Genomic DNA, 112,491 nt, shown 5'->3' with positions numbered 1-112,491 from the left:
GCAGGTTGCGCAGCACCATGGCCGCGTCCGAGCCGGGGTCCCAGGTGAACCGGCGCAGCGTCTGGCGGAGGCGCACCGGCAGCAGCGCGGACAGCTCGCGCACCGCCGCCACCCAGGACCGGTCGTCGATGCGCCCCGGCAGGCAGGCGGCGTGCGCGGCCAGGATCTCCAGTTCGGCGCGTTCCTCATCGGTCAGCGCGATTCCGGTGTCGACGTCGGCCAGCTGCCGGATGTCGACCGATTCCAGCGACATGAACTCACCCCTCTCGGCGTTTCCTCGATTCACGCTAGAGCCGGGCCGCGCGGGGTTGACATGGCAGATCGGCGACTTCTATACGCCGCCGGGAAAAGTTCGATTCACCTGGACACGGCTAGGTCGTGTTTCAGGTGTGGTGTGCGGGAGAGTCGTGATCAGTCCGCCCGCTGGCGGTGCGGACGGATCGTCCTCATACCGGTGTTGTATTCGGGCGTGTCCGGCCGTGCCGCCGGCGTGTGGACTGGCGCGGCTATGCCGTGCTCCACACCTGAAACACGACCTAGCAGCGCCTCGGCGGCGTCGGTGCGCGCGTAGAGCACGTGGCGGCCGAGCCGGTGGCCCGCGACGAGCCCGGCTTCCCGCAGCGCGCCCAGGTGTTGGGACACCGCGCCCGCCGTGAGTCCCGTGCGGACGGCCAGGTCCGATGTGGACGTCGGTGTGTCGAGTTCGGACAGCAATCGCGCGCGGGAGCGGCCGAGGACGCCCGCCAGGCCGCGCGGCACCGGGCGCTCGCGGTGCTCCCACAGGGTGGCCACGCCGCGCGGCGGGTAGCGCAGGGTGGGCTGCCAGGGCGGGGTGAGCAGCGTGAACACCCGGGGCCAGACGAACACCGACGGGACGAGCAGCAGGCCGCGCCCGCGCAGGCGCAGCGCCCCGGACACCGCGCGGTGGTCCACCGACAGCTCGTCGTCGGCCCAGCGCACCGCGGGGTCGATGTCGTTGAGCAGCCGGTCGGCCCCGCCCTCGGCCAGCAGCCGGGCGCGGCGCAGGACGTCGCCTTCGAGCAGGGTCCGGACGCGGGGCCAGAACGGGGCCAGCGCCGCGTCGAAGTATGCCTGGACCTGCTCGCACAGCAGCTCGATGCCCGCGGCCGGGTCGGCGAGCAGCAGGTCGCGGCCGGGTCCGGGCGGCAGGGGGCCGACGCCGGAGCGGACCTCGCCGGGCGCGGTGGCGCGCAGCCCGGCCAGTTCCACGGCCAGGTCGGGCACCGGGGTGGCCGGTGGCGGCGCGACAAACCCCGGGATGCGGCGGTCGGGCACCAGCTCGGCCAGCAGCGACCAGTCCACGGCGGCCAGGCGCGGCGCGATCCGGGCCGCCCACGGCCGGTGGACGGTGTGGACCTCGGGCCTGCGGAGCGCGCGGACGCTGGCCACCACCTCCCACAGCGGTGACACGGCGAACCTGGTCAGGGCCACGTCGCGGGCGGTGAAGGACAGCCGGAGCACGCCGTGAGTTTAGTCCAGGCTAAATCGATGGCCCGCGCGCCGACCTCCGGCGAAGGTGGTCCCATGACATCGAGACTGGGATTCGGCGCGCTGCACCTCACCGACCGCGGCTGGGGGCCGCCACGTGAGCGCGCCGCCGCCGTCGCCCTGCTGCGCGAGGCCGTCGACCTGGGCGCGGACATGGTCGACACCGCCGACGCCTACGGCCTGGGCGCGAACGAGGAGCTGATCGCCGAGGCGCTGCACCCCTACCCCGCCGGGCTGACCGTGGCCACGAAGGCGGGCCAGTGCAGGCCCGCGCGCGGGGCCTGGGTCCCGCTCGGCCGCCCGGAGTACCTGCGCCAGCAGGCCGAGCTGAGCCTGCGCAGGCTGCGGGTCGAGCGGATCGACCTGTTCTACCTGCACCGCGTCGACCCAGCGGTGCCGCTGGCCGAGCAGGTCGGCGCCCTCGCCGAGCTGCGCGCCGAGGGCAAGGTAGACCGGATCGGACTATCCGAAGTGGATGTCCGAACGCTGGAGGATGCCCGGCGGGTGACCGAGATCAGCGCTGTGCAGAACAAGTACAGCACCGATGACCGCGCCTGCGAAGACGTCCTGGACCACTGCGCCCGAGCGGGCATCGACTTCGTGCCCTGGCGCCCGATCTCGCGCGGCGACAGCGCCGTCGAGAAGGTCGCCGCCGACCTCGGCGTTCCCCCCGCGCCGGTCGCGCTGGCCTGGCTGTTGGCCCGCTCCCCCATCGTGCGCCCGATCCCGGGCACCACGTCGTCGGCGCACCTGCGTCAGAACATGGCCGCTGCCGACCTCGTCCTCACCCCAGAGCAGTACGCCCTGATCGCCCGGTCCTAGATGAGTCCCAACTGGACGGCGCGCACGCCCGCCTGGAACCGGCTGCGGGCCTGCAGCTTGGTCATCGCGCCCGCGACGTCGTTGCGGATGGTGCGGACGCTGACGCCGATGCGCCGCGCGATGGCGTCGTCGGTCAGGCCGTCGGCCAGCAGGCGCAGGACCAGCTGGTTGCGGGAGTCGGAGGAGGCCGCCTTGCCGCGCGCGCCGCGGGTGGTGGGGGCCGGGGTGGCCGCCGCCCAGAGGCGGTCGGCCATGTGGGTCAGCGTGTTCAGGGTCGTGGTCGCCCGCACGAGCCCGGTGCGCTGGCTGTCGGCGAGGATGGCGGTGGCGCCGTCGATCAGGGTCGCCCGCAGCGGCACCTGGTCGATCAGCCGCGGCGGCGCCCAGCGGGCGGTCAGCCAGGCGGCGTGCTCGGCGGCCTGCGGGTGCTCGGCGACGCTCGCGGCCCAGATGTGGCGCAGCGTCGCGCCGCGGCGCAGGGCCGCCTCCGCGATCTGCTTGGCGAACTCGTGCGCGCCCGTGCTCCAGCTCGGCACCAGGAAGACGATCTCGCCGGTGACGGTGGACGCCAGGCGCTCCAGGTACGCGGTGGCGTCGTCGGGCCCGGCGAAGGCCACGTGCGGGCCGGGACCGCCGATCGGCCGCCGCGACGACGCGACGAAGCGGGCCACGGTCGCGGCGTCGGGCATGGCGGGCTCGGTGTGCGCCGGGTCGTCGGCGGCGCGGGTGCGGCGACCCGCCAGCGCGGGCAGCGCCACGCACGGCTCCACGGCCCGCACCGCCCCCGGGCGCTCGGCCGAGTCGGCGGTCAGGCCGTCGGCGGCCAGGTTGGCCAGCGCCTCCTCGACCCGGGCCTGCGGCCAGCCCAGCTTGTCCCCCAGTCCCGCCGCGGTCCACGACCGGCCCCGCAACATGATGCGGTACGCGGCTTCCGCGCCCTCGGCTAAGCCGAGCCCCTCACGTTGCCGGGTCTCGCCGGTCAACACCGAACCCCCGATTGACAGCCCCATGCCGATCACCCCTATCGGATAAGACAGCGCCCTGTGGCATTACAACTGTCATGACCGTATGACCACGTCACACCGCTGTCAATGACTATCCAGAAAACCTTGGTAACTCACCAACCACTGACAACGGAGAGTTAACCTCAGAGTCTTCCCAGTTCAGCGCAGGGTTAACGGCAACGAGACGGCCCGGATGAAGAACTTTCAATTACGTGTGTAAAGCCGCATGACCGCAGCCGATCGGCGGAGGCGGCCTTGCGCCGATCGGCACCGGGCGACTGTCACGGGCCGAACACGAAAAGAGCCCCCTCAGCAGGTGAGAGGGCTCTTCGCGGTCGTCGGCAGGGCGGGTCAGGCCTCGCGGCCCGCCTCCCAGGCGGGCGTCGCGGAGTGGATGCGGTCGATCTCGCGCCAGATCTGGGTCGCGAGGCGGTAGTTGGTGTGCTGCTCGGCGACCTGGGCGGCCGAGCGCAGGGTGTCGATGGACTCCGCCGTGCGGCCCAGCTGGTGCAGGGCCTGGCCGTGGATGAGGTGGTGGCGGATGACGTCGGTCGTGGTCAGGTTCTGCGGCGCGTGGCTGGTCAGCTCCAGCGCCTGGGCGGCGTCCCCGGTCCGCAGCGCGTAGCGGGCCTCTATCAGCGCCGTGTGGGCGTGGTCGTGGGGGGAGTCGCTGAGTTCGGCCGCCGCGCGCATCCAGCGGATGTAGATGGCGATGTCGTCCAGCGTCGCGTCGGTGTCCAGCAGGGCGGACGCGGCGGCGCGGGCGAAGCGGCCCCAGTCGCGCAGGGACGTGTCCGGGTGGGCGAGCATCCGGTGGGCCCGGCTGATGTGGTGGTGCGCCCGCTCGCCCTGGCCCATGCGGGCGTAGGCGATGGACGCCGCCCAGTGGGACCGGCCCTGCACGGTCGGGGAGGCCAGCGAGTCGGCCAGGTCGAGCATGGTGTTGATCAGCGTGTCGATGTCGACGGTGTCGCCGGAGTCGACCTTGACCGACACCAGCACGCCCAAGGCGCGCACGTGCTCGGCGGTCGAGGCCAGCTCGGTGCGCGGCAGCACGGCCATCGCCGACTCCGCCAGGCCGAGCGCCTCGCCGAGCTTGCCGCAGTCACGGGCCGCGGTGGCCTGGTCGAGGCGGAGCTTGACGATCAGCTCGGCGACGCCGAACTCCTCGGCGCAGCGCACCAGCTCGACCAGCAGGTCGTAGCGCGAGAGGTGGTCCCCGCGCAGGTTGAGCACGTCGTGCAGGGCGATGCCGTGCTCAAGGATGGCCGCGGGGTCCCCCACGCGGCCCGCCTCGGTGAAGATCCGCTCGTGCCGGGCCTGGGCCTCGTCCCAGGCGCCGACGTCCCAGGCCGAGCGGGCGAGGACCTCGTGGACCAGCCTGCTGCCCGGCGCCTCGGTGTCGGCCTCGGGACGGGCCCTGCGCTCACTGGGCGTGGGCAGGTTCGGCAGCATCGAGATCCCGGCCAGGTCCTCGGGGGAGACCCCCAGCGTCCCGGCGATCTGCAGGACCACTTCCAGGGTCGGCACCCGGGCCCCGGACTCCAGCAGGGAGATGTAACTCGGGTTCACGACGGTGCCCGCCACGTCGCGCTGGGAAAGTCCGCGCTCCTGTCGCAACCGCCGCAGCCGCTGCCCGAACTCCGGCTGCCGGACGCCGACGCTGCTCACCGTCACCGACCCCCCTGCCGTCGTGACCGACTCAAGAACCGGTCAACCTCCAGTCCACCTGCTAGTAAAGATGACCGTAACTGGAGTCGAGGGGGTGCACAAGTCAACGCGGGCGCGGAAATTTCCCCGGTCATGACCGGAGGGGGATTAGCACGGTTTGGGCAGCAGCCACGGCCAGTCGTTGGGGACGCACGCGGTCAGCAGCGGCACCTCTACCTCGACGGACGCGGCCACGGACACGGTGTCGGCACCCGCGGGCACCGTCCCGCCCGCGAGCGCGCCCGCCATGGCTAACACCGCGGCCGCGCGGGTCACAACTCGAAGAATGCTCGACTGTACGGGCTGACGCTCGTTTACTGGTGTCATGAGTAAAACAAGTAGTCCAGCAGCCACCCTCCGCACAACGAGAGGTGCAGGATCAGGCAGCGCGCTTGTGGGGGCCGGAAAACGGCGACGGCCGCCCCGCCTGCGCGGCGGGACGGCCGTCGAACCGGCTGGGGCTCAGGCGCGGGGCACGCTGATGGTCGTGAACTCCCAGGAGTGCTGGACACCGCCCGCAGTGTTGGCGGGCAGGCCCGCGAGGGCCCGGCTGCGCGCTCCGAAGGCGCGGGACGCGGTCCCGCCGAACGGGTCGCCTCCCGCCGCGCTGCGGGCATCGGTCGCTGAGGAGCTCAGGTGGTCGAGGTCCATCTGTGGTCATCCTTCCTTCACGGGGTGGTGCGTGGGTGAAGCCCGCTGGTCGGCCGCGAACAGGAGGACGGACGGGACCTGGGCGGGGAACCCCAGGTGCAGCAGTCCGTGTCCGATGCCCGCGGCGCCTGCCAGCAGACCGGGTGTGGCCACCCCGGACGGGGCGCCACCGCGCGGACCCGGTGGGGTCCGCGCGCCGAGCAGGCGCCCGCCGCGGCGGGCGATGGCGCCCACCCCGGCGTGCGCGGCGATGGCGGTGAGGACACCGGTCTCGCCGTGACAGAGGGAGGCGTCGGCGCCGGGCCCGCCTCCGCCGAGGACTTCGGCCCACCGGCCGGACGTGCGGGCCTGGGCGTCGACCAGGGCTATACCCGCCTGCCCGCCGCACCAGCCCGCGTCATCGACCTCCGCGGACACCGCGGCCCGCAGCGCGCGCAGGCCCTCCGGGCGGTGCGCGCTCAGCAGGGCGTGGGCGACGCCCGCGCAGCCGTGCAGGAAGCCCGCTGGGAGGTCGAGCGGGGCCACGGCCAGCCGGTCGGCCAGGGCCGACGCCAGGGCGGCGGACTCCGGCGATCCCGTGGCGGTGTGCACGGCGAGGCAGGCGAGCAGCGCGCCTGCGACCCCGTCGCTGACGGAGGGGGTGTCCGGGTCCGTCACGGCGGCGATGACCGGGACCAGCGCGTCGGCGTGGGTGAGCAGGGCCGGGCTGTCCAGGAGGACGCCGAGGCGGGCCAGGGCGTAGGCGATGCCGCCGACGCCCGCCATGCCGCCGCCCGCCTGGCCCGCCCGGTCGGGGTCGGCGGCGAAGTGCCCGACGAGGGCGCCGACGGGGGCCACCGCCTTGGCGGCCAGCTCGCCCAGGTCGGCCCGGCCCGCGAGCCTGGCCACCTGGGCCAGGAACAGCGCGACCCCGGTGTAGCCACTGGTGAGACCGGCGTTCATCGGCAGGACGGCCCAGAAGCGGTCGTCCAGCGCCTCCATCCCGACCCAGTTGACCCGCCCGCGCCCGTGGACGGCCCGCGACGCGATGTCCTCGGCGATCCGGACCGCCGCCGCCAGTGCCCCCTCGGGCGTGAACGGCGGGTGCTCCCCCGGGTCCGGCTCGCCTGGGTTCGGCTCGCCTGGGTTCGGGGCGGCGGAGGTGAAGCGGTGGTGGACGGGGGCGTCGCGGGTGGCGAAGGCGGCCTCGATCACCCACTCCTGGGCGCGCTGGTCGGCCGGGCCCATCCGGGCGAGCTTCTGGGTCGCCATTCGCAGGCCGGTGCGGGGCAGGCGGTGGGGCAGGCAGCCGCCGCGGGCCGTCCAGACGTGCCTGCTGGCGGGCCGGGCGTGGAAGGTCGGGATGTCGCCCGCCCACAGGTCGGCGATCTCGTGGTCGGGCAGGTCGGGCAGGCCCGCGGGGGCGGGGTCGAGGCGGAGCAGGGCGAAGAAGCGGTCGCGGACGGCGGGGTCGCGGAGCAGGTCGGGGTGGGTGGAGTCGGTGAGCAGGTCGGCGTAGCGCTGGGTGTGGCGGGCCACGACGCGGATCTCGACGTCGGCGCAGCGGGCCAGGAGTCCGGCGAACTCGGCGCGGTGCCCGGCGATGGCGGCGTAGGCGGCCCGAAAGCCCGCCAGCAGCGCCGGGAGGTGGTCGGCGGGGTTGGCGGGGGCCCCGTCGAGGACCGGGCGGTTGTGGCTGCCGGTGAACGGCACCCGGCGGCGTTCCAGGCGCATGGTGTCGGTGCCCGCGTCGACCCAGCGGGTGACCTCGGCGGGGTAGTCCATGCCCGCGGCGGCGCCGAGGCCGGAGATGTCGAGGGCGCCGCCGTCGCCGTAGGCCATCATCGGCAGCAGGGCGGTGCGGGCGACGGAGGCGGCCAGGGCGGCCTGCGCCGGGTCGGGGCCGGTGGCCGCGTCCTCGGGGAACACCGGGTGGAACAGGGTCTCGACGTCGATGAGCACCGGCTGCGCGCCCGCGGCGATCAGGTTCTCGTAGTGGATGTCGGTGGCGTCCAGCGCGGAGAGCAGGGCCAGGAGCGCGCCTTGGCGGCGGTAGAACAGCCCGACCTCGTCGACGGTCCGGCACGGACCGTGCTCGATCCGCTCGACCCAGCCGTACCCCGGGCGCACGACGCAGGCCGCGGGGCGCAGGCCCAGGCGCACGTGGCCGTCGAGCCAGCCCACCAGCTCCCCGAACCGGGCGTGCAGCTCCAGCGGCCGGGGCTGGTAGGCGACGCCGCGCCCGTCGGCGAACTCCAGCAGCGTGGCCGAGCGGCCGCCGCGGTGGCGGTCGCCCAGGCCCGCGTGAACGGCGACCAGCGGGCCGGGGTCGCCGCCGCCGAGCAGGTCGGCGACGGCGGCGCGGTCGGCGGCCAGGCGGGTCAGCAGCTCGGCGGTGGCCGAGACGGTGGCGAGGCAGGTCTGGCCGATGACCCGGGCCAGGACCGGGTAGCGGCTCAGCAGCTCGCGCGGGTCGACGCGGCGCAGGAAGTCGGCGAAGCGCTCCGCGCCGGTGGCCCCGGTGAGGGTGGGGCGGGCGGTGTGCAGCTCGTAGACGAACGTCCGGGCGGCCAAGGCGCCGAGCCTGCGGCGGAGGTCGGCCTCGGTATCGGCGATGGCGCGGTCGACACCGCTCAGGTGGGCGGTCTCGGCGCGCAGCCGCTCGCTGGCGGCGCGGGTGAACGGGGCGAGAACGCGGCCGAAGGGCGCGCACGGGTCGTCGGGCTCATCGGTGTCGCGGGCAAGGTCGTGGGCAACGGGGTCGTGACCAGCGGGATCGGCGAGCGCGGCCTCGGTGAACCCGGCCCAGTCGTGCCCGGCGGTCCACCACGCGACCCTCGGGGGGCGCGGAGTGGTGGAGGTCTCGCTCACGGCGACCGACCATGACATGGATCAAGCCGTCAGGGAATGGCCACAAGTCCCCAAATTCTGCCGACAGCCGAAATTCCCGGGCTGCCGTGGCGGCCCGGGTGCGGATGACGGGATCAGCCGGTCGTCCCGACCTCCTCCATTTCGAGCCCGTCGACGGTGAGGACGGCGCGCCCCGCGGCGGAGGTCTGCCCGCTCAGCAGGGCGCGGCCGTCGCTCTGGCGGCGCAGGCGCACTTCGTGGACGAGGGTCTGCCCCGGGAGCACGGCGCCGTGCACCCGCACCCCGCGCGCGTGGCGTGGGGTGGCGCGGGTGCGGTCCAGGCGCAGCAGGGCCTGGCAGGTCTGGGCGAAGGACTCCAGGACCAGGGTGGCCGGGTAGGGGCCCGGGGCGCGGTCGCGGTAGCAGGGCTCGGTGGCGGAGACGGTGTACTCCGCGGTGGCGGCGGTCCCCGCCACGAAACCGGACACCGTGTCCAGCAGGAGGCCGGGTCCGTAGGGCAGCAGGATGGCCGGGTCGACCGATCGGGGGGTCCGGGTCCTGGCCGCCCTGACGCCCGTCACGGCGTCGGCGGGGCCGGGCCTGCGACAGCGCACCGTCATCGATTCGGCGGTGATGACACAGCCCTCGGCTGTCGTGGCGATGTCCGGGCGCAGAGTCAGCACGGTGCCGGGAGCCAGGTCGCGCAGGGGCGCATCGTCGACGGCGGCGAGGAGCAGATCGGGCGCGCCCAAGCAGCGGCGGGCGGCTTGGACCAGCGTCTCCAGGACGAACACGCCGGGGTAGGCGCGTCTGCCCGCCACGTACGGGTCGTCGGCGCTCACGCGCTTGACCACGGTAAAGCCGTCGTCGTAGAAGCAGTGGTCGAGCGCGGAGAACGGGGCCACCGGACGGGGTGCCGCGACCGTCGCCGTCGTCATGGCCCACCCCCTCATCGCGTCGTAGGACACCCCAGGTCAGCCGCCGCCCACCAGGCATTTGGACCGGCAGTTTGCGACGTGCCGAATGTGGGGGCACTTCCCCCATGTGCCGGTGGGGGTGGGTGGGCGACGGTGGGACATGGCCCGGTCGGCTCGCACCAGGGGGGTGGACGGTCCGGGCGCTCGACGGGGAGCTATGCGGGAGGGAGAACCGGCATGATGCGGTTGCACTCGGTGGAGATGCCTGCCCGGCACACGGCGGATGTGTCGTTCGGCGCGGTGCTGAGGGGGCATCGGGTGGCCCGCGGGATGACCCAGGAGGACCTGGCCGCCGCCTCGGGGCTGAGCGTGCGGGCGATCCGCAACCTGGAGATCGGCCGCACCCGCCAGCCGCACCCGCAGTCGGCCCGGCTGCTGGCCACCGCGCTGGGCCTGGCCGACCAGGCATGCGCCGACCTGCTGCGCGCCGCGCGCCAGGGCGGGCGCCAGACCAAGGCGGTGACCCCCGCGCCGCGGCAGCCCAGCGACGCCCCGCGCGGGCGGTGCGAGCTGCCCGCCGACGTGACCGATCTCGTGGGCCGCTCCGAGGTGGCCGACCAGCTGGTGCGCGCGCTGACCGAGCGCACCCCCTCGACGGTGTCGCGCCTCGCGGTGGTCACCGGCGGCCCCGGCTCCGGCCGGACGGCGCTGATCGTCCGGGTGGCGCACCGGCTGCGCCGCGCCTTCCCCGACGGGCAGCTGCACGTCGGCCTGCGCGGGGTGCCCGCGGGCCCGCAGCGCACCGCGGCCCTGCTCGGGCGGCTGCTGCGCTCGCTGGGCACCGTCGCCCTGCCCGAGTCTCCCGACGAGCGCGCGGCGCTGCTGCGCGCGGAGCTGGCGGTGCGCCGGGTCTTGGTGGTGCTCGACGACGTCGACGGCGAGGCCGACGTCCGCCCGCTGCTGACCGGGTCGACGACCAGCGCGCTGCTGGTGGCCGCGCGCAGGCCGCTGGTGACGCTGAAGGCCGCGGCGACGGTGAAGCTGGGCCCGCTGTCCGAGCGCGCGGCGGTCCACCTGCTGGCGTCGGTGCTCGGTGACGGGCGCGCGGCGGCCGAGCCCGCCGCGGCGGTGGCAGTGGCCCGCGCCTGCTGGCGGCTGCCGCTGGCGCTGCGGATCGCGGGGTCGTGGCTGGTGGCCCGGCCGTACCGGCGGGTGTCGGACCTGGCGGCGCTGCTGCGGGAGGTGCCGGGCAGGCTCGACCACCTCGCCGTCGGCGACCTGTCGCTGCGGGCCAGCGTCATGGCCCACCTGTCGGGCCTGGACACCGCCGAGCGCGGCGCCCTGCGCTCGGTGGCCCGCCTCGGCGACGTCCACTTCGGACTGTGCGACCTGGTCGGCCTGCCCGCGGCGGGGGACGGGGTCGAGCGCCTGCTGCTGGCCAACCTGCTGACCTCGACCCCGGACGGCCGCTACCGCATGGAGCCCTACGTCCGGGCCTGCGTCGTCGACCGCGACACCCCGCTGGTGCCGGTGGCCGCCATCCGATGACCTCAGGTCAGCGCTGGAAGCGGCGGGCGAAGTCGACCAGCGCGGCGCGGTCGGCGCTGCCGGTCTTGGCGATCAGGCTGGCCACGTGCTTCTCCACGGTGCGCGGCGAGATGTGCAGGCGCCCGGCCAGGCCCTTGTTGCCCAGTTGGTCGGGCAGCAGCTCGAAGACCTCGTACTCGCGGATCGTCACCCCGGCGGCGCGCAGGCGGGCGGGGACGCGGTCGGTCCCCGCCCGGCGCTGCTGCACGGACTCGCCGACCGCGCGGAGGATTCTGCGGCAGGCGCTGGCCACCGGGGCGGTCCCGGAGCGGTGGAAGTGCTCCTCGGCCTCGCGCAGCCAGGCCACCGGCTCGCCCCAGCCGTCGCGGTGGGCGGACTCGGCCACCAGCCGCAGGGCCAGGTTGCGCGCCATGGGGAAGGGCGCGCCCGCCGCGCGGGCGAGTGCGGCCTTCTCGGTGGCCCGGGCGGGCTCTCCCGCCGCGCCCAAGGCGACGGCCTCGGCGAACAGGACGAACTGGCGGTTCCAGCGCATCGCGGCGGGCGCCTTGCCCGCCAGGTCCGCCAGGGCTTCCGCGTCCACCGCTCCGTCCAAAGCGGACAGCAGCACGCGCAGCCCGTTGGTGCCGGAGAGGTGGAACGTGGTCGGACTGGCGGCTTCGACCCCGGCGGCCGTGGCCAGCTCGCGCCGCGCCGCCGCGCCGTCCTCCTCCAGCAGCGCGCAGACCGCGCCCGCCAGGCCGTGGGCGAGCGGGCGTTCCTGCGCGCGCTCGTTGCCCGCCGCGCGGAATGCGGCGAGCGCGCGTTCCATCTCCGCGCGCTTTCCCTGGTGTGCGGCCAAAGCGGCGCTCACGACGTACAGGTACCGTTCGACGGCGTTCAGCCGCAACCGGCGCACCGAGTCCAAAGTGGACTCGATCTGTCTGCTCGCCAGCTCGAAGTCGGCACTGAGCACCGAGTCCATCGCGATCGACGCGGCCATGTTCTCGGCCAGCGTGATCGCGCCGACCCCCAGCGCCGCGTCCCTGGCCTCGGCGAGCACCGCCCCGTCGCTGTCGATGAGCCAGGCGATGCTCGCCCCGCCGATGACCCCGTACACCTCCCAGATGGGCAGGTTCCCGGCGTGGGCGACCTCGCGCACCCGGTCGAAGCACGCCCGCGCCTCGGCCAGGTCGCGGTCGCGGGCCACCACGCCGATGACCTGCCACGCCTGGCACAGCACGGTCGGGCCGACCTCGTCGGCGGCGCCGATCACCCGCCGGACCAGGGTCTCGGCCTGCTCGTGGCGGTCCTCGCCGGGGCCGTCCAGGGCGAGGTACGCGGCGATGACGTCCACCGGGGCGGTCGTGACCACGTCGGCGTCGGCGGGCAGCAGCGCCCGCGCCGCGGCCACCTGCGCCATCCCGTCGGCCCAGCGCCCGGCGATGTGCCCGGCCCACGCCAGGCGCACGTGCAGGGCGACCCTGCGCTCGGGCGCCTGCGCCGACAGCGCGTCGGCCAGCTCGAAGGCGCGGTCGAACTGGCCGTGCTCGGCCAGCGCGTAGAGCAGCGACTCCAGCACGTCGGCCCGCTTGCCCGCCTCGCCCGCCGACTCCAGCAGCCGCTCGGCCCGCTCCAGCAGCGCCACCGCCGACCCGGCCGCGCCGTCGGCCAGCGCGCGTGCGCCCGCCTCGGAGAACAGGGCGGCGGCCTCGACCGGCTGCTCGGCGCCGACGCGCAGCAGCGCGGCCAGCTGGCACCAGTCGCCGGGCAGCCCGGGGTGGACCTCGGCGACCGCGTCGGCGGCCCGCCGCGACAGACCGGCCCGCTCGGTCGGCGTCAACCGCGCCTGCAGCGCGTCCGCCGTGAGCGGGTGCTGGAAGGTGTACCAGTCGGGGCCGCGGTCATCACGGGCGATCAGCTGCGCCTCGACGCCCGCGTGCAGGTGCTCCAGCAGCGCCCGGTTGTCCATGCCGGTGACCTTCTGCACGACGGTCAGCGAGAACCGCCTGCCCACGACGGCCGCGGCCGAGCACAGCAGCCAGCCCTGGGGGCCGAGCCGGTCGGCGCGGTCGACGATCGCGCGCGCCACCGTCGGCGGGACGGCCGTCGCCGCCGCCGCGCCCAGGCGCCACCGGCCGTCGTCGGACACGAGCGTCCCGGCGTTGACCATCGCGTGCAGCAGCTCCTCCGCGACGAACGGCACTCCCGCGCTGTCCTTCCACAGCCGCTCCGCCAGCCCGGCGGGCACCTGCGACGGCTCCCCGCCGAGGCACGAGGCGATGAACGCCCCGGCGTCGGCGATGTCGAGCCTGCCCAGCTCGACGGTGCTGCCGCTGCGCCGCCGCACGGCCGAGCCGACCAGGTCGAAGGCCGGGCCCGGCTCGCTGCGCACGGTGGCCACCAGGGCCGTGGACTGGGTGTGGAGGTTGTCGCAGATGTACTCCACGACGGCCAGGGACTCCACGTCGGCGTCGTGCAGGTCGTCGAGGAAGAGCAGGCAGCCGCGGCCGTCGCCGACCGCGCCGGTCAGCCGCAGGATGGCCTCGGCGAGCACGACCAGCGAGTCCCCGTGCGGGCCCGCCTCGCCCATGCTCCACTCCGGCACGAGCCTGCCCAGGATCGGCCGGTACGGGCCCAGCGCGGCGTCCGGCAGCGGCACGCCCCGCCGGACCAGCGACAGCAGCGCCTCGGTCAGCGGGCGGAACGGCACGGTGGGCCCGGTCGCGCTGGCCCGCCCGCGCAGCACGACCATGCCGGCGTCCATCGCGCGCCGCACGGCCTCCGCGGCCAGCCGGGACTTGCCGATGCCGGGCTCGCCGACGACGAACGCGGCGCCGCCGCGGCCGGATCGGGCCTCGTCGAGCAGGCCGGTGAGCCGGTCGACCTCGCCCTCCCGGCCCACCAGGGTGGAGGCCCGTGTCCGCATGGTGTCCCATCCTATCGACGGCGTCAGAGCCGCTTTCGCTGAATATCACACGTACATCGGCGAAGGGGGGTCCGCCGTTGCCATATTCCGTGCGACGCATGGGAGGTCGGCGAGGTTCAATACCGTCCGTGAGCCACCCTCGACCACCCGCACCACGCACTCCTCTGTGGACCATTCGGCCCGAGCCGGTGGACTCCGCCGCGGGGGTGGCCATCCTCCGCGAGTACCTGGCCGACGTGATCGGCAGCTACTACGGCAGGCCCGCCACCGCAGCCGAGATCGCCCTCGAACACGGCGACGGCGACCCGACCCTGGCCCCGCCGGGCGGGATCTTCCTGGTCGGGGACCTGGCCGGGGTGGACAGCGGGTGTGTCGGCGTCCGGCTGATGAACGCCGACACCGCCGAGCTGAAGCGGCTCTACGTCCGCGCCCCCGCCCGGGGCACCGGTGGGGGCGCCGCGCTCGCGGCCGCGGCCGAGGCGGCGGCGCGGGGACTCGGCGCGCGGGCCCTGCGGCTGGACACCCGATCGGATCTGGTGGCCGCCCGCGCCCTCTACGCCCGCAGGGGCTACCGGGAGATCCCGGCCTACAACCGTGAGCCGTACGCGCAGCACTGGTTCGAAAAGACCCTGGAATAAGCATCGGCATATGCGCATTTCCAGCCATGTCCCAGTCACCGCAAAGAGTTAATTCAGGCGAAGATGGCGAGCCGCCCGAACGCCACCGACGGTGATCGTTTATTGTTGCCCTCGGACCGGTCCCCGCGGTGAGGTCCGCATTTCCGACGACTCCGATGGAGTGCTCCCCCATGTCTTCCGTGGACGCCAAAATCGGCACACCACTGAGTGTCGCCGAATCCGATTCCTCCCCCAGGACGATGAATTCCTCGCGCTGCCAGCTCTCCCGCGTCGTCTGGCACGCCGACCAGAACATGTTCGGCTCCGGAAAGGGCACCCTGGTGCTGGAGCTGGTCGACGACGTGGCCTGGGCGACCGCGGCCCGGCACTCCTGCGGGCACGCGGTCACCGTGACCGTGGAGCACATGATCTTCCGCGACCCGATCTGGGCCGGTGACATCGTCAGCGCGTTCGCGCAGGTGGAGGGCACCGGCCGGACGTCGATGGACATCGGCGTGTACGTCAGCGCGCAGCGGCGCGTCGGCCCGGAGGAGGAGCAGGTCGCCGTCGCCGAGGCGCACCTGGTCTTCGTCGCGGTCGACGGCGACGGCAACCCCCGGCCCGTGCGGGGGGTATACCCGGAAACCGAGTCGGAGTACGCCGCCGCGCGGGCGGTGGAGATCCGCAGGGAACACCGCAGGGCGCTGACCGGCGCGCTGGCGGAGTCGGCGCAGTGATCCGGACACAATCGCACCCGTTCCGGATCGTGGGAACGGATCGGGCGTCGGCCTGCGTCGAGGTCACCGCGGCATTCATCGCCGAAGCGGTGAATGAGGGCGACTTCACCGTGCTCGGTGATTTCGCCCACCCCAATGTCAGCGATTTGTCCCAGCCGCGGATTTTCGCCGACGGCGCCGCCGGACTCCGCGCGCGGGTGGAGGCGGCCCGCGGGCGCATGCCGGATCTGTACGCCCGGATTCGGGACATCCGCCCCGGCGACGTCGGCACGGTGCGGGTGCGCCTGGAGTTCAGCGGCACCTACCACGGCGACCCGATCGCCCCGACCGGCCGCGACGGCCGGGTCCTGCGGTGGCGCCAGGAGCACCTGTGGTTCTTCCGGGACGAGCGGGCGTGCTCGCACCTCGGGCGGATCGATCGGGCCGCGATCGACACCCTCCTGCGCGACTGACGACGTGTCGGCTGCCGGGCTGTGGGAGCGGCCCGGCAGGTCAGCGCCGCGCCGACCACAGCCGGTTCGGCGGGTGCGGCCAGGTGATCGTCGGCGGCCCAGTCGGCCTCTCAGTCGGCGGCCCAGTCGGTGGTTCAATCGGCGCCTCTGGGGACTCCGGCCCCTCGGCGGCGTCGGACTCGGCCAGGATGGTGTCCACTGTGACGGTGGCGGCCCGCACGCGCCATACCACCAGGGTGAGCAGCGCGGCCCCGCCGAGGATCAAGCATGTCACGATCATGGGCAGCCCCATTCCGAAGCCGAGCGCTCCTCACACCTGGCCTGCCGAACACCGTTCGGCCTTCCGGGTTAGCGCTCGGAGTTCATTCGATGGTCGTCCTACACCAAGACCATCGCCTGGACCGACTCTCAGTTACACCTGGTAGCCGAGCTTCGCGATCTACCACCCGTTTGGCGGACACGATTGAAAGATCAAGTAACAGTGCGCTGCTGTGGCGCAGGCGACCTCCGGCCTGGGTCCCGGCCCTGGAACGATCGACGCTGAACGTCCGCCGACCGCCGAGGTGATCCGCAGCATGGCCGCTCCCGCCAACACGACCGACCGCTGGATTCGCCGGTTCCACCCCGCGCCGGGGGCGAAGGCCCGGCTGCTGGTGCTGCCGCACGCAGGCGGCGCGGCCAGCTACTACTTCCCGCTCTCCCGGGAGCTGGCCCCGGACATCGAGGTGCTGTCCGTGCAGTACCCCGGCCGCCAGGACCGCCGCGACGAGCCGTTCGTGGAGTCGGTCGCCGACTTCGCCGACGTGCTCGCCGACATCGTCGAGCCGTACACGGACTCGCCGCTGGCACTGTTCGGCCACAGCATGGGCGCCTCGGTGGCCTTCGAGCTGGCGCTGCGGCTGCGCGAGTGCGGCGTGCCGCCCACCTGCCTGGTCGCCTCCGGCCGCCGCGCCCCCGTCGCCCACCGCGACGAGCGCGTCCACGAGCGCGACGACGCGGGCCTGCTCGCCGAGATCCGCTCGCTGGACGGCACCCAGGGCCCGCTGCTCAACGACCCGGAGATCCTCGCGATGGTGCTGCCCGCCATCCGCGCCGACTACCGCGTCGCCGAGACCTACCGCCACACCCCGGGCACCCCCCTGGCCTGCCCGATCGCCGTCCTCATCGGCGAGGACGACCCGAAGGTCACCCGCGCCGAGGCCGAGCGCTGGGCCGAGCACACCACCGGGCCGTGCGCGGTCGAGGCGTTCCCCGGCGGGCACTTCTACCTCGCCGACCGCCAACCCGCCGTGGCCGCCCGCGTCGCCGCGCACGTCACGCGCGCGCTCTAGGCCGTGTTTCAGATGTGGGGGGCGGCAGAGTCGTGATCAGTCCGGCCGCCTGCGGTGCGGACGGATCGTCCTAATACCGGTGTTGTGTTCGGGCGCATCCGGCCGTGCCGCAGGCGGCCGGACTGGCGCGGCTATGCCCGTGTCCCGCATCTGAAACACGGCCTGGCCAGCCACCACAGACCCAGCACCGGCAGGACGGCCGGGATGTACCCGTAGCCCCGCCCGAACTCCGACCACACGGTGGCGTCGGGGAACACCGACGGGGCCAGCAGGCTCACCGTGCCGACGGCGAGCACCCCGACCAGCTCGACCAGGCACGCCGCCACCGCCGGCCGCCGCGCGCCCTTGACCAGGCTCACGGTCGCCACGACGTAGACCAGCGCGGCCAGGGCCGAGAGCAGGTACGCCAGGGGCGCGCGGTCGAACCGGGTGGCCAGCTGCACACCCGACCGCGCGCACGCCGACAGGGCGAACACGGCGTACACGGCGACCAGCAGCCGCCCCGGTCCGTGGCGCAGTTCGGACGCGGGCAGCTCAGGCACCGGGCATCCAGAGGCCGTTGAGCCGCACGATGACGACCGGCACCAGCAGCGCGCCGACGACCACCACGGCCATCCCCCACCGGGTGCGCTCGGCCATCGACCAGAACACCGCCAGCGGCAGCAGGAGCAGCCCGCCGAGCAGGTACCCGCCGAAGGACAGCCCGTCGACGGCCCGGTCGGTGCCCGCGAGCTGGACGAACCCGATCACCGCCTGCACGAGCAGCCCGATTTCGACGATGAGCAGCAGCACCACGAGCAGCCCACTGGCAGGCTTGTCCAAGAGAAGCGGGCGGTTGAGCAGCACCAGCGCCAGCGCCCACACCGCGGCGGCCACCGCCGTCCAGGTGAGGACGGCGGACAACGCGTCGATCATGTGGGGCACCCCCGGGCTTCGGGCTGGTCGCGGCGGTGACAGCCTTGCACGGACGCCGACGGGGGTGGACTGACGGTGCTGACCGGGGACGAGCGCGCGCGGCTGGTGGACTGGCTCGGGCCGGGACCGGGCCTGGTCTACGCCCGCCAGTTCCTGTCCGAGCGGGCCAAGGCCCGGGGCCGGGACGTCCGCGCGGTGCGCAAGGCGGCCCGCGCGTGGCTGGAGGGCGGCAACCGGCCCGCGGAAGTGCCCCCGGAGCTGTTGGCCTGTCCCGAGTCCGCGCTGCTCTCGGCGCTGCGGTCGCTGCTGTGGGACGAGCACCTGATGGCCGATGCCGCCACCCTGCTGAGGGCCGCCCTGCTCGAACGCGCTCAGCCGCTCGGACGGCCGCGGGACAACCACGCCCACTGGCGGCGGCCCGGTGGCAGGTGGCGGCCTGGTGACAAGTGGTCCGGCGAAGCGGACGACCTCGACGCCCGCCCGCCCGCCGCGGGGGAGGCGTGGCCGCTGCTGCGCGCCCCGGCCTCGGTCACCGCGGGCACGACGTTCACCCTGCGGGTCGGGCTCTGCGACACCCGCGACCCCGAACTCCTGGGCACCGGGGCGATCCCGCTGCCGGGCGCGCCGGTCGAGGTGGAGGTCGTGGTCGTCTACGACCCGGCCGCGTTCGCCCCGGTCGGCTGGGCGAACCCGGTGCGCGTCACCCACCCCGACCGCCCCGCCGTCGACCTGCGCCTCACCGCGCTCGACGGGCCGGGCCTGCGCGCCCGCCGCCACCTCGGCGCGGCGTACCACCACGGCGGCGAGCTGCGCGGGTTCGCGTCGCGGGAGGTCGAGGTCGCGCCGGAGCCGTCCGGGACGGTGCCGCTGTTCGACGGCCGCGTGCTCGACATCCGCCCGCTGCTCGACGCGGGCGCGCCGGACCTGGTGATCGTGGTGGAGCGCGGCGAGGACGTGCGCGGGCAGACCCTGCTGTGGTCGGTGCGCTCGCCGCGGCCCGGGGTGGCGCCGCTGGCCGGGCCGTTCCGCTGCGACCTCGGCGACGACCCGGCCGCGTTCGCCCGCGCGCTGCGCCTGGACGTCGGCGGCTACGGCGACGACGCGCGCGCCGCGGCGCTGCGGCTCATCGGCGTGGGCAGGCGGATCGGGGAGCTGGTGCCCGAGCCGGTCGCCGACGCCCTGCGCGCGGTGATCGGGACGACCGCCACGCCGTCGGTGCTGCTGCTGAGCACCGAGCCGCACGTGCCGTGGGAGCTGGCCGTCCTCGGCCCGGCCGCGTCGGGCAGCCCGTTCCTGGGCGCCCGGGTCGCGATGGGCCGGTGGGTGCTGGCCAGGGGCCGGCCCCGCCCGACCCCGCCGACCCGGGTGCGGGCGGGCAGGCACGCGGTGGTCACCGCCCGGTACGCCGACGTGCCCGGGTGGGGCAGGCTGCCGCACGCCGAGGCCGAGGCGGCCACGCTGGCCGCGGCGTACCCGCCGTGCGAGGAGATCGACCCGCTGCACTCGGCCGTGCTCGACGCGCTGGCCGCCGGGCCGCGCGCGGACGTGCTGCACTTCGCCCTGCACGGGCGCTACGACCCGGAGTACGCCCAGGAGGGCCTGGTCCTGCTGGGCGAGGACGGGCGGCACCGGTTCCTGCACCCCGACCAGGTCGCCGCGCTGGACTTCACCGGCAGGCCGTTCGTGTTCCTCAACGCCTGCCAGGTCGGCGCGGGCGGGGAGGTGCTGGGCGACTACTCCGGCCTGGCGCGGGCGTTCCTGGCCGCGGGCGCGGCGGGCGTGGTGGCGCCGCTGTGGAACGTCGACGACGGGGAGGCGGCCGCGGCGGCGGAGGAGTTCTACCGGCTGGCGTACTCCGGCGTGGCGCCCGCGGAGATCCTGCGCCGCTGGCGCTCGCGGGTCTCGCTGAGCACCAGGGACGGCTGGCCCGCGACCAGGCTGGCCTACCAGTTCTTCGGCCATCCCCGCCTGTCGATGGAGTACCCGGTCTACTAGTGCACCGGTTCGGGTGGTTGGACCGCGCTCGTCACCACCGTTGCGCGGACCGGTGTTAGCGTCATGCGATCAACCACGCTTTGAGTCCACAGTAGACGGTGGACGCTCGGACCATGGGGGCGCGGACGTGTCGGTACTCGATCTTGTCTACGGCGCGCCAGGGGTCGTGGCCAGGGCACGGGCGCTGACCGACCCCGGCCTGCGCGCCGCCGTGGACACCCTGCCCGCCTCGACCCGGCACGTGGCCGGCTACCACCTGGGGTGGTGGGACGAGCGCGGCAGGCCCGGCGCCGAGCCCGGCGGCAAGGCGCTGCGGCCCGCGCTCACCCTGGCCACCGCGGCCGCCGTCGGGCTGTCCCCCGCCGACGCGGTGCCCGCGGCGGTGGCCGTGGAGCTGGTGCACAACTACACCCGCCTGCACGACGACGTCCTCGACGGCGACCGGGCCCGCCGCGGCCGCCCCGCCGCGTGGTCGGTGTTCGGCCGCGGCGCGGCGATCCTCGCGGGCGACGCCCTGCTGGCCCTGGCCTACGACGCCCTCGCGGCCGACGCGGACGCCACCCGCCTGCTGACCGCGGCGGTCACGACGTGCCAGGACGGCCAGGCCGCCGACCTGTCCTTCGAGCGCCGCACCGACGTGACCCTGGCCGAGGGGGTGCGCGCGGCCGAGCACAAGACCGGCGCCCTGATCGCGGTGGCGGTCGTGCTGGGCGCCCGCTCGGACCCCACGCGCGTCCCGGTGCTGCGCCGCTTCGGCGAGCGCCTCGGCCTGGCGTACCAACTCGTCGACGACGTCCTGGCGATCTGGGGCGACCCGGCCACGACGGGCAAGCCGGTGTACGCGGACCTGGACCGGCGCAAGAAGACCCTCCCGGTGCTCGCCGCCCTGGCCTCGGGCAACGCCCCCGCGCGCGAGCTGGCCGCCCTGTACCACTCGCCCGCGCCCCTGACCGCCGCCGACGTGGTGCGCGTGGCCGAGCTGGTCGAGCACGCGGGCGGGCGGGCGCACTGCCTGCGCCAGGCCGACGACCTGCTGGCCGCCGCCCTGGACGACCTGCGCCGGGCCACGCTGCCCGCGGGGGCGTCGGGGGAGCTGGCGGGACTGGCCCACCACCTGGTGCACCGGGACAGCTGAGGCGTCAGCCCATGATCAGCGAATCGTCAGACCGGGGCGGCAAACTTGGTTCCAGCAAGGCAAGCAAGACAGAAGGAAATCGGGAGAGGTGCCCGGAGCGGCTCAACGGGTTCCTGTTCACAGGAAGGGTCCCTCGGGACCCGCGCAGGTTCAAATCCTGCCCTCTCCGCGCAACACAACTCAACACACCAAGGAGAGGTGCCCGGAGCGGCTCAACGGGTTCCTGCTCGCAGGAAGGGTCCTTCGAGACCCGCGCAGGTTCAAATCCTGCCCTCTCCGCGCAACACAACTCAACACACCAAGGAGAGGTGCCCGGAGCGGCTCAACGGGTTCCTGCTCGCAGGAAGGGTCCTTCGAGACCCGCGCAGGTTCAAATCCTGCCCTCTCCGCGCAACACAACTCAACACACCAAGGAGAGGTGCCCGGAGCGGCTCAACGGGTTCCTGCTCGCAGGAAGGGTCCCTCGGGACCCGCGCAGGTTCAAATCCTGCCCTCTCCGCGCAACACAACTCAACACACCAAGGAGAGGTGCCCGGAGCGGCTCAACGGGTTCCTGCTCGCAGGAAGGGTCCCTCGGGACCCGCGCAGGTTCAAATCCTGCCCTCTCCGCTCAGGTCCAGTGCCCCGTGCCGAACGTCGCCTCGCCGCGGCGGAGCAGGGCGCGCAGCTCCATCCGGCGGACCTTTCCGGTTCCCGTGCGCGGCACCCGGTCCCAGGTCAGGACCACCGGGTCGGCCAGGGCGGGCAGGTCGCGCACCGCGGACTCCCACACGGCGTGGTCCAAGACGCCGTCCGTGGTCACCACGACCGGGACCGGCAGCTGTCCGGGAGTGCCCAGCACCACGCACTCGACCGCCTGCGGCACCCGGTCCTCGATGACGTCCTCCAGTTCCACGCAGCTCTGCCCCGGGATCACGTCCACCTCCCGGTCCACCAGCCGGTACGAACCCGACCGGGTGCGGACGCCGACGTCCCCGGAGTTCCACCACTTCCCGGAGACCTTCGACTCCCAGCGCGCGGTCTCCCCCACGTAGTCGACGCCCTGGGCATCCGTGCGGACCAGGACCAGCCCCGGGCGCCCGGTCGGGACCGGGGCGAACGTGCGCGGGTCCACGATCCGCAGCCGCGTGCGCCCGGGAACGGGACGCCCCAGGTCGCGGGTGCTCGGGTGGCGCTCGGCGCGCGCGGCGACGGAGCGGCGGGTCAGGAACCGGAAGGTCATCGGGCCGGTCTCGGTCTGCCCCCACACCTGCACCCACAGCGGGCGCTTGCGCCGCGTCGCGCCCAGGAACGCCCGCACCGTCGGCGGGTGCATGGCGTCGAAGGTGCTCACGAACAGCCGCACGTCGTCGAACGGGTTGTCGTCGCGCTTGGCCAGGCCCTGCCAGCGCACGTACGTCGCGGGCAGCGCCTCCAGCGTCGTCGGCCGGTGGGCGTCGAGCACCGCGGGGTCGTCCGACCCGAGCACGACCACCTTGCTCGGGGCCAGCCACAGCACGCTCGCCGTCCACGGGATCGCGCGCCCGTGGCTGTAGGCGATGGCCACGCCGACCGTGTCGTCCGGCCTGCTGGACAGCACCGGGACCCGCTGCGCCTCCCGCGCGGCGAGGCGGTGGATCAGCGAATCGGTGGTGTGCAGCACCAGCTTCGGCGTGCCGGTGGTGCCGGAGGTGTGGTTGACCACCAGCGGCGCGTCCGCGGCCCGCCGGACGAACCCGGGCGGGCGGGTGCCGCGCACCGCGGCCAGGTCCAGCGTGCCCGGGTAGCGGCCGTCGAGGACCAGCGTGCGCCGGGCGAAGCCGATGACGTCGGTCTCGTCGTCGCGGGCGTTCTCCAGCACCCCGGTCGAGGTGACCAGCAGCGCCGGGTCCAGGCGCTTGAGCAGCACCTGGAGCGTCCGCGGGGGCAGGTGGTCCGACAGCAGCGCGGGCACGGCGCCCAGCCGGGCGGCCGCGCACGCCAGCAGCACGTAGTCCCAGTGGTTGTCCTTGACCACCGCCACCCGGTCGCCCGCCCCGACACCCGCGGCGTGCAGCCAGCCCGCGGCGTTGCGCACCAGGCCCGCCAGGTCGGTCATGGTGTAGGTCGTGCCGTGCTCGGGCGCGATGTCCAGCGGCCGGTCCAGCTCGGCGACGGTCCCCACCCCGCGGTCGACGAGGTCGTCGAACAGGGCGCCCAGTTCGGTCGGCTTCACGGCTCCACCTTCCGGCCGATCACGGTCACCATCACCTGGGAGAGCCAGGTGTGGCGCGGGTCGAGCAGGTCGGCGACCGCCCGGTCGACGTCGGCCTGGGGCACCGCGAGCCGGGGCCGCAGGTGCTCCAGCCACAGCGCGAACCACCGCCCGCCCGGCGTCCCGCCGCGCACCACCTCGGCGCGGGCGTCGGCGCGCACGTCGGCCAAGCCGACGGCCTCGGCCAGTTCCACGTCGAGCAGCCCGCAGCGCGGGTGGTACCCGGAGGTCCGCATCGCCGCGTACGCCGCGCGCTTGACGCCCTCGTGGAACGCGCCGTCGGCGTGGCTGAACAGCGCCGCGGTGTCGGTGTCCTCCAGCACCAGGTGCCCGCCGGGCCGCAGGACACGCGCCATCTCGCGCACCGCGCCCAGCCGGTCGGCCAGGTGCTGCACCACGAGCCGGGCGTGCACGAGGTCGTAGCCCGCGCCGGGCAGCCCGTCGGCCACGTCCCGTTCCACGACGTCGAATTCCGCGCGGTCCATATGGGACACATCGCAGTCCACGGCGGTCACCGACGCGCCGCGCCCGGCCATCCACCTGGCGACCGAGCCGTGGCCCGCGCCGACCTCGAGGCAGCGCGTCCCCGGCCCGACGAGCGGCGCGAGCCTGCCGAACGTGCCCGGGTCCCACAGCGCCTCGCCGAGGGCGAGGCGCTCGGACTCGCGGGTGAAGCCGGTGTCGAAGCAGTAGGCGGTCTCAGCCACCGGTCACCGCCAGGCTCGGCGTCCTGGCCAGCACGCGCTCGGCGACCAGCTCGGCCGAGCGGACCGCGCCCTCGCCGGAGGGTCGCAGCAGGTACCAGTCGCCCGCGTACTCCACCGCCGACGGCGCCCGCCGCGCGAAGTCCGCGCGCAGGGCCAGCGCGGCGGCGGTGGGCATCGGCAGGCCGTGCCGGAACACCGAGACCACCGTGTCCACGCAGCGTTTCCGCAGCCCCGGCAGGTAGCGCTCGGCCTCGGCGAGCAGGGTCGCCGCCGCCTGCTCCGGCGCTCCGGCGACCAGCTCGGCCGCGCTGCCCGGCCCGGCGACCAGGCTCACCAGGCCGCGCCCCGGCGGCACCCGGTCGGGGTGCCTGCGCTCGTCGAAGACCACCCCGGCCAGCAGGGGGTTCTCCACCGGCGGCACGAACAGCCCGAACGTGCCCGGCGGCGGGGAGAGGGGCGCGTCGAGCAGGCAGGCGACCTTGACCATCGGCCGGTACGGCACCGCGCGCACGTACTCCGGGGCGCCGGGGTGCAGCGCGGCGGCCACCGGCGCGGGGACGGCCAGCACGACCTGCCGGGCGGTGACCTCGGTCCCGCCGATCACCAGCCGCGCGCCGCTTGGCGCCACGCCCACCGACTCCACCGCCGCCCCGGTCACCATGTCGAGCTGCCCGGCGAGCAGCCGGGCGACGCTGTCCATGCCGCCGCGGTAGGTGCGGAAGGTGCTGGTGGGCCCCACGGCGAGCAGGTGGGCCAGGAGCGGTCCCGCGCAGGCCAGCGAGGTGTCCCAGCCGTAGAAGCCGGACGCGACCGGCTCGAACAGGTAGTCGTGCAGGTCGCGCGGACGGCGCCGCAGCAGGTCGGCGATGGAGTCGGCGCCCAGCGGGGTGGCCTCGGGGTGGTCGGTGTCGTAGTGCCTGGCCCGCAGCCGCAGCCCGGTGAGCAGCCTGCCCAGCGCGACCCGCGCGGCCACCGACAGCCCGGCCCCCGTGCGCAGACCGCGGGGGTCGCCGACATCGGGGTGCGCGGCGCCCTCCCGCCACACGGCCAGGCCCGCGCCGATCAGCGGAACGTCCATTTCGGACACACGAAGCTCGCACAGCAGCCGCCAGGTGGCCGGATAGCCGTGCGTCCCCAGCATTTCGGCGCCCGTGTCGATGAGGTAGCCGTCCCGGCGGACGGTGCGCATCCGGCCGCCCACGTGCTCGCCCGCCTCGAACACGCGCACCGCGCGGCCCGCGCGGCGCAGCCGGTGCGCCACCGTCAGCCCGGCGATGCCCGCGCCGACGACGGCGACGTCCAGGTCCGCGCTCACAGCCGACCTCCCAGCACCGGGGCGAAGAAGTTCACCAGGATCAGCAGCGCCACCGTGACCCGGTGCGTGTGCAGGCCGATCAGCCGCGCGCCCAGGTGGTCGTCGAGCACGATCCCCCGGTGCAGTTGCGCCAGCCGCAGCGCCACCGCGGGCAGCATCGCAGGCGCGAACCACCACGGCGCGCCCAGGCTCGTCGCGGTGACGATGAGCGCGATCTCGGTCAGCGACAGCATCGCGATCAGCGCCCGGTTGCCCTGCTCGGTCAGCACCACCGCGGCCGTCGGCCTGCCCACCTGCGCGTCGCCCTCGGCGTCGCGGGTGTTGGAGTACACCCCGAACAGCAGCGGCCCGAGTCCGAAGAGGACGGCCTGCACCACGACGAACCCGCTCACCGCCCCGGTGCACAGCCCGACGGCGGCCAGCACCAGCCCGATGCCGAAGCCCGCGAGGAACACCTCCTGCCCGCCGCGGTAGCTGATCTTGAGGCCCCACGAGTACTGCGCCGCGGCGGCGAGGCACACGAAGACCAGCAGGACCGCCCAGAGCGGGCTGAACGGGGCCAGCGCCGCGGTCCACGACCACACCAGCAGGCCGAAGAACGTCGCCCCCCAGGCGAAGACGACCGCCTCGTGCTCGGTGATCTCCCCGGTCAGCAGCGGTTTGCGCGCCAGCCGCCTGGCCGGGGCGTCGGGCCCGTAGTTCGCCGCGTCGCTCCCGTCGCGGAAGCCGGTGACGTCGTCGAAGGCGACCGCGCCCGCGACCACGGCGACCAGCCCCACGAGGAACATCAGCAGCGTGGCCACGACCTCGGACGAGGCCCACGCGGCCGAGCCGACCGCCGACCACGCCAGCGGCACGGCCAGGTAGTAGTCCCAGACGTCGAGCTTGGCCAGCCGGGCGAACGCGCCCAGCCGCCGCCCCCGCACGGGTATGACAATGCTCATCGAACAGCCTCCGGGAACGCGCAGACCGCGTCGGCGATGTGCTCGACCTGGCCGTCGGTCAGGTGCGGGTAGATCGGCAGGGCGAGCATCCTGGCGCCCGCCAGCTCGGCGTGCGGCCAGAACCGCCTGCCGCACGCGTACTGGGTGAACGCGGGCTGGGCGGGCAGCGGCGTCGGGTAGTAGACGTGCGTGCCGACGCCCCGCTGGGCCAGGTGGTGGCGCAGCTCGTCGCGGCGCTCGGCGAGCAGGCAGTAGACGTAGTGGCAGCGCCCGTCGCCGCCCGCGGGCGGGGCCTGCACGCCGTGCTCGACCAGCGGGGCGAACCGCTGGGTGTAGTAGTCGGCGATCCGCGCGCGCCGCTCCAGCCGCGCGGGCAGGCCGGGCAGCCGGTGGAGCTGGTAGTCGGCCAGGATCTCGTCGAAGCGGCTGTTGTAGCCGACCTCGTGGTGCACGAACCGGGTGCGGCCGTCCTGGCCGTGGTTGCGCAGCATCCGCACGGCCGCGGCGATCTCGGGGTCGTCGGTGATCACCGCGCCGCCCTCACCGACCGTGCCGAACGTCTTGACCTGCACGAACGAGTACACCCCCGCGTCGCCCCAGCGCCCGGCGGGCACCCCGCCGAGCACGCCGCCCTGGGCGACCGCGGAGTCCTCGACCAGCCGCACGCCGTGGCGGTCGGCCAGCGCGCGCAGGGTGGGCATGTCGGCCATGACGGAGAACATGTGCGCGGGCATGATCGCGGCGGTGGCCTCGGAGACGGCGGCCTCGACCTCGTAGGGCTCCACGACCATCGTCCACGGGTGCACGTCGGCGAAGACCGGGGCGGCGCCGACGTTGACGACGGCGGCGGCCAGCGGCGCGCAGCCCAGCGCGGGCACCACGACCTCGTCGCCGGAGCCGATGTCCATCGCGCGCAGCACCAGCATCAGCGCGCCGGTCCCGCTGGCGCAGGCGATCACGTCCGCGGCGCCGGTGCTCGCGCGCAGCGCCGCCTCGAGTTCGGCGGTCCGCTCGCCGAGGATGAACTTCTGCGCCGGGTCGGTGCCGACGCGCCGGACGGTCTCCAGCAGCCGCTCGCGGTCCTCGTCGAACAGGTCGGGCGGGAAGAACGGCAGCGCGGTCACGTCGGCGTCCCCCAGCGGGACGACGCGGAGTAGAAGGCGCGGACCAGCTCGCAGACCCGGTCGACGGCCGCGTCGGGCAGGTCCGGGTAGAGCGGCAGGGCCAAGGCGCGCTCGCAGGCGGCCTCGGCGACCGGGAACTGGCCCCTGCGGTAGCCGAGGTCGGCGAAGCAGGGCTGCAGGTGCAGGGGGACGGGGTAGTAGGTCTCGGTGCCCACGCCGTGCGCGGCCAGGTACGCGGCGAGGCTGTCGCGGTGCTCGACCTCGACCAGGTACACGTAGAACACCGGCTCGGCGGGCACCCGCCGCGGCACGACGGTGGGGGTCCGCAGCACGCCGGGGCACCCGGCCAGGCGCTCGGTGTAGGCGCGGGCCAGGTCGGCGCGGCGGGCGATGTCGGCGTCGAGGCGCTCCAGCTTGGCCAGCAGGACCGCGGCCTGGAAGTCGTCCATCTTGCTGTTGAACCCGGGCAGCACCGTCTCATTGGCGATGCCCGGGAAGTGCGCCAGCGTGCGGCCGAAGCGGCCGTGGTGGCGCAGCGCGGCGACGGCGTCGGCGACGAGCGGGTCGTCGGTGATGAGCGCGCCCGCGTCGCCGAGGGCGCCGAGGGTCTTGGTGGGGAAGAACGACAGCACACCGCCGGTGCCGAGCAGCCCGGCGTGGCGGCCGTCCCAGCGCATCCCGATGGCCTCGGCGCTGTCCTCGATCAGGGTGAGCGCGAACCGCTCGGCGATGGCGGCCATGGCGCCGAGGTCGGCGGTCTGGCAGAACAGGTGCGTGGGCATGAGCGCCCGGGTGTGCTCGGTGACCGCGTCGGCGGCGGCGGCCGGGTCCATGGCGTAGTCGTGGGGGCCGATGTCGGCGAACGCGGGGCGCCCGCCCGCCAGCGACACCGAGGACGCGGTGGCGATGAAGCTGAACGCCGGGACCACCACCTCGTCGCCGGGTTCGAGGCCGATGGCGCGCAGCAGCAGCACCAGCGCGTCGGTGCCGGAGTTGACGCCGATGGCGTGCGCGGCGCCGGTGTAGTCGGCCAGGGCGCGCTCGAACCGCTCGACCATGTGGCCGTGGGAGTACTTGCCGCGGGTGATGACCTCGGCCAGGTTGGCCTCGGCCCGCGGCCAGACGGCGTCGAGGGTGGCGGCCTGGGTGAAGAACGGCACCGGCACGGCAGGCGCCGAGGTGAGCGCCGCGACGTGCTCCATGCTTGTCCTTTCCGGACTGGCGTGACGGCAGGCGGACGCCTGACCCGGGCATCACGCTAGCCAGTCGAGATTGGTTGCGCCGCAACACATCCAAAGATCACACGGACGTGTGGCGCGCGTTGACAGTTTCCCTGGTGGGCAGCAGGGTTTGGGTCGTCATCGATAGGGTCGGGAGGCAGCTCGGGATGCTGGGCACACTGGTCGTGGGGCTCGGCCGGGCCGGAACGGGCCTGCACCTGCCGGTGTTGCGCACTCTCCGCAGCGCCGCGGGCCGTCCGCTACCCCCGATCGTGGTGTTCGATCCCGTTCGGAGTGTCCCGCGTGGACCGGACGTGGTCGTCGCCCGTGGTGTCCACCACGCGGCGGCGCTCACCGACCCGGCGACCACGGTCGTGCACCTGTGCACCCCGCCGACCGCCCGCGCCGCGCCGCTGGCCGAGCTGGCCGCGGTGGGCTTCCGCCGGTTCCTGGTGGAGAAGCCGCTGGCCACCGACCCGGCCGCGCTCGCGGCGGTCACGGAGCTGGCCGAGTCCGCCTGCCTCGACATCGTCCCGGTCGCGCAGTGGCGGCGCAGCGAGCTGACCGAGCGGCTGCGCGCCCTGGCCGAGGGCGGCGCGCTCGGCGCGGTGACGGCCGTCGCCGTGCGCCAGGCCAAGCCCCGCTTCACCAGGACGCTGGCCGGGGACGCGCACCCGAGCGCCTTCGACGTCGAGGCGCCGCACTCGGTGGCGCTGGCGCTGAGCCTGGCCGGGCCCGCCAGGGTCGAGTCGGCGGGCTGCTCGGACATGCTGCTGGGCGCGGCCGTCTTCCCCGGCCTCGGCGGCGCGTGGCTGACCCTGGCGCACGACGGCGGTGTGCGCACGGAGATCATGACCGACCTGACGGCCCCGGTGCGCGAGCGCCGGGTCACCGTGGAGTTCGAGGGCGGCACGGCCGTGGGGCACTTCGCCGTCAGCGCCGCCGACGAGTACGCCCAGCTGCGGCTGCGCACGCCCGACGCGGGCTCGCGGTGGGTGTTCCGCGACGACTCGCTGGGCGCGTTCGTGGCAGGGGCGTACCGGCACTTCGAGGGCGCCGAGCCGCTGCCCGGGGAGTTCGCCGCGGGCGCGGCCGTGGTGACCCTGATCGCCGAGGCCAAGCGCCTGGCCGCCCGCGCGCCCGTCGGGGCGGCGCGGTGAGGGTGCTGGCGGGCATCGGCGACGAGGCGGGGCCGGGCCTGGCCGAGCAGGTCGCCGCGGTGACCGCGCTGGGCTGGTCGGCGATCGAGCTGCGCGGCGTGGACGGCACCGCGCTGGCCGACCTCGACGACCGCGCCTTCGACACCGTCGCGGCCACGCTGGCCGAGCACGGCCTCAGCACGGTGTGCGTCGACTCGCGCATCGGCGACTGGGCCTCGGAGATCACCGACGACTTCAGCCCCGACCTCGACGAGCTGCGCGTCCTCGAACGGCGCTGCGCCGTGCTCGGCACCCGGTACGTGCGGGTGATGTCCTACCCCAACGCCGGGCTGCCCGCCGCGGAGTGGGAGCGGCGGGTGCGGCGGCGGCTGCGCGAGCTGGCGGCCCGCGCGGAGCAGGCCGACCTGGTGCTGCTGCACGAGAACTGCGCGGGCTGGGCGGGCGCCGACGCCGACCGGATGCTCACCCTCGCCGCCGACAGCCCCGGCCTGGCGCTGCTGTTCGACACCGGCAACGGGATCGCCTACGGCTACTCCGGCGTCGACCTGCTCGCCAAGATCGTCGAGCACGTCGAGCACGTGCACGTCAAGGACGGCCGCAAGGGTCCCAAGTGGACGCTGCCGGGCGCCGGGGACGCCGACGTCGCAGGTGTCCTGGCGATCCTGGACGCGCACGGGTACACCGGCGCGCTGTCGCTGGAGCCGCACCTGAGCCTGCGCCCGCACGAGCGCGACGGCCGCCCCGGCGAGGCCGCGGGCTTCCACGGCGCCGGTCGGGCGCTGGAGTCGCTGCTGGCGACCCGGCCGGGGGCGTGAGTGCTCACCGCCGCCGACCACAGCCTCCTGCTCGACCTGCTCGCCCTGCCCACCGCGGGCCCGCTGGAGTCCGCGGGCGAGGTGCGGCTGTGGGAGGCCCAGGAGGTCTACGCCGAGGCGTCCGGGTTCACCGTGGCGCACCACGCCCCCGCCGACCCCGCGGTGTTGCGGTGGCCGGGCGTGCCCGACGCGGTGCGCGGGATCGACCTGTCGTGCCAGCCGAACCTGGTGCTGCGCCTGGGACCGCCGCTCCCCCGGGACCGGACCGCCATGTTCAACGTCCACCTCGACACCGTCGCCGGGACCGAGCCGGTCTCCTTCGACGGCGCGGTGTTCCGCGGCCGCGGCGCGATCGACGCCAAGGGCCCCGCGGTGGCCCTGCTCGCGGGCATCCGCAACGCCGCCGCCCGCGACCCGGCGATCGGGTCGGAGGTGGCCGTGCTGGTGCAGGCGGTCTCCGGGGAGGAGGGCGGCGCGATGGGGGTCTTCGGCACCCGCCCGCTCGTCGAAGCCGGGCACGTCGGCGCGCTCAACGTCTTCTGTGAGCCCACCGGGGGCCGCTACCAGCCAAGCGCGACCGCGGCGGCGACCGCGGAGGTCCGCGTCGACGGCGAGGGCGCCGTCGACGACCTCCCCGGAGCCGGGCACAACGCCACCGTCCTGCTCGGGCACCTCGCCGCGCACCTCGGGGCGCGCCTGGACGGCGCGTGCGTCGCCGGGCTGCACACCGGGACCGCGCACAACCGGGTCTACGGGTCGGGCTCGCTGCTGGTGAACCTGCCCTACGCGAGCGCGGCGGCGGGCGCGGCCAGGGTCGCCGCGCTGGAAGCGGCGGTGGCCTCCGGGCTGGCCGAGTTCGCCGAGCGCTTCGCCGCGGCGCCGTCGATGGCCAGGACGGCCGCCGACGCCGCGGCCGTCACCCGGGTGCTGTGGCGCAAGCGCGGCCTGCCCACGCTCACCGACACAGGCCGTGGGTTGGCCGAGCTGATGGCCGCGGCGGGCATCCCGCGCGGCACGGGGTCGTTCACCTGCGACGCCATCTGGATGTCCGGGGTGCGCGCCGCCACGGCGGTGCTGGGCCCCGGCGACCTGGCCGCCAACCGCGCCCACGCCGCCGGCGAGTACGCCGTGCTCGCCGAGCTGGACGCCTTCGCGGGCCAGGTCTCCCGGCTGCTGCTGGCCTTCGCCGCGGCGGCCCGCTCCCCCACCCCCGTCGACCGAACGGAACGGACCTCCCGATGACCGACCTCGACACCGCGCCCGCCGTGACCGGCGTCCGGGTGCCGGTGGGCGCCCTGCTCGACTTCACCACGGCGGTGTTCCTGGCCCACGGGCTGACACCCGCGCGGGCCTCGGCCGCGGCCGAGGCGCTCTGCCACGGCGACATCACCGGCACCACCTCGCACGGCCTGGCCAACCTGACCCGGATCTACCTGCCGCTGCTGGAGTCCGGGCGGGCCCGCGCCGACGCCGAGCCGCGGGTGGCCGCCGACCGCGGCGCCGCCGTCCTGCTGGACGGGGCGGGCGCGCTGGGGCTGTGGCTGGCGGGCGAGGCGATGGACCTGGCGTGCCGCAGGGCCGCGGAGTACGGGGTCGGGCTGGTGTCGGTGCGCGGCGGCACGCACTTCGGCTGCGCGGGGCACCCGGCGCTGCGCGCGGCCCGGCACGGCATGGTCGGGGTGGTCGCGGCCAACTGCGGGCGCCAGCGCATCGCCCGCCCGCCCGGCGGGCGCGTCCCGATGCTGGGCACCAACCCGCTGGCCGTGGCCGCGCCCGCGGGCGGGCGCCCGCCGTTCCTGCTGGACATGAGCACCACCGCGGCGCCGACGGGCAAGATCCGGGCGGCGGCGCGGGCGGGCGCGGACATCCCGCCGGGCTGGCTGGCCGACGACACCGGCGCCGCGGTCACCGACCCCACCCGCCTCGACGCGGGCGAGGCGCACCTGGCCTGGCTGGGAGCGCCCGGTCCCGGGCAGTACAAGGGGTTCGGGCTCGCCCTGATGGTCGAGGTGCTGGCCGCGCTGGTGCCCGGCGCGGGCCTCGGCCCGGTGGGCGGGGCGGGCGCCGACGACGACATCGGCTACCTGCTGCTGGCCGTGGCCCCGGGCGCGCTGCGCGAGCCGGGCGGGTTCGACCGCGACGCCGCAGCGCTGTTCGGGGCGCTGCTGGACTGCCCGCCCTCGGCGCCGGGTCGGCCGGTGTCGTACCCGGGCTGCCCGGAGGCCGCGCGCACCGCCGATGCCGACGCCCACGGCGTGCCGCTGTCCTCGGCGCTGGTCGCCGAGCTGGCGGTGGTGGCCGGGCGGCTGGGCCTGCGGATGCCGGAGGTGTGCTGATGCGGGTCGGGGTGATCGGGCTCGGGGTGATCTCCCGGTTCTACCTCGCGGCGCTGCGCGACAGCGGGCCGCTGCGGCTGGGCGCGGTCTGCGACCGGCGGCAGGCCGCGCTGGCGCCGTTCCGCGACGAGGTGCCGTGCTTCACCGACCACCGCGCGCTGGTGGCCGCGGGCGGGCTGGACGCGGTCGTGGTCACCGTGCCGAACGACGCGCACGCCGAGGTGTGCCGGGACGTGCTGGACGCGGGAATCCCGGTGTGCGTGGAGAAGCCGCTGGCCACCACCGTGGCCGACGGGCGCGCGCTGGCCTCGCTCGCCGAGGCCAGGGGCACGGTGCTGTTCACCTCCTTCCACCGCCGCTACAACGCCAGGGTGCGGGAGCTGCTGATGGGCCTGCCGCCGCGCTGGGCGATCGACTCGGTGCGGGTGCGGTACCTGGAGCGCATCGAGGAGCACGTCGGGGCCGACGGCTGGTACCTCGACCCGGCGCGCTGCGGCGGCGGCTGCGTGGCCGACAACGGGCCCAACGCCGTGGACCTGGTGCGGCTGCTGCTCGGCCCGGTCTCACTGTCCGATGTGGAGATACGCAGGGACGCGGGCGGGCTCGACCGCTGGGCCCGGCTGCGCCTGGCCGCCGACGGCGGGGCGAGCGCGGAGGTGGAGCTGGACTGGTCGTACCCGGGCGAGGCCAAGGACATCGAGGTCCGGCTGGCCGACGGGACCGTGCGGCACGCGGACATGCTCGCCGGGTTCACCGGGTTCAAGCAGTCGCTGTGGCACGAGTACGCCGGGGTGCTGCTCGCCTTCGCCCAGGCCGTGCACGACGGCGGCCGCGACTCGGCGGGGCTGGCGGCGCTGGAGCTGGTGGACGCGGCCTACCGGGCCGAGCGGAAGGGGATCAGCGCGTGATCGAGGACGGCGACAAGCGGGCGGTGTCGGGGACCCTGGTGAAGGTGCTGGTGCACCGGCGCGAGGACCGCGGGATGCGGCTGGAGGAGTTCGCCAGCCGCTGCGTGCGGCGGGGCGAGGTGCACGAGCTGGTGACCACCGACCACGGCGTCGCCGACGGCCGCATCGACCGGGTCGGCTTCCTCGGGTTCGCCGAGATCGACCGCGGCGGCGTGATCGACCGCGGGGACGAGGTGCGCGTCGGCGGCACGGTCGTCGGCACGGTGCTCGGGTTCGACGCCTGCCACTTCCCCAACCACTACAACATCCTGATCCACCGGGACTCCCCGGTGACCGGCTCGGACATCGCGCTGTCCCCGGAGTCCGCGGTGCGGTTCGGGTGAGGCGGGCGGTGGTCGCGGGCGGCAGCCTCGCCGGGCTGCTGGCCGCCCGGGTGCTGACCGGGCACGCCGATGAGGTGGTCGTGGTGGAGGCCGACGAGCTGCCGCCCGGCCCCGCGGAGCGCCCCGGGACCCCGCACGCCGGGCAGTTCCACGTCCTGCACGCGCTGGCCCGGGGGCTGCTCGACCACTGGTTCCCCGCCCTGTTCGCGGACCTGGCCGCCGCGGGCGCGGCGCCGGTGTCCACTGCGGACGGTCGGATGTACGTCGACGGGCGGATGCGCCCGGTGATCCGGGACGACTCGCTGATGCCGGTGCGCCGCCCGCTGGTGGAGTGGCACGTGCGCCAGGCCGTGCTCCCGTCGGTGCGGCTGGTTCCCGGGCGGGTGGTGGGCGTCCTGGGCGACCGGGCGCGGGTGCGCGGGGTCGTGCTGGCCTCCGGGGAGCGGCTGGGGGCGGACCTGGTGGTGGACGCCACCGGCCGCGGCACCCGGCTGGGCGAGTGGCTGCGCGGGCTGGACCTCACCCCGCCGCCGAGGCGCCGGGTGCAGTTGGACCTGGGGTACGCGACGACGCTGTACCACCGGACCCCGGGGCAGCGGCTGGACGGCCTGCTCGCGGTGCACTCGCTGCGGTCGGCGGCCTGGGCCGACCCCGGGGTGGGCTGCGTGGCGGCGGTGTCGCCGGACCGGTGGCTGTGCACGGTGGCCGGGTACGGGGCGCGGCGGCCCGACCGCTCGGCGGAGTCGTTCCGGGAGCGGTGCCTGGCCGAGCCCGCGCCCGCGTTCGCGGCGCTGGTGCGCTCGTGCGTGCCGGTCGGGCCGGTCGCGGCGCACCGGTTCCCGCACAGCGTGCGCCGCGACTTCCACCTGGCCGGGGAGTTCCCGGCGGGCCTGGTGGCGGTGGGGGACGCGGTGGCGTCGTTCAACCCGGTGTACGGCCAGGGCGTTCCCTCGGCCGCCCTGCACGCCTCCGCCCTGGGCGCCTGGCTGTCGTCCGGGTCCGGTGTGGACGCCTACTTCGAGTGGCTGCGGGTGCTGGTCGACGCCGCGTGGCAGACCTCGGTCATCGAGGACTTCCGCCTCCCGCACGTCCGCGGGGAGCGCCCCCGGGGCCACCGCGTCATGCAGGCGGTCAGCGCCGCCATCGACCGCGCCGCGATGACCGACCCGGTGGTGACCCGCCGGTTCCTGGACGTCGTCAACATGCGGGCGCACCCCCGCGAACTCCTGCGCCCGGCCATCCTCGGCCGCACCCTGCTCAGCGAGGCCCGGCTGCGCCTGCCCGGCACCCAATAACGCGGGCACGGCGACCTGGATACGGTGAACGGCCCCGGAAGGGATCGCCTTCCGGGGCCGTTCACCGCCGTGGGACTAGCGGCCGAGCAGGTTCACCTCGGACTTGCCCTGGTGGTAGAGGCGCACCGCGTCGACGAGCTCCTCGACGGTCAGGCTGCCGTTGCCGTTGACGTCGATCTGGGTGAACGCCTGGTCGGCCTGGCGCTCGTCCACCCCGGCCGCGCGCATCCAGCGCTTGAACTCCTGCTGGTTGACCTCGCCGTCGCCGTCGGTGTCGCAGATGTCGACGATGGCCTCGATGGTCGGGCGCAGGTTGCGGTCGAAGCCCGCGTCGCCGCCCTCGACCAGCTCCCTCTCCGAGACCTGGATGAACTGCTCGGTCGAGACCTGGCCCTGCGGCCCGACCTGGGCCTTGGCGGCCAGCTTGTCCCACATGCCCAGGTACGCCGACATGAGAGCCCGACCCTTCGGGCTGTTCTCCTGCTCGCCGAACGACTGCAGGATTCGACGGGCCTCGGTCTCGTAGTCCGACTTGTCGATCGACCCGTCGCCATTGGAATCCCACAGCTCGAACCGGCGCTTCAAGCGGCTGTCCTGGACGCTAGCGGTCACAACCATGCTCCTTCGGTTTGTGGCTATTTCCCTGATTTTGACGAGCCGCGCCCGGCCAGGGCACCGAGTCGGCTTCAGCTCCGCGACCTCGACAGTAGCCCGGTTCCCGAGCACCGGCAGCGGATCATGCCACCCTTTTCGGGTGTATTGCCGACACCCCGATCGGGCATCGGCGATTACTCTGCGAATGTCAATCCAATGGGTGAAAACAGGTACACGAACAAGCGAGTGCCGATGGCGGCGAGACCGACAAATATGGAAGCGGCTCACCGGATCGACAAAGTGGAGGAAACATGGGAGTCACCCGCGCGGCCCGACCCGGCGCGCTCGCCGCCGCGGCCCCGCGTCCCGGCGCCTGACCCGGACGTGGGCCTCGACCTGGTAGTGATCGGCCTGGGGTACGTCGGCCTCCCACTGGCCCGCAGGGCCTGCGCCGCGGGCCTGACGGTCACCGGCGTCGACATCTCCCGCGACGTGGTGGCGGGACTGCGGGCGGGCCGCTCGCACATCGGCGACATCGCCGACGGCGACATCGAGGCGATGCTCGACGCCGGGTTCACCGCCACGGTGAACCCGGCGCCCGTCGGCGCCGCGGACACCGTGGTCATCTGCGTGCCCACCGGCCTGGTGGACGGCGAGCCCGACCTCGGCGCCGTGCTCTCGGCGGCGGGGGCGGTGGCCCGGCACCTGCGGCCGGGCACCCTGGTGGTGCTGGAGTCCACCAGCTACCCGGGCACCACCGAGGAGGTGCTGGCCCCGGTGCTGGAGGCGGGCGGGCTCGTCGCGGGCGCCGACTTCCACCTGGCGTTCTCCCCCGAGCGCATCGACCCGGGCAACGGGGAGTTCTCCTTCGAGAACACGCCCAAGGTCGTCGGCGGGCTGACCCCGGTGTGCGCGAAGCGGTGCGCGGCGTTCTACGAGGAACTGGTCGACACCGTCGTCGTCGCGGCAGGCTTGCGGGAGGCGGAGACGGCCAAGCTGCTGGAGAACAGCTACCGGCTGGTGAACATCGCGCTGGTGGACGAGCTGGCGGTGTTCTGCGCGGGCGCGGGCGTCGACGTCTGGGACGTGCTGCGCTGCGCGGCGACGAAACCGTTCGGGTTCCAGGCGTTCGCGCCGGGGCCGGGCGTCGGCGGGCACTGCATCCCGGTGGACCCGCGGTACCTGGCCAGCCGAGCCCGCTCGGCCGGGCTGCCCGCGACGATGATCGCCACGGCGCTGGAGGTCACCGCCGGGATGCCGGGGTACGTGGCGCGGCGCGCGCGGGAGGTGCTGGCGCGCGGCGGTCCGGTGGCCGGGGCCAGGGTGCTGCTGCTGGGCGTGACGTACAAGGCGGACGTGGCCGACGTGCGGCAGTCACCGGCGATCGGCGTGGTGCGCCACCTGCGGGCCATGGGCGTGCAGGTGGCCTACCACGATCCGCACGTCCCCCGGTTCGCCGTGGACGGCGTCGAGGTGCCCAGGTCCGATGTGGACGACGACGCCGACCTCGTCGTGCTGTTGCAGGACCACCGGTCCGTCAGCGTGCCCCGGGTGCGGGCGGTGCTGGACACCCGGGGCGTGCTCCCGGGCGACCACGTGGAGCGGCTGTGATCCCAACACCGGAATAACACGGCCTAGCCGCGTTCGAAGTCCAGCAGGAAGCGCTTGCGCTCGATGCCGCCGCCGTAGCCGGTCAGGCTGCCCGTCGAGCCGATCACGCGGTGGCACGGCACGATCACGCTGATCGGGTTGCGGCCGTTGGCCATGCCGACAGCGCGGGAGGCCGTGGGGTGGCCGAGGCGCTGGGCGAGTTCCCCGTAGGTGATGGTCTCGCCGTAGGGGATCTCGCCGAGCGCGGCCCAGACCCGCTGCTGGAAAGGGGTGCCCGCCATCGCCGTGGGCACCTCGAAGGTCCTCAGCTCGCCAGCGAAATACGCCTTGAGCTGGGCTTTGACCTCGTCGAGCAGGGTATCGTCGCGGTGGCCGAAGGTGGTCTCGGCCGGACGGTGGCGCTGCTCGGTCATGTAGAGGCCGGACAGGATGCCGTCGGTGGCGACCAGGGTGAGTTGGCCCACGGGGCTGTCGGTGATCGTGTGCGCGCGCACTGGGGTCCTCGCTTTCGGTTGCCACCAGAGTGGACCGGAGGGGGGTACGGATGCTGGCGGGAATCGGCCATCACACTTTGGGTGAACCGGAACCAATCGGGGTACCTCCACGTTGACACGCTGAGCGCCGACGAAAGGACCGCCATGCCGCTGTTCAAGCGACTCACCGCCCTCGCGGGGGCCGCGGCCGCCGCGAGCAAGTATGCCCGCCGCCACCCGGAGAAGGTGGACCGCTGGGCCGCCAAGGCCGGGCAGTTCGTGGACCGCCGCACCAAGGGCAAGTACCACGACCGCATCGGCACGGCGGTACGCAGGGTGCAGGCTTCCGCGCGCCGGTGAGCCCTGCCCGCGGGATGGGGCGGTAGGGCCTGAGACAGCCAAGACCCTCGGCGGGTTCGCCGGGGGTCTTGGTGTCGCTCCGGGTCAGGACGGCGGCAGGGCGTCGATGATGTCGGCGAGCGTGATCCAGGCCGGGGTGGGTGGGGCGTCCTCGTCCAGGGGGATGATGGGCAGGCGCCAGAGGTCGGCGTGCGGGTGCCGCTTCGGGTCGCCCGCGACGACGCCGATGCCGATGAACTGGGGATTTCCCCGGTGGAAGTTGTACATGCCGAAGGTGACGACCGTGCCGGGTACCGGCCAGTCCGCCGCCGCTGCGTGCATGTCGACCCCCGGTCCCCCGTGAACTGGGCTCATAGTGACACAGCCTCACTCGTTCGGCGTAAGGCTGCCACGCTTTTGTGTCCACTAAGTCCGACTTCAGTGGGTAAATCTCTTCCAGAACCGACATTCGTAGGGTGCCCGGCCGCACAGGTGGCGGGCTAGCGTCGGCTCACCGGACTGGCGGGTAACCAGTTGGTTCGGTCCGGGATGGCCACTCTCCGTCCATCTCGGCCCTGCGATCGTGGAGAGGTCCTGCTTATGCGCAAAATCATTGGCATTGTTGGAGGTTTGGCCGCGCTGACGGCGGGCGCGGTGGTCAGTTCACCCGCCGGGGCGGCGCCCTCGGCGCTGGCCCCCGCGATGGAGCGGGACCTGGGACTGACGGTGTCGCAGGTGGACTCGTTGCTGGCTCGGGAGAACACCGCCCGGGCGCTGGTTCCCGCCGTGTCGGAGGCGGCGGGAACGGCGTTCGGCGGGGCCTGGCTGGACAACGGGACGCTGACCGTCGGGGTCACCGACGCCGCGCGCGTCGACGAGGTCGAGGCCGCGGGCGGGCGGGCGGAGGTGGTCACGCACTCGGCGGCCACCTTGGACGGTGTCAAGTCGGCGATCGACGGCCGTTCCACGGCCGCGCCCGCCGAGGTGACCGGGTGGTACGTCGACGTGCGGTCCAATTCGGTCGTCGTCAGGGCGTTGTCCGAGAGCGCCGACGTGCGGTCCTTTATGGAGGGATTCACGGGTCCGGTCCGGGTGGAACAGGTGGCGAAGCGGCCCCGGCCGTACGCCGATGTGGTGGGTGGGGACGCCTACTACATCGACGGGTCGGGGCGGTGCTCGGTCGGGTTCTCCGTCACGGGCGGCTTCGTCACCGCGGGCCACTGCGGGCGGCCCGGCTCCTCGGTCGACGGCGCGGACCGCTCGGCGATGGGCGGGTTCGAGGGGTCGTCCTTCCCCGGTGACGACTACGCGTGGGTCAGCACCAACGACTCGTGGACGCCGAGCCCGGTGGTCAGCGGGTACGGCAACGGCAACGTCACCGTGACCGGGTCGACCCCGGCCGCGGTCGGCGCCAGCGTCTGCCGCTCCGGGTCCGCCACCGGCTGGCACTGCGGCACCGTGGAGTCGCTGGACGAGACCGTGCGCTATCCGGAAGGCGACGTCAGCGGCCTGACCAGGACCGACGCCTGCGCCGAGCCCGGGGACTCCGGCGGTTCGTGGGTCAGCGGCACCCAGGCCCAGGGTGTGACCTCGGGCGGCTCCGGCGACTGCTCCAGCGGCGGGACCACGTACTTCCAGCCCGTCAACGAGATCCTCGACGCCTATGGCCTGACCCTGGTCACCGGCTGAGCACCGGCGGAACCCGTCCCGCACGGGGGCGGGTTCCGCCGCTTTCTCGTACAGTCGTGACCATGGGGCGGAAACCACACCTCCGCGTCGGCACCGCCGACCGCGAGCGAGCGGTCGCCGCCCTTTCCACCCACTTCACCGAGGGCCGCATCGACGTCGCCGAGTACGAGCGCCGCTGCACCTCCGCCACCACCGCCGAAACCCGCGGCGACCTCGACACCCTCTTCGACGACCTCCCAGCCCCACACCCCCGGTTCGACCCACCCGCCGAGATCGCCCCCCGCCCGGCCGCACCTCCCGCCAAGGCGCCCGCCCGCCGCGCCAACGGCCTCATCATCGGCGGCTTCGTCCTCGCCGCCATCGCCCTGATCACCACCGTCACCGCCATCACCGGCTCCTGGTGGGCCTTAGCCCCCGCCGTGATCATCGCGGCGATCATCGTCCTGGTCGCCTCCTAGGTCTCCGGGCAGCCAGCACGTCACAGGGTCCGATGGCGCGTTCGGCCCACGGCTCAGCGGGTCGGTCGTGGAGAAACAGCCATGGTCGATCTCGGTGCGGCGCAGGCCCACGTGTGGCGCTCGGCGGCTCGTCCGCTCGATTTCGGCGAGTGCCTCCGGGTTCGCCGATGGTCCCGGTCAGGGCTGGTGACGTCGCTCAGCCGACCAGCTCGCGCAGGCGGGCGAGGAGGTCGGCTCGGCTGGCGGCGCCCAGGCGGGCGCGCATGCGGGCCACGTGGTGCTCGACGGTCTTGGCGGAGATGAACAGGCGGTCGCCGATCTGGCGGTAGGTCATGCCCGTCAGCACCAGGCCCGCCACCTGGAGTTCCCGCTCGCTCAGGCGGGCGGGCTCGCCCGCGGCATCGGGGGTGGGGGTGCTCGTCGGGCCCTGCAGGCCGCGGGCGCACTCCAGCAGGCCGACCATCGCCGCGCGGTCGGTGGTGCGGATGGCGGCCTGGCCTGCCAGGCGGGCGCCGTCCCAGCGCAGGCCCGCGGCGTGGAGGGCGCGGGCGGCCGATTCCACGGCCTCGCGGTCGACATCCCCGGCGACCACGCGCAGCCACACCTGGGCGGCGTCGGCCAGGGCGGCGGGGACCGGTCCGGCGTCGGCGCAGGCGCGCAGGGCGTCGGCGTGGTGTCGGGCGGCGGCGGGGCATTCGGCCAGGAGTTCGGCGTGGAGGGCGTACCAGTGCGGCATGGCCGTCCACAGTGGAGGATTTCCGAGGGTGTCCAGCAGCGACCACGCGGCGTCCAGGTGCGGGGCGATGCGGTCGCGGTCGCCGAGGCGGGCGGCGGCGACGGCCAGTTCCCCCAAGGGCAGCAGGGTGAACAGGTCCACCGGCTGCCGGGCGACCGCCGCGCAGGCGGCCTCCCAGCAGCGCCGCAGCGCCGCCAGGTCACTGCCCCGCCGCGCCAGGGCGACGGCCAGACCCGCGGCGAACAAATCGTCGCGGCTGGAGGAACACCCGTCCGCGGACCGGCCGGACGCGGCGGCGTTGCCCGCGAACATCGCCGCCCAGCCGCGCAGCAGCCGGTGGCGGGCGGCCAGGGGGGCGCCGCCGACTCCGGCGGCGATGGCGCGGTCCAGCACCGACTCCGCGGTCGCGGGGTCGCCGTCGTGCAGGGCCATCAGGGCGGCGAGGGCGGCGGGGCTGTCGGGCAGCAGGGCCGCGTCGCCGACCGGCTCCAGCGCCGCCGCGGCGTGCACCACAGTGGACAGTGCCGGTCCGGACACCGAGTCGAGCACGCCGCGGGCGGTGGCCGCGACGGCGCCCGCGAGCACGGTCGGGGCGGCGTTCCCCGCCTCCTTGAGGGCGACCCTGGCCTCGTCGAGCCTGCCGGTGCCGACGTAGCCGATCGCGGCGAACGCCGCCGACACCGCGGTCCCGCTCCAGCGGTACAGCTCGGCGCTGCGGGCCAGCTGCCCGCGGTGCGCCAGGGCCGCTCCCGCGACCGACGCCGCGCGGCCGCGGACGGGCCCGGGGCCGTGCGCGATGAGGGCGTCGGCGCGGCGCAGGGCGGCGGACGCCTCGCCCGCGAGGGCCTCGGCCTCGGCCCAGTCCGCCTGGTCGACCTCGTGGCCCGCGGCGGCCGCGGCGGTGAACAGCCGCACGGCGACTCCGGGAGCGCACTCCGAGGCCGCCGTCGCGAACAGCGCGGCGACCGCGGGGCCGTCGGCGCCCGCGTCGAGCAGCGCGATGGCGGTGGGCGCGACCGGGCCGCCCGCGGCCAGCCGGGCCCCGGCCAGCGCGTCGAACAGCGCCGACCGCTCCTCGGCGGGGACCAGCGCCCGCACGGCGACGGCGGCGACGGGCAGCAGGCCGCCGTCCGGGGCGACGAGCCCCCCGGCGCGCACCTCGGCGACGACCTCGGCGACCGGCCGTTCGAGCAGGCCCGCGGGCAGGTCGGCCACCCCGGCCTCGCTGGCGGTCAGCACCCGCCGCGCGTCGGTGTCGAGGCGGTCGAGGTCGAACCGGAACTCCTCGGCCGCGCCCGCCTCGGCCCTGGCGAAGGCCCCCCCGGTGGACAGGTGCGGGGCCAGGCGGTGCACGAGGCCGGGCACGCCGCCGGTGTGGGCGTGGACCGCCGCGACGACGTCGGGCTCGGGGTCGTCGCCGGTGGCCAGGCGCAGGCAGGCGGCGACGCGGTCGTGGTCGAAGGACCGCAGCACGATCTGGCCGCGCAGGCGGGCCAGCAGCGCGGTGAGCCCCGCGGGCCGGGGCCACGGCCGGGCGGCGACGACCAGGTCGAGCCGGTCGTCGGCCGCCAGGTCGGCGACCTCGGCCAGGGCGGCGTCGCTGAGCAGGTGCGCGTCGTCGACCAGCAGCATCCCGCTCTCCGGCGCGACACCACGGCGGTGGCGGACCGCGGCGGGGATCTCGGCGAGGCGGTCGAGGAGGGCGGACTTGCCGTAGCCGCCGGGAGCGATCACGGCCAGCCGGACCGGACCGCGCGCACCCGCGGCGATGTCGGCGCAGAGCCGCCGGGTCGGCTCGTCGAGGACCAGGTCGGCGGGGTGCAGGTGGCCGGGGATCACGAGGCGCCCTTCCCCTTCCGCACCCGGGCGAAGCGCCGCGGCGGCGGTTCGAGCGGGGTGATCTCCACCGGCGGCCGAGGCGGCGGCTCGGTGTCCAGCGGCAGCCGAACCGGCGGAAACCCAGGACTGGACACAACGGTGTCGAACGAGTCGGGCGACCCGAACCCCGTGGCACGGGGCCGTGGATCAGAAGCCGTCACCCGCGAACCCGACTCGACATCCGTCGACCGAAACCCCGGACCAGACGATTCGGAGCGGAAGCCCGAGCCAGACCCCGCGGGCCTCAGCCGCGGATCAGAAGCCGTCGCCCGGAAACCGGGCTCCGCTGGGCGATACGAACCGGACCCAAACCCCGAGACGGAACCTACGGGTCCAAGTCGCGGGTCAGAGGCGGTCGCCCGGAAGCCGGGCTCGATTCCCACCGGTCGGAACGCCGGGTCGGACGCGGCGGCGCGGGGGGTGGGCAGGGCGAGGCGGGGGCGGGCGGCCAGGGCGGCGCCGCGGGCGGGCAGGGTGGCCGGGTCGTCCGGGATCGTGCTGGGGGTGGGGAGGGCCGCGGCCAGGCAGGCGACCAGGGGGACCCGGGCCGTGCCGCCCGCCACCACGGCCCGCGCGGGCCGCTCGGCGGACAGGAACGTGCGGAAGCCGTCGATCGCGCGGGTCAGGACCGGGCGGGCCAGGTCGGCGAAGGCGGTCTGGGTGACCACGGACTCGCCCACCGGCACCTCGGCGACCGTGCTCAGCCGCTCCTTGACCGCCTGTCCCCCGAGGTCGGCGAGCAGGTCGTCCAGGCAGGCGCCGACGGCCGGGTCGGCGGGGGCGGCGTGGCCCACGAGGTCGAACGCCACCGGGCCGCGGTGCAGCAGGGCGTACTCGGTGTGCCTGCCGCCGAGCAGGGCCACACCCAGCGACTGGCCGGGTCGCAGCGGCGCGCGGAAGTGCTCGGCCTCCGCCGCGGCGGCGACGGTGGGCAGCAGCAGGACCCCCGGGTACCCCGCGGCGGCCAGCGCGTCGCGCAGCAGCCCGCGCCGGTACCGACCCCAATCGGGTGGGTGAGTCACCGCCACCCGGTCGGGTGGCCCGCCCTCGGCGTCGGCGACCCGGTCGGCGACCGCGGCGACCAAGGCCGCGAGGAGGTCGTGCGCGGTGTACGGGACGCCGCCGAGCAGGAGGGCGACGTCGTCGCCGACGTGGTCGAGCAGGTCGGCCGCGACCCACTCAGCGGACACCGCCGCCGCGTCCGCACCCACCACCATCTGGCCGTTCGCCAGTGCCAGCAGCGGCGGGAGGTCGGCGTCGACCACCACGGGCGGCCCGTCGCGCCTGCACACCGCCGCCGCGCCGCGGGTGCGGCCGACGTCGACGCCGAGCACGTACGGCATGACAGAACACCTCCGGTGGGACGCGGCCACTGGGCCCTGTTGGTACCAGGCGGCGCGTCCCGCATGGCAACCCCGGGTGGACATCCACTCACCCCCTAATCCCCTAACGAGTGAAACCCCGTCCCCCGTTAGTGCGTTAGGAGTAAACCGGGAGTCATCCCCGATGTGGGTGATGGCCGGGCCGCCCTAGCGTGATCGTCGCCGCCCGAGCCGATGCCCCGGTCTCGGGCCACAGCCCCTTCCCCCTTGGAGCCGGTCCTTTGATCACGCCCGACCAGACCCTGCACGACTTCGTGCTCACCCTGCTCACCGACGACGCCGCCCGCTCGGCCTTCGCCGCGGACCCCGGCAGCTGCCTGCAGGCCGCGGGTCTGGACGACATCACCGCCGCCGACGTCCAGGACGTCGTGCCGCTGGTGGTCGACTACGCCCCCGCGGGCCTCGACCTGGCCCTGCCCGCCACCGACGGCACCGCGATCGGCCAGCTCCAGGCCTTCGCCGAGGCCGCGTCGGGCGCGCTCGGCGGCGCGGGCGGCGTGGAGGTCGTGACCGACCACTTCGCGGGCGTCGCGGGTGCCGTGGCCTCCACCGAGGGCGCGGTGGCCGACTTCGACTTCGCCTCCGAGCACGGCAACGGCGATGGCCACCTCGCCGCCGCCACCGACGGGGTCGACGGCGTCTTCCGCGCCACCAGCGACCCCGCCGACCTGGCGGGCTTCACCACCCTCACCAGCGACGGCGGCGCGGGCGGCGTCGGGTTCGCCACCGACGAGGCCGCCGGTGACGCCGACGCCGCGGTCTCCACCAACGGCGCCGCGGGCGACTACGACTTCGTCACCAACCACCTCGCGAGTGAGGGCCACCTGGCCGCGACCGCCAACGGGGTGTCCGCTGGCGCCGTCGGCGAGACCGAGTACGGCGACGCGGGCGCCGAGACCACCCTGGGCACCGACGGCGCCGCGGGCGCGTTCGGCGTCGACTCCGAGCACTTCAGCGCCGCGGGGGCCTTCGCCGCCACCACCAACGGCGCCGCGGGCAGCTTCAGCACCGAGAACGACGCGGCAAGCTTCGCAGGCGACACCGCTCTGAGCACCGACGGCGCCGCGGGCGCGTTCGACCTGGACTCCGACCACTTCAGCGCCGACGGCGCCTTCGCCGCCTCCACCGACGGAGCGGCGGGCGCCGCCAGCCTGCAGTCCGAGCACTTCACCGCCGAGGGCGCCTTCGCGGCCTCCGCCGACGGTGCCTCCGGCGCTGCTGGCCTGCACTCCGAGCACTTCACCGCCGAGGGCGCTTTCGCCGCCTCCACCGAGGGTGCCGCGGGCGCCGCCAGCCTGCAGTCCGAGCACTTCAGTGCCGACGGCGCCTTCGCGGCTTCCGCCGACGGTGCCTCCGGCGCTGCTGGCCTGCACTCCGAGCACTTCACCGCCGAGGGCGCCTTCGCGGCCTCCACGGACGGCGCCTCGGGTGCCGCCGGACTGCAGTCTGAGCACCTCACCGCCGAGGGCGCTTTCGCCGCCACCACCAATGGCGCCGCGGGCGGCTTCAGCGCCGAGAACGACATGGCCCACCTGGCAGGCGACGCCGCGCTGAGCACCGACGGCGCCGCGGGCACCGCTGGCCTGCACTCCGATCACCTCACCGCCGAGGGCGCCTTCGCCGCCACCACCAACGGCGCCGCGGCGGGCTTCGGCGGCGAGACCGCCCTGGGCGGCCTGGGCGCGGAGACCGCGCTGGGGACCGACGGCGCCGCGGGCAGCCTGGCGCTGGACAGCGACCTCGCCACCGCGGGCGCGGGTCTGGCCGCCTCCGAGGACGGCGTGGACGCGGGCCTGGTGCTCGACGCCGACGTGCTCTCGGTCAACGGCGACCTGGGCACCGGCGGCGTCAGCGGGCTGGACGTGACCGCCGCGGGCATCGCGCTGCCGGAGCTGACCGCACCGCAGCTGGGCGACATGGACGACGTGACCGGCCTGCTCGACGCCGACGCCCTGCGCGTCGGTGACGTGACCGTCGGCACGGTCGCCAACTACGTCAGCGAGGGCGGCAGCCTGGCCGACGCCGACCTCGCCGACCTCGGCGGCGTGCTGACCGGCGCCGCGGGCGACCTGCCGGTCGACCTGCCCGCCGTCCCGGCGCTGCCGGAGCTGGGCGACCTGCCCGTCGACGTGCCCGCGCTGCCCGAGCTGGAGCTGCCCGAGCTGGACGGCCTGCCGGTCGACGTGCCCGCCGTGCCCGGCGCGGAGCTGCCGGAGCTGGGCGACCTGCCCGTCGACGTGCCCGCGCTGCCCGAGCTGGAGCTGCCGGAGCTGCCGGTCGACCTGCCCGTCGTCAACCCGCTGCCGGACCTGGGCGACCTGCCCCAGACCGGGGGCGACCTGGTCAGCGGCAACCCGCTCGGCGAGGTCACCGGCGATGGCGGCCTGCTCGACGTCGGCGGCGTGACCGACGTGCTGGACCTGGGCCACTGACCCTTCGGCACAGAGGGAGCGGGGCCGGGATCATCCGGCCCCGCTCTCGCCATTTCCCCCCGCAGGCCGAACACGGCACACTCGTCCGGGTGACGACGGCACCGCCTTGGCTGGAGCTGCTGGACGAGACGATCCGCGCCTGCGCCGAGTTCGACCGGCCCGACCTTGCCCAGCGCCTGCGAACCCGCAGAGCCGCCCTGCTGCACCCCACCCGGCGCGTCGTGGTGTTCGGCTGCGCGGGCCAGGGCAAGAGCCAGCTGGTCAACGCCCTGCTGGGAGCCGCGGTCTGCGCCGTGGGCGACGACGTCACCACGACCGTGCCCGCCGTGCTGAAACACGCCAAGACCCCCACCGCCGCGCTGCTGGGCGCCACCGACCGCGGCGGCCCTGTCGAGACGGCGACAGCGCGCGCCAACAAGCACCCCGACGCCGTGGGCACCGAGATCGGCCTGCCGCGCGCGCTGCTCGGCGCCGGTCTCGTCCTCGTCGACGCCCCGCCGGTGGGCGACCCGAGCGGGCGGCGCACCGAGCTGGCGATGGCCGCGCTGGCCGAGGCCGAGTGCGCGCTGCTGGTCACCGACGCCACCGCCGCGCTGACCCCGCTGGAACTGGACCTGCTCGGCCAGGTGGCCCGGCTGTGCCCCGCGGTGGCCGTGGTGCTCACCAAGATCGACATGGTGCCGCGCTGGCGGCACGTCGCCGAGGTGGACCGCAACCGGCTGGCCGAGGCCGGGCTCACCGCGCCCGTGGTGCCGGTGTCCTCGGTGCTGCGCCTGGCCGCCGCCCGGACCGGGGACAAGGCGCTCAACACCGAGTCCGGGTTCGCCGCGCTGGTCGAGTGCCTGCGCGCGGCCGTGCTCGCCGACCCGGTCGCCGCCGCGGGCCGGGCCGCCGCGGCGACGTGCGGGGTCGTGGTGGAGGAGTTGCTCGGCCCGGTGCGGGCGCGCGCCGCCGCGCTGCCGCCCGCGGTCACCCAGGACGCCGTGCTGGCCGCGACCAGCAGGATCGAGCTGATCCAGCGCGAGGCCGCCCGCAAGCAGACGCAGCTGGCCGACGACGTCGCCGACCTCAACTCCGACGTCGAGTACGACCTGCGCGACCGCACCCGCCGCGTCCTGCGCGAGGTCGACGACTACTTCGAGGAGGCCGACCCGCTCAAGGTGTGGCCGGAGTTCTCCGACTGGATGCGCACCACCCTGACCACCGTCGCCGAGGCCAACGCCGACTGGCTGCTGCGCCGGTTCGAGTGGATCGCCGGACGGCTGGCCGCCGACGGCGAGGACCTGCCCGCCCTGCTCGACCTCGCCGCCGTGGACTCGCTGCGCACCCCGAGGGTCGAGCCGTTCAGCCCGGTGCAGAAGATGTTCGTCGGCCTGCGCGGCTCCTACAGCGGCCTGCTGATGTCGGGCCTGGCCACGACCCTGGCCGGCCTGCCACTGATCAACCCGATCTCCATCGGCGCGGGTGTCGCCTTCGGCGCCCGCAGCGTGTTCGAGGAACGCGGGGCCCGGCTCAAACGCCGCCAAGCCATCGCCAAGACCACCGCCCAACGCCACGTCGACGACTTCTTCCTCGCCTACGGCAAGCAAACCCGCGACGCCACCCGCATGATCCACCGAGCCCTGCGCGACCGCCTGGACGAGATCGCCCGACAGGTACGCGCCGAAGCCGCCGAGTCGGCCCGCCGAGCCCGCCGAGGCACCGAGGCGGCCACCACCCGCCGCACCGAACTCATCACCACCGTCCGCCGCGACCTGACCAAACTCTCCGCCCTGCGCACCCGAGCCGAATCCGCCCGAGCCCCCCTGCCCACCCCCCGCGGCCTCACCGCATGACCCCACCACCCCATGACGTCCCCCCACACCCATGGAACCGCGCGATCCAACCCGCAGCCCGCCCCCAGACTGTCCACAACAGCCTCCCCGAGACGGCCCCGGCGCTGCCGGTCCAACCCCACTCCGCCCACCACAACAACCCCACGCCACGACGTTTCCTCAACGTCAACCAACCCCGCGCTGCCCACCCAGGCGGACTGACCACGTGAACCCCACCAAGGCGGTACGGGCGCTGCCAGACCGCGCAGTCCACCGCGAAGATCCCCACGCCACAACGCTTCCTGACGCCTGCCAAACCGCGCCATCCAGCCCGCTGTCAACCACCGGACTGTCCACATGAGCCTGACCGAGACAGCCCAAGCGCTGCTGGACCGCCCCGCGCCTCCCTCCGCGTCACGGCGTTCCTCACCGCCCGCCAAGAGCGCGCTTCCCATCCCGGCTCCCGACCCACGCGAGCTGACCACATGAGCCGCACCAAGGCGACCCAGGCATTGCTCGACCACAGCAGCGCCACCCAACACAACAACCCCCGCGCCATGACGTCCTTCAACGGTCACCAAGCTCACCCTGCACAGACGGGTCACGTGAGCCTCGTCGGGGCGGTCTGGGCGCTGCTGGACCACGCCCACGCCGCCTATCGCGATGACCTGCGGGCCGCAGCGTTCCGCCATGTTCGCCAAGCCGTGCCCGCTCCGCGCGGGGTGATCGCGTGAGCCTCGTTGAGGCGGTGTGGGCGCTGGTGGAGCGCGCTCGGGTCGCCTACCGGGACGATCCGCGTGCTGCGGCGTTCCTCGATGCCCGACAGGCCGCGTTGTCCGGTCCGCTGCGGGTGGCCGCGGTTGGCGCGCCCGGGTCGGGGCAGTCGACTCTGCTTGATGCCATCGTCGGCGAGCCGTTCACCGCTCGGGCCGGGCGGCTGGTGGTCGACTGGCCTGGGGCGGTCGAGCTGATCGACGGGGACGCCGACGCCGACGCGGTTCTGGTGCTGATGCCGCGTCCGGCCGAGCCGTACCCGGCGGCACTGCACCCGGTGGCCTCGATCGCGGTGCTGTCGCGGGCCGACGAGCTGGGCGGGGGGCGGGTCGACGCCATGGTCTCGGCGCGTCAGCTCGCGCGCAGGCACGCCCGTGGTGAGCTGGGCGCGCGCTGCCAGGACGTGGTCGCGGTCGCGGGGCTGACGGCACTGGGCGCGGCGACGATGACCGGCGAGGAGGAGTCCGCGCTGCGCGCGCTGGGCGGGCTCGCCCGGGACGAGCTGGACGCGGCGCTGCTGTCAGTGGACAGGTTCACCGGCTCGGCGTTGCCAGTGCCCACCGACATCCGCGTCTCCCTGGTGGAGCGGTTCGGCCTGTTCGCGGTGCGGTTGGCAGCGTCGCTGGTGCGGCGTGGCGCCGACGTGGCCGCCGAGCTGTCCAGGGCCAGCGGCATCGACGACATCCGCGCCGCTGTCGCCGAGTGCTTCACCGACCGCGCCGACGTCCTGCGCGCCCGCTCGGCGTTGGCGGCGGTGGAATCGCTGGTGCGGGCCGATCCGCGCCCGGCGGTGGCCGCCGACGTGGAGCGGGTGACGGCGTCGGCGCACGAGCTGCGCGAGCTGCGCCTGCTGGCCGTCCTGCGCACGGGCCGGGTGTCGTTGGACGAGCTGGGAGACGACGCGGCCACCGAGGCGCGCTGCCTGCTGGGCGCCGCGGGCGAGCGCCTGCCGGGCGGCCTGGACCCGTACGCGGCGATGGTGCGCTGGCGCGCGTGGTCACTCGACCCCGGATTGACCGACGCACAGCGGCGCGCGGCGGGAGTGGTGGCACGCAGCTGCGCCGGACTGCTCAACGAGCCCGCGCGGTGACCCGTTCCAGCTGGGCCGGGCCGCGGGCGGCACCCGCCGCGAGGACTCCGCCATCGCCCCGGCGGGCCTGGTCGGCCCCGGACCTGCTGGATGCCGGGGTCACGGCGGTCGAAGGGTGTGCGACGCGCGTCAGCCCGCTGGTTGTGACCACGGGCAGGGCCGATCAGCTCGGGCACAGGGGCGGGCTTGTTCACTGGGTCCGCTCGGTGCCCCAGTCCAGGTGAGCCAGGTTGCCCGCGACCACCGGCAGGGCAATCACCTCGGGCACAGGTAGGCAGGCTCAGCGGATCTGCACGGTGACCCATCCCAGATAAGCGGGCTACCCGCGACCACCGGCAGGTGCGATCACCTCGGGCACAGGTAGGCAGGCTCAGCGGATCTGCACGGTGACCCATCCCAGATAAGCGGGCTACCCGCGACCACCGGCAGGTGCGATCACCTCGGGCACAGGTAGGCAGGCTCAGTGGGTCTGCTCGGTGACCCAGTCCAGGTAAGCCGGGCTGCCCGCGACCACCGGTAGGGCGATCACCTCGGGGACGTCGTAGTCGTGGTGCTCGTTGAGGTAGGCGGTGATGGCGTCGACGCGGTCGTCGGTGGTTTTGAGGACGCACTGGTACTCGGTGTCGTCGTGGAGGTTGCCGTCCCAGCGGTAGATGCTGCGGATCGGGCCGACGATCTGGGCGCAGGCGGCCAGGCCGCGCTCGACCAGGCCGCGGCCCAGGCTGGCGGCGGCGTCTGCGGTGCCGGTGGTGGTGATGACGACGACGGGGACCACGCGCACGACCGTACCCTCGCTCTCGTGGTGTCGTATTGGACGGCGGGGTCGCCGTCGGAGGCGCGGGAGTTCGCGGTGTCGTCGCGGGCGGGGCGGATCGTGTGCCTGAACTCGCTGGACGGGCCGTCGGTGGCCGCGGAGCTGGGCTCGCGCGGGGCCGAGGTGGTGGAGGTGCGGGCGGCCGTGGTGGCGGCGGGGCGGCCGGAGTTCGAGGCGGTGCGGTCGCGGGGTGAGCGGTGGCCGGTGGCGTCGCGGAGGCTGGTGCGGCCGCTGGCCTCGGCGGAAGTGGAGCGGGTGTTGCGGGAGGCGGCGGGGTGGGCCGCCGGGGAGTACGTGGTCGGTGGGCCGGAGGTGCTGACGTACGCGGAGTACGTGCGGCGGTACGCGCGGGTGCGGGGGCTGCGGCGGTGGGTGCTGGGATGGGGGCGTTCGGGGTCGGGCGCGGCTCTGGCCTGCGGCGAGGTCCAGGTCGACGAGGCCATCCGGGGTGCGTTGGACGATCAGCGGGACGGGTTGGCGGTGCTCGGCCTGGGATCGGGGGCGGGGGTGTACACGCTGCGGACGGAGGTGGCGGCGCGCGGGTCGCGGCTGGAGCTGGCGGGGTTGGGGGGCAGCCTGCGCTGGTACGGGTTGGCGTGGGCGTGGCGGCTGCGGATCGTCGTGGGGTGGTTCTTCGGGGAGCAGCTGCGGCTTCAGCGGCCCGCGGTGTTGGCACGGGGGGCGGCGGTGGACTGGTGGACGGTGGTGGACGTCGGCGAGAGCCACCTCGTGCTGTACACCGACCGCTGGTTCACCGGCGAGGCGTGGCTGGCCTACCGCGTCGAGGGCGGGCGGCTGGAACAGGTCGGCGCCCTGCGCTCACGGGGTCTGCTCGGCTGGCTGTACTGGTGGGCGGTCTACCCAATCCACCTGGTGGTGTTCGGAGTGATGGCCCGCAAACAGGCCCGCCGCACCCACGACCACGCGCCCACACCCAGCGAATCGTCCGATTGAGGAGAAGTAGAATCGTTGAACAATCCCCCGATCCTCAGCCGAGGATCGTTCAACGATCCAACTTTCGAATGATCAGTTGCGCTGCGAGGTCGCGTGGCGGAAAGCCGCACGGCGGACCTCTTGGAGGTCTCGCGGTGCCCCAGCACGATCAGCACGGCTAGGCGAGAGGTTCTCGCGGTGCGCTGCCCTGCTGGACGGGGGGGTTCATGGGCGCGGGTCCCCGGGTGTGGGGGTGCCGGGTGTGGGGGTGCCGGGCGTGGACTCGTGGAGGTGGATGAGTTCGAAGGTGCGTACCGCGGCCGGGACGGTGGCGGTGCAGGTCAGGGGGGTGTCGGCGCGGTGGAAGGTGGCGCGGACGCGGAGGGTCAGGGTGTCCAGGGTGACGTCCCAGACTTCGTGGGCTACGCGGCGGATGGCTTGGGGTGGGTGGGCGTTGATGGCGCGCAAGCCGGTGTGGTGGTGGGCGAAGTGCTGGGCGGCCTGGACCGGGGCGGGGTGGATGGAGTGGCCTCGGAGGTGGAGGAGGTCCAGTTGGCCCGCATCATGGGTGGTGGCCAGGGCGGCAGCGTTGTCAGCGGTGACGGCGCCGTAGTAGAGGCCCTCCGGGAGCACGACGACGTTGCCCGCGAAACGGTCGCCGCCCACGTGCGAGCACTCCCACACCCGGCCGGGGCGGGCGGCGGCCAGGGCGGCGGCGGCCGGGCGCCCGCGGATGGCGCAGCAGGAGTCGTGGCCGCCGTGGGCGCAGACCAGGTACAGCGGCTCCGGATCGGGCTCACCCGCGGTGAGGTCCAGTGCCATCAGCTCAGCCGGGTCGGTGAAGCGGGTCCACCGCAGCGTGCCCGTCACCGAGTCGGCGTACGCCCATAAGCGGGGCCCTGCCTCGGTGCGGCCCGGCCTGCGGATGAGCAGCAGGCGGGCGCCTGCCCGCGCGGCCCGCGCCACCAGCTCGGCCTTCACCGCGGCGGGCAGCGCGGAATCGGGCACCGGCTGCGGACCCCACGGGCCCGGCTGCTCGACCAGCAGCCAGTGCCGCACCGGCGGCGCGGTCGCCACCAGGGGGTCGCCGCGGCGGCGTCGGGCGTCCGCGCAGCGCTCGCGGGTCAACCGCCGGTCCCGGGTCCGTCCACGATCACCAGGATTCCCTCTCGCAGCAGTCTGCGCACGAGGACGACCTGGTCGGCGTCGGAGAGTCCGGGCAGGTCCCCCACGACGCAGCGCCCGGCGAGCAGCGCGGTCACCGCCGCGGCGGTGCTCCCGGGGAGGTCGATGACGTCGCCCGGCACTTCCACGATCACCCGACTGCCGGACTCGGTCACCCGGTGCCGCAACCCGGGACGGACGGCGACCGCCGAGCCGACGTCCGCCGTCGTCGCGGCGGCGGCCTGCGCCAGCGGCGCCAGCGGCCCCGGCCGCGCCCCCGACCACACCCGCTCCCGCACCGCCCGCGCCACGTCGGCCGGGTCGGCGGCACGCAGAGCGCGCACCAGGGCCTCCACGGTCGACGCCACCGGCTCGCCGAGCTGCGCCGGATCGGCGGCGTCGATCCCCAGCGGCAGGGCGGCGCGCAGGTCCGGGTCACCGGCGGCCAGCCCCAGCAGCGCCTCGGCCACCGCGTACCGGGTGAGCACGTGCACCCCGACGGTCAGGTGCGCCGAGACCTCGCCCAGCGCCCGCGCCGAGTGCAGGTAGCCACGCGGGAGGTAGAGCGCGTCGCCGGGGTTCAGCGTGGCCTCGATCAGCGGCGCCTCCCGCGCCCGCTCCGCCACCGCGTCGGCGTGCTGGTTCCAGGGCTGCGACCGCAGCGGGTCGCGGTGCACGGGCTCGTGCACCAGCCACCGCTTGCGCCCGGCCAGTTGGAGCACGAACACGTCGTGCACGTCGTAGTGCGCGCTGAACCCCTGCGAGGACGCGGGCGTGACGTAGGCGTTGATCTGGACCGGGTGGCCCAAATCCGCCACCAGACCCGTGCTGAAGTCGATGAGGGCGGGCCACATCCGGTGCAGCCCTTGCAGGACGACGGTCGCGCCCTCGGCGAACAGCCGCGCCACCTGCTCGTCGCGCACCTGGTCGCCGATCTCCGCGCCCGCCCCGCCGCCGCCGGTGAACTGCCCCGACCCGATCACCGAGCCGTTGCGCGCCAACCGGATGAACGGCGTGCGCACCCCGCGCCGGGACAGCAGCTCGTCGACGTCGGCCAGGGTCAGCAGGTCGGCGTAGTCCGAGACGCCCGCGCTCAGCAGGGGCTCGCGCCCCCACACCCGCTCGGCGAACTCCGCAGGCCCGACCCCGACACAGCGCCGCAGGGCCGGACGGTCGACCCGTCCGGCCCTCACCGCGGGGACACCAGGGAGCGCGGTCACCTCAGCGGCCGCCGGGGTTGTACCCGCCCCCGCCGATCGTGCCGCCGCCTTCCTCGCCGAAGCCCCTCAGCGACTCCGAGCCCTGGCCCGCCCCGCTGTCGGCCCCGCCATCGGCGCCCCCATCGGCACCGCCGTCCTCCAGCTCCTGGCCTGCGCCGCCGTCGGCACCGCCGTCCTGACCACGCGGCGATCCAGACGCCCCGTGGTCAGCCGCGCCCGCTCCCCCATCGGCACCGCCATCGTGCCCACCGGGCGAACCGGACGCCCCGTGGTCGGCCGCGCCCGCGCCCGCGCCACCATCGGCGCCACCGTCATGACCACCGGGCGAACCCGACGCCCCGTGGTCGGCGAGGCCGGCACCGCTGTCGGCGCCACCATCGGCACCGCCGTCGGACGTGCCCGGGGAACCCCCGGCACCGCTGTCGGCACCGCCGTCCGCCCCGCCGTCATGGCCGCCGGGCACCCCCGTCGCGCCGTGGTCGGCAGTGCCCGGACCCGAGCCGATGTGGCCGCTGCGGATGTCGTCGTCTTCCAGGGACATGGCGTCCCTCCCCGTCTGTCGAAAGTGGTTACCGCCTTGGTACCCCCGTTCGGGTCCACTGAAGCCTGCGAACGCCCAATCACCACCCGATCCGGGAGACGTTTGCCACAGCCGAATGGGTGGTAGCTCCCAGGTGACATCGGGAGGCGCTATGGGGACGGCCGAATTGCTCGACGGGCGATACGAGCTCGGCGCGGTCATCGGTAGGGGCGGGATGGCCGACGTCCACCGCGCCACCGACATCCGCCTCAACCGCGCCGTGGCCATCAAGATCTTCCACGCGGGCGAGCACTCCGAACGGTCCAGTGAGGAGGCCCGCCTGCTGGCCGGGCTCGCGCACCCCGGCCTGGTCCGGGTGTACGACGCGGCCCCCGCGCACGTCCCGCCGTACCTGGTGCTGCAACTCGTCGAGGGCCCGACCCTGCGCCGCAGGCTCGACACCCAGGGCAACCTCGACTTGGCCCACACCTCCCGCATCGGCAGCAGGCTGGCCGACGCCCTCGCCTACGTGCACTCGCACGGCATCATCCACCGGGACATGAAGCCCGCCAACATCCTGCTCGACAGCGACGGCGACTGCTACCTCACCGACTTCGGCATCGCCCGCGCGCTGGGCTCGGCCCGGCTCACCAACGCGGGCCACTGCGTCGGCACCGCGGCGTACCTGGCCCCCGAGCAGCTGCGCGGCGAGAGCGTCGGCCCGCCCGCGGACGTGTACTCCCTCGGCCTGGTGCTGCTGGAGTGCCTGACCGGCAGCCCCGAGTACGACGGCTCGGACCTGGAGGCCGCGGTGGCCCGGCTCTCGCGCCCGCCCCGCCTGCCCGCGTGGCTGCCCCCGGTCTGGACGGCGACGCTGGCGGCGATGACCGCGCGTGACCCTCGCCACCGTCCGACGGCCGCCGACTGCGCGCAGCGCCTGGCCGCGACGGCCCTGCTCGGCACCAGGCGCGCGGCACTGCGGCCGGTGTGGCGGCGTGGCGGGCAGGCCACCGCGCGGCTGGAGCCGGTGGCGGGCTGATCTCGGGCGGCTCCCCGACGCGGTGGCGATTCCCGCGCGCGGGACGCCGCGCCCCTAGGGTGGTCAAGTACAGCTTTCTGTGTTGAGGAGAACTTGGTGCGGCCCTGGCCTGGAACCCCCTACCCGCTTGGCGCCACGTACGACGGCGCGGGCACCAACTTCGCCATCTTCTCGGAAGTCGCAACCCGAGTCGACCTGTGTCTGATCAGTGAGGACGGCACCGAGCAGCGGATCAGGCTGCCCGAGGTCGACGGCCACGTCTGGCACGGCTACCTCCCCGGCGTGCTGCCCGGGCAGCGCTACGGCTACCGGGTCACCGGCCCGCACGAGCCGGAGAACGGCCTGCGCTGCAACCCGAGCAAGCTGCTGCTCGACCCCTACGCCAAGGCCGTCAGCGGCACGGTGGACTGGGACGAGTCGGTCTTCGGCTACCAGTTCGGCGCCCCCGAGCAGCGCAACGACGCCGACTCCGCGCCGCACACGGTCAAGGGGGTGGTGGTCAACCCGTTCTTCGACTGGGGCAACGACCGCCCGCCGAAGCACCCGTACAACGAGACCGTCATCTATGAGGCGCACGTGCGCGGACTGACGATGACCCACCCCGGCGTGCCCGAGGAGCTGCGCGGCACGTACTCCGGCCTGGCGCACCCCGCGGTCATCGAGCACCTGACGAAGCTGGGCGTCACCGCGATCGAGCTGATGCCGGTGCACCAGTTCCTGCACGACCACGGCCTGACCGAGCGGGGCCTGCGCAACTACTGGGGCTACAACACCATCGCCTTCTTCGCCCCGCACGACGGCTACGCGGCCAACACCGCCCAAGGCGCGCAGGTGCAGGAGTTCAAGGCGATGGTGCGCACCCTGCACGAGGCCGACATCGAGGTGATCCTCGACGTGGTCTACAACCACACCGCCGAGGGCAACCACCTGGGCCCGACGCTGTCCATGCGCGGTATCGACAACGAGGCGTACTACCGCCTCGAAGAGGACGACCGCCGCTACTACACCGACTACACCGGCACCGGGAACTCGCTCAACGCGCGCAACCCGCACACCCTGCAGCTGATCATGGACTCGCTGCGGTACTGGGTGACCGAGATGCGCGTCGACGGCTTCCGCTTCGACCTGGCCGCCACGCTGGCCCGCGAGTTCTACGACGTCGACCGGCTCTCGGCGTTCTTCGACATCATCCAGCAGGACCCGGTAATCAGCCAGGTCAAGCTGATCGCCGAGCCGTGGGACGTCGGCCCCGGCGGCTACCAGGTCGGCAACTTCCCTCCCCTGTGGACGGAGTGGAACGGCAAGTACCGCGACACCGTGCGCGACTTCTGGCGCGGCGAGCCCGCGACGCTGGGCGAGTTCGCCTCCCGCATCACCGGCTCGTCCGACCTCTACAAGGACGACGGCCGCCGCCCGTTCGCCTCGATCAACTTCGTCACCGCGCACGACGGCTACACCCTCAACGACCTGGTGTCCTACAACGACAAGCACAACGAGGCCAACGGCGAGGGCAACCGCGACGGCCACTCCGACAACCGCTCCTGGAACTGCGGGGCGGAGGGCCCGACCGAGGACGAGAAGGTCAACGACCTGCGCGCCCGGCAGCGCCGCAACATGATCGCCACGATGATGCTGTCCCAGGGTGTGCCGATGCTGCTGCACGGCGACGAGATCGGCCGCACGCAGCAGGGCAACAACAACGCCTACTGCCAGGACACCGAGCTGGCGTGGATGGACTGGTCGCTGACCAAGACCAACGCCGACCTGCTCGACTTCACCAGCGGGGTGATCGCGCTGCGCCACGCCCACCCGGTGTTCCGGCGGCGCCGGTTCTTCGCCGGGCGGCCGATCCGGCGCGGCGACGAGCTGCGCGACATCGCCTGGTTCACCCCGTCCGGGCAGGAGATGACCGATGAGGACTGGGAGTCCGGGTTCGGCCGCTGCATCGTGACCTTCCTCAACGGCGACGGCATCCCCGACTCCGACCAGCGCGGCGAGCGGGTCACCGACGACTCGTTCCTGCTGTGCTTCAACGCCCACCACGAGGAGATCGAGGCCACCACCCCCGACGGGGAGTACGGCGCGGAGTGGGAGGTCGTGCTCGACACCGCCACCGGCGAGGTCTCCCCCGCCACCGGTGACCGCTACCCCGGTGAGGGCACGCTGATCCTGCCCGCCCGGTCGCTGATCGTGCTGCGCAGGGTGGCCGCGGCGTGAGCGTCCCGTCCTCGACCTACCGCCTGCAGCTGCGCCCCGGCTTCGGTTTCGCCGAGGCCGCCGACTTGACGAGTTACCTGGCCGCCCTGGGCGTCGGCGCGATGTACACCTCGCCGATCCTGGCCGCGGCGCCCGGCTCGACGCACGGCTACGACGTGGTGGACCCGAGCCGGGCCAACCCCGAGCTGGGCGGCGAGGAGGGCAGGCTGGCGCTGGTCTCCCGCCTGCGCGCGGCGGGCCTGGACCTGGTGGTGGACATCGTGCCCAACCACATGTCCGTCGAGGTCCCCGCGGCGAACCCGTGGTGGTGGGACGTGCTCACCCACGGCCCGTCCTCGGCCTACGCCGGGCACTTCGACATCGAGTCCTTCCCCGTGCTGATCCCGGTTCTCGGCTCCGACGACGATGAGCTGTCCATTGAGGACGGTCAACTCCGCTACCACGAGCACGCGTTCCCCATCGCCCCGGGCACCGAGGGCGGGGACGCGGCGGCGGTGCACGAGCGCCAGCACTACCGGCTGGTGGACTGGCGGCGCGCGTCGGCGGAGCTGAACTACCGGCGGTTCTTCGACATCACCACGCTGGCGGGCGTGCGGGTGGAGGACCCGGCGGTCTTCGAGGCCACCCACGCCGAGGTGCTGCGGTGGGTGGCCGCGGGCGAGGTCGTCGGCCTGCGGGTCGACCACCCCGACGGGCTGGCCGACCCGGCCGGGTACGCCGCCCGGCTGGCGGAGCGGGCGGGCTGCTGGATCGTGCTGGAGAAGATCCTGGAGGCCGACGAGGCGCTGCCCGCCTGGCCGGTCGCGGGCACCACCGGCTACGACGCGCTGCGCGAGGTGTGCGGGGTGTTCGTCGACCCGGCGGGCGAGCCCGCGATCGACGAGCTGGCCGCGTCCCTGGGCGTCCCGACCGACTTCGACGCCGTGCGCACCGAGTGCAGGCGGCTGATCACCGGCACGTCGCTGGCCACCGAGGTCCGCCGGATCGCCGCGTGCGTGTCCGGGGTGGCCGACGCCCGCGCGGCCGTCGCCGAGCTGATGGTCGCCTTCCCCGTCTACCGCTCGTACCTGCCCGACGGCGCCGGGCACTGGGCCGCGGCCGTCGCCGCCGCGCGCGCCGCGAACCCGTCCCTGGCCGGGGATCTGGACGCCATCGACGGCCAGGTCCGCGCCGAGCCCGAGGGCGAGCTGGCCCGGCGGCTGCAGCAGACCTCGGGGATGGTCGTGGCCAAGGGCACCGAGGACACCGCCTTCTACCGCTACACCCGCTTCGCCGCGCTGACCGAGGTCGGCGGCGCGCCCGAGCGCTTCGGCGTCCCGGTCGCGGAGTTCCACGCCGCCCAGGCCCGCAGGGAGTCCGCGCACCCGGCCGCGATGACCACGCTGTCCACTCACGACACCAAGCGCTCCGAGGACGTCCGCGCCCGGCTGGCCGTGCTCGCCGAGGTGCCGGAGGAGTGGGCCGACGCGGTCCGCCGCTGGACCTCCGCGCACGGCCTGCCGGAGCCGACGCTGAACCTGCTGGCCTGGCAGACCCTCGTGGGCGCGTGGCCGATCACCGCCGACCGCCTCACCGAGTACCTGCGCAAAGCCGCCAGGGAGGCCAAGGTCGCCACGACGTGGACCGAGCAGGACGAGGACTTCGAAGCCGCGCTGACGGCGTGGCCCCACGCGGTGCTGGGGGACGCGGCGCTGGTGGCCGAGGTGACCGCGTTCGCCGACCGGGTCACCGAGGCGGGCTGGTCCAACGCGCTGGGCCAGAAGCTGTTGCAGCTGGCCGGTCCCGGCGTGCCGGACGTCTACCAGGGCACGGAACTGTGGGACCTGTCCCTTGTGGACCCCGACAACCGCCGCCAGGTCGACTACGCCGCCCGGCGCGAGCTGCTCACCGGGCTGGACGCGGGCTGGCGGCCCCCGGTCGACGCCACCGGCGCGGCCAAGCTCCACGTGGTGCGCACGGTGCTGCGCCTGCGGCGGGACCGCCCCGAGCTGTTCACCGGCTACCGCCCGGTGACCGCCCGCGGCCCCGCCGCCGACCACGTCGTCGCCTTCGAGCGCACCGGCCTGGTGGCCGTGGCCACCCGGCTGCCCGTGGGCGCCCCGCCGTGGGCCGACACCCGGCTGGACCTCGACGGCGCGTGGACCGACGCGCTGACCGGCCGCGCCTTCGACGGGTCACTGGCGAGCCTGCTCGCCGACTACCCCGTCGCCCTGCTGCTACGAGGAGAGTGATGGACGCCGAGGTTTTCACCGTCTGGGCGCCCAAGGCCGAGCGCGTCCGCCTGGCCATCAGCGACACCGGGCACGAGATGAGCCGAGCCGGTGGCGGCTGGTGGCAGGTGGAGGTCCCGGGCTCCGGCGCGGGCACCGACTACGCCTTCCAGATCGATGACGACGACACGCACCTGCCCGACCCGCGCTCGTGCTGGCAGCCCGAGGGGGTGCACGGCCCGTCGCGGCGCTACGAGCACCGGGCGTTCCCGTGGACCGACCAGGGGTGGACCGGGCGCGCGCTGCCCGGGGCGGTCATCTACGAGCTGCACATCGGCACCTTCACCGAGGAAGGCACGTTCAACGCCGCCATCGAGCACCTCGACCACCTGGTCGACCTCGGCGTGGACTTCGTGGAAGTGCTGCCCGTCAACGCCTTCGACGGCGACAAGGGCTGGGGCTACGACGGCGTGCTGTGGGGCGCGGTGCACCAGCCCTACGGCGGGCCGGACGCGTTCAAGCGGTTCGTCGACGCCTGCCACGCCCGCGGGCTGGCCGTGGTGCTCGACGTCGTCTACAACCACCTCGGCCCGTCCGGGGCCTACCTGGACCGCTTCGCCCCGTACTTCAAGGGCGAGACGATCTGGGGCCCGTCGCTGAACCTCGACGGACCGGGCTCGGACGAGGTGCGCCGCTACGTGCTGGACAACGCGATGACCTGGTTCGCCGAGTTCCACGTCGACGCCCTGCGCCTGGACGCCGTGCACGCCCTGCACGACGAGCGCGCCACCCACCTGCTGGAGGAGCTGGCCGCCGAGACCGAGGCGCTGGCCACCGCGCTGGGCAGGCCGCTGGGCCTGATCGCCGAGTCCGACCTCAACGACCCCAAGCACACCCGCCCGCGCGCCGCGGGCGGCTACGGCCTGCACGCGCAGTGGTGCGACGACGTCCACCACGCCCTGCACGTCGCGCTGACCGGCGAGACCACCGGCTACTACGCCGACTTCGACGGCGCCCTGGCCACCACGCTGCGGCAGGCGTTCTTCCACGCCGGGACGTGGTCGTCCTTCCGGGAGCGCACGCACGGGCGTCCGCTGGACCCGCTCAGCACCCCGGGACACCGGTTCGTCGTGTGCCTGCAGAACCACGACCAGATCGGCAACCGCGCCGTCGGCGACCGGCTGACCGCGACGGTCTCCACCGCGCGGGCGCTGTGCGGGGCCGCGCTGATGCTGTGCTCGCCGTACACCCCGATGCTGTTCATGGGCGAGGAGTGGGCGGCCACCACCCCCTGGCAGTTCTTCGCGTCGTTCCCCGACCCCGACCTCGCCGAGGCGGTCCGCACCGGCCGCCGCCGCGAGTTCGCCGCGCACGGCTGGGGCGCGGCCGAGATCCCCGACCCCATGGACCCCACCACCGTCCTGAACTCCACGCTGCGCTGGGGCGAGCTGGCCGACCCGGAGCACCGGGCGGTCTATGACACCTACAAAGCCCTGATCGCCCTGCGGAAAACCCACCCGGCCCTGAGCGACCCCCGACTGGACCAGTTCAGCGTGGACAGCGTGGACGGCGTCGTCACCCTGCACCGCGGACCCCTGCGCGTGGTGGTGAACCTGGGCACGTCCCCGGTCACCGCTCCCGGGCGGGTCCTGCTGGGCGCGACGGGTGCGCGAGTGGGTCCGGCGGGAGTGGAGCTGCCGCCGGACACCTTCGCGATCGTTACCGCACCGTCCGGCGGTAGCTGACCGTGCGGTTGGGACCCGGCATCGCGAACTTGCGGACCAGATAGGTCAGCGCGGCCCCGATCAGCAGCCAGGCGATGGCCGCGAAGCCGTAGTTGAGCAGCACGGCGGCCTTGTCCGAGTCGGGCGTGAACAGCCCGTCGAAGCCCAGCGACACCCCGCCCGCGAAGCCGCCGATGAAGGAGGCGAACCCGTTCTCCGGGTTGGCCTCGGCGAGCACCAGGATGATGTGGGTGGCCAGCACCACCGCGAACAGCGTGGTGATGAAGGTGATGATCGAGTTGACCACGCGCACGGTGCGCACGCGACTGGCGTAGGTGTCCTCGGTCCGTTCGTGCACGACCTCTTGGCGGGGGTCGCCGTAGGCGGGATCGCGGTAAGCGGGATCGCCGTAGGCGGGGTCGACCGGCGGGGGCACGGGGTCGTGTCGCCTGGTGGGCGGGTCGGGTTCGGGTGTCATGAATCGATGGTGACACCGGCCACGCCGCCCCGCCGGACGAGCTTTTACCTGCTCGCGGGGAACATCGCCGCCAGGCGCTCCAGGCTGGCGCGGATGCCGTTGAGGTTCTTGGCGGGGAACTTGACCAGCTCGAGGAGCCGCCCGACCCGGGCGGTGGACCAGTCGAAGGTCTCGGTCACCTCGGTGCGCCCGTCGCCGAGGTCGGCGAGCTGCCAGCGCCACCGGTGCCCGTAGAAGTGCCGCCACGCGATGAGCCGGTCCTCCTCGAACTCGACCACGGTGTTGCGGATCTTGTAGGGCAGCCCCAGCTTCATGTCCATGCCGAAGCGGTCGCCCAGCTCCAGCCGCCGCCCCGGCGCCCCGAGCGCCGCGCGCACGGTGCCGGACCCGTCGATCAGCGGGTGCTTGGCGGGGTCGACCAGCAGATCGAAGATCGCGGCGGGGGGCGCGTTCACAACCCGAGTCGCGGAAACCTGGCGCATGCCCGAACCCTACTCGCCGGTAACGCCGTGGACCACCCGGCTCAGCGCCCCACCAGGTCGGGGGTCAGGTGGGCGGTGTCGTTGAAGGAGCGGACGTGCCAGAGAGGACCGTCGACCACCAGCCTGCTGACGGAGCCGTTGTCGGCGCGGGCGAAGGCGAGGCGGGAGCTGCCGGTGGCCAGGGAGAGGGCGCAGCCGATGACCCCGCTGTGGGTGAACACGGCGAGTCGGCGGCCCGGGTTGTCGGCGTGCAGGCGCTGGATGCCCGCCCGCACCCGCGCGCAGAAGACCTCGTCCGGCTCGGCGCCGGGGATGACGTCCCAGCGCTGCTCGGCGCGCAGGCGCAGGGCGACGGGGTCGCCCGCGGCCACCTTCTGGCGGAACAGCCCGCCTTCCCACTCGCCCAGGTGGACCTCGCGCAGGTCGGGCTCCACTGAGGCGCCCAGGCCCAGCTTGCTCAGCAGTGGCTCGGCGGTCTCGGCCGTCCGCCGCAGGTTCGTCACGTAGACGGCGTCGATGCCCGCGTCGACCAGGCGGGCGGCGACGCGGTCCGCCTGGGCCACGCCGTCGGGGGCCAGGGGCGGGTCGCCCTGGCCGTCGACCAGGGCGAACGCCGCGCCCTCGACCGCGGGCGCGGACTCGCCGTGCCGGACCAGGATCAACTCCGTCGCCCCGGGGGGCGGCTCGAACCGCTGCTGGCGGTACTGCTTGGCCACGGCGGTCACCCCATCGCTTGACCCCGCGGCAAGTCAAGGGACTTGATCAGGGTCACGAACGCCAGCCCCTCGGTCAGCGGCGTGCCGAAGCGTTCGTCGCCGTAGGGGAAGGCGGTCTCCTCGCCGGAGCGGGTGTAGCCGCGGCGCTCGTACCAGGCGATCAGGTCGGCGCGGCGGTTGATCACCTTCATCCGCAGCTCGCCCAGACCGGTGTCGCGGGCGCGCCGTTCGGCCTCGGCGAGCACGGCCTTGCCGACGCCGCCGCCCTGCAGGCCGGGGACGACGGCGAACATGCCGAAGTACCCGTCCTCGAAGGACAGGTGGCAGCAGGCGACGAGCCGAGCACCGTCGTGCGCCATCAGCAGCAGGCTCTTCGGCGCGGCGATCAGCGTGGCGATCTCGGTGGCGTCGGTGCGCTGGCCGTCGAGGTAGTCGGCCTCGGTGGTCCACCCAGCCCGGCTGGCGTCGCCGCGGTAGGCGGATTCGACGAGGGCGACCAGGGCGGGGATGTCGTCAATGGCGGCGGCGCGGAAGTGCACGTCCGCCACCTTATGTCTTCACAGCTGCCACCAAGGCTCCACGGCGGGCGGTGCGGCCACGTCGACGCGTTCCCCGGGGCGCGGGACGGCCACGGCGACCCCGCGGGCCTTCGCCTCGGCCCACAGCCGGTCCACCGGCTCGGTCCAGGCGTGCGGCGCGAGGGCGAAGGTGCCCCAGTGCACCGGCACCAGCAGCCCGCCGCGCACGTCCACGTGCGTGGCCACGCCCTCCTCCGGTGTCATGTGGATGTCCGGCCACCCCCGGTGGTACGCCCCGACCTGCACCAGGGTCGCGTCGAACGGGCCGTGTTCGGCGCCGATCTCGGCGTAGCCCGGGAAGTAGCCGGAGTCACCGCTGTAGAACACGCGGTGGGCGGGTCCGATGAGGGCGAACGACGTCCACAGCGTCCCGTCACGGCGCAACGCGCGTCCGGAGAAGTGCTGCGCCGGGGTGGACACGATCCGCACGCCGCCGACGACGGCCGACTCCGCCCAGTCCAGCTCGATGATCCGGTCGGCGGGCACCCGCCAGCGCCGCAGGTGCGCGCCGACCCCGAGCGGCACGACGAACGGCGCGGACTGGGTCCGCACCAGTTCCCGGACCGTCGCCATGTCGAGGTGGTCGTAGTGGTCGTGGGAGATCACCACCGCGTCGAGCGGCGGGAGGGACGACAGCGGCGCGGGGGGCTCGTGCAGCCGCCGGGGCCCGGCGAAGGAGACCGGGGAGACGCGCCTGCTCCACACCGGGTCGAGCAGCACCAGCGCGCCGTCGAGCTCGACCAGCGTGCTGGAGTGGCCGTACCAGGTCAGGTGCGCGCCCTCGCCGACCGGCGGGCCGGGCCGCACCAGCGGGACCGGCCCCAGGGGCTTGCGCCGCTGCTTGCCGAACAGCAGCTCGCGGATGAGGTCGCCGCCCTCAGCGGGCGCCGAGGAGGTCACGGCGCGGTTGTGGAACGCGCCGTCGCGGTACTGCGGGGAGCGGGTCAGCCGCTCCGGCCGCGCCCGGCCGCCGAGCTGGGCGGGCAGGTCCCGCAGCGCCCAAGCGGCCAGGGCGGCGAGCAGGCCGATCAGGAATCGGGTCATACCCCGATCCTGCCCCCGGGATGCTGTGGCCGCTCTCAGCCCGCGGCGAGCCGCAGCCGCATCGCGCGCCGGGCGACCAGGCCGGGGCGCGGCGTGCGGACCGAGACCGTGCGCAGGAACTCCTCGGGCACGAACAGCCCGGCGGGGGCGGCGTGCTCGTTGTCGGGGGCGTCGGGGTGCTCAGGGTGGCGCAGGTCGAGGATCGCGCGCAGCGTCCACCGGGCGTGGCCGTGGTAGGACCAGATGACCGTGGACGGGGAGAAGACGTCCCAGTTCTCGCTCTGGCGGGCGCGGGCGGCCGCGACGTCGTGGCGGTCCTTGATGACCACCATGTCGACGTGGTTCTCCCAGGTGTAGGTGGCCACGATCGCCTCGGGCTGCTGTCTTCCGCCGCAGAGGTACACGGTGAATCCGTCGGCCACGACGGCTCGCAGGAGATCGTCGACCTCGCCGAGATCGGCGTCGACGGTGTCACCTGACTGCTCGCAGGGCTGGGTCATGTCATCACCCGATCGGCCAGTGTCGTCAGGCTCGCGGGACTCGAACGCGACGACACAGTGTGCTATGTCTCTTGTTTACCTCACCCGATAGGGTGAAGGCGAGCACTTCGGGCCGATGACACACAGGCATCATCTCGAAGTTGCCGCCAGTAAGTGGCGACAACACGTACCCACCCCGGTGAATTCTCACCCGGAAGGGTGGCTATTCTCGCGGTTCATCACCTCGATCGCCCCTGCGCGGTCGCCCTCGCGTCCCCACCGAAGGAGCCCGTCTTGGGCAAGCTCACCCACCTGCTGGCGGCCGCCGCTCTCGCCGCCACCGCCACCACCGTCTTCGCGGGCACAGCCGCCGCCCACACCCCGCACATCACCGCCGCGTGCACCGACGAGGGCACCGTCCTGTCGGTGCGCCTGGAGGCATACAGCGGCAACGTCACCAACACCGTCAAGGTGACCGACGGCGAGACCGTGCTCGCGGAGGCCGAGTTCGGCGTCCGCTTCGAGGACGAGTGGACCGTGTCCGCCGAGGTCGCCCACACCTTCACCATCGTGGTCGGGGCCGGTGACGACGCCTCCGGCAAGCGCGGCTGGTCGTTCACCAAGACCAAGGAGACCGCGGCGTGCGTGGTCCCCACCACGACCGTGCCGACCACCACGACCGAGCAGACCACGACGACGGTCGCCCCGACCACCACGGTCGAGGTGACCACCACGCAGGTGGCGCCGAGCGTGACCCCGGCCCCGTCCGCGCCGGTGACGACCGCCCCGCCGTCGGAGGACGAACTGGCCGACACCGGCGCCAGCCTCGCCCTGCCGCTGGCCCTGGGCTCCCTGCTGCTCCTCGGCGGCGCCGCGGCGCTGTTCCTGGTCCGCCGCCGGGCCCGTCAGGACTAAGCCCGGTCACGACTGAGCTGAAAAGCGGTCCCGTCCCCGGTGGGGGCGGGACCGCTTTCGTCTCACTGGATCGGGGCCTGGACCGGCTGGGTGATCGCCTCGAACACCAGCAGGGTGTTGACCGAGACCACCTCCGGCCTGCTCAGCAGCCTGCTGATCAGCAACTGCTGCAGGTGCGTGGTGTCGGGCACCGCCACCTGGATCAGGTAGTCGTCCGGGCCCGCCACGTGCAGCAGCGACACCGTCTCGGGCTGATCGAGAACGAAGGTCTTGAACGCCTCCACGACGCGTTGCCTGTGCGGGCGCACCCGCACGGATAACAGCGCGCTGATCGGCCTGCCCAGCGCCGCGAGGCTGACCGTGGCGTGGAACCCGGTCAGCACCCCGCGTCTGCGCAGCGACCGGACACGCTCCAGCGCCGTGGACGGCGCGACTCCCACGATCGAGGCCAGCTCCTTGTTCTGCAGGCGGGCGTCCCGCTGCAGCTCCCGGAGGATGGCGATGTCGATCGAATCGAGCTCGGCTGGTTGGCCCATTCTGCTCTCTTTCCGCCCCCGGACCCGTCCGACCGAATCTACGTCAGAGGTGAGCTTCCTTCAGTGAGGCCTCCAGGTCTGCGCGAAGGTCGTGCTCATCTTCCAGGCCAACCGACATTCGCAACACCCCCGCCGCAGGTTTGGCTGTCTCGGCCACGGGCCGGTGGGTGAGCGAGGCGGGGTGCTGGATGAGGGTGTCCACGCCCCCGAGGGACACCGCGTGTGTGATCAGCCGCACGTGCTCCACCGTACGGGCTGCGGCATCGGCGCCGCCCGCGACCGTGAAGGCGATCATGGCCCCCGGCCCGGACATCTGGGTCCCGACCAGCGGTCCGGACGGGTAGTGCACCTGCTCGACCAGCGGGTGCCCCGCCAGCCACTCGGCGAGCGCCGCGGCGGAGCGCTGCTGCTCGCGAACCCGCACCGGCAGCGTCTGCAGACCCCGGTGCAGCAGGTAGGCGGCCAACGGGTGCAGCAGCCCCCCGGTCACGGCACGCACTCGGCGCAGCCGCGCGGCCCAGTCCGCTGTGGTGGCGACCACACCACCGATCACGTCACCATGCCCGCCCAGGTACTTGGTCGCCGAGTGGAGCACCAGCGCGGCGCCGTGCTCCACGGGCCGCTGCAGCACCGGGGTCGCGAAGGTGTTGTCGACGATCACCGGCACCCGCCCGGCCGCCGCGCACACCGCGGCGATGTCGACCAGCTCCAGGGTCGGGTTCGCGGGCGTCTCCAGGAGGACGAGGCCGGTGTCGGGCCGGACGGCCTCGGCGACCTCGTCGGCCGTCGCCCAGGTGACCTGGGTGCCGAGCAGCCCGCTCGCCAGCAGGTGGTCCGAGCCGCCGTACAGCGGGCGCACAGCGACCACGTGCGGGGTGCCCTCGGCGGTCGCGGCCAGCAGGCAGGCGGTCAGGGCGGCCATCCCGGAGGAGAACGCGACGGCCTCGTCGGTGTCCTCCAGCCGGGCGAGCGCGGTCTCGAAGCGGGCCACCGTGGGGTTCCACAGCCGCTGGTAGACCAGGCCGCCGTCCGCCGGGGGCAACCCGCCGGAGGCCAGCGCGTCGTAGGCCGCCGCGCCCGAGGCCACGTCGGGCACCGGGTTGGTGGTGGACAGGTCGATCGGGGGCACGTGCACGCCCAGGCCCGCGAGGTCGTCGCGGCCCGCGTGGACGGCGAGCGTGGCGATCCGGCTCATCCGCGTCTCCAGTTGTCGTCGGAGAACTCAGGATGACCCGCGCGCGCCGACGGCGGCCCGGACGCGGAATCGCGCGCTTGACCAGGGCGTTATGGGTGGCTCGGATTCGCCGGGACGCCCCTCGGGAGCGCTCCCGGCGAACGGGGTTCGTTTGGGCCGATCGGCGGTTTCGGCGGTGGGCGTCGAACTCCTACCGTTTTTGTTGCCGGCGAGAACAAATGACCCGGGTGCGGCGGCGTCAGATTCGGCAAACCCTGCGGCGCCGCCGCGCCCGCCTCATTCCGGCGCGTGCTCGGCCACCAGGTCCACGATGATGCGGTGGGTCTTGACGAGGGTGTCCTGGTGACCGGTGTCGACGAGCCGGAAGGCCAACCGGGTGAGCACGTCGCCGAGCGTCACGCACTGCAACAGCACCGTGCGCAGCTCGGCCGTGTCGGCGAAGCCGAACCGGTCGACCAGCAGGTCGGCGAGGGTGTCGGCCAGCGGGTCGTCCGGGCAGCCGGTCTCGTCGAGCTCGGTGGCGGCCAATCCCGCCTTGCTGATCGCGCGGAAGCCGTCGTCGGTGCGGCACATGTCGACGTAGATGGCGAAGGAGCGGTCGACGGCCTCGCGCCATTCGGCGAGCACGAGGTCCTTGGTCGCTTCCCGCACCAGTTCGCGGTAGCGCACCGAGTTGCGCCCGTGCACCGCTTTCATCACCGCGAGCTTGTCGGGGAAGTAGCGGTAGACCGAGCCGATGGACACCTTGGCGGCCTTGGCGATGTCCGCGGTGGTGGTGCCCGAGAAGCCCTTTTCCGCCGCCACCCGCGATGCCGCGTCGAGGATTCGCTCGATGCGGCGGCTGGCGCGGTACTGGGTGGGTGTCCGGCGGACCTCGTAGGGCGTGTCTGGAACGGTCACGCGGACCATTGTGCCCAGGTGGATTCGGATAGGAGTGCCAGGTGGCGAAACAAGTGTCGGAAGGCTGCCCGTTCTGCCGAATCATCGGCGGCGATCTTCCTGCTTCTGTGGTCTATGAGGATGATCGGATGATCGCCTTCCTGGACCATCGGCCGCTCTTCCGAGGCCATACGCTGCTGGTTCCCAAAATCCATGTGGTCCGGATGAGTGACCTGCCCACCGAACGGGTGACCGACTTCTTCCATCGTGCTCAGTTGCTGGAGCGCGCGATCGAATCGGCACTTGTCGCGGACGGCTCGTTGGTATTGCTCAATAATGTCGTAAGTCAGTCAGTTCCACACATGCACTTGCATGTCATCCCGCGCAATCGGAAGGACGGGCTGCGCTTCTGGCTCGGTCCGCGCCATCCGTACGACGCCGAGCACCCCGCGGAGGCCTACGCCGCCCGCATCCGGGCCGCTCTTGCGGACCTTTGACCCCTTGCGCGCGACCCCCCGGATGCCTCAGATTGGTTTGGACCACTTGGGGGTACGCATGACGACGACCGCGCTCGCCGGGTCAGCCCGCGCCCCGGTGTGGTGCGGCGCCGAGGTCTGCTGGCTCGACCCGGCCGCCGACCGCCTGCGCGTCGGCCGGGCGGACGCGGGCGGCATCCGGCCCGTCGCCGCCTACGCCCTCGACGCCCGCCCGCTCAGCGCCCTGCCCACCCGCACCGGCTGGCTCGTCGCCACCACCACCGGCGTCATCGCGCTGCGCCGCGACGGCCGCCAGAGCGCCACCCCCTGGCCCCCGGCCACCCTGCTGTCCTGCGACCCCGGCGGGCGCCTCTGGCTGGCCACCCCCGACGCCCTGCTCCGCGCCGACCTCTCCGGCCGCCTCCGCGCCGTCGCCGCGGGCCCGACCACGGCCCTGGCCTGGCACCCCGACGCCACCACCGCCTACCGCGCGACCCCCACCGGCATCGACGCCCACCCGTACGACCTCGCCAACGGCCTGCTCGGCGCCCCCACCCCCCTGTCCGACGACCCGGCGACCGCCCTGGCCGTCGACCACACCGGCCAGCTCTGGGCCGCGGTCCCCGCGGGCATCCGCTGCGTCGGCCCCACCTGCCTCACCATCCCCACCCCGACCCCCACCGGCTGCTGCTTCACCGCCGACGCCCTCCTGGTCACCACCCCCACCGGCCTGCACCCCTACGACACCGGCACCGGCGGCCACCCCACCCCCCGCTTCAGCAGCTGACGGTGACCGCCCGTGTCGACGACGCCCGCCTGGCGGTTGACCCCGACAGGGGCGACGACCAACCATTGCGAGTACCTCACTCCAACACGCAAGTCGACTGGCGCGCCGATCCTGGCGCAGGAAGGCGAGCATTCAGGAACCAAGCTCATCACTCACCGCGCATGCACGGCGCCGAAGCATGTAACGAAGGCGCAGATCTCACGATCAACCGGCGCAAGGGTCGTGCCACAATCACGTGTTCACCAGAACACGTCTGGGTGTTCGACCAGCACACGTCGACCGGTCGCCAGCGCACTTCTGGCATGATCACATCGATACGGCACAGTGGACATTCAGATAGTCACCCAGGGGGTGTGGGTGCGATGACGGCCAGTCCAACCGGTCCGGCAAGCAACCGGGTCGCAACAGGCGGCAACTTCCAGGGCAACATCGTCCAAGCGGGCAGTATCGATTCAGTAATAATGTCGGTCCAGCCCTGCCCCCAACGGGGGGATGTCCTGCCCCGGCAACTGCCCGCCGCGCCGCGCGACTTTGTCAACCGCAACCGCGAGCTGCGGTTCCTCGACGACTTGGCTGTGAGCCAGACGTGCGACTCACCTCCAGTGATCGTGGTCATCAACGGCATGAGCGGGGTCGGCAAGACTGCCCTTGGACTGCATTGGGCACACATGAACCAGCATCGATTTCCCGGCGGCCAACTTCACGTAGACCTATCTTATTACCGCCGCCAAGGCGGTGTGGCTGTGAGCGAAGTTCTCGCAGGCTTCCTGATCGCACTGGGCATGCACGAGCAGTTCATTCCTTCCCGACTGACCGAACAGGCAGCCCTGTTCCGCAGCCGGACTTCGACCAACCCGACACTCGTGTTCGTGGACAACGCGGACCAGGCAGCGCAGGTACGCCCCCTCATACCAGCAGCGGGCGGCAGCGCTGTTATCGTCACCAGTCAAAACCGGCTGAGCGGCCTGGCCTTCGACGACGCCCAGTTCGTGGACGTCGCGCCCCTGACTAATAGTGAGAGCTACACCATGCTGCGGCGCATGGTGCCCCACCGACTGCGCGACTCGCTGTGCTTCGACGACCTCAGTGACGTTCTCACCCTTTGCAGTGGCCTGCCCCTTGCCATCCGGATCACCGCGGCACGCCTCAGCGAACGGAACCGGTGGTCACCCAGAGCACTTGCCGACCACCTCTCCAAAGAGGAGAGTCGTCTCACGCGGCTTTCAGCGGGCGATCGCCGGATGAGTCGCATCTTCGACTCCGTCGCCGACTCACTGCCGGAGTCCGCCCAGTTCACCTACCGCTGTCTCGGCCTACACGATGGCCCGGATTTCAGCGTCGGGGCAGTAGCGGCCGCAGCTGCCCTTCCCGAAGGCGACGCGATAGAAGCACTGGACCAGCTGTTCGAGGCCAACCTCGTGGAAAGCACGGGCACACACCGCTATCGCTTCCATGACCTGATCCGCATACACGCTCATGGATACGCTCTACAGGGCTTGGTTCATGAGGACAGGAACAGCATCCTGCTCCGCACCGCATTCTGGTATCTCGCATGCGCTTCTGCCGCTGATGTGGCAGTGGCAGGCATGAACCGGTGGCGGCTCTCATGGCCTACCACCCTGCACACTGCATCGCCACCCTTCACCTCTTCTACCGCGATGGGTTGGTACGAAGCGGAGCGGGCCAATCTCATAGCCGTGACGCGTATCGCGGCGGCATGCCATTGGGACGAAGTCGTCTTGCGACTGTGCGAGGCTCTTTGGCCTTTTTACCACGGTCGGAAGCATCACGCGGACTGGATCGAGGTACACCGGTTGGGCATCAGCGCGGCTCTGCGAGCGGCGAACCGCGTGGCCGAAGCACGCATGCGCAACCAACTCGCACGCGCGTACATCGAACTGGCCCGGTTCGCTGAAGCCGAGAACGAGCTTGCTCATGCCCGACAGGCGGCCGAGTCGACTGACGAGCCGCGGGCAAGAGCAGTGGTACTTGAATCCGAGGGTGTTGTTCGCCTGCGTCAGGGCAGGTTCATCGAAGCAGCCGATCTTTTCACCCGATCTCTCCAGATCAACGAGAACATCGACGATCGGCGTGGTGTCGCACTACAGCTCTATCACTTGGCGGACGCCTTGATCCACACCGGCGCGAACTCGGATGAGGCGGCCCGGATGCTTGAGCGCACGCTCAGCATCGCTGACGAACTCGGAGACGAGACGACCGCGGCACGTGCGCTGATAGTTTTGGGCGCCGCGCACCTGAAGTCAGGCCGTGTGAGCCAAGCCCGTGAAGTACTGGAGCGAGCAGCCGACACGATGCGGCGGCGCCATTTGTGGGCCAAAGAAATCCAGGCACTGGAGATGCTCATCGCAGTCGCCGAAAAGCTCGCCGACGCCAGCCTGGCCAATAAATACACGGAACGGCTGTCCACGCTTTATTCCATGACAGGTAAAACGAACACAGCTTTACCGCCGCCCCTCGGAAGCCGCTAAATCGGGCTAGCGGCGATCTCCATCCGGGCCCGCCCCACGTTGACGAATAGTGTGAATTTCTCGGCGCTCGGTTCGCCCGATGCGAGCCGTTGGTGCACAGCGGCCGCCACCAACGATAGGTGGCAGCGGAAACCGTCGCCGCCAAGAGAGGTCGCTCTAACGTGCCACGTCAGGCCCTTGCGCCAACGAAGAACGCAGCCATCGTCCACCGCGGCGCCTGCCAAGGAGCAGTACAGCATGGAATCCATTATGCGGCCAACCCGCTCACGCGCCCAAGCCGTACTCGTGGCAAAGGTCGACACAACGATTTCCGCGCTGTTTAGCAGGTCAGAATCAGCTTCGATGTCCTCAACGACAAGCAAGTATTCCCCACCACCGCGAGGCCAACGGTAAGTTGACAGCGCCGCAGGGAACCGTTCGAGGGTGATTTCTCCCTGGCGCTGACATAGATCGACAAAAACGTGAAATGCTCTACACGTGGGAGCCTCGATAATCTCAGGCCGGTACGGAGCGGGCTTCGGGGCGCACTCCGGCTGCGGAAGTCGCATGATCTCGTACAGCTTTTCGTTCAAGAGGCGCAGCGACTCCCCTTGATGGCGGAACAGTGGACGTCCGGCAATCGCGACAACGTCGGCGTCGGCGCCCTCCGCTAGAGCACGTTCCACTTGGAGGCGAATGTCACCATGAACGGCCAGTCGGTTGGCTGCGTTGACGAACTCATATGTGGTCGAATCATGTGCGAGTTCGTCGACACCGCTTCCCATCAGGTAGAACGGGGCCCCCAGAGCCGCAGAGTACACCGAGGTGCTTCCGTGGTCTCCGATATTGAGATCACCCAACACGACCGACGCGTGCCAGTCGGAATAAGGAACCATGGTCACCAACCCGCCTTCATGTGCGTCGGCGAGCAGGCAACGGACCTTGTAGCCGCTGTGGTGCGCCCAGACATTCGGGTGTAGCACCAAGATCACTTGGTACTCGTCGGCGGGGAGATTGGCGAGCAGTCGCTCAACCACCCGCTTCTGTTGAGCCCAAAGCGAGGCATCGTTCCAGGTCGAGCTGACCGCGATGATGCGCTGAGCCGGGTGCACCTTCAGTGCCGAGCGAAGGCGGCTCCGCCATGCCTCACGGTTGCAGATGAGACGGTCCCAGGTGGGGTCGCCGATCACGACCGCACGCGGGTGCGCCTGCGGGCAGCTCTTCTTCAACTGCTCGAGGAGACATTCATCGGACACTCCGATGTAGTCCGGGATCACTTGGCCGTCGAACATGAGTTCCCTGGATGAGATGCCGACCGGTGTCACCGTGTCACCGGTCCGCGCAGGCAGGAGGCGGTTGAAGCCGACGCCGTGCTGCAGAACGAACCGCGCTCCGTTCAACTGCCGGAGTGGACGTCCCGCGTGAGCGGCGATCACCACGTCGAAGCGCTGTTTCACGGCGTCGGCCCAGCCGAGCAGCGCCACCTCCAATCTCTCGAGGTGCCAAGTGAGGCCCACGGCGTACAGCGAGCCCTCGTTGATGACCCAGAACAGGTCGATACGTGGATCTCGGTTGATGGCAGGCAGCACGTCGAGCAGGCGTGACAAGTCCGTGGGTGTGCGAACAACGACCAAAACAGCGCGCCGACCGACATCCGCGCCCCCTGCGCCCCGGCTCGCGACCATGGCCCCTCCCGCCCCCGGCGGCTCGCCAGCCGTCTACATTGTCAGCCAGCTACCAGCTAGATGGTAACGGCTAGAGGACTAGTGTCAATGCGCTACAGTCATGCTGACACATGTCACACTGCCATATACATCCGATGATCGGAGATGTCTACCGTGACCCAAGAGCTCAACCCAGTCACCCAGCAGCGACGCCTGCGCGCCATGCTGCGACAGGCTCGCACCGACGCGAACTTCTCGCAAAAGCAGGTGGCCGAAGCTCTGGACTGGAGCCTTTCCAAGGTGATCCGCGTAGAACACGGTGCCGTGAAGGTCTCAGTTACAGACCTGAGGGCTCTATTGATGCTCTACGGCATCACCGAGCCTGGAAAAGTCGACGAACTCATCGCCATCGCGCGCCTCGGCAAGCAGCAGCACTGGTGGGACAAGTACCGGAACATCCTGGAAGCCAGTTTCACCCAGTACCTGGAACTGGAGTCCGTCGCCATCCGCAACCGACAGTTCCAAGCCACCACCATGCCTGGACTCCTCCAGACGAAGGACTACGCGAGGAAGGTGATCTCACTTCACAACTTTCAGGACAGCGAGGAAACCATCGAGCAGTATGTCAACGTCCGAATGCAGCGCAAGGAAGTCTTGGACGCGAGTCGCGGCCAAGAGTTCTTCTTCATCCTCGATGAGGCGGTCCTTCGCCGCCAGATCGGAACCGCAGAGATGATGCGCGGGCAGTTGACCCACCTCAAGGAGGTCAACAAGCAGCCCAACGTCAGCATTCAGGTCGTGCCGTTCACGGCGGGCAGCCACCGGGCCATGCTCGGCTCCTTCACGATCGTTGAGGTGCCGACCGGGATTGGCGGCGAAGTCGACTACACCGTCTCATTGCAGGGCTCACTCAGCGACACCTTGATCAAGAACGATCCCGAGAGGGCCAGTGAGTACGTGGAGATGTTCATAGACCTGGAGTCGATGGCAGCGCCTGCGAGCAACCTGGACGAGATGATCAATGGTTTGACGTCAAGCACCTAGGCGAAGTTGTCCAGCTTCTGTCACCTTGACCCGGCTTGTTCGTTGATCTACTACATACGGCGGCTAGAACCATGCGTCACTGTGGCATTAACCTGTCCTGTACGGCGGAGCAAGAGTCGATGAGGCGTGCGCGTCTCCTGGGCTACCGATATCCCGTTCGGGGAGGGATCGATGACACAGGAAAGCCGTGGCTTCACAAATTACGGTGCGATCGGGCATCTAAATTGGTTCAAGAGTTCAGCCAGTGGCGGGAACGGCGGCAACTGTATTGAGGTCGCCTGGAACAGGGATGAGATTTTGGTACGCGATTCCCTTGACCATCAAGGTGGCAGGCTCCACATTCCCACCTCAAGCTGGAACACCTTCACTCGAAAATTCCGGCCATCTTAGCGAAATCCGGCTGCCCGGTCCCCCATCGGCGCCCGTCAGGGCCGCATCTGCCCAGCACGCTCGACGACGGCCGCTCGGCCGGTGGTTACGATCCCCTGGGGCTCGTAAACGCCCACACCGACCGCTGATTCGCGCAACCCAGTGTCACATCCCCGTCCTCGGTGCTGCACCAGCTGCGGCACTGGCCTGTTGGGGAATGCGCCCGGATGGGGCTACCTGTTCGGCCGGGCAGCGGGTACGCAGGGCAGTGTGGATGAGGCTGCTCGCTGGTGGGCGCCCGTGGCCGTGGTGGCCGGGGCGCTGGTTCTGCCGTTCGTCGTGCGGCTGGTGCTGGAGGTGCCGGACTGGGTGACGCTGCTCGCCCTGCTGGTGTCGTTGGCGGGGGCGGTGGCCGTGGTGCGGCAGATCGCGTTCCAGCGGGAGCAGCGGGAGTTGCGGGTCGAGGTGGCCAGGGCCAAGGCCAAGACCGCCGAGCCGCCGCCGGAGCCGCGGCGCGAGGAGCACCAGGTGCCCGCCATCCCGATCGACAGCGCCGAGCCGTACTACCGGTTCGTCCTCTCCTGCACGGTCTGCTGGCGGACGAACGGGCCGCTGCCCCAGCACGCCAACCCGCGCGGGTTGGCCGTGCACGCGATCCTGGAGCGGGCGCGGCAGGTCACCGTGCAGGGGTCGCCGACCGAGCCGGAGGCCGTGGCCGTGCGGCTGGCCGCCGAGCTGGGGGCGCACGTGCCCGACCGCGGCGGGCAGGTCATGGTGTGGGCCGAGGACGTCGGGCTCGGCGTCGCCGCCGAGGACGCCGAGCGGCTCAAGCGGCTGGCCGACGTGCGCAAGGAGAAGCAGATCCGCGACCACGAGCGCGAGCTGGAGCAGGCCGCGCGGGCCTACCTCGCCGAGGAGGTGCTGCGGGACCCCGGCCAGGCCGTGGTGTGGTGGCTGGCGCGCCATCCCGAGCAGGTCCGCGAGGCCGCCGAGCTGCTGCCGACCTTCGCCCAGCTCAGCGCCGCCGCGCACGGGACCGAGATCGCCGCGCACTACGCCGAGCGGCTGGACCGGCTCAACGGGCCGGTGCCGCAGCTGGAGACCGATCAGCGCCGGGGCGACCAGCCGGGCGGGCCGAACACGTAGCCGAGGCGGTCCCGCCAGCCGGTGGCGCCGCGGACGTCGCGCAGGATCGCGGCGTACTCGTGGAACTGCAGCCGCACGATGTTGTACGTCCCCACCGGCGTGGTCAGGCCGTAGGTGGGCCGGTGGCGCTCCGGGGCGAACGTGCCGAACAGGCGGTCCCAGATGATGAGGATTCCGGCGTAGTTGCGGTCCAGGTACTCCGGGTCGCTGCCGTGGTGGACCCGGTGGTGCGACGGGGTGTTGAGGACGTACTCCACCCACGGGTGCAGGCGGTCGACCTTCTCGGTGTGCACGAAGAACTGGTAGATCAGGTTCACCGAGAACGCGGTGTAGATCGCCCACGGCGGGAAGCCCAGCAGCGGCAGCGGGACCCAGGCGATCACCTCGAACCACTGGTTCCACTTCTGGCGCAGCGCCGTGCCGAAGTTGAAGTACTCGCTGGAGTGGTGCGCCTGGTGCGCGGCCCAGCCGATGCGCACGCGGTGGGCGAAGCGGTGGTACCAGTAGAACAGGAAGTCGACGCCGAGGATCAGCAGCGCCCAGGTCCACCAGGCGTCCGCGGGCAGGTGCCACGGCGCGAGGTAGGTGTGGATGACCGCGTACAGCAGCAGCGCCACGGCCCGGAACAGCGCGCCGAAGGCGACGCTGCCCACGCCCATGGACAGGCTGGTGGCGGTGTCGCGGGCGTGATAACCCTTCACTTCCGACCGGGCGACGCGGATCGCCAGCAGTTCCAGGCCGATGAACAGCAGGAAGACCGGGACCGCGTAGCCGACGGGGTCGGCGAGTTGGTGCAGCAGGGCGTCGACCATTACCCAACGGTAACCAAGAGCCCCACCCAGGAAAAGGGCCCCGAGACCGGCGTGAAGCCGACCCCGGGGCCCGGACGCTCACCGTGCGAGGGCGCAGTTCGCGGTGTCCCGGCCGCGAACGCGTTGCGGTGAGACAAGGGCGGTGTGGTCCCCGCGGCCGACCCTGCACGGCCTGAGGCACCGCCCAGCATCATGTTCCCTGCAAGTGGCCGCCTCCGGCAACCGGTTCGGCAAGAACAACTGTTAACTGCCTCAAGGACGACCGGCGACCGGCCGGATCAGAAGACCGACCAGCCGGTCAGAACAGTGAACGCCTCCAGCGCCGCCACCCCGGCCACGGAGTTTCCGCACCGATCCAGCCCGGGGCTCCACACGCACACCACACACCGGTTGGGCACCACGGCGAGGATGCCGCCGCCGACGCCGCTCTTGGCGGGCAGCCCGACCCGGTAGGCGAACTCCCCCACCCCGTCGTACATCCCGCACACCAGCATCGTCGCGTTGAGCCGCCTGACCTCCGCGACCGCCAGCACCTGCCGCGACGCGCCCGTTCCCGCCCTGGCGAGGAACAGCGCGGCGCGGGCCAGGTCGCGGCAGGACAGCGCGATCGCGCAGCCGCGCACGTAGTGGTCGAGGACAGTGGGGACTGGATTGTCCAGCCCGCCGTATCCGGCGATGAGGTGGGCGAGGGCGGCGTTGCGGTGCCCGGTGGCCAGTTCGGACTCCGCGACCGCCTGGTCGACGACGGCGCGGGCGCCTGCCTCCGCGCTCACGAACTCGCACAGCGCGCCCACGGCGTCGCCGGTGCTGGTGAGCAGGCGGTCGGTGGTGACCAGCGCGCCCGCGTTGAGGAACGGGTTGCGCGGGACGCCGCGGTCCTGTTCGAGCTGGGCGAGGGAGTCGAAGGCCAGCGTGGACGGCTCGCGCCCGACCCGGTCCCCGACGTCGCCCGCCAGCGCCAGGGTGAAGACCTTGGCCAGGCTCTGCACGGAGAACGGCGTCTCGAAGTCGCCGACGCCGCGCACCGCGCCGTCTACGGTGGCCACCGCCATCCCGAACCGGTCGATGGGGACCTCACTGAGGGCGGGGATGTAGGTGGCCAGCCTGCCCTGGCCCACCAGCGGACGGACCCGGTCGGCCACCTGTTCCAAAGTGGACTGCACAGCGCCAGCCTCGCGGAAGACCGCGGCGAGCCCAAGGGTTAACCGTTAACTTGGCCAGCCCCAGCGGAAGCCGTAGCAGCCGGGCCCGAAGTTCAGCGCGACGCCGTGCACGGCGTGGCCCGCGTCCGGCGTCGCGGGCCTGCTGTCCTCGATGCCGCGGTCGTCGCGGACGTACTGCTCGCAGTACGCGGGCAGGCGCGCGGGGTCGAAGCACACCTCCAGCACGTACTGGCGCACCGGCAGGCGGAACTTGCGCTCGTAGTTGCCGTCGGCCGGGCCGGGCGGGGCGTGCACGAGCTCGTGCTCGGTGACGACGGTCTCACCCCGGCGCAGCGGCCGGTGGAAGAGCAACTCGGCCACCGTGAGGCCGCCGTCGGGGGACTCGACCACCCGCCCGAGCGAGCAGTTGCGCAGCGGGCGCACGGTCGGGGCGGGGTGGCGGGGGTCGTCGGTGTGGATCACCAGCACCCAGCGGTCCGGACCGTCGGCCTCCGCGCGCAGCACCTGCCGGGACACGTAGGCCAGCTCGCCGCCCTCGGGGCCGATGTGCACGCGGTCGTGCTGGCTCAGCCGGGTCAGCCGCTCGTCCCAGGTGGTGTCGACCTGGCCGAGGGCGTCCTCCACCGGGGCCGGGTCGGGCCAGAGCGCGCCGATGGTGGGCAGGCCGCCGAGGCCGAGGGTCCAGCGCCCGCGCCGCCGCGGTGGGCCGAGCAGGGAGGCCAAGGCGCCGTCGGGCACGTCGAGCACGGCTTCCAGGTGCCGCAGGGCGAGCAGGGAGTCCCGCCGCTCCGGGCGGCTGCGCCCGCTCTGCCAGTAGCTCAGGGTGGCCAGGCTGACGGTGACCCCGCGCTGGCGCAGGCGCTCGCGCAGACGCTCCAGCCCCAGCCCGCGAGCGGTGATGGCCGCGCGCAGGGCCGCGGGGAAAGGACCGGTGTCGAGAAGTGTGCGCAGGTCGGACTCGGCCGCCATGCCAGCTCCCGGTGCGATCCGTCCATCGTGGATTGGTCAGCGTACGCCTCGGGCGGGCGGCTGTCTGTCATACCAGCGGGTAGCCGTTCATCTCCCACCAGTTGGCGTAACTGGGGTTGCGCGCGGTGAGGGTCAGGTACGCCTCGGAGATGGCGCGGCGCAGGAGGTCGGGCTCGATCGGGCACTCCCGGCGCCAGGCCAGGTCGACGCGCGCCTTGAGCGGGTCGCCGCGCAGGGGGCGCACGACCAGGCCGCGGCCTTCCGAGGAGGTCGGCTGGGCCATGCTCACGCACTGGCCGCTCACCACGAACTCGCGCGCGGAGCTGGCGTCGCTGATCTCGTGGGTGATGCGCGGCTGGAAGCCCGCCTCGCCGCAGGCCCAGCGCAGGGCCGCGGTCGTGCCCGGGTCCTGGTGCGGGTCGGCCAGCCAGTTCTCGTCGGCCAGCTCGGCCAGCTCGACGAGCGCGGACCCGGCGAGCGGGTGCTGCTCGGACAGGGCCACGAACGTCGGCTCCAGCGGCACGATCGCCTCGCGCAGCACGCCGTCCGGGTTGGGCGTCTCGAAGCCGATCATCTCGACCACCACGGCCAGGTCGAGGCGCCCGGCGCGCACGCGGGTCAGGAGGGTGGCGCTGGAGGGGTCGCTGTGGGCGAGCACGCGCAGCGCCGGGGTGCCCTGGGGTCTGCCCGCCGCGTAGGCGGAGACCAGGCGCGGCACGACGGCGGAGACCAGGGCGCTGGGGTAGCAGCCGAAGTGCAGTTCCAGGCCCTCCTCCGGCGGGACGACCGGCGCCAGGGTGCTGCGCAGCCCGGCCATCTCGCTGACGACCGCGCGGGCCTTGGCCAGCACGGTGCGGCCGAACCCGGTGGGCACGACGCCCGCGCGCCCGCGCTCGAACAGCGGCGCGCCCAGGGACCGCTCGATGCGTTGCAGCTGGGCGGTGAGCGATGGCTGCGACATGCCCAGCGCGGCAGCGGCTCTGGTGATGCTGCCCTCGTCCGCCACGGCGATCAGGATGCGCAGGTGTCGGAACTCCAGTTCCATGCGTCTCATGTTATGGACGCGCTCCATGTGAGCGCGGCCAACCCCGATCAAGCAAGGCGGTCCGCCGCTGAGCTGGGAAGCCCGCGCCGGGCGGGTCAGCAGGCCCCAGCCACGACGACGGCGAAGACGAGCACGACCGGCGGAGCGCCGCTCAGGGCCGCGAGCAGCGCGACGGCGAAGGCGGGAAAGCGAGCAGTCCACTAAGGATCATCGGACACCGGCGCCCCGCTGAACGCGTGGAGGCGGTGCCGGGCGCGCCCCCGGCAGGCGTGGTCAGTCGGTGACCACCAGTTTCGCCGAGCCACTCGTCACCGAGTGGACCTCGACCCGGACGCCGTCGACCATCGCGGCCTCCCCCGGGTTCAGCGTCACGTCCACTCCCCCGCCGGACACCCGGACCGCGCCGCCCGCGACCACCGCCTTGAGCCGCCGGTCGAGCACCTCCAGCGTCGGCGACCCGGTGACGGTCAGCTCGCACCGGTTCGCCGTGCACCGCCACGAGTCGCGCGGACCGGCGGGCTCGGCAGCGCAGGACGCGCACACCAGGGCCACCGAAAGGAGCAACACCGTGCCGAGCGCCGATCTTCGCACCATGGGTGGCACATCGCGGGGGCGCGCCCGCCCGTAACAGGACCGGATCGGTCAAGAGGTGGCGGACCGGGGGCTATTGGGCCGATCGGGGGCGGGCGGGGCGGGGCACCCGGGTCAGTGCCCGGACCCTGCGGGTGCGGCCGTGCTCGGCGAGCAGCACCAGCAGGTCGCCGTCGACCACGGCCGCCAGCTTGCGCTGGGCCCAGTCCGAGGCCGCCAGCACCGCCGCGGAGTCCACCGGGCGCCCGGCGAAGGCGTCGAGCAGCAGGCGCCACTCGGTGAGCCTGCGGCGAATGAACTCCACGTGGGCCACGCAGGGCTCCACCCGATCGGCCCAGGCGTGGAAGTCGGCGCTGGAGCGGGCGCGGTCGTCGATCCTGGCGACCACGGCGGCGACGGCCATCTCGTGGTCGGGATCGGCGAGGACGAGACGGAGGAACGCGTTCTCATCGCGTGGCACCGCGTCGCGGTACCACTCGAATCGCAGGTGTTCGTCCGCGACGAGGGCGGCGTGCTCATGCCAGGGGCGCCCCGCCAGCGCCGCCACGGATGCGATGTGGTCGAGCAGGTTCACCGTAGGTCCTCCGCGTGCGGAGGATAGTGGTTGTCCTCCGGAGACGATCACTCAGCTCCTATCCTGTGATCCATGGACTTCACCGCCGACATCGTGATCGACGCCCCGCCCGAGCGGGTCTGGGCGGTCTACACCGCGGTGGAGGGCTGGCCGGACTGGACCAATTCGGTGACGTCGGTGACCCGGCTGGACCCCGCGCCCCTCACGGTGGGCAAGCGGGTGCGGATCAAACAGCCGAAACTGCCGACAACGGTGTGGACGCTGACGGAGTACAGCGAGGGCGCCTGCTGGACCTGGGTGGCCACCGGTCCAGGCGCGCGCACGACCGCGACCCACACCGTCGAGCCGCACGGCGCGGGCACGCGGGTGTCCCTGCTGCTGCGCCAGGAGGGCCCGCTCGGGACGCTGGTGGGCAAACTCACCGCCGGGCTCACCGACCGCTACCTGGCGATGGAGTGCGAGGGTCTCAAGAGAGCCGCGGAAGGCCGGTAATCGAGTCGACCCAGCCGCCCCGCCATGCCAGGCTGGAGCGCACACCCGTCATTTCTCAGGAGGTCCGCCATGGCCGACGCACCGGAACCCGCCGCCGACAGCAGCGCCGAGGAGTCGCCCGAGGACGTGCGCGAGCGCTTCAAGGCCGCCCTCGCCCGCAAGAACGCCAAGGCGATCGCCGGGGAGAACCACCTGACCGGCGGCTCGAAGGTCCACGACGCCCACTCGAAGGTCGGCGGCAAGCGCCAGTTCCGCCGCAAGAGCGGATAGGCCGTGTGCCAGGTGTGGGGCACGGCATAGCCGCCCCAGCCCGGCCGCCGGCGGCACGGCCGGATGCGTTCGAATACAACACCGGTATTAGGACGATCCGTCCGCTCCGCCGGCGGCCGGACTGATCACGACTCCCCCGCACCCCACACCTGGCACACGACCTAAACCGCCTTCTCCAGGTCGTCCAGCGCGGTGTCCAGGTGGCCGAGCAGCCGCTGCAGGTGCGGCACGCTGCGCCTGCAGCCGGTGAGGCCGAACTCCAGGCTGCCCGCGTAGCTGGTCACGGTGATGTTCAGCGCCTGGCCCTCGTAGGGGATGGACACCGGGTACACGCCCAGCAGCTTGGCCCCGTTCCAGTACAGCGTCTTCTTCGGACCGGGCACGTTGGAGATCAGCAGGTTGAACGCCGGGGGCGTGAACCGCTGCGCGCCGGGCACCAGCGCCACGGCCAGCGGGGCGAACGGGATCGCGCTCAGCGCCGTGATCTGCAGCTGGCTCATGCCGCGGTAGAACCGCTTGCCGCGCACCATGGACTCGCGGATCGCGGCGAGGCGGTCGCCCGCGTCGGGCAGGTCGGTGGCCAGCGCGCACAGGATCAGCCCGATGGCGTTGCCGCCGTCGCCCGCCCCGCCCTCGCCCGCCCCGCCCTCGTCCGCCCCATCTGCGCGCAGGGAGATCGGCACGGCGGCCACCAGCGGCTTGTCCGGCAGCGCGTGCTGCTCGCCCAGGTACTCCCGCAGCGCGCCCGCGCACATCGCCAGCATGACGTCGTTGACCGTGCACCCGGCCGCCTCGCCGACGGCCTTGATCCGCTCCAGCGGCCAGCCCTGGGCGGCGAAGCGCCGCGCCCCGGTGATCGGCACGTTGAACATCGACCGCGGCGCCTCGAAGGGCAGCGTCGCGGCCTGCTCGGCGAAGGCCTGGTTGAGGTAGCGCGCCACCACCGGTCCCAGGCCGACGACCTCGCGGACGACCCGCGCGGCGTTCGCCAGCCCGGCCAGCGGGTCGCTGTCGGCGGCGCGCCCGCCGGTGGCGTCGGTGCGCGGGGTGCCCGCCCACGGCGGGCGCATGTCGCGCTCGGCGGGGTCCTCCGACAGCGCCCGGCGCATGAGGCGCAGTGCGGAAACTCCGTCCAGCAGCGCGTGGTGCACCTTGGTGTAGACGGCGAACCGCCCGCCTTCCAGGCCCTCGATCAGGTGCTGCTCCCACAGCGGCCGGTGCCGGTCCAGCAGCGAGCCGTGCAGCCGCGACACCAGCTCCAGCAGCTCGCGCACGCGCCCGGGAGAGGGCAGCGCGGAGAGCCGGACGTGGTACTCCAGGTCCAGCAGGTCGTCATTGGTCCACGCCCACTGGCCGATCGAGCCGACCGGGCCGCGGGGCCTGCGCCGGAACAGCGGGCGCAGGTCGCCGGTGTCGATCAGCGCGCGGTGCATCGCCCCGACGTGGGTGGGGTCGGCGCCGGGCGGGAGCTCGAAGAGCTGCAGCCCACCGACGTGCAGCGGATGTTCGCGCGACTCGCCGAGCAGGAACATCGAGTCGGTCACAGGCATCAGCGGCATGGGCACCACGCTCTCACCGGGACGCGGTGAACGCAATCGATCAGCGCGGGTCGGAATCGATCAGATGCTTGGCGCCGATGCGCACGACGCGCACGGTCTTGCGGTCGGTCTCCTCGCCGGAGTCGGTCGACAGCGTGACGGTGACCGGCACGTTCGCCGAGCCGTCGCCGTTGAGGGAGACGTTGTTGGCGTCCCGGGAGCTGACGTACTTGTACTTGGCCCAGTACTCCTCGAACTCGGCCTGGCTGCCGAAGCTCGACTGCGCGTTCGGCGTGAGCAGGGCCCAGCGCTGCGCCACCGGGGTGCTGCTGAGGTAGAAGTTGATCACGGCGCGGCCCGCGGCGGAGTAGTCCTCGACCTTCGAGGCGCCCTCGGGCGGCGCCGACGTCGTCGGGGTCGTCACCGGGATCGGGGTGTCGCTGACGGTGACGAAGCTGGTCACGGTGCCGGGTCCGGCGTTGTCCTTCTCCGGTGTGGTCAGCACGAGCGCCACGGCCGTGGCCAGCACGGCGACCCCGGCCATCGCGCCGATCAGCACACCGCGCTTCGGGGCCCCGGAACGCGGGGCCGGGCCGGACACGGACTGGCTCGCCGAGGCCTGGCCCACCGCCTGCCGGACAGGCGGCGGGGACTGGTTTCGCCCTGAGTTGTGCCCTGGGGTGTGCCCTGAAGTACGCGCGGGACCCCTGCGCTCGACGGCGACCCGGCGCTCGACGACCCGGCGCTCGGCGACAGCGCGCTCGACCACGGTGGGCTGCGGGATGGGCAGCGGGGCGGTGGGCGTGGCGAGGGTCGTGGCGGCCTCGGCCATCGTGGGGCGCTCGCCGGGCTCGGCGCGCAGCAGGGACATCAGCGTGGGCGTGAACACCCCGCCGTTGCGCGGCGGGGCGACGTCGCCGCCTGCCACCGCGTGCAGCAGGGCCAGCGGGTTCGGGTTGAGGCCGAACGGCGGCGTGCCCTCCAGGGCGTGGTAGAGCGTGGAACCGAGGGAGAACACGTCGGAGGCGGTGGTCGGCTGCTGCCCGCGGGCCAGTTCCGGGGCCAGGTAGGCCGGGGTGCCCGCCAGGACGCCGGTGTCGGTGGTGATCGTGTGGTCGCCGGTGGCGCGGGAGATGCCGAAGTCGGTGATCTTCACCGTGCCGTGCTCGTCGAGCAGGATGTTGCCGGGCTTGACGTCGCGGTGCACGATGCCCGCCGCGTGCGCGGCGGCCAGCGCGGCGGCGACCTGCGAGCCGATCGAGGCGACCTGATCGGGGGGCAGGGTGCCGCGCTCGGCCAGCACGGCCGAGAGGCTGCGGGCGTTGACGAACTCCATGACCAGGCACGGATCGCCCGCGTGCTCGGCGACGTCGAGCAGGGCGACGGCGTTGCGGTGGTGCAGCCGCGCGGCGATGCGCGCCTCCCGCATGGCGCGCCTGCGGGCCTCCGCGGTCTTGGCCGGGGTGAGGCCGGGTCGGATGATCAGCTGCTTGATCGCGATGACGCGTTCGAGGCGCTCGTCGCGGGCGCGCCAGACCACGCCCATAGCGCCGCTGCCGATGGTCTCCAGCAGGCGGTACCGACCGGCGACCAGCTGACCCGTTTCGATGTCCAGGCACCTCTCGTGACACGTTCCCAGGCCCCGACCTGGCCCCGCGACAGTATCGAACGCGCGTGCCATAGCCGAACGTGGGCACACGCGCGTACGTGCGGGGTGGACAGGCCCGGCAGACTGGTCACCACACGAGCACAGGGGGTGGACGGTGGGTGACGCGGTTGGCGGGCTGACGTCGCTGCGGCTGCCGGTGGCCGAGGTGGTCGCCGAGACCGAGCACGCGCGATCGATCGTCTTCGACGCCGAGCTGGACTACCTGCCGGGGCAGTACCTGACGCTGCGCGTGCCCAGCTCGCTGACGGGCTCGGTCGCGCGCTGCTACTCGCTGTCCAGCTCCCCGCTGCTCGGCGAGCGCCCGCAGGTGACGGTGAAGCGCACCCTGGAGGGCTACGCCTCGAACCGGCTGTGCGAGACCGCGTGCCCCGGCGAGGTCGTCGAGGTCCTGCCGCCGATGGGCAACTTCACCCCCAAGTCGCTCGACGCGGACCTGCTGCTGTTCGCCGGGGGCAGCGGCATCACCCCGGTCCTGTCGATCCTGAAGTCCGCGCTGCACGCCGGAACCGGTCGCGTCAGCGTGGTCTACGCCAATCGCGACGCCGAGTCGGTGATCTTCGCCGCGGTGCTCGCGGAGCTGGGAAGCCGGTTCGGGTCGCGGCTCTCGGTGACCCACTGGCTGGAGACCGAGCGCGGCCTGCCGACGGTCGCCGCGCTGCGCGAGCTGGCCCGCCCGCACGCCGAGGCCGACGCCTTCACCTGCGGCCCGGCGCCGTTCATGGCCGCCGTCACCGAGGCGCTCAAGGAGCTGGACTTCCCGCGGTCGCGCCGCCACGTCGAGAAGTTCGCCTCCCTCGCGGCGAACCCGTTCGAGCGCCTGGCGGCCGCCGAGCACTGACCTGTCCCTTTTGGACATAACCGGCGCGGAGCGCGAACAAGGCACTTTCGGGACCCTCCCACTGGACCACGATCGTCCCCAACGGCATGCTGTGCGCGTGAACGACAACCAGGTTCCCGCATTCGACCTCATCGGCCGCCGCTACGACGAGTCCTTCGTCGAGCGGGAGACCCAGATCGCGGAGGTGGCCTGGCTCATCGAGCGGCTGCCGCGCGGGGCGCGGGTGCTGGACCTGGGCTGCGGCAGCGGCCTGCCGACGACCAAGCAGCTGGTCGACGCGGGCATGTCCGTGGTCGGGGTGGACGAGTCCCCGGTGATGCTGGAGCTGGCCGCCGAGCAGGCCCCCGGCGCCGACTACCGCCTCGGCGACCTGCGCGAGCTCTCGGACCTGGGCTCCTTCGACGCGGTGGTGGCGTTCTTCGCGCTGCTGATGCTGCCCAAGGCCGACATCGAGGCCACCCTGCGCTCCATCCGCGCCCAGCTCACCGGCCCCGGCCTGGTGCTGATCAGCATGGTCCAGGGCGACTTCGACACCTTCCCGGTGAACTTCCTCGGCTCGCCGACGACGGTCTCGGCGTACCCGCCGGAGGCCCTGCGCCAGGTCGTGACCGAGGCGGGCTTCACCGTCGACCGCCTCCACGCCGTCGAGGCCGTGGCCGAGCCCGGCCGCATCGAGGTCCAGCTCTACGTCCGCGCCACCGCAGGCTGATCCGGCACACACCCGGTCCGGCCGCCGACGCGGTCGGGCCGGGTCGGGTTTCAGAGCCAGTCGGCGGCGGTGAGGGAGCCGCGCAGGCGGGTCAGGGCCCGGTGCTGGGCCACGCGCACCGCCGTGGCGGTCAGGCCGATGGCCAGGGCCGTCTCCTGGGCGGAGAGGCCGACCACCAGGCGCAGGACCAGGATCTCGCGCTGGCGGGGCGCCAGCGTCTCCAGCAGGGTCGTCAGGCGGGCGCGCATCTCCCCGCGCAGGGTCAGCTGCTCCGGGCCCATGCCGTGGTCGGGCACGTCCGGGATGTCGGCCACGGGGTCGGAGCGGTCGCGGCCGGAGCGGCGGTAGTAGTCGGCGACCTTGTGCGCGGCGATGCCGTAGACGAAGGGCAGGAAGGACTCGCGGTTGTCGGAGTAGCGCGGCAGCGCGCCCAGGATGGCCAGCATGATCTCCTGGGCCACGTCGTCGGCGGAGGAGTACGCCGAGCCGGTGCGGCCGATGCGGGCCCGGCAGTAGCGCACGATGGCCGGGTTGATCCAGGCGAACAGGGTGCCCCTGGCGGTCTCGTCACCCCGCAGCGACGCCTCGACCAGCTCGTGGAACGCCTCGGTCTTCAACCGGGCGAACACCACGTCGGTGCGGGCGGGCGCGCGGACTTCCGCGCCGGGAGTGGCAGCCGATGAACTCACGTGAGCCCCCTGGAGGTCGACGCGCCACGGCGCGCCGGAGAGATCTGGATGCCCGCCCACCACCCGCCGAATCGTCGGAAGCGATGATGGCCTTGACGGAGAGTGATGCTAGCCCGCTCAAGTGGCCGACACCAGAGGGGTCTCCGTGGCACGGGGCCGATGGTTTCGTATTCAACCTCCCGCCGGACAGGGTCGAACGGCCCTAGGGCACGGGGCCCGGCGCCGAATTTCCCCGAGTGTCGGAAGGCCCCGGAATCCCAGTACGATCAGCACAGTCACCGCGAGGCGGCGTGCTCGGTTATCCACAGTGGACGTACGTGGACAAGATCGAGAACCGGTCCCGGACGGCCGATTGGCAACCCGCGCGCCACGCTAGTCCGAACGGGTGATGGCCGTCACGAATGGCGTAGTGTCAGTTCTACTCAGACGGGAAACCTCTCGGTATGCGGGGAGACCGGCGTTCCATCCGGCCGCGCGGACTGGGCCGGATGCCGTGGCTGACTGTGCCGCGTTGACACCGCCGGTGCTCCGTTCTCAGCGTGGCCGCGGACGCTGCCACGCACGCCACCCGAACAGGGGATCGCCACGATGGAGCGACCAGTCGTCGTCGTCCTGCACGGTACCGACCGGCCGCCGAGGATGACCGGGGTCGAGCGGCGCGCCACCGTCCGGTACAGCACCGGGCCCATGCTGCCCGCCGCCCTGCCGGGCGCCGACGTGCTCTTCGTCTGGGACAGCCGGGCCGCGGGCCTGGCCAAGGCCCTGCCCACGGCCGCCGAGCTGCGCTGGGCGCACGCCGCGGGCGCCTCCGCGCGGCACCTGCCGATCCCGCAGCTGCAGAGCTCCGGGGTGACGGTGACCAGCGCGCGCGGGGTGTTCGACGAGCCGATGGCCGAGTACGTCCTGAGCCTCGTCCTCGCCTTCGCCAAGGACCTGCCCGCGACCCTGCGCCTGCAGCAGCGCCGGATGTGGCAGCACCGCGAGACCGAGCGGCTGGCGGGCACGCACGCCCTGGTCATCGGGTCCGGCCCCATCGGGCGGGCGATCGGGCGCAAACTGCGGGCCGTCGGGATGACCGTCTCGGCGATCGGCCGCGCCGCCCGCCCAGGGGACCCCGACCTCGGCGACATCGCCGCGATGACCGACCTGCGCCGCGCGCTCGCCGACGCGGACTACGTCGTCCTGGCGACCCCGCTCACCCCTGACACGCGCGGCCTCATCGACGAGCACGCGCTGCGGGCGATGAAGCCGACCGCCCGGCTGGTCAACATCAGCCGCGGCGGCCTGATCGTGCTGCCGGACCTGATCGACGCGCTGGACTCCGGCGCGCTGGCGGGCGCGGCGCTCAACGTCTTCGCCGACGAGCCCCTGCCCACCTCATCGCCGCTGTGGAACCTGCCCGACGTCGTGGTCTCCCCGCACATGGCGGGCGACATCAAGGGCTGGCGCGACGAGCTGGTGCGCCTGTTCGCCGACAACCTCGACCGCTACCTCACGGGCGTCCCGCTGTTCAACGTCATCCTGGTCGGCTCGCCCGGTTGAGCCCGCTTGCTACTCTGGAGTAGGTTATCCGGGGTCCGAGCGGGAACAGCGAGGTGGGAGCAACCATGGCAGCCAAGCCCAAGCGCGACGCGATGGGCGCCGCCCTCGCGGTGCTGAACAAGCTGGCGAGCGCGCCCGTGCTCGACCGCCTCGGCCTGCGCAAGCCCGTCGAGCGCGGCCTCTACACGGCCACCAGGACCGGCTTCACCGCCGTCGGCGCCGCGACCCGCTCGTTCACCGCGGCGCGGAAGCGGGCCACACCCGCCCGGCTGCCCGCCGCGCCCGACCGGGGGCTGTTCGACATCACCCCCGACGACGAGCAGCGCATGATCGTGGAGACGGTCTCGGAGTTCGCCGCCGAGCGGTTGCGCCCGGTCGCCGCCGACGCCGACGCCGCGTGCGAGACCCCGCGGGAGCTGCTCACCACCGTCGCCGAGATGGGCGTGGGCCTCGTCGGCGTGCCCGAGCAGCTCGGCGGCCTGGGCACCGAGCGCTCGGCGGTCACCGGCGTGCTGGTGGCCGAGGCGATGGCGCACGGCGACATGGGCCTGGCGGTCTCGCTGCTGGCGCCATCGGCGGTCAGCACGGCGCTGGTGCTGTGGGGGGACGAGACCCAGCAGGCGACCTACCTGCCCGCCTTCGTCGGCGACGACGTCCCGGCCGCGGCGCTGGCCGTGCAGGAGCCGCGCCCGCTGTTCGACCCGTTCTCGCTGAAGACCAAGGCCTACCGCACCGGGGGCGGCTTCGTGCTCGACGGCGTCAAGTCGCTGGTCCCCCGGGCGGCCCAGGCCGAGCTGTTCGTCGTGGCGGCGGATCTGGACGGGCGCGGTCCGGCGCTGTTCATCGTGGAGTCCGCCAGTGCGGGCCTGAGCGTGGAGTCCGAGCCCGCGATGGGGCTGCGCGCGGCGGCGATGGGCAAGCTGCGCCTGGACAAGGTGCGCGTGCCCGAGACCGCCCTGCTGGGCTCGGGGAGTTCCACTGTGTACACCGAGTGCGTTCGCCTGTCGCGGATCGCTTGGTGCGCCTTGTCTTTGGGGACATCGCAGGCGGTGCTGGACTACGTGATCCCGTACGTCAACGAGCGGGTGGCCTTCGGCGAGCCGGTCAGCCACCGCCAGGGCGTGGCGTTCAAGGTCGCCGACATCGGCATCGAGCTGGAGGGCATGCGCCTGCTGACCTACCGGGCCGCCAGCCGCGCCGAGCAGGGCAAGCCTTATGCCCGCGAGGCGGGTCTGGCGCGGCGGCTGTGCGCGGAGAAGGGCATGCAGATCGGCAACGACGGCGTGCAACTGTTGGGCGGGCACGGTTTCGTCAAGGAGCACCCGGTGGAGCGCTGGTACCGCGACCTGCGCGCGGTCGGCCTGGCCGAGGGGATCGTCCTCGTCTAGGGGGCGCACGGAGGAGACAGCGATGATCAACCTTGAGGTCCCGCGCAAGTTCGAGCAGCTGGTCGACCAGGCCCACCAGGCCGCGGCGGAGTTCTTCCGCCCCCACTCACGCAAGTACGACCAGGCCGAGCACACCTACCCGAGGGAACTGGACATGCTGGCCGCCCTCCTCGACGGCCTCTCGGCCGCTGGTGGCGGCGCGGGCGCGGGCGGCGTCCGCCGCGCGTCGGGCGGCGATCCGGGCAAAGCAGGGAACCACAACGGCGCCAACCTGCGACTGCTGCTCGGCACCATCGAGATGTGCTGGGGCGACGTCGGCCTGCTGCTGTCGATGCCGCGCCAGGGCCTGGGCAACGCGGCCATCGCCTCGGTGGCCAACGACGAGCAGCAGGAGCGCTTCACGGGCAAGTGGGCCGCCATGGCCATCACCGAGCCCGACACCGGCTCGGACTCCGGCGCCATCCGCACCACCGCGGTCCGCGACGGCGACCACTACGTCCTCAACGGCGAGAAGATCTTCGTGACCGCGGGCGAACGCGCCGACTGCGTCGTCGTCTGGGCCACGCTGGACCGTTCCCTGGGCAAGGCCGCGATCAAGAGCTTCGTCGTCGACCGCGACACCCCCGGCTTCGAGTTGGTGCGCCTGGAACACAAACTCGGCATCCGCGCCTCGGACACCGCCCACTTCCGCCTGGACAACGTCCGCGTCCACCAGGACAACCTGCTGGGCAGCCCCGACATCACCACCGGACAGGGCTTCGCGGGCGTCATGCAGACCTTCGACAACACCCGCCCCCTGGTGGCCGCCATGGCCATCGGCGTGGCCAGGGCGTCCCTCGAGGAAACCCGCAAACTCCTGGAGGAGGCGGGCATCACCATCGACTACGACCGCCCCGCCTTCACCCAACCCGCCGCGGCCGCGACCTACCTCCAACTGGAAGCCGACTGGGAGGCCGCCTACCTCCTGGCCCTGGAAGCCGCCTGGATGGCCGACAACCGCAAACCCAACTCCCTCCAGGCCTCCATGGCCAAGGCCAAAGCAGGCCGCACAGCCACCGACATCACCCTCCGCTGCGTCGAACTCGCAGGCTCCCACGGCTACGACGAGGGAGCCCTCCTGGAGAAGTGGGCCCGCGACTCCAAGATTTTGGACATCTTCGAGGGCACCCAACAGATCCAGCAGCTGATCGTCGCCCGCCGCTTGCTGGGAAAGTCCTCCAGCGAACTGAAGTAACCACGCCTCTCACGTCTCGTGTCAAACCAGCCACGCACCGCAGTCACCCTCGTTACGCTCCACCTGCACCTGCCCGCCGCTGCCGAACACATCCGGACGCCAACGGGCGTGCTGGCTTCGCATGAGGGCTTCGGCGGCCACGAGGGCGGGGCCAGCGCGAAAGCCCAGCGCGCGTACTCCGGTGTCACCGACTGAACCCGACCTGCTCCTTCTACCTTGACGGTGGGCCCACCGTTCAACTGTTCTCGCAGACCGACAGGCTGACGAGGGCCTTCGAGATGCCGTTGCCCTTCGAGGCGGTCGTCACCAGACTCGCCCAGGAGTGACCTACATACGCAGGTGCTTCATCGCCTGCTGGATGTCCTCGTGGGTCGGGGCGGGGACCGGCAGGGGGTTGGGGGGGCCTGCGCGGAGGCCGTCGAGGACCAGGGTGAGGTAACGGCGCCACAGGTGGGGGGAAAGTGGGCGGGTGAGGTCGAAGGAGGTGCCGATCATCATCATCAGGGGGCCGAGGTCGGCGCCGGTGACGTCGGGGCGCATGGTGCCCTGGGACTGGGCGCGGGCGACCAGGGTGTCGACGGCCGGGATGAAGTGGGCGCCGATGCGCTCGGCGTGGCCGAGGTCGGTGCGGGTGCAGATCTGGAAGAGGCCGCGGTCGGCGGCCTGGCGTTCGGCGATGGCGGTGAGCAGGAGGACCAGGCCGGTCCAGGCGTCGGGTTCGGCGGCCGCGGTGTCGATGAGGGTGTTCATCTCGGACACGACCTCGTCGAAAACGGCCTGCACCAACGCTTCCTTGGAATCGAAGCGCCGGTACACCGTGCCGACGCCGACGCCCGCCGCGCGGGCGACCTCGTCCAGGGTGACGTCGATGCCTTGTGCGGCAAACACTGCGCGCGCCGCGGTGACGACGCGCTCGCGGTTGCGGCGGGCGTCGGCGCGCAGCGGGGGCGTGTCCGAGGTCACGCTCTCAGCTTAACACAAAAGCGGAGCCTTCCTCTCCACTTCGATGCTAGGTTGGCGGCGATTCCACAAGAGACCGGCCAGGGGGTACCTGTGACATTGTCCGACTCGATGGCGGCTCCGCCACCGAAAACCGACCAGAACGGCAATTCCAGCAGGCGCTGGCTGGTCCTCGCCGTCATCGCGCTCGCGCAGGTCATGGTGGTGCTCGACGCCACAGTGGTGAACATCGCGTTACCCTCCGCGCAGGCGGACCTGCTGTTCAGCGACAGCCAGCGGCAGTGGCTGATCACCGGGTACGCGCTGAGCTTCGGCAGTCTGCTGCTGATCGGCGGGCGCGTCGCCGACCTGTTCGGACGGCGGATCGCCTTCCTCGCCGGGGTCACCGGGTTCGCGGTGGCGAGCGCGGTGGGCGGCGCGGCGGGCAGCTTCGAGGTGCTGGTGGCCGCGCGCGTGGGGCAGGGCGTGTTCGCCGCGCTGCTGGCCCCGGCCGCGCTGTCGCTGCTGACCACGACGTTCACCGACCCGGCCGAGCGGGGCAAGGCGTTCGGCATCTTCGGCGCCATCTCCGGAGCGGGCGGCGCGATCGGCCTGCTGCTCGGCGGCGTGCTGACCGAGTACCTGGACTGGCGCTGGTGCATGTTCATCAACCTGGTCTTCGCGGGCGTGGCGTTCTTCGGCGGCCTCGCGCTGCTGGGCCCGAGCACCGCCACCGAGCGGCCCAAGCTGGACCTCATCGGCGTCACCACCGCGACCGCGGGCATGTTCTCCCTGGTCTACGGCCTGGCCAACGCCGAGCAGGACTCCTGGGACTCGGCGAGCACGCTGGGCTTCCTGGTCGCGGGCGGCGTGCTGCTGGTGGTGTTCGTGTACTCGCAGACCAGGGTGGCCAACCCGCTGCTGCCGCTGCGCATCCTCGCCCACCGCAACCGCGGCGGGGCGTTCCTGGCGATGTTCCTGCTGTGCGCGGGGATGTTCGTCATCTTCCTGTTCCTGACCTTCTACATGCAGCAGAACCTCCGGTTCGGCCCGGTGCAGAGCGGCGTGGCGTTCCTGCCGATGATCGGCACCCTGATGATCTCGGCCACCGCCGCGACCACGGTGCTGCTGCCGCGCGTCGGCCCGCGCCCGCTGATCTCCGGCGGCATGGTCATCGCCGCGGTCGGCACCGGGCTCATGGGCCTGCTGGACGAGACGAGCACCTACGTCTCGGGGGTGCTGCCCGGTCTGCTGATCGCGGGCCTGGGCATCGGCCTGACGATGGCGGCGGGGATGAACGTGGGGATCGCGGGCGTCGACCCGCGCGACTCCGGCGCGGCCTCGGCGGCGATCAACGCCATCCAGCAGGTCGGCGGCTCCATCGGCACCGCGCTGTTCAGCACCGTCGCGGCCAGCGCCTTCACCGCCGCGCTGAGCGAGGGCTCCAGCCCGGTGTCGGCGACCATCGCCAGCTACGGCGCGGCGTTCTTCTGGTCGGCGGTCACCTTCGCCGTCGGCGGCGTCCTGTCGGCCATCGTGCTCCGCCCGGGTATCCCGGAGGAGCTGAAGACCGCGAGCCCGATCGTCCACATGTGACAGTCTGATGAGGACCAATTAGGGGCGCTTCCCGCGAGGGAGCGCCCCTAATTCGTGTCTAGATGTGGAGCACGGCATAGCCGCGCCAGTCCGACTCCCCCGCACCCCACATCTGAAAACACGACCTAGTCCATTTCGCGGGCCTTGCGGCGCTGCTCCTCGGCGCGCTCGCGGCAGCGCCGCAGGAACTCCGCGTCGGACTCCGGGTCCGTGGCGGCGAAGCGGCCGGGGCGGTCGTACTCGGGGAAGGCGGGCGTGCCGCGTCCAAAAGCCCGCGGCCGGGTGAGCGCCCGCGGCGGACTGCCCGCGACGAGCCAGGCGAGCGAGCCGACGAGCGGGAACAGCAGGACGAGCAGCAGCCAGCCGATCTTCGGCAGGTTGCGGCAGTCCTCCTCGTCGGTGGTGACGCAGTCGACGACGCAGAACAGCCACAGGCCGAAGATGAGGATGCCTGCGAAACCGCCTAGGTAGAACATCGCCTATCCCCCATGCGTGGTACCGGTGCGGCGCAGGGTAGCGGATCGTCCCGCGAGGCGGGAAGAATGCCCGCATGGGGGAACCCGACACCGAGACGCCGCACCCGGCCCGGATCTATGACTACCTGCTCGGCGGCGCCTGCAACTTCGCCGCCGACCGGGCCTTCGCCGAGAAGGTCACCTCGGCGGTGCCCGGGGCGGCGACCGCGGCCCGGATCAACCGCGCCTTCCTCCGCCGCGCCGTCCGTTTCGCCCTGGAGCACGGCGTCGACCAGTTCCTCGACCTCGGCTCGGGCATCCCGACCGTCGGCAACACCCACGAGGTCGCCGAGGGCGCGCGCGTGGTCTACGTCGACCACGACGCGATCGCCGTCGCGCACAGCCGGGAGTGCCTGCGCGAGTGCGCCACCGCCGACATCGTCGCCGCCGACCTGCGCGACAGCGCCGCCGTCCTGGCCGCGGCCCGCTCGCTGCTCGACTTCACCCGCCCGGTCGCCCTGCTGACCGTCGCGGTCCTGCACTTCGTCGACGACGCCGAGGCCGCCCTGGCCCCGTACCGCGCGGCCCTGGCCCCGGGCAGCCTCCTGGCCCTGTCCCACGCCACCCACGACCACGCCTCGGCCGAGGTCGACGAGGCCACGCGCATGTACGCGGCCACCGCGACCCCGGGGGTGACCAGGACGAAAGCCGAGGTCACCGCCCTGCTGGCCGGCCTCGACGTGGTGGCTCCCGGCGTGGTCTGGACCAGCCAGTGGCGCCCGGAGACCCCCGACCCCGACCCGAGGGCCAGCCTGGCCTACGCCGCGGTCGCGCTGGTGCGCTGATCCGGTGACCAGGGTCTTCCTCTGCTACCGGGTGGGCGACGGCCACCACGCCGCCGCGCTGGTGCACCAGGAACTGAGCCGGAAGCTGGGCGCGGAGAACGTCTTCTACGCCAGCGCGAGCGTGCCCGCGGGCACCGAGTTCCGCCAGTTCATCTTCCAGAAGGTGCGCGAGTGCGACGTGTTCCTCGCGCTGATCGGTCCGATGTGGACCACCGTCGCCGACGAGCACGGCAGGCGCAAGCTCGACAACCCGCACGACTGGGTCCGCGAGGAGATCCGGCTCGCGCTGTCGCTGGGCAAGCACGTCGTCCCGGTCCTGCTCGACGCCACCGCCAAGCCGCCCGCCGAGTCCCTGCCCGCGGACATCGCCGCGCTCCTGGGCCGCCACCTCGGGCACTTCCGCGCCGCCTATGCGCGCGCGGACCTCGCCATCCTGTTGGCCTCGCTGAGACCCCGGCGTCGGCGGTGGCCCATCGTCCTCGGCGCCGCTGCCGCCGCCGCGGCCATCGTGACCACCCTGGTCGTCAGCCTCGGCGCCGACCCGCCACTGGCCACCCCGGCGCGCGTGGTCCGCGAGGGCGCGGTCCTGCTCACCGCCTCCCGGGTGCCATGCACGGCGGACGACAGCTACGACAAGATCGACTTCGACTCCGGCCAGCCGGGGCACGGCAAGCAGGCGCAGACCCCCTGCGCCCCGCCGGGCGGCCTCGCCGAGCTGATCCTGGAGGACACCGAAATCCACACCGCCGACACGCCCCGGCTCGTCCTCCTGCCGGGCGCATCGGACCGCGGCCCGATCCGCGAGGACGCCGCCACCTGCGTCGACGCCCTCGCCAACCCGGCGGCCCTGACGCACCGGATCGCGCTGGACCGGCTCGCCGAGGGCAGCGGCGTCTGCGTGCGCACGACCGACCGGGCCGTCGCCGCCGTCGTCGTGACCGCCCCACCCCGCCGCGGCGAGTTGCGCATCGCCTACCGCGTCTGGCAACCCTAGGCCGGCAGGCCGAGTTCCCGGGCGATAAGCATGCGCTGGACCTCGCTGGTGCCCTCGCCGATCTCCAGGATCTTGGCGTCGCGGTAGAAGCGGCCCACGGGTGTCTCGTTCATGAAGCCGTAGCCGCCGAAGACCTGGGTGGCGTCGCGGGCGTTGTCCATCGCGGCGTTGGAGGCGACCAGCTTGGCGATGGCGGCCTCCTTCTTGAACGGCTCCCCGCGCAGCATCTTCGCGGCGGCGGCGTAGTACGCCAGCCGGGCGGTGTGGGCGCGGACCTCCATGTCGGCGATCTTGAACTGGATCGCCTGGTACTCGCCGATGTGCTTGCCGAATGCCTCGCGCTCGCGGGCGTAGCGCAGGCTCTCGTCGACGCAGCCCTGGGCCAGGCCCACCGACAGCGCGGCGATCGCCACCCGTCCTTCGTCCAAAGTGGACAGGAACTGGGCGTAGCCGCGCCCCTCGGCGCCGAGCAGGTTCGACACCGGCACGCGGACGTCGGCGAAGCTCAATTCCCTGGTGTCCGAGGCGCTCCAGCCGACCTTGCTGTACTTCTTGGACACCGTGAACCCGGCGGTGCCCGCGGGGACCAGGATGGCCGAGATCGCCTTGCGGCCGTCGTCACGGGTGCCGGTGACCGCGGTGACCACGACGTGGGAGGTGATGTCGGTGCCGGAGTTGGTGATGAACGCCTTGGACCCGTTGATCACCCACTCGTCGCCGTCGCGGCGGGCGGTGGTGCGGGTGGCGCTCGCGTCGGAGCCGCCGCCGGGCTCGGTCAGGCCGAAGGCGCCCAGCGCCTCGCCGGCGGCCAGGCGCGGCAGCCAGCGCTGCTTCTGCTCCTCGGTGCCGAAGCGGAACAGGGGCATCGCGCCGAGGGAGACGCCCGCCTCCAGCGTGATCGCCACCGACGAGTCGACCCTGGCCAGTTCCTCCAGCGCCAGGCACAGGGCGAAGTAGTCCCCGCCCATGCCGCCGTACTCCTCGGAGATGGGCAGCCCGAACAGGCCCATGCGGCCCATCTTGGCCACGATGTCGTACGGGAACTCGCAGCGCTCGTAGAAGTCCCCGATGACCGGGGCGACCTCCTCGCGGGCGAACTCCTGCACCGTCTTGCGGAGCGCCTCGTGCTCCTCGCTCAGCCTGGTGTCGATCATCGCTCATCCTCCGGTGGGGTCACCACGGCAAGGGTCTGGTTGAGCCCGACCTGCTGGCCGGGGCGCACGCTCAGCTCGGAGACGACACCGTCCGCCGTGGCGGTGATGGTGTGCTCCATCTTCATCGCCTCGACCACGAGCAGCGGCTGCCCCGCGGTCACGGCCTCGCCGACGGCGACCTTGACCACGAGCACCGTGCCCGGCATCGGGCTGGTGATCGGCCCGCCCGCGCCCGCCGCGCCCGCGCCGCCCTCCAGCAGCGAGTGCTCGGCGACGGCCCAGGCGTGCCCGTCGGCGGCCAGCCACAGGGTCTCCCCGTCCAGCGCCCGCGCGAAGCGGAAGTCCCGGTGCCCGAACCGGACCCGCAGCTCACCGTCCACAAGGGACGCCGAGGCGGGCACCGGGTCGGCGTCGCCCACCGCGACGGTCCCCGCCGACGGGCTGACGGTCACCGTGACGTCGCGCTCGCCGCAGGTCAGGCGCAGCGGGATCACCGCGGGCCTGCCGAGGCGCCAGCCCGAGGGCACGTCCCACGGGTCCACGACCGGCCCCGCGGGCCGCATCGCCATCAGCTCGTCCAGCGCGGCGGCGGCGAACACCGCGTCGGGCACCGGCTCGGCGCGGGTCAGCTCGGCCAGGCCGCGCTCGACGAGCTGGGTGTCCATCCGGCCCGCGCGCACCTCGTCGTGGGCCAGCAGCGCGCGCAGGAACGCGATGTTCGTCCTGACCCCGAGCACGGCGGTGTCGGCGAGGGCCAGGGAGAGCCGGTCAAGCGCTTGCGCCCGGTCCGGGGCCCAGGCGATCACCTTGGCGAGCATCGGGTCGTAGTCCGAGCCGACGACCGTGCCCACGTCGAGCCCGGAGTCGACCCGCGCCGAGGGCAGCCGTAGCCCCAAGACGCGCCCGCCGGTCGGCAGGAACCCGGCGGCCGGGTCCTCGGCGTACACCCTGGCCTCCACGGCGTGCCCGTTCAGGCGCACGTCGGCCTGGCCGAACGCCAGCGGCTCCCCCGCGGCCACCCGCACCTGCTGCTCGACCAGGTCCAGCCCGGTGACGCACTCGGTGACCGGGTGCTCGACCTGCAGCCGGGTGTTCATCTCCATGAAGAAGAACTCCTCGGGCCGGTCGGCGGAGACGATGAACTCCACGGTCCCGGCGCCGGTGTAGTCCACCGCGCGGGCCGCCTCCACCGCCGCGGCGCCCATCCGCTCGCGCGTGGGCGGGTCGAGCAGCGGGGACGGCGCCTCCTCGATGATCTTCTGGTGCCTGCGCTGCAGGCTGCACTCGCGCTCGCCGAGGTGCACCACGGTGCCGTGCGCGTCGGCGAGGACCTGGATCTCGATGTGCCGGGGTCGGGCGACGAACCGCTCGATGAGCAGCGTGTCGTCGCCGAAGGAGCCGCGCGCCTCGCGCCGGGCGGACTCGATGGCCGGGCGCAGCCCGTCGAGTTCGGAGACCAGCCGCATCCCCTTGCCGCCGCCGCCCGCCGAGGGCTTGAGCAGCACCGGGAAGCCGATCTCGGCGGCGGCGTCGACGAGGTCGTCGTCGGTCATGCCCGCCTCGGTCCGCCCGGGCACGACCGGCACGCCCGCGGCCATCACCGTCTGCTTGGCGCGGATCTTGTCGCCCATCGCGTCGATCGCGCCCGCGGGCGGCCCGATGAACACCAGGCCCACCTCGGCGCACGCGCGCGCGAACGCCGCGTTCTCGGCGAGGAACCCGTAGCCCGGGTGCACGGCCTGCGCGCCGGTCTCCACCGCGGCGGCGATGACCCGCTCGATGGACAGATAGCTCTCGCGCGCGGCGGCGGGCCCGATGCGCACGGCGGTGTCGGCCTCGCGCACGTGCCGGGCGTCTGCGTCGGCGTCGCTGTAGACGGCCACCGACCGGATTCCCATGCGGCGCAGGGTGGTGATGACGCGGACCGCGATCTCGCCGCGGTTGGCGATCAGAACGCTGGAGAACATGCTCACATCCGGAAGACGCCGTAGCCGACAGGGTCCAGGGGCGCGTTGGCCGCGGCCGACAGCGCCAGGCCGAGCACCTGGCGGGTGTCCGCCGGGTCGATCACGCCGTCGTCCCAGAGTCGGGCGGTGGAGTAGTAGGGGTCGCCCTGGTCCTCGTACTGCTCGCGGATCGGCGCCTTGAACGCCTCCTCGTCCTCGGCGGACCACTCGTCGCCGAGCTGGTCGCGGCGCACGGTCGCCAGCACGGAGGCGGCCTGCTCGCCGCCCATCACCGAGATCCGCGCGTTGGGCCACATCCACAGGAACCGCGGCGAGTACGCCCGCCCGCACATCGAGTAGTTGCCCGCGCCGAACGACCCGCCGATGACCACGGTGAACTTCGGCACCCGCGCGCACGCCACCGCGGTGACCATCTTCGCGCCGTGCTTGGCGATGCCCCCGGCCTCGTAGTCGCGCCCGACCATGAAGCCGGTGATGTTCTGCAGGAACACCAGCGGGATCGAGCGCTGGTCGCACAGCTCGATGAAGTGCGCGCCCTTGAGCGCGGACTCGCCGAAGAGCACGCCGTTGTTGGCGATGATCCCGACCGGGTGGCCGTGGAGGCGGGCGAACCCGGTGACCAGCGTGGTGCCGTACTCCTTCTTGAACTCCCGGAAGCGGCTGCCGTCGACCACCCTGGCGATCACCTCGCGCACGTCGTAGGGCGTGCGCGGGTCGGTGGGCACCACGTTGTACAGCGTCGAGGGGTCGACCCGGGGGGACTCCACCGGCGCGACGTCCCAGGGCCGGGGCGCGCGCGGGCCCAGCGTGGAGACGATGGAGCGGACGACGCGCAGCGCGTGGGCGTCGTCGTCGGCGAGGTGGTCGGTGACCCCGGAGACGCGGGAGTGCACGTCGCCGCCGCCCAGCTCCTCGGCGGTGACGACCTCCCCGGTCGCGGCCTTCACCAGCGGGGGGCCGCCGAGGAAGATCGTGCCCTGCTCGCGGACGATGACGGCCTCGTCGCTCATCGCCGGGACGTAGGCCCCGCCCGCGGTGCAGGAGCCCAGCACGGCGGCGATCTGCGGGATGCCCCTGCCGGACATGGTGGCCTGGTTGTAGAAGATCCGCCCGAAGTGGTCGCGGTCGGGGAACACCTCGTCCTGGCGGGGCAGGAACGCGCCGCCGGAGTCCACCAGGTAGACGCACGGCAGGTGGTTCTGCAGCGCCACCTCTTGAGCGCGCAGGTGCTTCTTGACCGTCATCGGGTAGTACGTGCCGCCCTTGACGGTGGCGTCGTTGGCCACCACGACGCACTCGCGCCCGGACACCCGCCCGACGCCGGTGATGATGCCCGCGGCCGGGGCGTCGTCGCCGTAGAGGCCGGTCGCGGCCAGCGGGGACAGCTCCAGGAAGGGCGAGCCGGGGTCGAGCAGGGCGTCGACCCGGTCGCGGGGCAGCAGCTTGCCGCGCGCCACGTGCCGCTGCCTGGCCTTCGCCGGACCGCCGAGCGCGGCGGCCTCCAGCCGGGCGCGCAGGTCGCCGACGAGTTCGGCGTGCTCCTTGGCGTGGCGCAGGCCGTCGTCGCCCGCCGGGTCGGCGGCGCCGCGCAGGACGGGGGCGTCCATCGGTCTCCTCGCGCTGTTAGCAACCGTTAACTATGCCACTGATGTTAGCGGCCACTAACAACCTCGTCCACCCGTCGCGCGCAAAAGAACCGGGGCCACCTCCCCGCGCTCGCAGAGGTGGCCCCGGCTCCCATCAGCGGGCCTCGGCCCGTGATGGCCCTCAGCCCGTGATGGCCCTCAGGGCGGTGTAGTAACCGCCGCTCTGACCGGCCCGGTTGGGGTGGTAGGACTCATCGACCGGAAACACGATGCTGTTGATCCAGCGGGTGCCGGACGCGCAGATCTCGTGCCCGGCGAAGGCGGACTGGCCGTTGAGGAAGGTGTAGCCGAACGCGGCGGCCCGGCCCGCGATGACCTGGGCCAGCACGTTCGACGAGGTGTTGATGGCCGAGCGCTTGGTCTCGCTGAGGCCGATGGAGCAGGTGCCGCCGATCTGGTAGATCCGCGGGTAGCCCACGACGATCACCCGCGCGGACGGGGCGCGCGAGCGGATCGCGGAGTAGACGGCGTCGAGCCTGCCCGGCAGGGTCGTGCGGGCGAAGTTCTGCGCCTCCTGGTTGCGGGCGACGCAGGTGGAGTCCGAGCCGAAGTTGCAGTCCATCATGACGTCGGCGAACCCGGCGTCGTTGCCGCCGATGGACACCGTGACCAGGGCGGTGTCGGCGGTGACGGCGCTGATCTGGCTGTTGAGCACGTTCGAGGTGACCGCGCCGGAGCAGGCGGCGAAGGAGAATGCCGAGGGCTGCAGGGCGTTGGCCCACAGCTGGGGATAGGCGTAGGCACTGCGCTTGCAGGAACCGCTGGAGCCATAGGTGCCCGCCCCGAGCCCGGAGGAGTAGGAGTCGCCGAGGGCGACGTACTTCCCGGGAGCGGCGTGGGCGGGGACGGTTAACGCGAACAGGGAGCTGACCGCGAGCAGGGACGCGATCAGGAAGCGAGGGACGCGCATGTACTGCCTCCGACGTTGGAGGAGGGGTTTCCCGACAAAGTCATCACTACCAGCTATTAATCAGGTACGGAACTCACCGGTAACCCGTTCACGGTTGCCAGAACTGTGACAAAAGATCTTGAAACGCACGGGTTAGTCGCCGCTAACCTGGCTGCCATACGATGGCCGCGTGTCCGCCACCGCCGAGTCCGCCGAGCCCAAGCCGCCCACCCGCCGCGAGCAGATCCTCGCCGCGGCCGCGGAGCTGTTCGCCCGGCACGGGTTCCACGGAGTGGGCATCGACGACATCGGCTCGGCCGTCGGCATCTCCGGCCCCGCGCTCTACCGGCACTTCCGGTCCAAGGACGCGATGCTCGGGGAGATGCTCACCGCCATCTCCGAGGTCCTGCTCGCGGGCGGGCAGCGCCGCGGCACCGGCTCCGGCGCGCTCGCCGAGCTCGTCCGCTTCCACGTCGACTTCGCCCTGGACAACCCCGCGCTGATCACCGTGCAGGAGCGCAACCTGGGCAACCTGACCGACCCCGACCGCCGCAAGGTCCGCGGCCTGCAGCGCCGCTACGTCGAGATCTGGGTGGAGGTCATCCTCGATGCCGTGCCCCGGCTCAGCGAGCCCAGCGCCCGCGCCGCGGCGCACGCGGTGTTCGGCCTGATCAACTCCACCCCGCACAGCAGGCACCTCGACCGCGAGCAGATGGCCGACCTGCTGACCAGGATGGCGCTGGCCGCGCTGGCCGACGCCCCCGGGGCTCTGTCCGATTCCCCCGCGGGCTGAGTAGCCTGTCGGTCACGGACCGACACGAGGCGAAGCAGGTGCGCCGTGAGCGAACTGGCCGGGCTGACCGGGTGGGTTCCCGAAGGCATCGACATGGAGCGGCCCTCCGCCGCCCGTCTGTACGACTATCTGCTCGGCGGTGGGCACAACTTCGCCCACGACCGCGAGCTGGCGCAGCGGTTCCTGGCCGCGCAGCCCTACGCCCGCGAGATCGCCAGGCACAACCGGGCGTTCCTGCGCCGCGCCGTGCTGCACATGATGGCCGACGGCGTGCGCCAGTTCCTCGACCTCGGCTCGGGCATCCCGACCGTGGGCAACGTGCACGAGATCGCCCAGCAGGCCGACCCGGGGGCGCGGGTGGTCTACGTCGACTACGAGGAAGTCGCCTTCGCCCACTCCTCGCTGATGCTCGCCGACAACCCGCTGGCCACGATCGTGCAGGCCGACCTGACCGAGCCCTCGCGCATCCTGGAGCACCGCGACACCCGGGAGATGCTGGACTTCACCGAGCCGGTCGGGCTGCTCATGGTCGGGGTGTTCCACTTCGTCGCCCCCGAGCGCGACCCCGCGCGCATCGTCGCGCGGTACCGCGACGCCTGCGCCCCGGGCAGCCACCTGGCCTTCTCGCAGTTCACCTCCGACTTCATGCCCACGGAGATGGAGCGGGCCGTCGAGGTGATGAAGACCAGCCGCGACCCGCTGTACCCGAGGACGCGCGCGGAGATCACCGCGCTGTTCGCCGGGTTCGACCTCGCCGAGCCCGGCGTGGTGCCGACCGCGCTGTGGCGGCCGGACCCCGGCCTCGACGACGGCGGCGACCCGGCCAGGGCGGGGATCTACGCGGGTGTCGGCCGCAAGCGCTGACCCTGCGGGGACCGGTGTGCCGCGGGGCCGCGACGAGCGGGTCCGGGCCTGGGTGCGCGTGGTCGCCGAGACCGTCTACGTCCCGCACGACTCCGCCGAGGTCACCCGGTTCCTCAGCACCCAGCTCGACATCCTCGGCGAGGCCATCACCGCCCCGGAGCCGGGGTTCGACCCTGAGGTGGGCGCGGCCGTCGGGGCCGCCCTGGTCGACTTCGGCCTGACCGGCGAGAACACCCTGCGCCGCAGCGTCGCGCTGCTGGTGGAGGAGATGCTCGGGGTGGGCGCGACCGCGGAGCGGGTGGCCCACCTGGCCGCGGCGCTGGCCAGCGGCTACTCCGACGCGCTGCGCCGCCGCACCCTCGATCAGCAGGAGAACATGAAGCTGGCCCTGCTGACGGCCAAGAAGCGCGCCGACCGCGACCGGCGCCTCACCGAGAACCGCTTCCGCGAGGTGTTCACCAGCTCGGCCGTCGGCATCGCCATCACCGACCCCGACGGGTGGTTCCTGGAGGTCAACCCGGCGCTGGTGGAGATCATGGCCTGCGAGCCGGAGGACCTGGTCGGCCGCGCGCTGGCGGAGTTCATCTCCCAGGATTCGGAGGAGCCGCCGCTGGTCGGCCTGCTGGACCGCCGCCCCGACCGGCACCGGCTGCTGCGCTGGAACGGCGAGACGGCGTGGGTGTTCCTCTCGACCTCGGTGGTGCGCGAGGAGGGCGAGGCGGTGTACCAGGTGGCGATGGTGCAGGACCTCAGCGAGCAGGAGCTGCTGCAGGGCAGGCTCAACCACCAGCTGCTGCACGACGCGCTGACCGGCCTGGCCAACCGGGTGCACTTCCACTCGCGCCTGGAGACCGTGCACGCGCAGTGCGCGCCGACGGACTCCCTGACCCTGCTGTGCCTGGACCTGGACGCCTTCGGGCTGGTCAACACCACCCACGGGTACGCCGTCGGCGACGAGATGCTGCGCACGGTGGGCGACCGGCTCACGGCGCTGTTCGCCGGGGAGACCGCGCTGGTGGCGCGGACCGGCGGCGACGAGTTCGCCGTGCTGGTGCGCGACGGGCCCGACACGCCACCGCCGTCCGGCCTGGTGGAGATGGTGCAGACCGAGCTGGGCGAGCCGGAGTACCACGGGCAGACCGGCATCGCGGTGAACGCCACCGTCGGGGTCGTGCGGACCACGCCCGCGGCGATGTCCAGCGTGGAGCTGTTCCGGGCGGCCGAGGCGGCGCTGCGGCGGGCGCGGGCCACCGGCAGGCGCCAGTGGGCCGAGCACGACGCGCGGCTGGACAAGCGGGCTCGGGTGGTCGGGCGGGCCGCGACCGGGCTGCCGGGCGCCTGGGAGAACGGCGACCTCACGGTGGCGTACTCCCCGGTGGCGCGGTTGTCGGACCGGCGGGTGGTCCGGGCGCAGGCGCTGCCGCACTTGACGGGCGCGCGGCGGGCGACCGGCGCGCCGACGGTGGCGGAGCTGGCCGAGCTGACCGGGCTCTCGGCAGCGCTGGGCCCGTGGCTGCTGGCCGACGTCGCCGCCCGGCTGCCGGTGTGGTGGTCGCTGTTCGCGCCCGTGGCGGGGGACCGGCCGGTGCACCGGGTGCTGCTGACCGCGCTGCAGTCCGCCGACGAGAACCTCGCGGGCGCGGTCACCAGGGCGGTGGCCGATTCCGGGGTGGCGCCCGCGCTGCTGGAGATCGGCCTGGACACCCGGACGGTGCTCGCCGGGCGTGGCGACGCGCAGGACAACCTGCGGACTTTGAGCGACATCGGGGTGTCCACCGCGCTGCACGGGTTTGGCGGCGGGCCCCGCGAGGTAGCTGTCGTCGAGCGGTTCGGTGTGCGCGCGGTCGTGCTCGCCGATCCGTTCGAGGGCTGGCGGCCGGACTGGCTGCCGCACGACAGCGTGCCGGTCGCCTGCACGCTCACGCTCGTGGCCCGGCTGTCCGGCATGGGTGTCGACGTCGGGGTGCTGGGCGTGCGCGACGCGGCGGAGGCGAGCTGGTGGGCGGCGGCCGGGGCGGTCACCGGCGAGGGCCCGGCCTTCGGCGAGCCCACCGGTCTCGACGACCTGGTGGCGCTGCTCCGCACGACCAAGTGAGCGATTCACCCGGTGCTGATCTCCCCTCCGGGCAGCCGACTGTTGCAGGATGAGGTGGTGGTGGAGCCCCAACGCGAACCGGACCCCCAGCGCCGCGCGCGGCTGATCAGCGCGGCGTCGACGGCGCTGTCCGCCATGCGCGCGGGGCACGACGACGGCGCCCTCGACGTGGTGGCCGACGCCGTCGACGCCGCCCCCAACAGCCACACCGACGCCCGCGAGCTGATGCTGCTGCTGTTCAGCGAGTGCAGCACGATGGTCGCCGCGCTCGGCTCGGGCGGCACGGCCCCGGTGAAGATGCAGGTCTTCGACGACGAGGGCCGCGAGGTGCCCATCGACGAGGCCGACCCGCCGGTGCGCACCGCGGTGCGGACCCTGCTGGCCGAGGTCCACGGCGACACCGACGGCGCGGCGGCGCAGATCGAGATCGCCCTGTCGAGCGCTGATCCCGATGAGATGGCGCTGCTGGTCGCCCAGGCGCTGCGGTGGACGCTGCGGCTGTCGGAGGAGTGCGTGAACCGGGATCTCCCGGTGCCGGAGTGGATCTTGGCGTCCTGAGGCGTCCACTGTGGATGTTGACGCGGGGCGCTCCGGCGGGTGACGATCCCCGGATGCGTCGTGCCGCCGTACTGCTGCTGTCCGTGCTCGGCCTGTCCACCCTGCCCGGCGCCGCCGTCGCCGCGCCCGGTCCGCACTACGTCGCCCTGGGCGACTCCTACGCCTCCGGTCCGGGCATCCCCGCCCAGACCGGCACGCCTGCGGGCTGCGCGCGCTCGGACCACAACTACCCCGCCCTGCTGGCGCGGTGGCTGCGGGTCGCGAGCTTCACCGACGTCACCTGCGGCGGGGCCCAGACCAAGGACATGTTCGCCCCGCAGGCGGTCTCCGGCGGGGCCAACCCGGCGCAGCTGGACGCGGTGACGCGGCGGGCCGACCTGGTCACGGTCACCATCGGCGGCAACGACATGGGCTTCGGGGAGATCCTGCAGACCTGCGGCCGCCTCGGGGCGGGCGACCCGACCGGCGCGCCCTGCGAGGCGCACTACACCGCGGGCGGCACCGACGTCCTCACCGACCGGATCGACGCCGTCGCCGACCGGGTCGCCGCGGTGCTGGCCGAGGTGCACCGGCGGGCCCCGCGCGCGGAGGTCGTGCTGGTCGGGTACCTGCGCATCCTGCCGTCGGGGAACGGCTGCTGGCCCGCCGTCCCGTTCGCCGCGGGCGACACCGCGTACTTCGACGGGACCGGCCGCCTGCTCAACGAGACGCTGGAGCGGGTGGCCAAGGAGTCCGGCGCGGCCTTCGTCAACCCGTACCGGTACTCCACCGGCCACGACGCCTGCGCGCCGCCCACCCGCCGCTGGGTCGAGCCGCTGGTGCCCGCCAACCCGGCCGCCCCGATCCACCCGAACGCGCGCGGCATGGCCGTCACCGCCGCACTCACGCTGGTGACCACGCTGCTGAAGTAGAGCCGCAATTCGGATTGGTCAACCGTTCGCGTGGTCTTTTGTCCGGGCGGCCAAAGAATCCACTGGCGGATTGACAGTGATCGGGGACACACCCCAGCATCAGTTTACCTACCGGCCAGTAAAACAATGAGGTCACCGATGCCGCGGACCCTGTGGGCCGTTGTCCCCGCCCTGCTCGCCGCCACCCTTCTCACCCCTCCCGCGACCGCCGACACCGGCTACCAGCGCTACGTCGCCCTCGGCGACTCCTTCGCCGCCGTCGGCACGCTCACCAACATCCGCACCGACCCGATCGGCTGCGCGCGGGCCACCGACAACTACCCCGCAGGCCTCGCCGCCCGGCTCCAGCCCGCCGCCTTCGTCGACGTCAGCTGCGGCGGCGCCCGCATCCGCGACCTCACCAGCCCGCAGGACGTCGCGTTCGGCCCCAACCCGGCGCAGTTCGACGCGCTCACCGCCGCCACCGACCTGGTCACCGTGTCCATCGGCGGCAACGACGTCGGCTTCGGCGAGATCATCGGCACCTGCGCCCGGCTCAGCGTCACCAACCCCTTCGGCGCGCCCTGCCAGGCGCACTACACCGCGGGCGGGCGCGATGTCCTCGCCGAGCGGGTCGCCGAGCTGGGGCCGCGGATCGCCGAGGTGGTCGGCCAGATCCGCGCGCGGTCCCCGCAGGCCGACATCGTGGTCGTCGGCTACCTGCGCATCCTGCCGCCGCGCGGCGGGTGCTGGCCGCTGGTGCCGATCAGCTACGGCGACGTGCCGTACTTCGCGCGCGTCCAGGACCGGCTCAACGCCACGATCGGGGAATACGCGAGCGGCGCGGGCGCGACGTTCGTCAACCCGGGCGTCACCACCGGGCACGACGTCTGCCAGCTCCCGCACGTCAAGTGGGTCGAGGGCCTGGTGCCGACCTCGCTGTCGGTGCCGGTGCACCCGAACGCGCGCGGGCAGGCCCACGTAGCCTCGATCACCGCCGCCGCCATCGGCTGACCCCTCATCCGGCGCGGGGGCCGGAGGTGGGCGACATGATCAGCGTGCGGGGCGTGGTCGACCGGGTGGGGCCGACGCTGCTGCGGGCGGCCGTGCCCGGCGAGCGGCAGGTCGCCGACGTCGTCATCGCCGAGGCGGGCAAGCCGGTCGCGGCCGGGGACCTGGTGCTCGGCGTCGCCGTCGGGACCACCGCCGACGCCCTCGACCTGGTCAGGCAGGCCCGCGACGCCGCCGCCGTGCTGCTCAAGCCCCCGCACGCGGCCCGCGGCGCGATCAGGTCCGCCGCCGAGAAAGCGGGCGTCGCGCTCGTCGAGGTGCACACCGGCACCTCGTGGGCGCAACTGGTGTGGCTGCTGCGCTCGGTGCTCGACGCCGCCGCCGACGACGAGACCGACGCGGGCCCGGAGTTCGGCGACCTGTTCCGGCTGGCCGACGTCGCCGCGGCGGTGGTCGACGCGCCGGTCACCATCGAGGACGCCAACTCCCGGGTGCTGGCCTACTCCGCCCGCCAGGACCGCACCGACCCGGCCAGGGTCTCCACGATCATGGGCCGCCGGGTGCCCGACGAGGTGCTGGCCAAGTTCCGCTCGCGCGGGGTGTTCCGCGAGCTGAGCCGGGGCCGCACGGCGATCTTCGTGCCCGCCCAGCGCGACGGCACGCTGCCCAGGCTGATCGTGCCGATCCGGATGGGCGGGGAGCTGCTGGGCTCGATGTGGGCGGTCGTCCCGGGCCCGGTGCCCGAGGAGCGCGCCGCCGCCTTCGCCGACGCCGCCCCGGTCGTGGCCCTGCACCTGCTGCGCCGCAGGGCCCGCGAGGACGCCGAGCGCCGCCGCAGCGCCGAGCTGGTGCGCGCGGCGCTGGAGGGCACCGGCAGCGGCAGGCTGGCCGCCGCCGAGCTGGACCTCGCCGACGTGGCCCACCGGGTGGTCGCCGTGGACGTGCCCGCGGGCGAGGGTGGGCGGCTGGCGCTGCTGGAGCGGCTGACCGAGGGCATCGGCAGGCGCCCGGCGATCACCGACCTGCACGGCCTGCTCTACGCCGTGGTCCCCGACACCGACGGCTGGCCCGCGCTGCGCGACGCGCTGCCCGAGGGGGTGCTCGTCGCCGCGGGCACCCCGGTCGAGGTCGCCGAGCTGGCCCGCTCCCGGGCCGAGGCCGACGAGGCGCTGACCCTGCTGCGCGCGGGCCTGGTGCCCGGCCCGGTGGCCGTGCACGACGAGGTGTGGGCGGTGCTGGTGCTGCACCGCGCCGCCGTGGCCTCGGGCGCGGTGGTCACCGTCGGCCCGCTGGGACGGCTGCGGGCCGCCGACGACAGCTGGTACGTCGACACCCTCTACGAATGGCTGCGCCACCCCGGGGACCCGCGCGCCGCCGCGGCGGCCCTGAGCATCCACCCCAACACCCTGCGGTACCGGATGGCGCGGGTGTCCGACGTGGTGGGCGCGGACCTGGGCGACCCGGACGTGCGGCTGGCCCTGCTCGTCCAACTGGTCACCCTGCGATGGCGCTGACTGTGCCGTCAGCACTATGGAAACGGCATGATCTCGTTCCCGGCGGACGATGACAGTCACTCTGGGTTGCGCGACGGTGGTCTACGACACCCGCCTGGCACAGAGAGGACGACCCGGTGAAGATCGCCGTTCCCCGTGAGATCAAGAACCACGAGTACCGGGTGGCCCTCACCCCCGCGGGCGCCCACGAGCTGACCAGCCGCGGCCACCAGGTCGTGGTGGAGGCAGGCGCCGGTGCCGGGTCGGCCATCCCGGACGACCAGTACCTCGCCGCGGGCGCGAAGGTGCTGGCCGGCGCCGATGACGTGTGGGCCGAGGGCGACCTCGTGCTCAAGGTCAAGGAGCCCATCGCCGAGGAGTACCCGCGGCTGCGCGCGGGCCAGACCCTGTTCACCTACCTGCACCTGGCCGCCGACGAGGCGCTGACCCGCGCGCTGATGGCCGCGGGCACCACCGCGGTGGCCTACGAGACCGTGCAGAACACCACCGGCGCGCTGCCGCTGCTGGCGCCGATGTCGGAGGTGGCGGGCAGGCTGGCCCCGCAGGTCGGCGCGTTCGCGCTGATGCGCCCCTCCGGCGGCCGCGGCGTGCTGCCCGGCGGCGTGCCCGGCGTGCTGCCCGCGCGGGTCGTGGTGATCGGCGGCGGCGTCGCGGGGGTCAACGCGGCCACGATCGCGCTGGGCATGGGCGCCGACGTGCAGGTGCTCGACACCAATGTGGACCGCCTGCGCCAGATCGACGGCCAGTTCAACGGCCGCGTCCGCACGGTGACCTCGACCCGCTACGCCATCGAGGAAGCCGCCCGCGAGGCCGACCTGGTCATCGGCGCGGTGCTGGTGCCCGGCGCCAAGGCGCCCAAGCTGATCAGCAACGC

General features: G+C 73.1%; 104 protein-coding genes, 5 tRNA genes and 1 pseudogene (2 of these 110 running past the window's edge). 58 read left to right on the top strand and 52 right to left on the bottom strand.

The window, feature by feature from the left end; translation table 11 throughout:
• Nucleotides 1-253 carry the 5' portion of a TauD/TfdA family dioxygenase gene (locus tag ACTG9Q_RS05370; protein WP_455571480.1) on the bottom strand. Its footprint begins 746 nt before the window's first position, so only the first 253 of its 999 coding nucleotides appear in the window; the start codon lies at nt 251-253; its stop codon lies off the left edge, out of view.
• Nucleotides 254-411: 158 nt separating this feature from the next.
• Nucleotides 412-1,482, bottom strand: coding sequence for a DUF5937 family protein (locus tag ACTG9Q_RS05365; RefSeq protein WP_455571479.1), 1,071 nt, complete (start codon nt 1,480-1,482; stop codon nt 412-414).
• 63 nt (nt 1,483-1,545) lie between these two features.
• Between ACTG9Q_RS05365 and ACTG9Q_RS05360 the strand changes: the two genes are divergently transcribed.
• Complete coding sequence (locus ACTG9Q_RS05360) at nt 1,546-2,331, top strand: aldo/keto reductase (RefSeq protein ID WP_455571478.1); 786 nt, start codon at nt 1,546-1,548, stop codon at nt 2,329-2,331.
• Here ACTG9Q_RS05360 and ACTG9Q_RS05355 read toward each other — a convergent pair.
• The 6 genes from ACTG9Q_RS05355 to ACTG9Q_RS05330 form a co-directional block, all read right to left on the bottom strand.
• Nucleotides 2,328-3,341, bottom strand: a complete 1,014-nt coding sequence (locus ACTG9Q_RS05355) for a LuxR C-terminal-related transcriptional regulator (protein ID WP_455571477.1) — start codon at nt 3,339-3,341, stop codon at nt 2,328-2,330. The two genes, ACTG9Q_RS05360 and ACTG9Q_RS05355, sit on opposite strands and share 4 nt — an antisense overlap.
• Nucleotides 3,342-3,686: 345 nt before the next feature.
• On the bottom strand, nt 3,687-5,012 hold the full coding sequence (locus tag ACTG9Q_RS05350; protein WP_455571476.1) for a helix-turn-helix domain-containing protein: 1,326 nt from the start codon (nt 5,010-5,012) through the stop codon (nt 3,687-3,689).
• A gap of 141 nt (nt 5,013-5,153) precedes the next feature.
• Entirely contained in the window at nt 5,154-5,321 is a 168-nt protein-coding gene (locus ACTG9Q_RS05345) for a hypothetical protein (protein ID WP_455571475.1), read from the bottom strand.
• 186 nt (nt 5,322-5,507) lie between these two features.
• Complete coding sequence (locus ACTG9Q_RS05340; RefSeq protein ID WP_455571474.1) at nt 5,508-5,696, bottom strand: hypothetical protein; 189 nt, start codon at nt 5,694-5,696, stop codon at nt 5,508-5,510.
• Between the two features lie 6 nt (nt 5,697-5,702).
• Nucleotides 5,703-8,546, bottom strand: coding sequence for a type 2 lanthipeptide synthetase LanM (gene lanM / locus ACTG9Q_RS05335; RefSeq protein WP_455571473.1), 2,844 nt, complete (start codon nt 8,544-8,546; stop codon nt 5,703-5,705).
• A gap of 113 nt (nt 8,547-8,659) precedes the next feature.
• Nucleotides 8,660-9,463 (bottom strand): hypothetical protein, encoded by an 804-nt coding sequence (locus ACTG9Q_RS05330; RefSeq protein ID WP_455571472.1) that lies wholly within the window; start codon nt 9,461-9,463, stop codon nt 8,660-8,662.
• Nucleotides 9,464-9,679: 216 nt separating this feature from the next.
• On the opposite strand from ACTG9Q_RS05330, the gene ACTG9Q_RS05325 reads away from it, so the two are divergent.
• Entirely contained in the window at nt 9,680-10,990 is a 1,311-nt protein-coding gene (locus tag ACTG9Q_RS05325) for a helix-turn-helix domain-containing protein (RefSeq protein WP_455571471.1), read from the top strand.
• A 7-nt stretch (nt 10,991-10,997) separates the two neighbouring features.
• Here the strand turns inward: ACTG9Q_RS05325 and ACTG9Q_RS05320 are convergent, their stop codons facing one another.
• On the bottom strand, nt 10,998-13,895 hold the full coding sequence (locus ACTG9Q_RS05320) for an AAA family ATPase (RefSeq protein ID WP_455571470.1): 2,898 nt from the start codon (nt 13,893-13,895) through the stop codon (nt 10,998-11,000).
• Nucleotides 13,896-14,083: 188 nt separating this feature from the next.
• On the opposite strand from ACTG9Q_RS05320, the gene ACTG9Q_RS05315 reads away from it, so the two are divergent.
• The 3 genes from ACTG9Q_RS05315 to ACTG9Q_RS05305 all read left to right on the top strand — a co-directional run bounded on the left by ACTG9Q_RS05315 (nt 14,084) and on the right by ACTG9Q_RS05305 (nt 15,701).
• Entirely contained in the window at nt 14,084-14,533 is a 450-nt protein-coding gene (locus ACTG9Q_RS05315; protein WP_455571469.1) for a GNAT family N-acetyltransferase, read from the top strand.
• Between the two features lie 239 nt (nt 14,534-14,772).
• On the top strand, nt 14,773-15,249 hold the full coding sequence (locus ACTG9Q_RS05310) for an acyl-CoA thioesterase (protein ID WP_455571468.1): 477 nt from the start codon (nt 14,773-14,775) through the stop codon (nt 15,247-15,249).
• A gap of 29 nt (nt 15,250-15,278) precedes the next feature.
• Complete coding sequence (locus ACTG9Q_RS05305) at nt 15,279-15,701, top strand: ester cyclase (RefSeq protein WP_455571467.1); 423 nt, start codon at nt 15,279-15,281, stop codon at nt 15,699-15,701.
• A 40-nt stretch (nt 15,702-15,741) separates the two neighbouring features.
• Here the strand turns inward: ACTG9Q_RS05305 and ACTG9Q_RS05300 are convergent, their stop codons facing one another.
• The gene (locus ACTG9Q_RS05300; protein WP_455571466.1) at nt 15,742-15,981 is read right to left on the bottom strand and encodes a hypothetical protein; all 240 of its coding nucleotides are present in this window, start codon (nt 15,979-15,981) and stop codon (nt 15,742-15,744) included.
• A 295-nt stretch (nt 15,982-16,276) separates the two neighbouring features.
• Between ACTG9Q_RS05300 and ACTG9Q_RS05295 the strand changes: the two genes are divergently transcribed.
• Nucleotides 16,277-17,032, top strand: a complete 756-nt coding sequence (locus ACTG9Q_RS05295; protein ID WP_455571465.1) for a thioesterase II family protein — start codon at nt 16,277-16,279, stop codon at nt 17,030-17,032.
• 131 nt (nt 17,033-17,163) lie between these two features.
• On the opposite strand, the gene ACTG9Q_RS05290 is transcribed toward ACTG9Q_RS05295, so the two are convergent.
• Both ACTG9Q_RS05290 and ACTG9Q_RS05285 read right to left on the bottom strand, forming a co-directional pair.
• A complete protein-coding gene (locus tag ACTG9Q_RS05290; protein WP_455571464.1) occupies nt 17,164-17,574 on the bottom strand; it encodes a hypothetical protein in 411 nt (136 codons plus the stop codon).
• Nucleotides 17,567-17,947, bottom strand: a complete 381-nt coding sequence (locus ACTG9Q_RS05285; RefSeq protein ID WP_455571463.1) for a hypothetical protein — start codon at nt 17,945-17,947, stop codon at nt 17,567-17,569. Before ACTG9Q_RS05285 ends, ACTG9Q_RS05290 begins: the two co-directional genes overlap by 8 nt.
• Nucleotides 17,948-18,022: 75 nt before the next feature.
• Between ACTG9Q_RS05285 and ACTG9Q_RS05280 the strand changes: the two genes are divergently transcribed.
• The 7 genes from ACTG9Q_RS05280 (at nt 18,023) to ACTG9Q_RS05250 (ending at nt 21,686) form a co-directional block, all read left to right on the top strand.
• Nucleotides 18,023-19,942 (top strand): CHAT domain-containing protein, encoded by a 1,920-nt coding sequence (locus tag ACTG9Q_RS05280; protein ID WP_455571462.1) that lies wholly within the window; start codon nt 18,023-18,025, stop codon nt 19,940-19,942.
• A gap of 127 nt (nt 19,943-20,069) precedes the next feature.
• Nucleotides 20,070-21,077 (top strand): polyprenyl synthetase family protein, encoded by a 1,008-nt coding sequence (locus ACTG9Q_RS05275; protein ID WP_455571461.1) that lies wholly within the window; start codon nt 20,070-20,072, stop codon nt 21,075-21,077.
• Between the two features lie 82 nt (nt 21,078-21,159).
• Nucleotides 21,160-21,246: transfer RNA gene (locus ACTG9Q_RS05270), tRNA-OTHER, on the top strand.
• 23 nt (nt 21,247-21,269) lie between these two features.
• A tRNA-OTHER gene (locus tag ACTG9Q_RS05265) sits at nt 21,270-21,356 on the top strand.
• 23 nt (nt 21,357-21,379) lie between these two features.
• Nucleotides 21,380-21,466 (top strand) — tRNA-OTHER (locus ACTG9Q_RS05260).
• A 23-nt stretch (nt 21,467-21,489) separates the two neighbouring features.
• Nucleotides 21,490-21,576: transfer RNA gene (locus tag ACTG9Q_RS05255), tRNA-OTHER, on the top strand.
• A 23-nt stretch (nt 21,577-21,599) separates the two neighbouring features.
• Nucleotides 21,600-21,686, top strand: a tRNA-OTHER gene (locus ACTG9Q_RS05250).
• Nucleotide 21,687: 1 nt separating this feature from the next.
• Here the strand turns inward: ACTG9Q_RS05250 and ACTG9Q_RS05245 are convergent.
• Genes ACTG9Q_RS05245 through ACTG9Q_RS05220 form a run of 6 tightly spaced genes read right to left on the bottom strand, consistent with a single transcriptional unit; the run spans nt 21,688 to nt 28,602 of the window.
• Complete coding sequence (locus tag ACTG9Q_RS05245) at nt 21,688-23,271, bottom strand: class I adenylate-forming enzyme family protein (RefSeq protein ID WP_455571460.1); 1,584 nt, start codon at nt 23,269-23,271, stop codon at nt 21,688-21,690.
• Entirely contained in the window at nt 23,268-24,017 is a 750-nt protein-coding gene (locus ACTG9Q_RS05240; protein ID WP_455571459.1) for a class I SAM-dependent methyltransferase, read from the bottom strand. The genes ACTG9Q_RS05245 and ACTG9Q_RS05240 overlap by 4 nt, the downstream gene beginning before the upstream one ends.
• Complete coding sequence (locus tag ACTG9Q_RS05235) at nt 24,010-25,332, bottom strand: protoporphyrinogen/coproporphyrinogen oxidase (protein ID WP_455571458.1); 1,323 nt, start codon at nt 25,330-25,332, stop codon at nt 24,010-24,012. The genes ACTG9Q_RS05240 and ACTG9Q_RS05235 overlap by 8 nt, the downstream gene beginning before the upstream one ends.
• Nucleotides 25,329-26,276, bottom strand: coding sequence for a UbiA family prenyltransferase (locus ACTG9Q_RS05230; RefSeq protein ID WP_455571457.1), 948 nt, complete (start codon nt 26,274-26,276; stop codon nt 25,329-25,331). Before ACTG9Q_RS05230 ends, ACTG9Q_RS05235 begins: the two co-directional genes overlap by 4 nt.
• A complete protein-coding gene (locus ACTG9Q_RS05225; RefSeq protein ID WP_455571456.1) occupies nt 26,273-27,400 on the bottom strand; it encodes a DegT/DnrJ/EryC1/StrS family aminotransferase in 1,128 nt (375 codons plus the stop codon). The genes ACTG9Q_RS05230 and ACTG9Q_RS05225 overlap by 4 nt, the downstream gene beginning before the upstream one ends.
• A complete protein-coding gene (locus ACTG9Q_RS05220) occupies nt 27,397-28,602 on the bottom strand; it encodes a DegT/DnrJ/EryC1/StrS family aminotransferase (protein ID WP_455571455.1) in 1,206 nt (401 codons plus the stop codon). Before ACTG9Q_RS05220 ends, ACTG9Q_RS05225 begins: the two co-directional genes overlap by 4 nt.
• Before the next feature lie 134 nt (nt 28,603-28,736).
• Between ACTG9Q_RS05220 and ACTG9Q_RS05215 the strand changes: the two genes are divergently transcribed.
• From ACTG9Q_RS05215 to ACTG9Q_RS05185, 7 genes are read left to right on the top strand one after another with little or no spacing between them, the layout of a single operon-like run.
• Complete coding sequence (locus ACTG9Q_RS05215; RefSeq protein WP_455571454.1) at nt 28,737-29,780, top strand: oxidoreductase; 1,044 nt, start codon at nt 28,737-28,739, stop codon at nt 29,778-29,780.
• The gene (locus tag ACTG9Q_RS05210; protein ID WP_455571453.1) at nt 29,777-30,595 is read left to right on the top strand and encodes a sugar phosphate isomerase/epimerase family protein; all 819 of its coding nucleotides are present in this window, start codon (nt 29,777-29,779) and stop codon (nt 30,593-30,595) included. Before ACTG9Q_RS05215 ends, ACTG9Q_RS05210 begins: the two co-directional genes overlap by 4 nt.
• Entirely contained in the window at nt 30,596-31,837 is a 1,242-nt protein-coding gene (locus ACTG9Q_RS05205) for a M20/M25/M40 family metallo-hydrolase (RefSeq protein ID WP_455571452.1), read from the top strand.
• On the top strand, nt 31,834-32,931 hold the full coding sequence (locus ACTG9Q_RS05200) for an Ldh family oxidoreductase (RefSeq protein WP_455571451.1): 1,098 nt from the start codon (nt 31,834-31,836) through the stop codon (nt 32,929-32,931). The genes ACTG9Q_RS05205 and ACTG9Q_RS05200 overlap by 4 nt, the downstream gene beginning before the upstream one ends.
• Entirely contained in the window at nt 32,931-33,839 is a 909-nt protein-coding gene (locus ACTG9Q_RS05195; RefSeq protein WP_455571450.1) for a Gfo/Idh/MocA family protein, read from the top strand. The genes ACTG9Q_RS05200 and ACTG9Q_RS05195 overlap by 1 nt, the downstream gene beginning before the upstream one ends.
• Complete coding sequence (locus ACTG9Q_RS05190; RefSeq protein WP_455571449.1) at nt 33,836-34,222, top strand: DUF6917 domain-containing protein; 387 nt, start codon at nt 33,836-33,838, stop codon at nt 34,220-34,222. The genes ACTG9Q_RS05195 and ACTG9Q_RS05190 overlap by 4 nt, the downstream gene beginning before the upstream one ends.
• On the top strand, nt 34,219-35,517 hold the full coding sequence (locus ACTG9Q_RS05185) for an NAD(P)/FAD-dependent oxidoreductase (RefSeq protein ID WP_455571448.1): 1,299 nt from the start codon (nt 34,219-34,221) through the stop codon (nt 35,515-35,517). Before ACTG9Q_RS05190 ends, ACTG9Q_RS05185 begins: the two co-directional genes overlap by 4 nt.
• A 75-nt stretch (nt 35,518-35,592) precedes the next feature.
• On the opposite strand, the gene ACTG9Q_RS05180 is transcribed toward ACTG9Q_RS05185, so the two are convergent.
• Nucleotides 35,593-36,135 (bottom strand): EF-hand domain-containing protein, encoded by a 543-nt coding sequence (locus ACTG9Q_RS05180; protein ID WP_455571447.1) that lies wholly within the window; start codon nt 36,133-36,135, stop codon nt 35,593-35,595.
• 360 nt (nt 36,136-36,495) lie between these two features.
• Here ACTG9Q_RS05180 and ACTG9Q_RS05175 point away from each other — a divergent pair, with 360 nt between their 5' ends.
• A complete protein-coding gene (locus ACTG9Q_RS05175) occupies nt 36,496-37,722 on the top strand; it encodes a nucleotide sugar dehydrogenase (protein WP_455572016.1) in 1,227 nt (408 codons plus the stop codon).
• Between the two features lie 23 nt (nt 37,723-37,745).
• On the opposite strand, the gene ACTG9Q_RS05170 is transcribed toward ACTG9Q_RS05175, so the two are convergent.
• Nucleotides 37,746-38,216 (bottom strand): methylated-DNA--[protein]-cysteine S-methyltransferase, encoded by a 471-nt coding sequence (locus ACTG9Q_RS05170; protein ID WP_455571446.1) that lies wholly within the window; start codon nt 38,214-38,216, stop codon nt 37,746-37,748.
• A 144-nt stretch (nt 38,217-38,360) separates the two neighbouring features.
• On the opposite strand from ACTG9Q_RS05170, the gene ACTG9Q_RS05165 reads away from it, so the two are divergent.
• Complete coding sequence (locus tag ACTG9Q_RS05165; RefSeq protein ID WP_455571445.1) at nt 38,361-38,555, top strand: antitoxin; 195 nt, start codon at nt 38,361-38,363, stop codon at nt 38,553-38,555.
• 84 nt (nt 38,556-38,639) lie between these two features.
• On the opposite strand, the gene ACTG9Q_RS05160 is transcribed toward ACTG9Q_RS05165, so the two are convergent.
• Nucleotides 38,640-38,876: a hypothetical protein gene (locus tag ACTG9Q_RS05160; protein WP_455571444.1), complete on the bottom strand. Its 237-nt coding sequence runs from the start codon at nt 38,874-38,876 to the stop codon at nt 38,640-38,642.
• Nucleotides 38,877-39,134: 258 nt separating this feature from the next.
• On the opposite strand from ACTG9Q_RS05160, the gene ACTG9Q_RS05155 reads away from it, so the two are divergent.
• Together ACTG9Q_RS05155 and ACTG9Q_RS05150 are read left to right on the top strand one after the other, a co-directional pair.
• On the top strand, nt 39,135-40,223 hold the full coding sequence (locus ACTG9Q_RS05155; RefSeq protein ID WP_455571443.1) for a S1 family peptidase: 1,089 nt from the start codon (nt 39,135-39,137) through the stop codon (nt 40,221-40,223).
• Nucleotides 40,224-40,285: 62 nt separating this feature from the next.
• The gene (locus ACTG9Q_RS05150) at nt 40,286-40,681 is read left to right on the top strand and encodes a DUF1707 SHOCT-like domain-containing protein (RefSeq protein ID WP_455571442.1); all 396 of its coding nucleotides are present in this window, start codon (nt 40,286-40,288) and stop codon (nt 40,679-40,681) included.
• A gap of 196 nt (nt 40,682-40,877) precedes the next feature.
• Here ACTG9Q_RS05150 and ACTG9Q_RS05145 read toward each other — a convergent pair whose 3' ends face one another.
• A complete protein-coding gene (locus tag ACTG9Q_RS05145; protein ID WP_455571441.1) occupies nt 40,878-43,256 on the bottom strand; it encodes a LuxR C-terminal-related transcriptional regulator in 2,379 nt (792 codons plus the stop codon).
• The gene (locus ACTG9Q_RS05140) at nt 43,253-44,638 is read right to left on the bottom strand and encodes an Hsp70 family protein (protein WP_455571440.1); all 1,386 of its coding nucleotides are present in this window, start codon (nt 44,636-44,638) and stop codon (nt 43,253-43,255) included. Before ACTG9Q_RS05140 ends, ACTG9Q_RS05145 begins: the two co-directional genes overlap by 4 nt.
• Nucleotides 44,639-44,898: 260 nt before the next feature.
• On the opposite strand from ACTG9Q_RS05140, the gene ACTG9Q_RS05135 reads away from it, so the two are divergent.
• From ACTG9Q_RS05135 to ACTG9Q_RS05120, 4 genes are all read left to right on the top strand, one after another.
• On the top strand, nt 44,899-47,109 hold the full coding sequence (locus tag ACTG9Q_RS05135; RefSeq protein WP_455571439.1) for an IniB N-terminal domain-containing protein: 2,211 nt from the start codon (nt 44,899-44,901) through the stop codon (nt 47,107-47,109).
• Nucleotides 47,110-47,198: 89 nt separating this feature from the next.
• Nucleotides 47,199-48,944, top strand: a complete 1,746-nt coding sequence (locus ACTG9Q_RS05130) for a dynamin family protein (protein WP_455571438.1) — start codon at nt 47,199-47,201, stop codon at nt 48,942-48,944.
• Nucleotides 48,945-49,408: 464 nt separating this feature from the next.
• On the top strand, nt 49,409-49,657 hold the full coding sequence (locus tag ACTG9Q_RS05125; RefSeq protein ID WP_455571437.1) for a hypothetical protein: 249 nt from the start codon (nt 49,409-49,411) through the stop codon (nt 49,655-49,657).
• Nucleotides 49,654-50,787, top strand: a complete 1,134-nt coding sequence (locus ACTG9Q_RS05120) for a hypothetical protein (protein WP_455571436.1) — start codon at nt 49,654-49,656, stop codon at nt 50,785-50,787. The genes ACTG9Q_RS05125 and ACTG9Q_RS05120 overlap by 4 nt, the downstream gene beginning before the upstream one ends.
• A gap of 460 nt (nt 50,788-51,247) precedes the next feature.
• On the opposite strand, the gene cutA is transcribed toward ACTG9Q_RS05120, so the two are convergent.
• Nucleotides 51,248-51,562, bottom strand: coding sequence for a divalent-cation tolerance protein CutA (gene cutA, locus ACTG9Q_RS05115; RefSeq protein WP_455571435.1), 315 nt, complete (start codon nt 51,560-51,562; stop codon nt 51,248-51,250).
• A 24-nt stretch (nt 51,563-51,586) separates the two neighbouring features.
• On the opposite strand from cutA, the gene ACTG9Q_RS05110 reads away from it, so the two are divergent.
• Nucleotides 51,587-52,555: a DUF2867 domain-containing protein gene (locus ACTG9Q_RS05110; RefSeq protein ID WP_455571434.1), complete on the top strand. Its 969-nt coding sequence runs from the start codon at nt 51,587-51,589 to the stop codon at nt 52,553-52,555.
• A gap of 204 nt (nt 52,556-52,759) precedes the next feature.
• Here ACTG9Q_RS05110 and ACTG9Q_RS05105 read toward each other — a convergent pair whose 3' ends face one another.
• The 3 genes from ACTG9Q_RS05105 to ACTG9Q_RS05095 are packed head-to-tail and all read right to left on the bottom strand — an operon-like array spanning nt 52,760 to nt 55,459.
• A complete protein-coding gene (locus ACTG9Q_RS05105; protein WP_455571433.1) occupies nt 52,760-53,662 on the bottom strand; it encodes a sucrase ferredoxin in 903 nt (300 codons plus the stop codon).
• Entirely contained in the window at nt 53,659-54,891 is a 1,233-nt protein-coding gene (locus ACTG9Q_RS05100) for a cupin domain-containing protein (protein WP_455571432.1), read from the bottom strand. Before ACTG9Q_RS05100 ends, ACTG9Q_RS05105 begins: the two co-directional genes overlap by 4 nt.
• Before the next feature lie 28 nt (nt 54,892-54,919).
• The gene (locus ACTG9Q_RS05095; protein WP_455571431.1) at nt 54,920-55,459 is read right to left on the bottom strand and encodes a hypothetical protein; all 540 of its coding nucleotides are present in this window, start codon (nt 55,457-55,459) and stop codon (nt 54,920-54,922) included.
• Nucleotides 55,460-55,610: 151 nt separating this feature from the next.
• Between ACTG9Q_RS05095 and ACTG9Q_RS05090 the strand changes: the two genes are divergently transcribed.
• The 4 genes from ACTG9Q_RS05090 to treZ all read left to right on the top strand — a co-directional run bounded on the left by ACTG9Q_RS05090 (nt 55,611) and on the right by treZ (nt 62,649).
• Nucleotides 55,611-56,477 (top strand): serine/threonine-protein kinase, encoded by an 867-nt coding sequence (locus ACTG9Q_RS05090; protein WP_455571430.1) that lies wholly within the window; start codon nt 55,611-55,613, stop codon nt 56,475-56,477.
• Between the two features lie 96 nt (nt 56,478-56,573).
• The gene (glgX, locus tag ACTG9Q_RS05085; RefSeq protein ID WP_455571429.1) at nt 56,574-58,694 is read left to right on the top strand and encodes a glycogen debranching protein GlgX; all 2,121 of its coding nucleotides are present in this window, start codon (nt 56,574-56,576) and stop codon (nt 58,692-58,694) included.
• A complete protein-coding gene (gene treY / locus ACTG9Q_RS05080; protein ID WP_455571428.1) occupies nt 58,691-60,925 on the top strand; it encodes a malto-oligosyltrehalose synthase in 2,235 nt (744 codons plus the stop codon). The genes glgX and treY overlap by 4 nt, the downstream gene beginning before the upstream one ends.
• On the top strand, nt 60,925-62,649 hold the full coding sequence (treZ, locus tag ACTG9Q_RS05075) for a malto-oligosyltrehalose trehalohydrolase (RefSeq protein WP_455571427.1): 1,725 nt from the start codon (nt 60,925-60,927) through the stop codon (nt 62,647-62,649). Before treY ends, treZ begins: the two co-directional genes overlap by 1 nt.
• Here treZ and ACTG9Q_RS05070 read toward each other — a convergent pair.
• From ACTG9Q_RS05070 to ACTG9Q_RS05045, 6 genes are read right to left on the bottom strand one after another with little or no spacing between them, the layout of a single operon-like run.
• A complete protein-coding gene (locus ACTG9Q_RS05070; protein WP_455571426.1) occupies nt 62,624-63,106 on the bottom strand; it encodes a hypothetical protein in 483 nt (160 codons plus the stop codon). The genes treZ and ACTG9Q_RS05070 overlap by 26 nt on opposite strands.
• Nucleotides 63,107-63,150: 44 nt before the next feature.
• Nucleotides 63,151-63,588 carry an SRPBCC family protein gene (locus ACTG9Q_RS05065; protein ID WP_455571425.1) on the bottom strand — a complete coding sequence of 146 codons (438 nt, stop codon included), beginning with the start codon at nt 63,586-63,588 and terminating at the stop codon, nt 63,151-63,153.
• A 41-nt stretch (nt 63,589-63,629) separates the two neighbouring features.
• Nucleotides 63,630-64,304 (bottom strand): histidine phosphatase family protein, encoded by a 675-nt coding sequence (locus ACTG9Q_RS05060; RefSeq protein ID WP_455571424.1) that lies wholly within the window; start codon nt 64,302-64,304, stop codon nt 63,630-63,632.
• 5 nt (nt 64,305-64,309) lie between these two features.
• Complete coding sequence (locus tag ACTG9Q_RS05055; protein WP_455571423.1) at nt 64,310-64,843, bottom strand: GNAT family N-acetyltransferase; 534 nt, start codon at nt 64,841-64,843, stop codon at nt 64,310-64,312.
• Nucleotides 64,844-64,861: 18 nt separating this feature from the next.
• Entirely contained in the window at nt 64,862-65,926 is a 1,065-nt protein-coding gene (locus ACTG9Q_RS05050; protein WP_455571422.1) for an MBL fold metallo-hydrolase, read from the bottom strand.
• 35 nt (nt 65,927-65,961) lie between these two features.
• Nucleotides 65,962-66,426, bottom strand: coding sequence for a hypothetical protein (locus tag ACTG9Q_RS05045; protein WP_455571421.1), 465 nt, complete (start codon nt 66,424-66,426; stop codon nt 65,962-65,964).
• A 273-nt stretch (nt 66,427-66,699) separates the two neighbouring features.
• On the opposite strand from ACTG9Q_RS05045, the gene ACTG9Q_RS05040 reads away from it, so the two are divergent.
• Entirely contained in the window at nt 66,700-67,320 is a 621-nt protein-coding gene (locus ACTG9Q_RS05040; protein WP_455571420.1) for an LPXTG cell wall anchor domain-containing protein, read from the top strand.
• A gap of 62 nt (nt 67,321-67,382) precedes the next feature.
• Here the strand turns inward: ACTG9Q_RS05040 and ACTG9Q_RS05035 are convergent, their stop codons facing one another.
• The 3 genes from ACTG9Q_RS05035 to ACTG9Q_RS05025 form a co-directional block, all read right to left on the bottom strand.
• The gene (locus ACTG9Q_RS05035; RefSeq protein WP_455571419.1) at nt 67,383-67,856 is read right to left on the bottom strand and encodes an Lrp/AsnC family transcriptional regulator; all 474 of its coding nucleotides are present in this window, start codon (nt 67,854-67,856) and stop codon (nt 67,383-67,385) included.
• Nucleotides 67,857-67,899: 43 nt separating this feature from the next.
• On the bottom strand, nt 67,900-69,051 hold the full coding sequence (locus ACTG9Q_RS05030) for a trans-sulfuration enzyme family protein (protein WP_455571418.1): 1,152 nt from the start codon (nt 69,049-69,051) through the stop codon (nt 67,900-67,902).
• A 276-nt stretch (nt 69,052-69,327) separates the two neighbouring features.
• Entirely contained in the window at nt 69,328-69,951 is a 624-nt protein-coding gene (locus ACTG9Q_RS05025) for a TetR/AcrR family transcriptional regulator (RefSeq protein ID WP_455571417.1), read from the bottom strand.
• A 41-nt stretch (nt 69,952-69,992) separates the two neighbouring features.
• Here ACTG9Q_RS05025 and ACTG9Q_RS05020 point away from each other — a divergent pair, with 41 nt between their 5' ends.
• From ACTG9Q_RS05020 to ACTG9Q_RS05010, 3 genes are all read left to right on the top strand, one after another.
• The gene (locus ACTG9Q_RS05020) at nt 69,993-70,427 is read left to right on the top strand and encodes an HIT family protein (RefSeq protein ID WP_455571416.1); all 435 of its coding nucleotides are present in this window, start codon (nt 69,993-69,995) and stop codon (nt 70,425-70,427) included.
• A gap of 58 nt (nt 70,428-70,485) precedes the next feature.
• The gene (locus ACTG9Q_RS05015; protein ID WP_455571415.1) at nt 70,486-71,193 is read left to right on the top strand and encodes an SMP-30/gluconolactonase/LRE family protein; all 708 of its coding nucleotides are present in this window, start codon (nt 70,486-70,488) and stop codon (nt 71,191-71,193) included.
• 362 nt (nt 71,194-71,555) lie between these two features.
• Complete coding sequence (locus ACTG9Q_RS05010) at nt 71,556-73,682, top strand: ATP-binding protein (protein ID WP_455572015.1); 2,127 nt, start codon at nt 71,556-71,558, stop codon at nt 73,680-73,682.
• Here the strand turns inward: ACTG9Q_RS05010 and ACTG9Q_RS05005 are convergent.
• A complete protein-coding gene (locus ACTG9Q_RS05005; RefSeq protein WP_455571414.1) occupies nt 73,679-75,268 on the bottom strand; it encodes a hypothetical protein in 1,590 nt (529 codons plus the stop codon). The two genes, ACTG9Q_RS05010 and ACTG9Q_RS05005, sit on opposite strands and share 4 nt — an antisense overlap.
• A gap of 231 nt (nt 75,269-75,499) precedes the next feature.
• On the opposite strand from ACTG9Q_RS05005, the gene ACTG9Q_RS05000 reads away from it, so the two are divergent.
• The 3 genes from ACTG9Q_RS05000 (at nt 75,500) to ACTG9Q_RS04990 (ending at nt 77,884) form a co-directional block, all read left to right on the top strand.
• Nucleotides 75,500-76,369 carry a helix-turn-helix domain-containing protein gene (locus ACTG9Q_RS05000; RefSeq protein WP_455571413.1) on the top strand — a complete coding sequence of 290 codons (870 nt, stop codon included), beginning with the start codon at nt 75,500-75,502 and terminating at the stop codon, nt 76,367-76,369.
• Between the two features lie 171 nt (nt 76,370-76,540).
• The gene (locus ACTG9Q_RS04995) at nt 76,541-76,759 is read left to right on the top strand and encodes a DUF397 domain-containing protein (RefSeq protein ID WP_455571412.1); all 219 of its coding nucleotides are present in this window, start codon (nt 76,541-76,543) and stop codon (nt 76,757-76,759) included.
• Nucleotides 76,760-77,008: 249 nt separating this feature from the next.
• A complete protein-coding gene (locus ACTG9Q_RS04990) occupies nt 77,009-77,884 on the top strand; it encodes a hypothetical protein (RefSeq protein WP_455571411.1) in 876 nt (291 codons plus the stop codon).
• Here ACTG9Q_RS04990 and ACTG9Q_RS04985 read toward each other — a convergent pair.
• From ACTG9Q_RS04985 to ACTG9Q_RS04960, 6 genes are all read right to left on the bottom strand, one after another.
• The gene (locus tag ACTG9Q_RS04985) at nt 77,845-78,696 is read right to left on the bottom strand and encodes a sterol desaturase family protein (protein WP_455571410.1); all 852 of its coding nucleotides are present in this window, start codon (nt 78,694-78,696) and stop codon (nt 77,845-77,847) included. The two genes, ACTG9Q_RS04990 and ACTG9Q_RS04985, sit on opposite strands and share 40 nt — an antisense overlap.
• A 278-nt stretch (nt 78,697-78,974) precedes the next feature.
• On the bottom strand, nt 78,975-79,859 hold the full coding sequence (locus ACTG9Q_RS04980; RefSeq protein ID WP_455571409.1) for a glutaminase: 885 nt from the start codon (nt 79,857-79,859) through the stop codon (nt 78,975-78,977).
• A 45-nt stretch (nt 79,860-79,904) separates the two neighbouring features.
• Complete coding sequence (locus ACTG9Q_RS04975; protein WP_455571408.1) at nt 79,905-80,828, bottom strand: XRE family transcriptional regulator; 924 nt, start codon at nt 80,826-80,828, stop codon at nt 79,905-79,907.
• A gap of 67 nt (nt 80,829-80,895) precedes the next feature.
• Nucleotides 80,896-81,873, bottom strand: coding sequence for a LysR family transcriptional regulator (locus ACTG9Q_RS04970; protein ID WP_455571407.1), 978 nt, complete (start codon nt 81,871-81,873; stop codon nt 80,896-80,898).
• A 273-nt stretch (nt 81,874-82,146) separates the two neighbouring features.
• Nucleotides 82,147-82,467, bottom strand: a complete 321-nt coding sequence (locus tag ACTG9Q_RS04965) for a hypothetical protein (RefSeq protein WP_455571406.1) — start codon at nt 82,465-82,467, stop codon at nt 82,147-82,149.
• A 70-nt stretch (nt 82,468-82,537) separates the two neighbouring features.
• Nucleotides 82,538-83,038 (bottom strand): hypothetical protein, encoded by a 501-nt coding sequence (locus ACTG9Q_RS04960; protein WP_455571405.1) that lies wholly within the window; start codon nt 83,036-83,038, stop codon nt 82,538-82,540.
• A 72-nt stretch (nt 83,039-83,110) separates the two neighbouring features.
• Here ACTG9Q_RS04960 and ACTG9Q_RS04955 point away from each other — a divergent pair, with 72 nt between their 5' ends.
• Nucleotides 83,111-83,530 carry an SRPBCC family protein gene (locus tag ACTG9Q_RS04955; protein WP_455571404.1) on the top strand — a complete coding sequence of 140 codons (420 nt, stop codon included), beginning with the start codon at nt 83,111-83,113 and terminating at the stop codon, nt 83,528-83,530.
• Nucleotides 83,531-83,599: 69 nt separating this feature from the next.
• Nucleotides 83,600-83,800: a DUF5302 domain-containing protein gene (locus ACTG9Q_RS04950; protein ID WP_455571403.1), complete on the top strand. Its 201-nt coding sequence runs from the start codon at nt 83,600-83,602 to the stop codon at nt 83,798-83,800.
• A gap of 161 nt (nt 83,801-83,961) precedes the next feature.
• On the opposite strand, the gene ACTG9Q_RS04945 is transcribed toward ACTG9Q_RS04950, so the two are convergent.
• Both ACTG9Q_RS04945 and ACTG9Q_RS04940 read right to left on the bottom strand, forming a co-directional pair.
• A complete protein-coding gene (locus ACTG9Q_RS04945; protein WP_455571402.1) occupies nt 83,962-85,359 on the bottom strand; it encodes a WS/DGAT/MGAT family O-acyltransferase in 1,398 nt (465 codons plus the stop codon).
• A gap of 40 nt (nt 85,360-85,399) precedes the next feature.
• Nucleotides 85,400-86,884 (bottom strand): serine/threonine-protein kinase, encoded by a 1,485-nt coding sequence (locus tag ACTG9Q_RS04940; protein ID WP_455571401.1) that lies wholly within the window; start codon nt 86,882-86,884, stop codon nt 85,400-85,402.
• Nucleotides 86,885-87,122: 238 nt separating this feature from the next.
• Between ACTG9Q_RS04940 and ACTG9Q_RS04935 the strand changes: the two are divergent.
• Nucleotides 87,123-87,821: pseudogene (locus ACTG9Q_RS04935) on the top strand (FAD-binding oxidoreductase); the annotation flags it as partial.
• A 121-nt stretch (nt 87,822-87,942) separates the two neighbouring features.
• Nucleotides 87,943-88,554 (top strand): class I SAM-dependent DNA methyltransferase, encoded by a 612-nt coding sequence (locus tag ACTG9Q_RS04930; protein ID WP_455571400.1) that lies wholly within the window; start codon nt 87,943-87,945, stop codon nt 88,552-88,554.
• Between the two features lie 50 nt (nt 88,555-88,604).
• Here the strand turns inward: ACTG9Q_RS04930 and shbA are convergent, their stop codons facing one another.
• Complete coding sequence (gene shbA / locus ACTG9Q_RS04925) at nt 88,605-89,183, bottom strand: RNA polymerase sigma factor ShbA (protein WP_455572014.1); 579 nt, start codon at nt 89,181-89,183, stop codon at nt 88,605-88,607.
• Nucleotides 89,184-89,831: 648 nt separating this feature from the next.
• Here shbA and ACTG9Q_RS04920 point away from each other — a divergent pair.
• The 3 genes from ACTG9Q_RS04920 to ACTG9Q_RS04910 all read left to right on the top strand — a co-directional run bounded on the left by ACTG9Q_RS04920 (nt 89,832) and on the right by ACTG9Q_RS04910 (nt 93,407).
• On the top strand, nt 89,832-90,785 hold the full coding sequence (locus tag ACTG9Q_RS04920) for a D-2-hydroxyacid dehydrogenase (protein WP_455571399.1): 954 nt from the start codon (nt 89,832-89,834) through the stop codon (nt 90,783-90,785).
• Between the two features lie 92 nt (nt 90,786-90,877).
• Nucleotides 90,878-92,173 (top strand): acyl-CoA dehydrogenase family protein, encoded by a 1,296-nt coding sequence (locus ACTG9Q_RS04915; RefSeq protein ID WP_455572013.1) that lies wholly within the window; start codon nt 90,878-90,880, stop codon nt 92,171-92,173.
• Nucleotides 92,174-92,195: 22 nt separating this feature from the next.
• Nucleotides 92,196-93,407, top strand: a complete 1,212-nt coding sequence (locus ACTG9Q_RS04910; RefSeq protein ID WP_455571398.1) for an acyl-CoA dehydrogenase family protein — start codon at nt 92,196-92,198, stop codon at nt 93,405-93,407.
• A 327-nt stretch (nt 93,408-93,734) separates the two neighbouring features.
• Here the strand turns inward: ACTG9Q_RS04910 and ACTG9Q_RS04905 are convergent, their stop codons facing one another.
• Complete coding sequence (locus ACTG9Q_RS04905) at nt 93,735-94,370, bottom strand: TetR/AcrR family transcriptional regulator (RefSeq protein WP_455571397.1); 636 nt, start codon at nt 94,368-94,370, stop codon at nt 93,735-93,737.
• 108 nt (nt 94,371-94,478) lie between these two features.
• Between ACTG9Q_RS04905 and ACTG9Q_RS04900 the strand changes: the two genes are divergently transcribed.
• Nucleotides 94,479-95,942, top strand: a complete 1,464-nt coding sequence (locus ACTG9Q_RS04900; RefSeq protein ID WP_455571396.1) for an MFS transporter — start codon at nt 94,479-94,481, stop codon at nt 95,940-95,942.
• Nucleotides 95,943-96,067: 125 nt separating this feature from the next.
• Here ACTG9Q_RS04900 and ACTG9Q_RS04895 read toward each other — a convergent pair whose 3' ends face one another.
• Nucleotides 96,068-96,418 carry a PLDc N-terminal domain-containing protein gene (locus ACTG9Q_RS04895; RefSeq protein ID WP_455571395.1) on the bottom strand — a complete coding sequence of 117 codons (351 nt, stop codon included), beginning with the start codon at nt 96,416-96,418 and terminating at the stop codon, nt 96,068-96,070.
• Between the two features lie 74 nt (nt 96,419-96,492).
• On the opposite strand from ACTG9Q_RS04895, the gene ACTG9Q_RS04890 reads away from it, so the two are divergent.
• Nucleotides 96,493-97,242, top strand: coding sequence for an SAM-dependent methyltransferase (locus ACTG9Q_RS04890; RefSeq protein ID WP_455571394.1), 750 nt, complete (start codon nt 96,493-96,495; stop codon nt 97,240-97,242).
• A gap of 4 nt (nt 97,243-97,246) precedes the next feature.
• Nucleotides 97,247-98,236 (top strand): toll/interleukin-1 receptor domain-containing protein, encoded by a 990-nt coding sequence (locus ACTG9Q_RS04885; protein ID WP_455571393.1) that lies wholly within the window; start codon nt 97,247-97,249, stop codon nt 98,234-98,236.
• On the opposite strand, the gene ACTG9Q_RS04880 is transcribed toward ACTG9Q_RS04885, so the two are convergent.
• The 4 genes from ACTG9Q_RS04880 to ACTG9Q_RS04865 all read right to left on the bottom strand — a co-directional run bounded on the left by ACTG9Q_RS04880 (nt 98,233) and on the right by ACTG9Q_RS04865 (nt 103,913).
• Entirely contained in the window at nt 98,233-99,390 is a 1,158-nt protein-coding gene (locus tag ACTG9Q_RS04880; RefSeq protein WP_455571392.1) for an acyl-CoA dehydrogenase family protein, read from the bottom strand. The two genes, ACTG9Q_RS04885 and ACTG9Q_RS04880, sit on opposite strands and share 4 nt — an antisense overlap.
• On the bottom strand, nt 99,387-101,357 hold the full coding sequence (locus ACTG9Q_RS04875; protein ID WP_455571391.1) for an acetyl/propionyl/methylcrotonyl-CoA carboxylase subunit alpha: 1,971 nt from the start codon (nt 101,355-101,357) through the stop codon (nt 99,387-99,389). Before ACTG9Q_RS04875 ends, ACTG9Q_RS04880 begins: the two co-directional genes overlap by 4 nt.
• A gap of 2 nt (nt 101,358-101,359) precedes the next feature.
• Entirely contained in the window at nt 101,360-102,964 is a 1,605-nt protein-coding gene (locus ACTG9Q_RS04870; protein WP_455571390.1) for a carboxyl transferase domain-containing protein, read from the bottom strand.
• Between the two features lie 160 nt (nt 102,965-103,124).
• Complete coding sequence (locus tag ACTG9Q_RS04865) at nt 103,125-103,913, bottom strand: SGNH/GDSL hydrolase family protein (RefSeq protein ID WP_455571389.1); 789 nt, start codon at nt 103,911-103,913, stop codon at nt 103,125-103,127.
• Nucleotides 103,914-104,082: 169 nt separating this feature from the next.
• Between ACTG9Q_RS04865 and ACTG9Q_RS04860 the strand changes: the two genes are divergently transcribed.
• From ACTG9Q_RS04860 to ald, 8 genes are all read left to right on the top strand, one after another.
• Nucleotides 104,083-104,685 carry an SACE_7040 family transcriptional regulator gene (locus tag ACTG9Q_RS04860; protein WP_455571388.1) on the top strand — a complete coding sequence of 201 codons (603 nt, stop codon included), beginning with the start codon at nt 104,083-104,085 and terminating at the stop codon, nt 104,683-104,685.
• A gap of 54 nt (nt 104,686-104,739) precedes the next feature.
• On the top strand, nt 104,740-105,549 hold the full coding sequence (locus ACTG9Q_RS04855; protein WP_455572012.1) for an SAM-dependent methyltransferase: 810 nt from the start codon (nt 104,740-104,742) through the stop codon (nt 105,547-105,549).
• A gap of 16 nt (nt 105,550-105,565) precedes the next feature.
• The gene (locus ACTG9Q_RS04850; RefSeq protein ID WP_455571387.1) at nt 105,566-107,644 is read left to right on the top strand and encodes a diguanylate cyclase domain-containing protein; all 2,079 of its coding nucleotides are present in this window, start codon (nt 105,566-105,568) and stop codon (nt 107,642-107,644) included.
• Between the two features lie 135 nt (nt 107,645-107,779).
• On the top strand, nt 107,780-108,202 hold the full coding sequence (locus tag ACTG9Q_RS04845) for a hypothetical protein (protein ID WP_455572011.1): 423 nt from the start codon (nt 107,780-107,782) through the stop codon (nt 108,200-108,202).
• Between the two features lie 53 nt (nt 108,203-108,255).
• Nucleotides 108,256-109,113 carry an SGNH/GDSL hydrolase family protein gene (locus ACTG9Q_RS04840; protein WP_455571386.1) on the top strand — a complete coding sequence of 286 codons (858 nt, stop codon included), beginning with the start codon at nt 108,256-108,258 and terminating at the stop codon, nt 109,111-109,113.
• A gap of 138 nt (nt 109,114-109,251) precedes the next feature.
• Nucleotides 109,252-110,106, top strand: coding sequence for an SGNH/GDSL hydrolase family protein (locus ACTG9Q_RS04835; RefSeq protein WP_455571385.1), 855 nt, complete (start codon nt 109,252-109,254; stop codon nt 110,104-110,106).
• Between the two features lie 35 nt (nt 110,107-110,141).
• On the top strand, nt 110,142-111,617 hold the full coding sequence (locus ACTG9Q_RS04830; RefSeq protein WP_455571384.1) for a PucR family transcriptional regulator: 1,476 nt from the start codon (nt 110,142-110,144) through the stop codon (nt 111,615-111,617).
• A 116-nt stretch (nt 111,618-111,733) separates the two neighbouring features.
• A protein-coding gene (ald, locus tag ACTG9Q_RS04825) for an alanine dehydrogenase (RefSeq protein WP_455571383.1) crosses the window boundary here: on the top strand, nt 111,734-112,491 show its 5' portion. It continues 358 nt past the right edge of the window; only the first 758 of its 1,116 coding nucleotides appear in the window; its start codon is at nt 111,734-111,736; its stop codon lies off the right edge, out of view.

The organism is Actinokineospora lacus, from assembly GCF_053813445.1.
Note: the sequence above shows the minus strand (reverse complement) of the source record. Positions and strands in the feature narration are given on the sequence as shown.

Coding starts and splice junctions, on each gene's coding strand:
- ACTG9Q_RS05360 (WP_455571478.1), top strand. CDS start 1,546: ATGACATCGAGACTGGGATTCGGCGCGCTGCACCTCACCGACCGCGGC.
- ACTG9Q_RS05355 (WP_455571477.1), bottom strand. CDS start 3,341: ATGGGGCTGTCAATCGGGGGTTCGGTGTTGACCGGCGAGACCCGGCAA.
- ACTG9Q_RS05340 (WP_455571474.1), bottom strand. CDS start 5,696: ATGGACCTCGACCACCTGAGCTCCTCAGCGACCGATGCCCGCAGCGCG.
- ACTG9Q_RS05330 (WP_455571472.1), bottom strand. CDS start 9,463: ATGACGACGGCGACGGTCGCGGCACCCCGTCCGGTGGCCCCGTTCTCC.
- ACTG9Q_RS05325 (WP_455571471.1), top strand. CDS start 9,680: ATGATGCGGTTGCACTCGGTGGAGATGCCTGCCCGGCACACGGCGGAT.
- ACTG9Q_RS05320 (WP_455571470.1), bottom strand. CDS start 13,895: ATGCGGACACGGGCCTCCACCCTGGTGGGCCGGGAGGGCGAGGTCGAC.
- ACTG9Q_RS05310 (WP_455571468.1), top strand. CDS start 14,773: ATGAATTCCTCGCGCTGCCAGCTCTCCCGCGTCGTCTGGCACGCCGAC.
- ACTG9Q_RS05300 (WP_455571466.1), bottom strand. CDS start 15,981: ATGATCGTGACATGCTTGATCCTCGGCGGGGCCGCGCTGCTCACCCTG.
- ACTG9Q_RS05295 (WP_455571465.1), top strand. CDS start 16,277: ATGGCCGCTCCCGCCAACACGACCGACCGCTGGATTCGCCGGTTCCAC.
- ACTG9Q_RS05285 (WP_455571463.1), bottom strand. CDS start 17,947: ATGATCGACGCGTTGTCCGCCGTCCTCACCTGGACGGCGGTGGCCGCC.
- ACTG9Q_RS05230 (WP_455571457.1), bottom strand. CDS start 26,276: ATGAGCATTGTCATACCCGTGCGGGGGCGGCGGCTGGGCGCGTTCGCC.
- ACTG9Q_RS05220 (WP_455571455.1), bottom strand. CDS start 28,602: ATGGAGCACGTCGCGGCGCTCACCTCGGCGCCTGCCGTGCCGGTGCCG.
- ACTG9Q_RS05200 (WP_455571451.1), top strand. CDS start 31,834: ATGACCGACCTCGACACCGCGCCCGCCGTGACCGGCGTCCGGGTGCCG.
- ACTG9Q_RS05195 (WP_455571450.1), top strand. CDS start 32,931: ATGCGGGTCGGGGTGATCGGGCTCGGGGTGATCTCCCGGTTCTACCTC.
- ACTG9Q_RS05180 (WP_455571447.1), bottom strand. CDS start 36,135: ATGGTTGTGACCGCTAGCGTCCAGGACAGCCGCTTGAAGCGCCGGTTC.
- ACTG9Q_RS05165 (WP_455571445.1), top strand. CDS start 38,361: ATGCCGCTGTTCAAGCGACTCACCGCCCTCGCGGGGGCCGCGGCCGCC.
- ACTG9Q_RS05160 (WP_455571444.1), bottom strand. CDS start 38,876: ATGCACGCAGCGGCGGCGGACTGGCCGGTACCCGGCACGGTCGTCACC.
- ACTG9Q_RS05155 (WP_455571443.1), top strand. CDS start 39,135: ATGCGCAAAATCATTGGCATTGTTGGAGGTTTGGCCGCGCTGACGGCG.
- ACTG9Q_RS05150 (WP_455571442.1), top strand. CDS start 40,286: ATGGGGCGGAAACCACACCTCCGCGTCGGCACCGCCGACCGCGAGCGA.
- ACTG9Q_RS05140 (WP_455571440.1), bottom strand. CDS start 44,638: ATGCCGTACGTGCTCGGCGTCGACGTCGGCCGCACCCGCGGCGCGGCG.
- ACTG9Q_RS05125 (WP_455571437.1), top strand. CDS start 49,409: ATGAGCCGCACCAAGGCGACCCAGGCATTGCTCGACCACAGCAGCGCC.
- ACTG9Q_RS05095 (WP_455571431.1), bottom strand. CDS start 55,459: ATGTCCCTGGAAGACGACGACATCCGCAGCGGCCACATCGGCTCGGGT.
- ACTG9Q_RS05090 (WP_455571430.1), top strand. CDS start 55,611: ATGGGGACGGCCGAATTGCTCGACGGGCGATACGAGCTCGGCGCGGTC.
- treZ (WP_455571427.1), top strand. CDS start 60,925: ATGGACGCCGAGGTTTTCACCGTCTGGGCGCCCAAGGCCGAGCGCGTC.
- ACTG9Q_RS05070 (WP_455571426.1), bottom strand. CDS start 63,106: ATGACACCCGAACCCGACCCGCCCACCAGGCGACACGACCCCGTGCCC.
- ACTG9Q_RS05065 (WP_455571425.1), bottom strand. CDS start 63,588: ATGCGCCAGGTTTCCGCGACTCGGGTTGTGAACGCGCCCCCCGCCGCG.
- ACTG9Q_RS05050 (WP_455571422.1), bottom strand. CDS start 65,926: ATGACCCGATTCCTGATCGGCCTGCTCGCCGCCCTGGCCGCTTGGGCG.
- ACTG9Q_RS05045 (WP_455571421.1), bottom strand. CDS start 66,426: ATGACCCAGCCCTGCGAGCAGTCAGGTGACACCGTCGACGCCGATCTC.
- ACTG9Q_RS05035 (WP_455571419.1), bottom strand. CDS start 67,856: ATGGGCCAACCAGCCGAGCTCGATTCGATCGACATCGCCATCCTCCGG.
- ACTG9Q_RS05030 (WP_455571418.1), bottom strand. CDS start 69,051: ATGAGCCGGATCGCCACGCTCGCCGTCCACGCGGGCCGCGACGACCTC.
- ACTG9Q_RS05015 (WP_455571415.1), top strand. CDS start 70,486: ATGACGACGACCGCGCTCGCCGGGTCAGCCCGCGCCCCGGTGTGGTGC.
- ACTG9Q_RS05010 (WP_455572015.1), top strand. CDS start 71,556: ATGACGGCCAGTCCAACCGGTCCGGCAAGCAACCGGGTCGCAACAGGC.
- ACTG9Q_RS04995 (WP_455571412.1), top strand. CDS start 76,541: ATGACACAGGAAAGCCGTGGCTTCACAAATTACGGTGCGATCGGGCAT.
- ACTG9Q_RS04985 (WP_455571410.1), bottom strand. CDS start 78,696: ATGGTCGACGCCCTGCTGCACCAACTCGCCGACCCCGTCGGCTACGCG.
- ACTG9Q_RS04975 (WP_455571408.1), bottom strand. CDS start 80,828: ATGGCGGCCGAGTCCGACCTGCGCACACTTCTCGACACCGGTCCTTTC.
- ACTG9Q_RS04970 (WP_455571407.1), bottom strand. CDS start 81,873: ATGGAACTGGAGTTCCGACACCTGCGCATCCTGATCGCCGTGGCGGAC.
- ACTG9Q_RS04965 (WP_455571406.1), bottom strand. CDS start 82,467: ATGGTGCGAAGATCGGCGCTCGGCACGGTGTTGCTCCTTTCGGTGGCC.
- ACTG9Q_RS04955 (WP_455571404.1), top strand. CDS start 83,111: ATGGACTTCACCGCCGACATCGTGATCGACGCCCCGCCCGAGCGGGTC.
- ACTG9Q_RS04950 (WP_455571403.1), top strand. CDS start 83,600: ATGGCCGACGCACCGGAACCCGCCGCCGACAGCAGCGCCGAGGAGTCG.
- ACTG9Q_RS04945 (WP_455571402.1), bottom strand. CDS start 85,359: ATGCCGCTGATGCCTGTGACCGACTCGATGTTCCTGCTCGGCGAGTCG.
- ACTG9Q_RS04940 (WP_455571401.1), bottom strand. CDS start 86,884: ATGGGCGTGGTCTGGCGCGCCCGCGACGAGCGCCTCGAACGCGTCATC.
- ACTG9Q_RS04920 (WP_455571399.1), top strand. CDS start 89,832: ATGGAGCGACCAGTCGTCGTCGTCCTGCACGGTACCGACCGGCCGCCG.
- ACTG9Q_RS04915 (WP_455572013.1), top strand. CDS start 90,878: ATGGGCGCCGCCCTCGCGGTGCTGAACAAGCTGGCGAGCGCGCCCGTG.
- ACTG9Q_RS04910 (WP_455571398.1), top strand. CDS start 92,196: ATGATCAACCTTGAGGTCCCGCGCAAGTTCGAGCAGCTGGTCGACCAG.
- ACTG9Q_RS04900 (WP_455571396.1), top strand. CDS start 94,479: ATGGCGGCTCCGCCACCGAAAACCGACCAGAACGGCAATTCCAGCAGG.
- ACTG9Q_RS04895 (WP_455571395.1), bottom strand. CDS start 96,418: ATGTTCTACCTAGGCGGTTTCGCAGGCATCCTCATCTTCGGCCTGTGG.
- ACTG9Q_RS04890 (WP_455571394.1), top strand. CDS start 96,493: ATGGGGGAACCCGACACCGAGACGCCGCACCCGGCCCGGATCTATGAC.
- ACTG9Q_RS04880 (WP_455571392.1), bottom strand. CDS start 99,390: ATGATCGACACCAGGCTGAGCGAGGAGCACGAGGCGCTCCGCAAGACG.
- ACTG9Q_RS04875 (WP_455571391.1), bottom strand. CDS start 101,357: ATGTTCTCCAGCGTTCTGATCGCCAACCGCGGCGAGATCGCGGTCCGC.
- ACTG9Q_RS04870 (WP_455571390.1), bottom strand. CDS start 102,964: ATGGACGCCCCCGTCCTGCGCGGCGCCGCCGACCCGGCGGGCGACGAC.
- ACTG9Q_RS04865 (WP_455571389.1), bottom strand. CDS start 103,913: ATGCGCGTCCCTCGCTTCCTGATCGCGTCCCTGCTCGCGGTCAGCTCC.
- ACTG9Q_RS04845 (WP_455572011.1), top strand. CDS start 107,780: ATGCGCGCGGGGCACGACGACGGCGCCCTCGACGTGGTGGCCGACGCC.
- ACTG9Q_RS04840 (WP_455571386.1), top strand. CDS start 108,256: ATGCGTCGTGCCGCCGTACTGCTGCTGTCCGTGCTCGGCCTGTCCACC.
- ACTG9Q_RS04835 (WP_455571385.1), top strand. CDS start 109,252: ATGCCGCGGACCCTGTGGGCCGTTGTCCCCGCCCTGCTCGCCGCCACC.
- ACTG9Q_RS04830 (WP_455571384.1), top strand. CDS start 110,142: ATGATCAGCGTGCGGGGCGTGGTCGACCGGGTGGGGCCGACGCTGCTG.